The sequence below is a fragment of the Streptomyces sp. NPDC051180 genome (genome assembly GCF_040689545.1).
Classification (GTDB): Bacteria; Actinomycetota; Actinomycetes; order Streptomycetales; family Streptomycetaceae; genus Streptomyces.
The window spans coordinates 56,517-170,251 of record NZ_JBFBBC010000013.1 but is presented as its reverse complement, the minus strand read 5'-3'; the positions used below and the strand labels follow the sequence as shown (position 1 = coordinate 170,251).

Below are 113,735 nucleotides of genomic sequence, written 5' to 3'. Positions count from 1 at the left end.
TTCCTGGCCCTACCGGACACGCGCCAGGGCCCCGCACCTCGGGGAGGTGCGGGGCCCTTTGCTGCGCGGGGACGTCAGCGGGTGATCTCGAGCACCAGGCTCGACGCGAACGGGTCCTCGTCGGTGCCGGAGTCCTCGAAGGTCGAGGAGTCCTGGGCGATGGCCCAGATGATGAAGCCGAGGAAGACGGCGCTCACCAGGACGCCCACGGAGCCCAGGACGATGCCCGCGATGGCCATGCCCCGGTTCGTCGCCTCGCCCCGGTTCGCCTTCTTCAGGCCGATGACGCCGAAGATCAGCGCGAGGACGCCGAGGACGACGCCCAGGCCGTACATGCAGAACCCGGCCACCGCGATGATGCCGAGCACCATCGCGGTCGTCCCCATGCCGTTGGACGGGGACTGCTGCCAGCCGGGCTGGCCGGCGTACCCCGAGCCGTAGCCCGGGTAGCCGTAGCCGGACGCGGCCGGGGCGGCCGGCTGCGGGGCCGGAGCGGCCGGGTAGCCGTAGGCCCCCGGCGTCGCCGGCGGATAGCCGTAGGCGTCGGGCGTCGCCGCCGGGCCGCCCGGGGCCACCGGGGGCGGCGGGACGTCGCCGGTCGCCGCCGGCATCGACGTCACCGTCATCTGGTCGTGCACGGGCGGTGGCGTCGGTGACGGCGCCTTGCTCAGTTCCACCCCGTCGCGGTTCGGCGGAGCCCACGGGTCCGCCGGGTCGTACCCGCCCTGCGGCTGGTCTCGGTTGTCAGACATGGGCCTCCCCCATCGTGGTCACGCCATGCTACGACCTCCCCCCTGCGGCCGACCCGACCGGCCTACGATGATCCGATGACCGACCTCCACCCCTTCATCGCCGGCCTGCCCAAGGCCGAGTTGCACGTCCACCACGTCGGCTCCGCCTCCCCGCGGATCGTCGCCGAGCTGGCGGCGCGGCACCCCGACTCCAAGGTCCCCACGGACCCGGAGGCGCTGGCCGACTACTTCACCTTCACAGACTTCGCGCACTTCATCGACGTCTACCTCTCCGTCGTCGACCTGGTCCGCACCCCCGAGGACGTCCGGCTGCTGACCTTCGAGGTCGCCCGGGACATGGCACGGCAGAACATCCGGTACGCCGAGCTGACCATCACGCCGTACTCCTCCACCCGCCGCGGCATCGACGAGCGCGCCTTCATGGCGGCGATCGAGGACGCCCGCAAGGCGGCCGAGGCCGAGTTCGGCACCATCCTGCGCTGGTGCTTCGACATCCCCGGCGAGGCCGGCCTCGTCTCCGCCGAGGAGACCGCGCGCCTGGCCACCACCGACGGCATCCGCCCGGAGGGCCTCGTCTCCTTCGGCCTCGGCGGCCCGGAGATCGGCGTGCCGCGCCCGCAGTTCAAGCCGTACTTCGACCGGGCGCGGGCGGCCGGCCTGCACTCCGTCCCGCACGCGGGCGAGACGACCGGTCCGCAGACCGTCTGGGACGCGATCCACGACCTGGGCGCCGAGCGCATCGGCCACGGCACCAGCTCGGTCCAGGACCCGGCGCTCCTCGCGTACCTGGCGGAGCACCGCATCGCCCTGGAGGTCTGCCCGACCTCGAACATCGCCACCCGGGCCGTCGCCACCCTGGACGAGCACCCGATCCGGCAGATGGTCGACGCCGGCGTCCTCGTCACGGTCAACAGCGACGACCCGCCGATGTTCGGCACGGACCTCAACAACGAGTACGCCGTCGCCGCCCGTCTCCTCGGCCTCGACGAGCGCGGTGTCGCCGACCTCGCCAAGAACGCGGTGGAGGCGTCCTTCCTCGACCCGGCCGGCAAGGCCCTGATCGCCGCCGAGATCGACACGTACACGAACGACTGGCTCGCGCGCTGACGCCGACGAGAATGGGGCCATGCGCTCCGTCACTGTCGTAGGCCATCGCGGCGACCCGTACCGCGTCCGTGAGAACACGCTCCCCTCGATCGCGTCGGCGATCGAGCGGGGGGCGGACGCCGTCGAGATCGACGTCCGCGTGACCCGGGACGACGTGCCGGTCCTCCTGCACGACGACACCCTGAAGAGGCTGTGGGGGCACGACCGGCCCCTCGCCGACCTCACCCACGCGCAGCTGCGCGAACTCACCGGCGGCGGGGTGCCGACCCTCCGCGAGGCGCTCCTCGCCGCCGGGGACCACCGCCTGATGCTGGATCTGCCCGGCGGGAACGAGGAGTCGGTCCGCCGGATCGTCGGCACCGTCCGCGAGTGCGGCGCCGCGGGGCGCGTGTACTACTGCGCCGGGGCCGTCGCCATGCTCCAGGTGCGGGCCGCCGACCCCGCCGCCGAGATCGCCCTCACCTGGACGACGCTCGCCCCGCCCCGGCCCGTGCTGCTCGACGCGGTCCGGCCGAAGTGGCTCAACTACCGCTTCGGGCTGGTCAGTCGGGCGCTGAGCGAGCAGGTGCACCGGGACGGCCTGCTCCTCTCCGCGTGGACGGCGGACACCTCGCGCACCATGCGTAAGCTGATCTTGAACGGGGCCGACTCCATCACCACCAACCGCGTCGACACCCTCTCCGCCGTCCTGCGAAAGGCTCAGGCATGACCGACCGGATCCGGACCGACATCGCCCACAACGCCCGGGTGTGGAACTACTGGCTGGGCGGCAAGGACAACTACCCGGTGGACCGCGCCGTCGGCGAGCAGGTCACGGGCTTCTACCCGGCCATCGGCGAAGTCGCCCGCGCCGACCGGGCGTTCCTCGGCCGGGCCGTCACGCATCTGGCCGCCGAGGCGGACGTGCGCCAGTTCCTCGACATCGGCACCGGCCTGCCGACCGCAGACAACACCCACGAGGTGGCCCAGCGGGCGGCCCCGGACGCCCGTGTCGTCTACGTCGACAACGACCCGATCGTCCTCACCCACGCCCGCGCGCTCCTGACGAGCGCGCCCGGCGGCGTCACCGAGTACATCGACGCGGACGCGCGGGACCCCGAGAAGATCCTCACCGTGGCCGCCGCCACCCTCGACCTCACGCGACCGGTCGCGGTGCTGATGCTCGGCATCCTCAACTTCGTCCTGGACACCGACGAGGCCCGGTCGATCGTGCGGACGCTGATGGAGGCCGTCCCCTCCGGCAGCCATCTCGTGCTCACCCACCCCACCCTGGAGCCGGAGCTCGGCGGCGAGGCCAACGAGGCTGCGATGGCCTTCTGGAACGAGCACGCGACCCCGCCCATCACCGCCCGCAGCCGCGCCGAGTTCACCTCCTTCCTGGACGGCCTCGACGTGCTGGATCCGGGGATCGTGTCGTGCTCCCGCTGGCGCTCCGAAGGGGCCCCCGTGGTGGCCCAGTTCGGCGCCGTGGCGCGCAAGCCGTAATGGGCATACGGGGGGACGCCCGCGGCGCCTGGGAGCGGACGCGGAGCTGGGGGACGGCGAATCCGTGGGCGGTGGACATCGGGATCGCCCTCCTCGTCCAGGCGGCGATGACGATGCCCTTCGTGGTGCCGCGCGGGCCCGAACTGGAACCGGCGACGTGGCCCGCATACGGGCTGACGACACTCACCGTGCTGCCGCTGGTCTGGCGGCGCCGCGCGCCGCTCGCGGTGCTGTGCGCGATCCTGGCGGCGAGCGCGCTGTACAAGCTGGCCCTGGAGGGGCCGGGGCAGCCGCTGCCGTACACGGGGCTCGTCAGCGTCTACACGATCGCCGCGCTGGCACCGGCCTGGCACCGGCTGGTCACGGCCGGGCTCCTGGTGGTCGCGGTGCCGGCCTCGGTCTGGCTCAACACCCAGTCGGCGCGCGAACTGACCTTCTCCCTCTTCGTGTTCGGCGCCGCGTACGTCTTCGGGCGGCTCCAGGACGCGCGGCAGCGGGCTCACCGGATCGAGGCCGAGCAGGCCGCCGCGCGGGAACGGGCCCGCATCGCCCGGGAGATGCACGACATCCTGTCGCACGCGGTCAGCCTGATGATCGTGCAGGCGGAGGCCGGTCCGGTGGCCGTGCGGGCGGCGCCCGCGCGCGCCGAGGCGGCGTTCGAGGCGATCTCGGAGACCGGCCGCGAGGCGATGGCCCAACTGCGCCACATGCTGGGGCTGTTGCGCGACGGCGGAGGCGAGGGGGCGGCGCCCCGGGAGCCGCAGCCGGACCTCGGCGGCATCCCCGACCTGGTGGAACGGGTGCGGGCCAGCGGGCTGTCCGTCGCCTACGAGACGGAGGGCGGCGTGCGGGCGGTGCCGGCGGCGACCGGCGCGAGCGCGTACCGGATCGTGCAGGAGGCGCTGACCAACGTCGTCAAGCACGCCCACGCCCGCACCGCCGAGGTCCGGCTGGTCCACCGGGAGGGCGCCCTGACCGTCACGGTGACGGACGACGGGCGCGGCCCCCGGCCCGGCTCCGGCGGCCACGGCCTCGTCGGCATCCGGGAACGGGCCGCCGCGCACGGCGGCACGGCGGCGATGGGCCCCGGCCCGGGCGGCCGGGGCTTCGAGGTGCGGGTCCGGCTGCCCGTGCCCGCCGCGCCGGTCGCGGCGGGGGCGGGGAAGAGGACGACGACGGACACGACGGCGGAGGCGGGACGATGACGATCCGGGTGGTGGTAGCCGACGACCAGGAACTGGTCCGCAGCGGCTTCGCGATGATCCTGGACGCACAGCCGGACATCGAGGTCGTCGCGGAGGCCGGCGACGGGGCGGAGGCCGTCGACGCGGTCCGCCGGCTCGCCCCCGACGTGGCGCTGCTCGACATCCGGATGCCCCGGACGGACGGCATCGAGGCGTGCCGGACGATCAGCGCCGAGTCCGCCTGCCGGACGGTGATCCTGACGACCTTCGACACCGACGCGTACGTGTACGAGGCGCTGCACGCGGGCGCGAGCGGCTTCCTCCTGAAGGACGTGCGACGGGACGACCTGGTGCACGCGGTCCGGGTGGTGGCGGCCGGCGACTCGCTGCTCGCGCCCTCCGTGGCCCGGCGGCTGGTGGAGCAGTACACGGCGGGCGGCCCCCGCCCGGCGGACCGGGCCCCCGACCCCCGTCTCGACGTGCTGACCGGCCGCGAACGGGAGACGCTGCTGCTGCTCGCGCGCGGTCTGTCCAACGCGGAGATCGCAGCCGCACTGGTGGTCAGCGACCACACGGTGAAGACGCACGTGGGGAACGTCCTCGCCAAACTGGGGCTGCGCGACCGGATCCAGGCGGTGATCTGCGCGTACGAGACGGGGCTCGTGGCGGCCGGCTCTCCCCCGCCCGGGGGAGGCGGGTAGCGCGGGACTCCCCCGCGTCGGCGAGGCGCCGGCCGCCGGAAGACCGCCGGTACGGGCGATCCGCGGGAAGCCGCCGGTCAGCAGGATGGAGCCATCGAGAACAACGGCTCACACCACCGGAGTTGACCATGAGGAAGTCCACCCGCGCGCTGCTCGCGGCCGCCCTGGTCCTGGGCGTCGCCACCGCACCGGCGTTCACCCCGGCCTTCGCCGCGGCGCCGCCGGCGCTCGTGTCCGCCGCGCCCGCGCCGTCGGGTCCGGATCTGAGCGCGGTGATCGCCGGCCTCCCCCGCGCCGACGCGACGGCCGCGCTGGTCCGGGTCGGCGGCACCGAGGGCACCTGGCGGGGCAGCGCGGGCGTCCACGACCTGGGGACGAACGCCCCGGCGGATCCGGACGCCCGCTTCCGGGCCGGTTCGGTCACGAAGGTGTTCACGGCGGCGACCGTCCTGCAGCTGGCCGCCGAGGGCCGGATCGACCTCGACCGCACGGCCCGCTCGTACCTGCCCGACCTGATCCCCGGCCGGTACGGCCGGGTGACGGTGCGCCAGCTCCTGAACCACACCCACGGCATCCCGGCCGCCGACCTCCCCGGCGAGACGGTGGAGGAGTGGTACGCGCGCCGGTTCGACGTCCACACCCCGCAGGAGCTGGTCCGTTCGGCGACGGCGCGGCCGCGCGAGTTCCGCCCCGGCACCCGGCAGCACTACCTGAACATCGGCTACACGATCGCCGGTCTGATCGTGGAGCGCGTCACCGGCGACGCGTACGCGCACCAGGTGGAGCGCCGGATCCTGCGGCCGCTGGGCCTGCGGGACACGTACTTCCCGGGCGGGTCACCGGAGATCGCCGGGCCGTACAACCACGGCTACCAGACGATGCGGCTCGACGACGGGACGACCGGGCTCCGCGACGTGTCGGCGTGGGGGACGACGGACGGCTGGGCCGCCGGCGACATCGTCTCCACCACCGCCGACCTGGAGCGGTTCACCCGGGCCCTGTTCGCGGGCCGGGTGGTCCGCGGTCCGCTCCTGGAGGAGATGTTCACGCTGCCGAAGGTGGCGGACCTGACCTCGGGCGATCCGGCGGCGTACTCGGCCGGCCTCTCGATGAAGCGGCTCGGCGGCCGCGAGGTGTGGGGCAAGACCGGTGGCCGCTGGGGCTACACCACCGCGATCGCCTCGACCCGCGACGGCTCCCGCACCCTCGTCTACAGCGTCAACGCGACCGACGCCAAGGGCCAGGACATGAACCGCACGGCCCTCGGCCTCATGGTCGCGGCCTACGGCCTGCCCGACTGAAGCGCCGCCGGGAGGGCGACGGCCGGCGCCGTCCCCGCCTCCAGCCGCTTGATCAGCCGGCGCACGTGGAGCAGCGGCAGGATCCCGACGACGCCGAAGGACATGTCGATGACCGACCACCAGAAGGGGATGCCCCGGATCGGCCCGCAGACGAGGGCGAGCGGGACGATGCCGAGGCAGGCGATCATGCCGAACTCGACGACCCAGACGTTGCGGACGGGGTCGCGGTAGGCGCCGTGGAAGGCGACGGCGATGACGAGGTGGGCGAAGGCCAGCCAGTCGGTGCCGTAGAGGAGGTACGGAGCCTCCCGGTCGGCCTCCGCGACGCCCTCCCGCACCCGGTGGATCCACTCGGCGAGCCCGGGGAACAGGTCGCCCACGGGCGCGGCCCCGCCGGTCAACGCGGAGTCCAGGAGCCCCAGTTCGGTGACGAGCGGAAAGGCCGTGACCCCGCTGAGGACCAGGCAGACGACGAAGACGATCAACCAGACGCGGATGCGCGCGAGAAGGGCTCTCGGCCCGTTCGTGTCGCTCATGGGGCCAGCGTACGCCCTTCTTGAACACGTTCAGAAATGGGGTGCCCCGTCGCGCGCCCGCGTGCGCAGCGACCGACTCCCCGACGGGGCGCACCCGTTCGGGCCGGAGCGGCTCACAGCCCGACGATCGAGTTCCACCTCTTCGCGAACTCCTGGCGCTCGTCGGCGGCGATGTCCCGGGCGATGGCGAGCCGGCCGCGCATGGCGGCGTCGGGGAAGATCAGCGGGTCCTCGGCGAGGGCCGCGAGCTCCTCGTCGCCGGAGTCGGCGAGGACGGCCTGGGCGGCGGGCACCGGGCAGACGTAGTTGACCCAGGCGGCGAGTTCCGCGGCCACCTCGGGCTCGTAGTAGTAGTCGACGAGCCTCTCGGCGTTGCCCTTGTGCTGCGCGAGGTTGGGGATCATGAGGGACTCGGACCAGAGCTCGGCGCCCTCCTCGGGCACGACGAACTCGATGTCCGGGTTGTCGGCCTGGAGCTGGATGACGTCGCCCGAGTACGCCTGGCAGGCCAGCACGTCGCCGGTGGACAGGTCCTTGATGTAGTCGTTGCCGGTGAAGCGCCGGATGTGCTTCTTCCGGACGAGCCCCTCGATCCGCTCGCACAGGGCGTGGAAGTCGTCGCCGGTCCAGCGGGTCACGTCGACGCCCTCGCCCATCATGAGCAGGGCGAAGGACTCGTCGAGACCGGAGAGCAGGGTGACCTTGCCGCGCAGGTCGTCGGCCCACAGCTCCCGTGTGGAGCGCAGTTCGCGCCCGAGCTTCCTGCGGTTGTACGCGATGCCGGTGATCCCGGACTGCCAGGGCACGCTGTGCAGCCGGCCCGGGTCGAAGGCGGGCGCGCGCAGTTGCGGCCCGAGGTTGCGGGCGACGTTCGGCTGGGCGGCGCGGTCCATCTCCTGGACCCAGCCGAGGCGGACGAAGCGGGCGGCCATCCAGTCGCTGACGACGATCAGGTCGCGGCCCGTCTCCTGCCGGTTCATCAGCGCGGGGCCGATCTTGCCGAAGAACTCGTCGTTGTCGTTGATCTCCTCGGTGTAGCGGACGGAGATCCCGGTGCGCTCCCGGAAGGCGTTCAGCGTGGGGCGCTGCGACGTGTCCTCGTCGTCGGTGTCGATGTAGAGGGGCCAGTTGGCGAAGTCGACCACGCGGTCCCGCGCGGAGAGGTCGCGACCGGCGCGGTCGCCCTCGTCGACGTAGGCGGCGGGCACCCCGCATCCGGCGAGCAGGGCCGCGGCCCCGACACCGCCGGCGCCTCGCAGCAGGGAACGGCGGGACACGTGCGTGCTGACTGTGGCTCTCACCCGCACAGCATCCCGGCCGCCCGTCAGCTGCGGCAATGGACGGTCCGTCGAGCGACGGCGCGCGGCCCCGACACCCTGTCGACCGGGGTGCCGGGGCCGCGCGGAGCAGGGGCGTCGATCAGCCCAGGGAGGTCATCACGTGCTTGATGCGCGTGTAGTCCTCGAAGCCGTAGGCGGAGAGGTCCTTGCCGTAGCCGGACTTCTTGTAGCCGCCGTGCGGCATCTCGGCGACCAGCGGGATGTGGGTGTTGATCCACACGCAGCCGAAGTCGAGGGACTTGGACATGCGCATCGCGCGCGCGTGGTCCTTGGTCCACACCGAGGACGCCAGGGCGTACTCGACGCCGTTGGCGAACTCCAGGGCCTGGGCCTCGTCCGAGAAGGACTGGACGGTGATGACCGGGCCGAAGACCTCGTTCTGGACGATCTCGTCGTCCTGCTTGAGGCCGGAGACGACGGTGGGGGCGTAGAAGTAGCCCTTGTCGCCGACGCGGTGGCCGCCGGCCTCGACCTTGGCGTGGGCCGGGAGGCGCTCGATGAAGCCGGTGACCTGCTTCAGCTGGTTGGCGTTGTTGAGCGGGCCGTACAGCACGTCCTCGTCGTCCGGCTGGCCGGTCTTCGTCGCGGCGGCGGCCTTGGCCAGCTGGGTCACGAACTCGTCGTGGATCGACTCGTGGACGAGGACGCGGGTGGCGGCCGTACAGTCCTGGCCGGCGTTGAAGAAGCCCGCGACGGAGATGTCCTCGACGGCCTTCTCGATGTCGGTGTCCTCGAAGACGACGACCGGGGCCTTGCCGCCCAGCTCCAGGTGGACGCGCTTGACGTCCTTGGCCGCCGACTCGGCGACCTGCATGCCGGCGCGCACGGAGCCGGTGATGGAGGCCATCGCCGGGGTCGGGTGCTCGACCATGGCCTTGCCGGTCTCGCGGTCGCCGCAGACGACGTTGAAGACGCCCTTGGGCACGATCTGCCCGATGATCTCGGCCATCAGGACGGTCGACGCGGGGGTCGTGTCCGAGGGCTTGAGGACGACGGTGTTGCCCGCGGCGAGCGCCGGGGCGAACTTCCACACCGCCATCATCATCGGGTAGTTCCACGGCGCGACCTGGGCGCAGACGCCGACCGGCTCGCGGCGGACGATCGAGGTCATGCCCTCCATGTACTCGCCGGCCGAGCGGCCCTCCAGCAGGCGGGCGGCACCGGCGAAGAAGCGGATCTGGTCCACCATCGGCGGGACCTCCTCGCTCGCGGTGAGGGCGACCGGCTTGCCGGTGTTCTCGACCTCGGCGGCGATGAGCTCCTCGGCCCGCTCCTCGAAGGCGTCCGCGATCTTGAGCAGTACCTTCTGGCGCTCGGACGGCGTGCTGTCACGCCAGGCGGGGAAGGCGGCCGCGGCGGCCTCCATGGCGGCGTCGACGTCGGCCTGGCCCGAGAGCGGGGAGGTGGCGTACACCTCGCCGGTGGCCGGGTTGACCACGTCGATGGTGCGGCCGTCGGCCGCGTCGCGGAACTCCCCGTTGATGTAGTTACGCAGCCGGCGCAGCTCGGTGGTCACTTGCCACCCCTCCTGTCACGTTCTGTCGTCGCACGTCCTTGTGCGGTGTCCCGATGGGCGAGACACCTCAGCCTAATCGCTTGACTGACGCTTTCAACAGCCCCGACCCCCCGCAACTTCGGATTCGGTGAGATCTGGGCCCGTCGACAACGAATTACATCGCTTCGGGGTTGCACAACGGACAATCTCGGTGCACAGTGAAGCCGTGGCCAGTCGAAGCGCAGACTCCAGAACCGGAACCGGTTCGTCCCCGACGATCGATGCCGTCTCCCTGGCGATCATCGAACAGCTCCAGGAAGACGGTCGCCGCCCCTACGCGGCGATAGGAAAGGCCGTCGGCCTCTCCGAAGCCGCAGTGCGGCAGCGCGTCCAGAAGCTGCTCGACCAGGGCGTCATGCAGATCGTCGCCGTCACCGACCCGCTCACCGTGGGTTTCCGGCGGCAGGCGATGGTGGGCATCAACGTCGAGGGTGACCTGGATCCGGTCGCGGAAGCGCTGACGGCCATGGCCGAATGCGAGTACGTGGTGATGACCGCGGGCTCCTTCGACCTCATGGTGGAGATCGTCTGCGAGGACGACGACCACCTGCTGGATGTGATCAACAAGCGCATCCGCACCCTCCCCGGCGTGCGCTCCACCGAGAGCTTCGTCTACCTCAAGCTCAAGAAGCAGACCTATATGTGGGGAACCCGATAGCCGTGAGCAAGGACCTCTCCAAGACCGCCTACGACCACCTGTGGATGCACTTCACCCGCATGTCGTCGTACGAGAACTCGCCCGTCCCCACCATCGTGCGTGGCGAGGGCACCTACATCTTCGACGACAAGGGCAAGCGCTACCTCGACGGTCTCGCGGGGCTCTTCGTGGTCAACGCCGGACACGGCCGCCAGGAGCTGGCCGAGGTCGCGTACAAGCAGGCCCAGGAGCTCGCGTTCTTCCCCGTGTGGTCGTACGCGCACCCCAAGGCCGTGGAGCTCGCCGAGCGCCTCGCCGACTACGCCCCGGGCGACCTGAACAAGGTCTTCTTCACCACCGGTGGCGGAGAGGCCGTCGAGACCGCCTGGAAGCTCGCCAAGCAGTACTTCAAGCTGCAGGGCAAGCACACCAAGTACAAGGTCATCTCGCGCGCGGTCGCCTACCACGGCACCCCGCAGGGCGCCCTGTCCATCACGGGCCTGCCGGCCCTCAAGGCCCCCTTCGAGCCGCTGGTCCCCGGCGCGCACAAGGTGCCGAACACCAACATCTACCGCGCCCCGATCCACGGCGACGACCCCGAGGCGTTCGGCCGCTGGGCCGCCGACCAGATCGAGCAGCAGATCCTCTTCGAGGGCCCCGACACCGTCGCGGCCGTCTTCCTGGAGCCGGTGCAGAACGCCGGCGGCTGCTTCCCGCCGCCGCCCGGGTACTTCCAGCGCGTCCGCGAGATCTGCGACCAGTACGACGTGCTGCTCGTCTCCGACGAGACGATCTGCGCCTTCGGCCGCCTCGGCACGATGTTCGCCTGTGACAAGTTCGGCTACGTGCCGGACATGATCACCTGCGCCAAGGGCATGACCTCGGGCTACTCCCCGATCGGTGCCTGCATCGTCTCGGACCGCATCGCGGAGCCGTTCTACAAGGGCGACAACACCTTCCTGCACGGCTACACCTTCGGTGGCCACCCGGTGTCCTCGGCGGTCGCGATCGCCAACCTGGACATCTTCGACAAGGAGGGCCTGAACCAGCACGTCCTCGACCAGGAGGGCAACTTCTTCGACACGCTGAAGAAGCTGCACGACCTCCCGATCGTCGGCGACGTCCGCGGCAACGGCTTCTTCTACGGCATCGAGCTCGTCAAGGACAAGGTCACCAAGGAGTCCTTCACGGACGAGGAGACCGAGCGCGTGCTCTACGGCTTCCTCTCCAAGGCGCTCTTCGAGAACGGCCTGTACTGCCGCGCCGACGACCGTGGCGACCCGGTCATCCAGCTGGCCCCGCCGCTGATCGCCGACCAGGGCACCTTCGACGAGATCGAGGGCATCCTGCGCTCGGTGCTCACCGAGGCGTGGACCAAGCTCTAGAGGTCCCCAGGCATCACGCCGCCCTCACGGCGTGACCCCGGCCCGGGCATGCCTCCATCCGAGTGGATGGAGGCGGCCCGGGCCGTGTGCTGTCCGTACAAGCGGATCTGAATCCTTACGGTGCCCAGTGACCGACAGGCCCGTCCTTCGTTCCCCCGGACGGGGGAACGCAAGAATCGGATCCGACATCGAGGTGTACGCGATGGCCCCACCGGACAACGACGTGCTCTGGGCGCGTTCCCTGCACTGCGCCCTGGGCGGCACGGAAGCGCTCACCGGCGTCTCCCTCGGCGTCCGCGAGGGCGAGATCCTCGCCGTCGCCGGACCGCGCGGCAGCGGCAAGACCACCCTCCTGCGCTGCCTCTCCGGCCAGCTCGTCGCCCAGCAGGGCGAGGTCTGGTTCAACAGCAGCCCGGTGCACACCCTGAGCCGCGCCCACCGCGAACGGCTCCGCCGCGACCGCTTCGGCTGGATCGACCCGCAGCCGGGCCTCGTCCCCGAACTCACCGGCTGGGAGAACACCGCCCTGCCGCTGCTGCTCCGCGGGGTCTCCCACCGGGCCGCGAGGACCGCCGCCCTGGAGTGGCTCGACCGGCTCGACATCGGCGCCGGGGCCCGCAAGCGCCCGCACGCCCTCAGCCAGTCCCAGCGCCAGCGGATCGCGATCGCCCGCGCCCTCGTCACCACCCCCTCGGTGCTCTTCGCCGACGAGCCCACCGCCACCCTGCACCAGGCCGACGGCGCCCAGGTCCTGCGCACCCTGACCGCCGCCGCCCGCTCGCACGGCATCACCGTGCTGCTCGCCACCCACGACGGCGAGGTCGCGGCGCTCGCCGACCGCTCGGTCGCGCTCCTGGACGGACGCAGGGTCTCCGTACCCCCGGCGTCAGGGGCGGAGGGCGTCGCCGCGTGCTCGCTCTCCGTCTAGCCCGCGGGACCCACCCCCTCGTCCTGACGCGGCGGCTGCTCGTCGCCGCGGCGGCCGCGGGGGTCGGCTTCCTCCTGCTCTGCACCCTCGGATACGCCGTCGGGCACCCGGACCGCTCCTCCACCTCGGCCCTGCGGCTGCTGTGGTGCGTGCTGCCGCTCGCCGCCACCGTCCAGTTCGCCGTCGCCGTGGCCCGCACGGACCCCAGCACCCGGCCGCGGCCCGGACTCTCCGCGGTCGGCCTCGGCCCGGCGCGGCTCACCGCGATCGCCGCCGCCTCCACGGCGGTCGCCTGCACGCTCGGCTCCATGGTCGCGCTCCTGTTCTACCTGCACCTGCGCGGCGACATCACCGGCCTGCCGTTCGACGGAGCCGCCGCCGACCTCCTCGCCGCCGACCAGCCGCTGCCGCTCGCCGCGGCCCTCACCCTGCTCGCGGTCCTCCCGGTCGTCGCCGCCACCGCGGCCGGCCTCGCCCTTCGCCCCCGGACCGCCGACGACGGCGCCCGGGCCGCGGAGGGAGCCGAGCGGCCCGTCCCGTCCGGCCTGCCGTGGGGCGTCGCGCTGGTCGCCGCCGGCCTCGCCGTGGAGACGTACGCGGGCCGCGGCGGCGGGGACGGCGTCCCGCTGCCCGGCCGCTTCGACGGCAGCCCGGCGGGCGTCCTCGCCGGCTGGGTGCTGACCGCCGTCGGCCTCGCGCTGGCCGGCCCGGGCCTCACCCACGGCTGCGGCCGCCTGCTCCAGGCGTTCCGGCCCGGCGCCACCCGGCTGCTCGCCGGCCGCGTGCTCATGGACGAGGCCCGGCGCATCGGCCGCCCGCTCGGCGTCGTCAGCGCGGTCGTCTCGGGCACCTTCGCGGCCGCCGCCGTGTACGACGCGGAGACCGGCCCCGACGCCTTCGGACCGCTCACCGGGCTCGGCGCGGCCCTCGTCCTCGCCTGTACCACCGCCACGCTCCTCACCGCGGCCCTGGAGTCCCGGCAGTCCCGCGCCCACACCACCGAGGCCCTCCTGCGGATCGGCGCCCCGCCGACCGTCCTGCGTACGGCGGCCCTGATGCGCGCGGGCGCGCTGCTCGCCGTCTTCCTGCCCCTGACCTGGATCGTCGCGCGCCTCGCCGCCCTCCCGCTCATCGGCTGACCCACCCGCGCACCCGGGCCGTCCGGCTCCCGGCCACCGCTCCGACGACGGGCGGCCCGGGCCGGACGGCCCCTATCGTGGGCCCATGGCGACGCTCCCCCCGGCCCACCGCCCACCCGGCCCGCGCGGGCACGGACACGAGATCCACACGCTCGACGCGTTCGACGCGGCGCTCGCCCGCCCCGGCTCCCTCACCGGCCTGCGCGTCCAGTCGGTCGACCTGACCGACCGGACCTTCGCCCTGCTCTCCGCCACCGCCGCCGAGGCCGTCTTCCTCGGCTGCCCCATGGAACCGGAGGCCGCCGCCAAGGTCCGCGCCGACGGGGCGCTCGTCTTCCCGCCCGTTCCCGACCTGCCCTTCGACCCCTACCGGGCGCGGCTCTACACCCCCGACGAGCTCTACGACGGCCTCGCCGACGAGGGGTACGGGGCCACGCCGGACGCGCGCGCGTACGCCTGGTTCGGGCGGACCCGGGCCGACGGCGACATCTTCTCCTCGATGCTCCGCTCGCTCCACGACGACGCCGTCTCCGACGCCCTCGACGAACACCTCGCCGGGGCCCGCGTCGTCGGCGTCATGGGCGGCCACGCGACCGGCCGCGGCACCCGGGGGTACGCAGGCGCCGCCCGGCTCGGCCGGACCCTCGCCCGCGCCGGCCTCACCGTCGCCACCGGCGGCGGGCCGGGCGCCATGGAGGCGGCCAACCTCGGCGCGTACCTCGCCCCCTTCCCCGACGCCGCCCTCCCCGAGGCCCTCGACCTCCTCGCCCGGGTCCCGTCCTTCACCCCCTCGGTGACGGACTGGGCCCGCGCCGCCTTCGCCGTACGGAGCCGCTTCCCGCGCGGCGGGGCGTCCGTCGCCGTCCCCACCTGGTTCTACGGCCACGAGCCGCCGAACCCCTTCGCCTCCCACATCGCCAAGTACTTCGCCAACGCCCTCCGCGAGGACGGGCTCCTGGCCCGCTCGACCGCCGGCGTCGTCTTCCTGCCCGGCGCCGCCGGCACCGTCCAGGAGATCTTCGCCGACGCCACCCCGAACTACTACGGGTCCCTCGGCGCCCCCGCCCCCATGGTCCTCGTCGACCGCGCCCACTGGACCGACCGCCTCCCCGCCTGGCCCCTGCTCCAGGCCCTCGCCGCCGACCGCCCGATGGCCTCCCGCATCGCCCTGGTCGACTCCGTCGACGAGGCCCCCGCAGCCCTGGAGAGGTGGGCCACGACCTGACGTCGGCCCTGCACCCCCACACGGCGGAGACGGACCCGCCTGCGGGCGGACGACCCCGGAGCCGTCCGCCGGGAAGCTCGGCGCACGACACCGACGACACCCCTGGCCGCCTGGCCGTCCTGGGCCGGCCGGGCCGCGCTCCTGTGGTCCGCGCTGTACGCCGGAGGCGCGGCCGTCGCCGCCGCCTTCGGTCCGGCCTTCGGCTACGCGCTGCTCACCAAGGCCACCGGCACCGGTGCAGAGGCGGCCGCGGCGGCGCTGTACGGGGCCGCCGCCGTGCTCGCGTACGCCCTGCTCCGCCGTCCCGGCTCCGGTCGGCCGACGGCCCTGGCCCGGGCGGTCGTCGCGCTCTGTCCGACGTCGGGCTTCGCCGCCCTGCTCAGCCCCTCCCTCTGCTCTCCTTCCTCTCCCGCAACCAGCCGCCGGTCGACTGGGCGGCCCTGGCGAACCAGGCCGTCGCCGTCCTCGGTGCCGGGCTGCGCCGCCCTCGCCGACCGCCGCCGGGCCGTCGGAGCCTGCCCCCACTGCGGCCGCGGGCCGGATCGTTCCCCCGCCGGCTCCCCCACGCGGACGCCCGACCCGGCCCGGCCGCCCCTGGCCACCGGCCTCGCCCGCCGCTCCGGCCTCGTCGCCGTCGCGGCCCTCGCGCCGTACGCCGTCCTCAAGACGGCCTGGGCGCTCGGCCTCACGACGGGGTACACGGGCGCCGGCCGTGTACCCCGGCGTCGATCCGCGGTACACGAGCGATCTCGGCCTCCGGCTGTCCGACCACGGGGTCGACGTCACGGCGGTCCTGGCCCTCCTCGGCATGGGCCTCGCCCTCGCGCTGACCCGCCCGTGGGGACGGCGGCTGCCTCGGCTGCCGATGCTCGCGCTCGGCTGGGCGGGGGCGGGCGCGCTCGCGCCGTTCGGGGTCTTCCCGGCCGCGCCGGGCCTTCTGGCCTGGACCGGGGTGACCCGCGTCGGCCTGGCCGACCACGCCCCCTGGGTCCTCGTCGTCGCCTGTGTGTCCTGTGTGGGGGTCCGGGCACGGCGTGGGGGTCCGGGCACGGCCCGGCAGAGACGGCCTACGCCTCCCCGTCCAGCACCACCACGTCCTCCGCCCGGAACGCCAGGCCCACCTCCGCACTCTCGTGCGGCGCCTCCCGCAGCGCGAACTCCGCCTCCAGGGGCGGTCCGTCGGCCGGGCGGAGCCGTACGGCGACGCGGTCGCCCCGGAAGGTCCGGGACTCGACCGTCCAGCCGGGATCGTCGGCCGTGAGCCGCACGCCGCCCGGGCGGACGAGGAGCCTCCGCTCCCCCTGCGGGGAGCCGTCCGGCACTGGGATCGCGCCCCAGACCGTCCGCGCGACCGTGCCGGTCACCGTCGCGGTCACCACGTTGTCGAAGCCCAGGAAGCGGGCGACGAACTCGGAGGCGGGCCGCGACCAGACGTCGACCGGTGTGCCGGACTGGGCGATCCGCCCGTCGCGCATGACGACGATCCGGTCGGCGAGGGCGAATGCCTCGCCCTGGTCGTGGGTGACGGCGAGGACCGTCGTCCCGAGCCGGCCGAACAGCTCGCGCAGCTCGACGACGAGCCGCTCGCGCAACCCCCGGTCCAGCTGGCCGAGCGGCTCGTCGAGCATGAGGAGCCGGGGCCGGGGCGCCAGCGCCCGGGCGAGCGCGACGCGCTGCTGCTCGCCGCCGGAGAGCGCGGACACCGAGCGGCGCCCCGCCCCGGGCAGCCCCACCAGGTCGAGCAGCTCGGCCACCCGTTCCGCCTGCTCGGCCCGGCCGGCGCCACGCATCCGGGGCCCGAAGGCGACGTTCCCGGCGACGTCCCGCTGCGGGAACAGCTGGTGGTCCTGGAACATCAGCCCGACGCCCCGCCGGTGCACCGGCACCCCGGCCTGGTCGGCGCCCGCGAGCAGCACCCGGCCCCCGTCGAGCGTCTGGAGCCCGGCCACCGCCCGCAGCAGGGTCGACTTGCCGCTGCCGCTGGGGCCGAGCACACACACGATCTCGTGCTCGGCGACCTCCAGGTCCACCGCGTCGAGCACGGCCCGCTCGCCGAACCGCACGGTCGCGGCCTCGATCGAAAGCATCAGAACTCCCCGGAGGTCCGGTCGGTGCGCAGCCGTTCGAGCAGCAGCAGGGACACCGCGCACACCACCATCAGAATCGTCGAGAGGGCCATCGCCTGGCCGTAGTTGAGCTCGCCGGGCCGGCCGAGCAGCCGGGCCACCGCGACCGGCAGCGTGGGGCTGTCGGGCCGGGCGATGAAGACGGTCGCGCCGAACTCGCCTAGCGAGACGGCGAAGGCGAACCCGGCGGCGATGAGCAGGGCCCGCCGCACCAGCGGCAGGTCCACCTCCCGCCAGGCCCGCCACGGCGAGGCGCCGAGCACGGCCGCCGCCTCCCGCAGCCGCTCGTCCACCGCCCGCAGCACCGGCAGCATCGTGCGGACGACGAAGGGGACGCCGACCAGCGCTTGGGCGAGCGGGACGAGGATCCAGCTGGCCCGCAGGTCGAACGGCGGCTCGTCGAGGGTGATCAGGAAGCCGAAGCCCACGGTGACGGCCGAGACGCCGAGGGGCAGCATCAGCAGCGCGTCGAAGCCGCGGACCAGCCGCCCGGCCCGGCGGGTGAGCGCCGCCGCCGCGAGCCCGCCGACGGCCACCGCGATCGCCGTGGCGGCCAGCGCGTACCGCAGCGAGTTCCCGATCGCCTCCAGCGGCGGCACCAGGAACGTGCCGCTCTCGTCGAGCGTGCCCAGCGCGCGGTAGTAGCCGAGCCCGTACCCGCCCGACCCGGCGAAGGACCGTTCCACCAGGACGCCCAGCGGCAGCAGGACCAGCAGCGCCACGGAGAGCAGCACCGCCGCGAGCAGCGTCCACTGCGCCGCCCCGCGCGGCCGGCGCGCGGTCCGCTCGGGCGCGACCAGCCGCAGGGCGGTCTCCCGGCGCCGGACGGTCCACGCGTGGACGCCGAGGATCGCGCCGACGGCGGCGAACTGGACGAGCGTCAGCACGGCGGCCGTCCGCAGGTCGAGCAGGCGGGCGGTCTGCCGGTAGATCTCGGCTTCCAGGGTGGAGTACGCGTCCCCGCCGAGGATCTGGACGACGCCGAACGAGGTGAAGGTGAAGAGGAAGACCATCAGCGCGGCCGCCGAGACCGCCGGCACCAGGGCCGGCAGCGTGACGGTCCGCCAGGCCGTCCAGCGCGAGGCGCCGAGGACCCGGGCGGCCTCCTCCTGGCGCGGGTCGAGCTGTGACCAGAGGCCGCCGACGGTCCGCACGACGACGGCGTAGTTGAAGAAGACGTGGGCGAGGAGGATGGCCCACACGCTGGTGTCGAGCCGCAGCCCCCACAGCTCGTCGGTGAGGCCGCCGCGGCCGACCAGCGCCAGGAACGCGGTGCCGACCAGGACGGTCGGCAGCACGAACGGCACGGTGACGACGGCCCGCAGGACGTTCTTGCCGGGGAAGTCGAAGCGGGCGAAGACGTACGCCCCGGGCAGCGCCACGACCAGCGTCAGCGCGGTCGAGGCGAGCGCCTGCCAGGCGGTGAAGCCGAGGACGTCGAGGATGTCCGGCCGGCTCAGCGTCTCGCCGATCCGGTCGAACCGCCAGGTGCCGTCCGGGCGCAGCCCGCGCTCCACGATCGAGGCGACGGGCCAGGCGAAGAAGACCCCGAAGAACGCGACGGGCAGGGCCATCAGCCCCAGCCGCGCCGCGCTCCCCTTGAGGCCGCGCCTTACTTCAGGACGAGCGACGACCACTGCTGGATCCACGCGTCACGCTTCTCGGCGATCTTCTCGGGCGCCATGGTCTGCGGCTTGTCGACGACCACGCCGTGCTTCGTGAACAGCTCGGGCAGCGCCGCGTCCTTCGCCACCGGGTTCACGAACATCTGCAGCGGCATGTCCTCCTGGAACGTCCGGGAGATCAGGAAGTCGATCAGCGCCTTGCCGCCCTCGGGGTTCTTCGCCCCGTTCAGCAGGCCCGCGAACTCGGTCTGCCGGAAGCAGGTGCCGGTGGAGACGCCGGTGGGCGCGACCTTGGGCTGCGGCTCGCCGTACAGCACCTCGACGGGCGGGCTGGAGGCGTAGCTGACGACCAGCGGCCGGTCGCCCTTGGCCTGCTTGCCGCCGGCCGAGCCGGAGAACTCCTGGTTGTAGGCGAGCTCCCAGCTGTCGACGGTCTTCACGCCGTTGGCCCGGAGCTTCTTCCAGTAGTCCTGCCAGCCGTCGTCGCCGTACTGCGCGGCCGTGCCGAGGAGGAAGCCGAGGCCCGGGGAGGACCGCTCGGGGTTCTCCACGACCAGCAGGTCCTTGTACGCCGGCTTCGCCAGGTCGTCGAAGGTGACCGGCGGGGCCAGCTTCTTGTCGGCGAAGTACTTCTTGTCGTAGTTGACGCAGATGTCGCCGGAGTCGATCGGCGTGACCCGGTTCTCCTTGTCGAGCCGGTACGCGGCCTGGACCCGGTCCACGCCCTTCGCCTCGTACGGGACGAAGATCCCGTTGTCGAGGGCGCGGGACAGCAGCGTGTTGTCGACGCCGAAGAAGACGTCGCCCTGCGGGGAGCCCTTGGTCAGGATCTCCTTGTTGACGGCCTCGCCGGCGTCGCCGCTCTTCAGCACCTTGACGGTGAACCCCGTCTGCGCGGTGAACGCCGCCAGCACCTCCTTGGAGGCGTTGAACGAGTCGTGGCTCACCAGCGTCACGGTCTTCGGCGCGGGCCGGTCGGTCTTGCCGGCCGCCTCCCGGACGTCGTCGGTGCCGCACGCGGCGAGACCGGTGACGCCGATCGCCGCGGCGAGCGCCGCGGCGGCGGCCTTCTTGATGCTCACTTGAATGTCCTCCTGGGGATGACCAGGAAGAGACGCGGCCCCGCCCACCCGAGGGTGGGCAGGGCGCAACAGCTCGAGTTGCGACCGAACTTCCTACCCAGAATGACCTGGGCAAGGTTCAGAGGGTCTGCGGTCCTACGGTGACCGCACTCTCAGCGCTGTGGCGCTCCCCTGTCGGAATATGAAGATGTGTTCGAGCTCAGACTACAAGGTCAGCGTTCGGCGGCCGCGAGCTGTCCACAGGCACCGTCGATCTCCTGGCCCCTGGTGTCCCGCACGGTCACCGGCACACCGTGGCGCGCGATGGCCTCGACGAACGCCTTCTCGTCCTCCGGGCGCGACGCGGTCCACTTGGAACCGGGCGTCGGGTTCAGCGGGATCAGGTTGACGTGCACCCGCTTGCCCTTGAGCAGCCGGCCCAGCAGGTCGCCCCGCCACGCCTGGTCGTTGATGTCCCGGATCAGGGCGTACTCGATGGAGATCCGGCGCCCGGACTTCTCCGCGTACTCCCACGCCGCGTCGAGGACCTCGCGGACCTTCCAGCGCGTGTTGACCGGCACCAGGGTGTCGCGCAGCTCGTCGTCCGGCGCGTGCAGCGAGACCGCGAGGCGGCACTTGAAGCCCTCGTCGGCGAAGCGGAGCATCGCGGGCACCAGACCCACGGTCGAGACCGTGATGCCGCGCTGCGACAGACCGAGGCCGTCCGGCTCCGGGTCCGTCAGCCGGCGGATCGACCCGACCACCCGCTTGTAGTTCGCGAGCGGCTCCCCCATGCCCATGAACACGATGTTGGAGAGCCGCGCCGGTCCCCCGGGCACCTCCCCGTCCCGCAGGGCCCGCATCCCGTCCACGATCTGGTGCACGATCTCGGCCGTCGAGAGGTTCCGGTCGAGCCCCGCCTGCCCCGTCGCGCAGAACGGGCAGTTCATCCCGCACCCCGCCTGCGAGGAGATGCACATCGTCACCCGGTCCGGGTAGCGCATCAGCACCGACTCCACCAGCGTGCCGTCGTGCAGCCGCCACAGCGTCTTGCGGGTCGTGTCGTCGTCGCACGAGATGTGCCGCACCACCGACATCAGGTCCGGCAGCAGCTCCCCCGCCAGCTTCTCCCGCGAGGCGGCCGGAATGTCCGTCCACTCCGCCGGGTCGTGCGCGTAGCGCGCGAAGTAGTGCGTGGACAGCTGCTTCGCACGGAACGGCTTCTCGCCGATCGCGGCGACAGCCTCCTTCCGCTCGGCAGGCGTGAGGTCGGCCAGGTGCCGCGGCGGCTTCTTGGCTCCGCGGGGGGCGACGAAAGTGAGTTCTCCGGGCTTGGGCATGGTGCTACCAGTGTCGCAGACACTTCCCCGTTCCCAGGGCTTCCGCCCACCGGCCCCAGCCGCCCCGGGCCGTCCGGGTCCGCCCAGGGCCGTCCGGGTCCGCCTTCGGACGGCCCGGAGACGGCCCGGTCCGCGGTGTCGTGTGGTGGGCCGGCCGCGTGATGCCGGTGACCGGAGATACTTGGATGAACCTGGAGGTACAAGTGACGATCTTCGAGCAGGAGAGCATGTTCGCCACTGCGGAAGACGGCCCGACGCTGATCATCCGGAGTGCGGTCCCGGCTACGACGGCGCTGGAGACCGGCTTTCCTGCAGGAGTCGTGTCCGCTGCTGCCGAGCGGGAATCTTGGCGTAAGGAAGTCCACCGTCCGGCGACGCACACCCACAAGTGGTGGGCGCAGCGACTCGGCTCCGTTTTCCGCGGCATCCTGGCCGCCGCGGTCGCGGAGGACGAGCAGGACGCGATCGAGTGCTACAGCAACGCACTGCGACTCGATGGCCTTGTCGTCTGCGACCCGTTCGCCGGCTCGGGGACCACGCTCGCCGAGGCGGCCAAGCTGGGCGCGAAGGTGGTCGGCAGAGACATCAATCCTGTTGCCACTCTGGTGCAACGGCAGGCATTGGCTCCTTGGGACCGCTCGCGCTTGGACCGCGCGTTCGACAAGGTCGAGACCCAGGTTCGCCACGAGATCGACCGCCTGCACCGGGACAAGCACGGCCGGCCTGTTCTCTACTACTTCTGGGTCGGCCTGGCTGCTTGCCCGCAGTGCGCCCCTGACGCGCCTCCGGTGGAACTGTTCAGCCGGTACGTCTTCGCACAGCACGCCTACCCCAAGAAGTACCCGACCAGCAGGGCGACGTGTCCGCATTGTCACGCAGTCGTGATCGTCAACGTGGTGGAGGACGATCACCTCACGTGCCACCGCTGCGGCCGCACCTCAAGCCTGACGGGACCGGTCAACCGTGCGAACATGACCTGCTCGCAAGGCCATACGACAAAGGTCATCAACGCCCTCGGGGATCAGCCTCCGCGGTTCCAGATGTATGCGAAGCAGGTACTCGACGCTGACGGGACACGTCGGTACGAACCGATCGACGACTTCGACCGGGCCCTCTACGCAGAAGCGGAGAAGCTTCTGGAGGAGCGACGCTCCGAGCTCGTACTGCCCGTCGGCGTCCTCGACGACGGACACAACACCCGGCAGGCAATCCGCTGGAACTACCGCGAGTGGCAGCAGTTCTTCAATGCCCGGCAACTCTACAGTCTCGGGCTTCTCGGTGCGGCAATTCGTGACCTCGATCGAGGTTCGGAGCGTGAGGCGCTGGCCGCGCTTTTCTCCGGCGTGCTGGAGTTCAACAACCTCTTCTGTTCCTTCAAGGGCGAAGGAACCGGAGCTGTCCGCCACATGTTTTCCAATCACGTTCTGAAGCCGGAGCGGACGCCGCTCGAGGCGCACCCGTGGGGAACACCCGCCTCCTCCGGGGCTTTCTCCACGCTCTACCAGTCGCGCATCATCCGCGCATGGGAATACAAGCGCCATCCGCATGACATCGCGCCGGTGAACGACAGCTCAGAGCGCGTGTTTGGACTGTCGCAGCCTCTTTCTCTGGCAATAGGGAACCACGAAGCCTTCGAGCAAGGGAAAGTCGGCGCCTATGTCGACTGCGGCCCCTCCTCCTCGTTCGAGCTCCCGGATGCTTCAGTCGACTTGGTCATCACCGACCCTCCATTCATGGACAACGTCCACTACAGTGAACTCGCCGACTTCTTCCACGCCTGGCTTCGCCGAATCCGTCCTTTTGCCGACTACCCGGTGCGGTCCGCCACAACACGCCACGTAGAGGAGGTTCAATCCGCTGATCCCGCGGAGTTCGGTCGCGCCATCGCCGCCGTATGGAAAGAGTGCTCGCGCCTGCTCAAGCCGAACGGCCTCCTCGCCTTCACCTTTCACCAAGCACGCATCACCGGCTGGGTCGAGTTGGTAAAGGCACTGGAGGTTGCCGGATTGGTGATTACTGCAGTCCAGCCGGTCAAGGCGGAAATGAGCACCAGCACCGTCAAATCGAGCGCCTCCGATCCATCCAACCTGGACTCAATCGTGGTGTGCCGACCCATGGGGCATACCACTCCTGAGATGACCACCGTAGAGGCAGTGCGAGAACGTGCTATTGCTGCACTACGCGAGTGCCAGGAGGCAGGCGTCAAGGTCGGCTATGCGGATATCGAGTCGGTGGTCAGAGGATCTGTCCTCGCCTTGCACACACTTCCCGGTAACTCGCTCACCGTGGAAGCGCTGACAACGGAAGCTGCAGAGGCAGTTGTCGAAGCCGCCGCCGCCCTCGACGTACGCTCTAACCGAGGGTGAACGTCGTCAGGTCGATCTCGAATCGGCCTCGCTGAGCCGTCTCTTCCTTACGCCTCGACGGCTGCGGAAAGGGATCCAAGGCGGTGCCCTCCCTAGGAGGAGACAGCTTGGCGAGTCGGTAACAGTGGAAGCGCTCGGCAACTCCAGGCGAGACAGTGCGGGCCATGTCGCGCACATGGACGAGAGGCTGCTCATCCGCGAGGTCGTTTCGTTCGCTGATGAGCGTCGAGGCGCCAAGCGTCCAGTCCCAACCGAGTGGGTTGGAGAAGAGCAGCATGGGACGCAGGCGGTTTGCTCCGTCGCCGTAGGTGCCGAGTCCGATCTGCTTCGTTCGGGTGCCTGTGATGCTGTCGTACAGGTCGACATCCTCATTCAGGACGGCGCCGGCCACCAAAACCATGGAGTGCACACGGACCGTGCCGATCTCCTTGTTTCCTTCGAGTGCGACGAAGAGATAGAACCCTGGGATTCGAATCTCGCCGCCATCCTCGGCATACACGCGAATGGTCGCGCACGGTGGCGTGCTGTTGTAGTCCATTCCCGTGGAGCGGGCAGGCTTTCCGTTCTTTCCGAGATCCACCTTCTTGACCTCAAGTCCGAAAATCGCACAGGGGTCGTAGTCCACCCCGCCGGTCTTGAGGAGTTCGTACTCGTCCGGCCGTGCGATGACGACATCCGGAGACACGAGGGGCTTGTCCGCCCGGATGACGATGACCTCCTCCGGCATCTCTTCCCTCAGCAGCTCTGTGACGTACTCGTCGAAGGGGTCGTCCTGCGTGTTCCGTTTGTCGCGGAGCTGAAAGGGAACGGGGTCTCCCTGGTCATCGAAGAATGCCTCCGAGAGGATGGTGAAGGCCATCGCCGGAAGGTCTCCAGGGCGCACCCTGCCAGTCGCATCGAAGCTCATGCCGCCAGAGGTAGCACAGGGGACTGACAACCGGCTGAGTGTTGATCACACCGATGCCTGGACAAGCCCGCGCATGAGGGGTGGTGGGGGTCAGGGGGTGGGGTGGCCGGGTGGGGTGCGGGGGATGCGGGAGGTGAAGAAGAGGGCGAGGACGGAGGCGGCGGCGAGGATGGCGAGGGCGGCGCGGACGCCGTCGAGGCGGGCCTCGGCGTTGGCGTCGAGGGCGGCGTCGGTGAGCGCGGGGTCGACGCCGGCCTGGTCGAGGGCGTCGGTGAGCTGGGCGTCGGAGAGGAAGGGGACGCCGCTCTGGAGCTGGACGACGGCCTGTTCCTTCACGTCGGCGGGGATCGCGGGGTTCTCTTCGACGCTGGTCAGGAACGAGGTGGTGAGGGCGGCGATCATGAGGGAGCCGGCGAGGGCGGTGCCGATGGAGGCGCCGAGGTTGGTGACGGAGTTCTGGATGCCGCCGACCTCGGCGCTCTGCTCGTCCGGCACGGCGGAGACGGTCACCGCGCCGAGCTGGGAGGCCAGGGCGCCCATGCCGAAGCCGACGAGGAGCAGCGGGAGGGTGACGACGGCGGCGTCGGCGTCCGCGTCGAGGGCGGCCATCAGCACGACGGCGCCGGCGAGGAGCGCGTAGACCCCGATCCGGACCACCCGGCGGGGGGACGCGGCGGGGAAGAGCCGGGGGATCAGGAGGGCGGCGGCCAGGAGGGTCACGGACAGGGGGAGGATCCGGACGCCGGTGCTGAGCGCCGAGAGGCCGAGCGCGACCGACAAGTAGAGCGGGACGACGAAGAAGACGCCCATCTGGACGAGGTACTGGAAGAAGAACATGGTCAGGCCGCCCGTGAGCTGCCGGTTGCGCAGCATGTCCGGGTGGACGAGCGGCTCGCGGTGGCGGGCGACGATCCGGGCCTCGTGGCGCAGGAAGAGCCAGAGCAGCAGCAGGCCCGCCAGGGTCAGCCACACGACCATCGACACCCCGAGCCAGGAGGGCGCGTCGGGCTTGGGCCGGAGCCAGCCCCACTCGCCCGAGCGGAGGACGCCGTACACGAAGACGCCGAGGCCGGCCGCGCAGAGCAGCGCGCCCAGCAGGTCGAGGCGGGGGCGTTCCTCGGCGGCGGCGTCGGCGATGCGGCGGGCGAAGACGAGGATCACCAGCACCACCAGGACCTCGCCGGCGAAGACCCAGCGCCAGGAGAAGTAGGTGGTGGCGACGCCTCCGATGAGCGGCCCGACGGCGATCGCGACGGCGCCGGCCGCGGCGACGACGCCGTACGCCATCGGGCGCCGGTCGGCGGGGAAGTTCCCGGCCACCAGGGCGACGATCGCGGGCATGATGAGCGCCGCCCCGACGCCTTCGAGGAACGACCAGCCGAACAGCAGCAGCGGGAGGTTCGGCGCGAGGGCCGTGGTGAGGGAGCCCGCGCCGTAGACGCAGCAGCCGATCATGAAGGCCCGCTTGCGGCCGATCAGGGTGCCGATCTTGCCCCCGGGGATCATGAGCATCGCCATGACCAGCGTGTACGCGGTGATGGCGCCCTGGATGCCGGTGATGGTGGTGTCGACGTCCTCGGCCACCGTCGCGATGGAGACGTTCATGACGGAGCTGTCGAGCGCCATGAGGAACTGCCCCGCCGCGAGGGTCAGCAGGACCGAGAGGGCTCCCGAGGGCCGTTCGGCGGGGCGGGCCGTGGGTGCTGTCATACCCGGGAGCCTTCCCGCGCCGGAGCCCCGGGCCGCCGCCCCGCCTCCCGCTTCCCCCACACGGCGGACAGCGGAACGAGGACGGGCCCGCTGCCGTGAAGGCAGCGGGCCCGTCCTGTGGTGCGAACGGTTCAGCCGGTCCCGACGAACAGCGCCAGCAGCAGCCACACCACGGGCGCCGTCGGCAGGAGCGAGTCGAGGCGGTCCATGATGCCGCCGTGACCGGGCAGGAGCGTGCCCATGTCCTTGATGCCCAGGTCGCGCTTGATCATCGACTCGCCGAGGTCGCCGAGCGTCGCGCTCGCCGCCACCGCGAGACCGAGGATCAGGCCCTGCCACCAGACGCCGTCGTCGATCATGAACTGCATGCACAGCGCGCCCGCCGCCATGGCGAACGTCACCGCGCCGACCAGACCCTCGCGGGTCTTGCCGGGGCTGATCCTCGGGGCCAGCTTGTGCTTGCCGAAGCGCCAGCCGACGGCGTACGCGCCGGTGTCGCTGACCACGGTCAGGATCAGGAAGGTCAGCACCCGCTCCGGTCCGTCGTCCGCGGTCAGCAGCAGCGCCACGAACGTCGCCAGGAACGGTACGTAGAACGCGGCGAAGACGCCCGCCGTGACGTCCTTCAGGTAGCCCTCGGGGGGCTCCGTCATCCGCCACACCAGGACCGCGAGCGCCGTCAGCGCCATCGCCACCCAGGCACCCTCGGCGCCGCGGACGTAGCCGGCGACGACCATCGCCGCGCCGCCGACCGCGAGCGGCACCAGCGGGGCCTTGATCCCCTTGCGCTCCTGGAGACGGGAGGTCAGCTCCCACAGCCCGACCACCACGGCGACCGCTATCACGCCGACGAACGCCGGCGCCCAGATGTACAGCGAGGCGATGATGACGGCCCCGAGGCCGACCCCGACCCCTATGGCCGCGCCCAGGTTGCGCCCCGCACTCTTCTTCTGCCGTGGCGCCGTCGGCGCGGGCGGCGGAGGCGGGGTGGGGCTGGGCATGGGCTCCTGCGGGTGCTCGTGCGGCGTCTCGTCACGGAACAGGGGACCGCTCGGGTGAGCGGCCCCCCGGCCGTGACCGTCCTGGAATCCGCCGGCGGGAACGTCGGGCACGATGGGCATGGGCCGAGTCTGCGCCGCCTGATGCCGATCGTATGCGGGACCCGCCGGGGCGGGACCCTGGTCGGGTCCCCCACGGCCGGAACCGGCCGGGGCACCCCAGGAAGTGTCGTTCATCAGACCTCGAGCAGCTCGGCTTCCTTGTGCTTGAGCAGCTCGTCCACCTGCGCGACGTACTTCGCGGTGGTGTCGTCGAGCTCCTTCTCGGCGCGGCGGCCCTCGTCCTCGCCGACCTCGCCGTCCTTGACGAGCTTGTCGATGGTCTCCTTGGCCTTGCGGCGGACCGAGCGGATCGAGATCTTCGAGTCCTCGGCCTTGCCCTTGGCGACCTTGATGTACTCCCGGCGGCGCTCCTCGGTCAGCTCCGGGAACACCACACGGATGATGTTGCCGTCGTTGCTCGGGTTGACACCGAGGTCCGAGTCCCGGATCGCCTGCTCGATGTTGCGCAGCGCGCTCTTGTCGAACGGGGTCACCACGGCCATCCGCGGCTCCGGGACGGAGAAGGACGCCAGCTGGTTGATGGGGGTGATGGCACCGTAGTAGTCGGCCACGATCTTGTTGAACATCGCCGGGTGCGCACGGCCGGTGCGGATCGCGGCGAAGTCCTCCTTGGCGACCACGACGGCCTTCTCCATCTTCTCCTCGGCCTCGAGGAGGGTCTCTTCGATCACCACATGCTCCTGCGTGTCGTCGCGTTGTGTCCTGCACGGTGTACGACCGGCAGGGCTCTGTCCATCCCCTTGCGGGGCGGTTCCCCGGTTCGGGTCAGGCCCGGGTGCCCTGGTCGCTCACGAGCGTGCCGATCTTCTCACCCTTCACCGCGCGAGCGATATTGCCCTCGGTGAGCAGTTCGAAGACGAGGATCGGGAGGTTGTTGTCCCGGCACAGGGTGATGGCGGTGGCGTCGGCGACCTTGAGGTCGCGGGAGAGCACCTCGCCGTACTCGAGCGCGTCGAACTTGACCGCGTCGGGGTTGGCCTTCGGGTCGGAGTCGTAGACGCCGTCCACGCCGTTCTTGCCCATGAGGAGGGCCTCGGCGTCAATCTCCAGGGCACGCTGGGCGGCCGTGGTGTCCGTGGAGAAGTACGGCATGCCCATGCCCGCACCGAAGATGACCACGCGGCCCTTCTCCAGGTGGCGCACGGCGCGCAGCGGGATGTACGGCTCCGCGACCTGACCCATGGTGATGGCGGTCTGGACGCGGGAGTCGATGCCCTCCTTCTCCAGGAAGTCCTGGAGGGCGAGGCAGTTCATCACGGTGCCGAGCATGCCCATGTAGTCGGACCGGGCCCGGTCCATGCCGCGCTGCTGGAGCTCGGCGCCGCGGAAGAAGTTACCGCCGCCGATCACCACCGCGATCTCCGCGCCGTCGCGGACGACCGCCGCGATCTCACGCGCGATGGCGTGCACGACGTTGGGGTCGACTCCCAGGCCGGTACCGCCGGAGAAAGCCTCTCCGGACAGCTTCAGCATGTAGCGGCCGACCTTTTTGCCGTTGTTGTCGTCGCCCTGTACGGCGCCCTGGTTCATGGAGATCTCCTCGTGCACATACGAAGGAGGCCATTGCCTTGGGTCCTCGCGGTATCCCGTGCGGCAATGGCCTCCTCGTCAGATCTGCGGTCGTCCTGCGCGGGCGCGGACGACTGCCTCAGACCCTACCGGGGTCCGGTGTCCGTCGCGTTCGCGTACGGACTCAGATGCCGACCTTGATGCGCGTGAAGCGCTTCAGGGTGACACCGGCCTCGTCCAGGACCTTCTGGACGGACTTCTTGTTGTCAAGGGCGTACGGCTGGCCGAGCAGCGTCGCGTCCTTGAAGAAGCCGTTGACGCGACCCTCGACGATCTTGGCGATCGCGGCCTCGGGCTTGCCCTCGGCGCGGGTGGTCTCCTCGGCGATGCGACGCTCGGACTCGACGACCTCGGCCGGAATGTCTTCCTTGGTGAGGTACTTCGGCGCGAAGGCGGCGATGTGCTGGGCGACACCCTTGGCGACGTCGGCGTCGGCCTTGTCGAACTCGACGAGGACACCGATCTGCGGCGGGAGGTCCGGCATCGTGCGGTGCATGTACGCGTAGACGAAGCCGTCGGCGAACTGCGCGAAGCGGTCCAGGACGATCTTCTCGCCGAGGTTGGCGTTGGCCTCGTCGACGAACGCCTGCACGGTCTTGCCGGCCTCGATCTCGGAGGCGAGCAGCGCCTCCAGGTCGGCCGGGGCGGAGGCGGCGACGTGCTCGGCGAGCTGGGCGGCGACGGCCTGGAACTTGTCACCCTTGGCGACGAAGTCCGTCTCGCACTTCAGCTCGACCAGGACACCGGAGGTGTGGTCGTCGGCGATGAGGGAGACCACGGCGCCGTTCTCGGCGGAGCGGCCCTCACGCTTGGCGACACCCTTCTGGCCCTTGATGCGCAGGGCCTCTACGGCCTTGTCGACGTCGCCGTCGGCCTCGTCCAGGGCCTTCTTGCAGTCCATCATGCCGGCGCCGGTGAGCTCGCGGAGCTTCTTGACGTCAGCGGCGGTGTAGTTCGCCATGAGTCTGTTTCTCTCTCGAAGTCTGAAAGATTCGGGCGGGTCCACGGGTCGACGGCGGGGGCTTCGTGAGCCCCCGCCGTCCGACCCGAAGGTTCCTGAGGGTCAGGCCTGCTCGGCGTCCGCGGCCGGAGCCTCGGTGGCCTCGGCGGCGGCCTCGGCCGGGGCCTCGGTGGCCTCGGCGGCGGGGGCCTCGACGGTCTCGTCGGCCTTCTTCTCACCCTCGAGCAGGTCGCGCTCCCACTCGGCGAGGGGCTCGCCGGCGGCCTTCTCGCCCGGCTTCGAGTCGCCGGTCGCGGCGCCGGAGCGGGCGATGAGGCCCTCGGCGACGGCGTCGGCGATCACGCGGGTGAGCAGGGTGACGGAGCGGATCGCGTCGTCGTTGCCCGGGATCTTGTAGTCGACCTCGTCGGGGTCGCAGTTGGTGTCGAGGATCGCGACGACCGGGATGTGGAGCTTGCGCGCCTCACCGACGGCGATGTGCTCCTTCTTGGTGTCGACGATCCAGACGGCGCTCGGCACCTTCTGCATCTCGCGGATACCACCGAGGGTCTTCTCCAGCTTGGCCTTCTCGCGGGAGAGGACCAGGAGCTCCTTCTTGGTGAGGCCGGAGGCGGCCACGTCCTCGAAGTCGATCTGCTCGAGCTCCTTGAGGCGCTGCAGACGCTTGTAGACGGTGGAGAAGTTGGTGAGCATGCCACCGAGCCAACGCTGGTTGACGTACGGCATGCCGACGCGCGTCGCCTGCTCGGCGATGGCCTCCTGGGCCTGCTTCTTCGTACCGACGAACATGATGGAGCCGCCGTGGGCGACGGTCTCCTTGACGAACTCGTAGGCGCGGTCGATGTACGACAGCGACTGGAGCAGGTCGATGATGTAGATGCCGTTGCGCTCGGTGAAGATGAAGCGCTTCATCTTCGGGTTCCAGCGACGGGTCTGGTGACCGAAGTGGACGCCGCTCTCCAGCAGCTCCCGCATCGTGACGACGGCCATGGCCATCTCCTTGGTTTTCTCGGTTGTGTTCCTGACGCCCCGGCGCGCCATGCCCACGAGGGACCGAAAGGCGCTGCCACGTCCGGTGAGGGAGGTGGCGGGGCGTGCGAAGTCGACCCGGTGACCCGGGTCGCCATAGGAAGTGTACGGGACCCCGGGAGCCGCGGGTGACGGCCCTGTCCACAAGCAGGGGGCCGTCCACGGATTCCGGCCGCCGGCCGCACGGGCGGGCCGGGGCGGGGAGCCTCGGTCCATGCGACTCGTGACCCTGATCCTGGCCCTCGGCCTGCTGTGGCCGGTGGGCCCGCCGACCCCCGTGGTCGTCCGCGGCTGGCACCCGCCCCCCGGCCCCTACGCGCGGGGGCACCGCGGCGTCGACCTGGCGGCGCCGCCGGGCACCGCGGTCCTGGCCCCGGCCCCGGGGACGGTCACCTTCGCGGGCCCGGTGGGCGGCCGCGGCGTGCTCACGCTCACCCTCCGGGGGACGGGTGCTCCCCCGCTGCGGACCACCTTCACGCCGGTGGTCCCGCTGGTGCGGGCCGGCACCGCGGTCCGCGCGGGCACCCCGATCGCCCGGGTCGCCTCCGGCACCCACTGCGCGGAGTCCTGTCTCCACTGGGGCCTCCTGAGGGGCACCCGCTATCTGAACCCGCTCCTGCTGACGGAGCGCGCCCCGGCCCGGCTGCTGCCCCTGGGAGCGGCCGGCGGTGCGGTGGTCAGCCCGCCGTTCCGTTGACGCCGTGGAGGGCCATGGTCACCGCGGCCTCGGCGATCGCCGCCGGGTCCTCGGCGGCGCCGAGCTCGATGCGGCGGACGGCGGCGTCGACGACGCCCTGGAGGAGCATGGCGCCGAGGCGCGGCTCAGGCTGTCCGAGGGCGGCGAGGGCTTCGACGATCATGGCGATGAGCCCGCCGTGGGCGGCGCGGATCTTCTCGCGGGCGCCGTCGTCCAGCTCGCCGGCGGAGATGGCGACGACCGCGCGGTGGCGCCGGTCGCCGACGAGCTCCAGCTGCTTGCGGACGTACGCCTCGACCTTGCCGGCGGGCGCCTCGGCTCCGGCCATGGCGGCCTCGACCTCGGCGGCCCACACGGGGAAGTCGACGGCGCACAGCTCTTCGACGACGGCCGCGCGCGACCGGAAGTACTCGTACACCGACGACCGGGCGAGGCCGGTGCGCTCGGCGAGTGCGGGGAAGGTCAGCGCCTCCGTACCGCCCTCGGACAGCAGGGAACGCGCGGCGTCCAGGAGGGCGCCGCGCTGCATCGTCCGGTGCTCGGCCACCGAGGCCGCTCGAATCCTGGGCACGGCTCCACTGTACGACCGGGTCCGGGCGCTCAGCGTCCGACGTCGGCCAGCTTGGCTCGGAGCTGCAGGACGGACTTGGTGTGGATCTGGCTGACGCGGCTCTCGGTGACGCCGAGGACGTGCCCGATCTCGGCCAGGGTGAGGCCCTCGTAGTAGTAGAGGGTGACGACGGTCTTCTCCCGCTCCGGGAGCGTGTTGATGGCGCGGGCGAGCAGTCGGCGCAGCTCGCGGTCCTCGGCGACCTCGACGGGGTTGTCGGCGGCCGTGTCCTCCAGGGTGTCCATCAGGGAGAGCCGGTCGCCGCCCTCTCCCCCGACGTGCAGCAGCTCTTCCAGGGCCACCACGTTCGCCAGCGACAACTGGCTGAAAACCGCGTGCAGTTCCTCCAGCGTGATGTCCATCTCGGCGGCGACCTCGCCGTCGGAGGGAGTGCGCCGGAGCTGGGCTTCGAGGGTGGCGTAGGCGCGCTCGACGTTGCGGGCCTTCTGCCGTACGGAACGCGGGATCCAGTCCAGGGCGCGGAGCTCGTCGATCATCGCGCCGCGGATGCGGGTGATGGCGTACGTCTCGAACTTGATCGCCCGCTCGACGTCGAACTTCTCGATGGCGTCGATGAGGCCGAAGACCCCGGAGGAGACGAAGTCGGCCTGTTCCACGTTGGACGGCAGCCCCACGCTGACCCGTCCGGCGACGTACTTGACGAGGGGCGAGTAGTGCAGGATCAGCTGCTCCCTCAGGCGCTCGTCGCCCGTGTCCTTGTACGACCGCCACAGTTCGTCGAGCGAGGTCGGTGCGGCCGGTCGCACGGTGCCCCGGGCAGCTGGGGGCACCGCGGCGCGGTCAGACCCGGAGGTGTGCTGGGGCATGCGTTGCCTTGAGCCGTTCTGCTGTCGGGTGTGTCGGTGAGGGTGTCCTGGTGGGAATCCTGGTGAGCGTAGCGTGAGTGTGCGGTCGCGGTGAGCGAACATCGGCGGATCGCGCCGCTCCGGGTGGACGCCGTCGGTCGCATCTTCGAACCCGGGCCGTGGCGCGTGTCGGCCCCTCGGGTGCGGCCGAGAGAACTCGATTGTTCATCGGGGTCACCCTTTCACCCGAATGCTCCAGGTCAAGTACCGCCTCGCCGTGCGTTCGAGGCTTGAGTGGCGGTGTTCGTCAACCGCCATCCCTCCCCGTGGCGTTCGACGAAGCCCAGGGAGTGGAGTTCGTACAGCTTGGCGAGGGTGTCGTCGGGAGGGGTACCCGCGCGGCGGGCGATGACGGTGGCGGGGGTCGGGCCGCGGGCCGGTACGGCCTCCAGGACCTGTGCCGCGGCGGGGGCGAGGAGGTCGCGCGGCAGGACGGGTCCGCGGCGGGCGGGGGCGAGCTGGCCCATGGCGCCGACGAGTTCGACGATCTCGTCGGCGTCGGTGACGAGGACGGCGTCGCCGCGCAGGAGTTCGTGGACGCCCGCGGAGAGGGCGCTGGTGACGGGGCCCGGCACGCCCATGGTGTGGCGGCCGAGCCGGGCGGCGGCGCGGGCCGTGACCAGGGACCCGCTGCGGTGCTGGGCCTCGACGACGACCGTCCCCCGGGTGAGGGCGGCGATGACGCGGTTGCGGAGGATGAAGCGGCTGGGCGTGGGGTGGCTGTCGGGCGGCAGCTCGCCGATGACGAGCCCCTGTTCCGCGACGCGGCGGATGAGCCGGTCGTGGCCGCGGGGGTAGGGGGTGTCGACGCCGCAGGCGAGGACGGCGGCGGTGGCTCCGCCCGCGGCAAGTGCGCCCCGGTGGGCCGCGCCGTCGATGCCGTAGGCCGCTCCGGAGACGACGACCCAGCCCTTGCGCGCCAGGCCGGTGGCGAGGTCGGCCGCGGTGTGGGCGCCGTACGGGGTGCAGGCGCGGGCGCCGACGAGGGCGACCGAACGCAGGGCCCAGGCCCGCAGGTCGGCGGGGCCCCGGACCCAGAGGCCGAGGGGACGGGCGTCTCCGAGGTCGTCGAGCTGTCGTGGCCATTCGGTGTCGCCGGGGATGAGGAACCGGCCGCCGAGGCCGTGGACGGTGTCGAGGTCCCGGGCGGGCTCGGCGGTGGTGGCGCGCCGCCGCCAGCCGTCGACCCGCCGCGCGCCCGTTCCGGCGAAGGGGCCGCGGCCCGGAGTCTCACCCCGCGCCCCGTCCGGCGCTTCCTCCCGTCGCTCGCCCGGGGGCTGTGCCCCGTGTGTGTCCGGGCGGTCCTCCGGGAGTTCGTCGTGGTGGCCTTCCCCGTGGGCGTCGGGGTGGAGGAGGCGGGCGAGGAAGCCGGCGGCGCCGTAGCGGCGGAGCCACCGGCCGGCGTGCTCGTCGCCGGGTTCGACGGCCCGGGTGAGGGCCGCGCGCGCCAGCCGCTCCTCCGTGCGGGCGTCCGGGCACGGGATGCCGGTCATGCGGGCTCCCCCGCTCCGACGGGCACCCCGCGGGCGATGCCGGTGCGCAGTTCGAGGGCGAGGGCGATGTCCTGGTGGTCGGGGCGGTCGTGTCCGGCGAGGTCGGCGACGCTCCAGGCCACGCGCAGCACGCGGTCGAGGCCACGGGCGGTGAGGAAGCCCCGCTCCATGTCCCGTTCGGCGACGGCGAGGGCGCCGGGTGCGGCGAGATGGCGGGTGCGCAGTTCGTGGCCGGGGATCTCGCTGTTGACGCGCCAGGGGGTGTCCGCCAGGCGGGCCGCCGCGCGGTCCCTCGCCTCCCGGACGCGGTCGGCCACGGTGGCCGTGGTCTCCCCCCGGGCGCCCTGGCCGAGGAGGTCGGCCCGGGTGACGGGCTCGACCTCGACCCGCAGGTCGACGCGGTCGAGCAGCGGCCCGGACAGCCGTGCCTGGTAGCGCCGGATGAGCGAGGAGGGGCACTCGCAGCCGTCGCCCTGGAGGCTGTGGCGGCCGCAGGGACAGGGGTTGGCCGCGAGGGCGAGGAGGAACCGGGCGGGGAGGCGGACGACGCCGGCCGCGCGGGCGATGACGACGTGTCCCGATTCGAGCGGCTGGCGGAGCGCGTCGAGGACCTTGCCGGAGAATTCCGGGGCCTCGTCCAGGAACAGGACGCCGCGGTGGGCGAGGGAGACGGCGCCGGGCCTGGGGAGGCCGTTCCCGCCGCCGACGAGGGACTGCAGGGTCGCGGAGTGGTGGGGCGCGCAGTAGGGGGCGCGCCGGACGAGGGGTTCGCCGGGCGGGAGGATGCCGGCGACCGAGTGGACGGCGGTGACTTCGAGGGACTCCTGCCGGGTGAGCGGCGGGAGGATGCCGGGGAGCCGCTCGGCGAGCATGGTCTTCCCGGCACCGGGCGGGCCGGAGAGCATCAGGTGGTGGCTGCCGGCGGCGGCGATCTCCAGGGCCCGGCGCGCCCGGTGCTGGCCGGCGACGTCGGCGAGGTCGGGCCCGTCGGCGGGGTCGGCGGCGAGCCCGGTGCCGATCCCGGCGCCGGGGACGAGGAGTCCGGCGAGCATGGCGTCGGGCTGGCCCTCCTCGGCGGTCTCCTCCTCGGGCACGGGTTCGTCGGTGAGGACGGCGATCAGCTGGCGGAGGCTGCGGACGCCGAGGACGGAGACGCCGGGGACGAGCGCCGCCTCTCCCGCGGTCTGTTCGGGGACGACGACCTGCCGGTAGCCGGCGTCGGCGGCGGCGAGGACGGCGGGCAGCACGCCCCGGACCGGCCGGACGCGCCCGTCGAGTCCGAGTTCGCCGATGAGGACGAGGTCGGCGATGGTGCGCGGGTCGATGCGCTCGGCGGCGCCGAGGACGGCGGCCGCGACGGCGAGGTCGAAGCCGCTGCCGCCTTTGGGGACGGAGGCGGGGCTGAGGCCGACGGTCAGCTTCTTCTGGGGCCACTCCGCCCCGGAGTTGACGACGGCGGCGCGGACCCGGTCGCGGCTCTCGCTGAGGCTCTTGTCGGGGAGGCCGACGAGGGTGAAGGCCGCGACGCCGGGTTCGAGGTCGGCCTGGACCTCGACGACGACGCCCTCGACGCCGACGAGGGCCACCGAGCAGGTGCGGGCGAACCCCATCACGCCACCCCCTGGGCGTGGGTGAGGACGGGGCCGCCGCGCCGGGGCAGGACGATGCCGACGAGGTCGATGCGGATGCCGCCGGAGGGCGCCGGTGCGCCGCTGCGGTCGAGCCAGCAGGCGGCGAGGCGGCGGAGCCGCTCGGCCTTGCGGGGCGTGACGGCGGCCATCGGGTGTTCGTAGGCGCCGAGGCGCCGGGTCTTGACCTCGCAGACGACGAGGGTGTCCCCGTCGCGGGCGACGATGTCGATCTCGCCGGTGCGGCCGCAGCGCCAGTTGCGGGCGAGGATCTGCATGCCGGACGCGACGAGCCGACGGGTCGCCAGCTCTTCTCCGTACCGTCCGAGGGCTTGGGTCTTGTTCATGCGGTACCACCTCCGTCACCGACTGTGACGGAGAGGCGCGGACCCTGTGTGGCGCTGTGGACGTCCGGGAGGCTGTGGAGAACCGGGTCACTCCTGGGAGTGGTCCCCCTCTACCGGCAGGGGTGCGGTGGTCAGCTGCCGGGGAGTTCGAGGTCGCTCTTGTTGAGCTCCTCGATGTTCACGTCCTTGAAGGTCAGGACGCGGACCTGCTTGACGAACCTGGCCGGCCGGTACATGTCCCAGACCCAGGCGTCGGCCATGCTGACTTCGAAGAAGACCTCGCCCTGGACCGAGTGCACCTGCATCTCGTAGTCGTTGGTGAGGTAGAAGCGCCGCTCGGTCTCGATCACGTATTTGAACAGCCCGACGACGTCGCGGTACTCCCGGTAGAGCTTCAGCTCCATCTCGGTCTCGTACTTCTCGAGGTCCTCGGCGCTCATGGCATGTTCCCCTTCAGCCGTGCGTCCCCCCATTGTGCGCCAGCCGTGCGCGCCCCTAGACGATTTCGGGGGCGAGAACGACCGGTGCACGCGGAGGTCCCTCGTCCAGCAGCCCTTGCAGCAGCTCGGCGAGTCTGGTCGGGTACACCGTCTCACGGGCCACCGACAGTTCGGCGGAGGTCCACCATCTCAGGCCCGCGAGACTGCGGGTCTCCAGCTCCGTGAGGGCCTGCGGCCGGGGCGCGGACTCGGTGCCGCGCGTGCGGGCGAGGTAGTACCACTCGTCCTGGTCCCAGCGGCGCCCGTCGAAGGGGAAGGAGCAGTACCGCTTCCAGAGCACGGGCCCGAGTTCGACGTCGGTGATGCCGGTCTCCTCGGCGAGTTCGCGCAGCGCCGCCTGCTCGCGGGTCTCCTCGCCCTCCAGGCCGCCGCCCGGGGTGAACCACCAGCTGTCCGCGGGGTCGTCGGGCTCGAACCCGTGCAGGAGGAGGATGCGGTCGTCGGCGTCGAGGAGCACGACCCGCGCGACCTGGCGCGGCGCGGCCCCCGGCACCGGGCCGCCGTCGGTCGCACCACGGGTCGCCCCGTCGGCGGCCGCCTTGCCGGAACCCGCCTCCGCGCCCCGCACGCTCTCCGTCACACGCTCGCCTTCTCGCTCTTCGCCTGCCGCCGACCGGCCGGCCGCCGGCTCATGAGGCGCGCCACCGGTCCGTACGCGGCGCCCGCGAGGATCAGTACACACCCGGCGACGATCGCCGTGAAGAGGGGCTGGAACGGCCCCGGCGTGGACGTGCCGCCGGGGAGGTCGGCGAAGCCCGTCGGCGGCTCCAGGAGGCCCTTGGCGGGCCAGACGACGGCGTCGACCCTGCCGACGACCGAGGAGCGGGGCACCGAGCCCCGGCCGGCCTCCTGGAGGTGGGTGCGGGAGTCGAGGGAGGTGGTCCGGTCATCGCCGAGGAGGAAGAGGCTGTCCTCCGGGACCGTCACGGAGAAGTCCTGGCCCGAGGCGAGGATCCGGCCGCCGGGACCGGGCCGCAGGTAGGGCTCGACGACGGCCTTGCCGTCGACGGTGAGCCGGCCGTCCCGGTCGCAGCAGGCGACGGTGTCGCCGCCGACCGCGGCGACCCGCTTGACCATGGGCGCGTTCCCCCAGAGCGGGTCGACGAAGACGACGACGTCGCCGCGGCGCACGTCGTCGCCGTCGATGCGCTGGGCGAGGATCTTGGATCCGACGTCGAGCGTCGGGGTCATGGAGTCGGTGGGGACGCTGTACGGCTGGTAGATCAGGGCGCCGCCGACGAAGCCGCCGAGGAAGAGCAGACAGCCGACGGCCACGACCAGCCCCGACAGCACGCTGCCGAGGCGGCCGCGGCCGCCCTGGGTCCCTTTGATTCCGCTCATGATGTGCACCCCAGAGGTCTGTCGACGGTCCGGGACGGCACCCTACCCGCGGGTTGCTACCCGGCGGTATGCCCCGCGACGCGCTTCTTGCGGCGCCACAGCACCAGCGGGAGCGCTCCGGCCAGACCGGCCGCGCCGAGGGGGGCGGCGGCCATGGCCTGGTTGAGGCCCGGCTGGTCGAAGATGTCGGGGATGGGGAGCGTGGCCCAGCGGTTCACCGGCCAGGCGATGACGACGGCGCGGCCGACGACCTCGTCGTTGGAGACGGTGCCGCCGCCCGGCAGCTGCTGGTGGAAGCGGGAGTCCAGCGAGTTCTGCCGGTTGTCGCCCATGACCCAGATCCGGCCCTCGGGGACCTTGATCGGACCGAAGGAGTCCTGGCAGGGCACGGAGCCGGGGTAGAGGTACGAGGTCTCGTCCAGCGCCACCCCGTTGACGACGACCTTGCCGCCCTCCTTGCAGGAGACGGTGTCACCGCCGACGGCGATGACGCGCTTGATGAGGTCCTTCTCCTCGGCCGACGGCATGAGGCCGATGAAGCTGAGGAACTTCTGCACGACGTTGGGCGTGGGCGCCTCCTGGCCCTCGAGCCAGCCGCCCGGGTCGTGGAAGACGACGACCTCGCCGCGCTCGGGCTCCGAGCCGAACCAAGGGGTCAGCTTGTCGACGAGGACCCGGTCGCCCTTCTGGAGGGTGTTCATCATCGACTCCGAGGGAATCGAGAACGCCTGCACCAGGAAGGTCTTGATCAGCAGCGCGAGGACCAGGGCGATGCCGACGAGGAGCGGCAGTTCCTTCCAGAAGGATCGCTGTTTCCTCGGGCCCTGGGGCCTGTCCTCGGCGTCGTCGTGCGACACCCCGTCATCCGTCACGTCGTCACCCGTCACACCATCGCCGGTGGCCTCGTCGGCCCTCTTCTCGGGCTCATCGTGTCCGGATCGTGCGCCGACGGCCAAATCCCCCACATCCACTCCTCACTCCGTGCGAACGCCTGCCCCGGAACAGGGACAGGCCCACCACTCCCATAACGAGCAGAAGTTCCGCAGGGGTCGGGAGCCCGGGCAATCCGTTCAGATTGCGCTGGGACACACTATGCGACAGTCCGGACGCGGCAGCGGAACTCGCACTGGCGTCCGGTACGGCGTCGAAGGTCCGCCGCTGCTCCAGTCGCGCCCAGTGCCCGAAGGGCCAGGCGATCACCACGGCACGCCCCACGACCTGCTCCTCGGAGACCGTTCCGTTCCCCTCCTCGTCCAGGTGGAAGCGGGAGTCGGCGGAGTCGGAGCGGTGGTCGCCGAGGACGAAGATGCGGCCCTTGGGGACCTTCACCTCGAAGGGGATCTCGGACGGCTGGTTGCCCGGGTGCAGGTACGGCTCGTTCAGCGGCACGCCGTTGACGGTGATCCGGCCGTCCTTGTCGCAGCAGCGGACGGTGTCGCCGCCGACGGCGATCACCCGCTTGATGAGGTCCCGCTCGTCGGCCGAGGGCAGCAGTCCGATGAAGGTCAGCGCCTGCTTGGCCTGCTTGATGCCGATCGGGTCGTCGGCGGCCGGAGCGGGGTCGTGCTGGAGCCAGGTGCCGGGGTCCTTGAAGACGACGACGTCGCCGCGCTGGGGGCGGGAGCCGAACCACGGGGTGAGCTTGTCGACGAGGACGCGGTCCTCGATGCGGATCGTCTGCTCCATCGAGCCGGAGGGGATGACGAACGCCTGGACCAGGAAGGTCTTGAGGACGAGGGCGATGAGGACGGCCACCGTGACGAGGACCGGGATCTCCCGGATCGCGGAGCGCTGCCGGCGCCGCTTGACCTTGCGGGCGAGCCTGCGCCGCTCGGCGCGGCCGGGCAGCGGCGCGTCCGGGGCGGCTCCGGAGGCGTGCGCGGGGCGGCCGCGGCTACCCATGCGCCCCCGCCCCGTGTCCACCGGCCGACGGGGCCGGTACGGCGCCGAAGGCGTCCGTGGCGGGCAGGGCGGACCAGCGGCCGAAGGGCCAGACGACCCAGCCGGCGCGTCCGACGACCTTGTCGACGGGGACCATGCCGCCGCCGGGGTTGCCCAGGTGGTCCCGGGAGTCGCTGGACTGGCTGCGGTGGTCGCCCATGACCCAGAGCCGGCCCGGCGGGACGACGATGTCGAAGGGCACGCTGGACGGCTGGTCGCCGAACATCACGTACCGCTCCACGACGGGGACGCCGTTGACGGTGATCCGCCCGTCGTCGTCGCAGCAGACGACCCGGTCGCCGCCGGTTCCGACGACCCGCTTCACGAAGTCGGTCTCGGCGGGCTCGGCGAGGCCGAGGGAGGCGCCGACGCCCCGCAGGAGCCCGGTGACCGGGTTGCCCTCCGGTTCCTCCCGTACGAAGGATCCGGTGCCGTCGAAGACGACGACGTCGCCCCGGCGCGGCTCACTGCCGAAACGGTACGCCAGCTTGTTGACCAGGATCCGGTCGCCGACCTGGAGCGTGGGTTCCATGGACCGGCTGGGGATCAGGAACGGCTGCATCACGAAGTGGCTCAGGAGCAGCAGGAAGGTCACGCAGGCGCCGCCGACGAGGGCGGTGCGCCGCCACGACGGCGCGCGCCGGAGCGGCTCGGAAACGCGCGCGGAGCGCGACCCCTCTTCCTCGTCGGAAGAGGGGTCGCGCTCCGGGTGCTGTGCTTCGGTGTCCATCGCTGGCAGAGCCTATCCGGCCCGCCTGTGCGAGGAGTCGGAAGCGTCGCGCGTGCCGGGAGCCGAAGCTCAGCGGTCGCGCTTCTCCTTGATCTTGGCAGCCTTGCCGCGCAGCTCACGCAGGTAGTAGAGCTTGGCGCGACGGACGTCACCGCGGGTCACGAGCTCGATCTTCTCGAAGATCGGGCTGTTCACCGGGAAGGTGCGCTCGACGCCGACGGAGAACGAGACCTTGCGGACCGTGAAGGTCTCGCTGACGCCCGAGCCCTGGCGGCGGATGACGACACCCTTGAACTGCTGGATGCGGGAGCGGTTGCCTTCGATGACGCGCACGTGGACGTTCACGGTGTCGCCGGGGCGGAAGGCGGGGAGGTCGGAGCGGAGCGAACCCGCGTTGACCTGGTCGAGCAGGGAGGCCATGGAGGTCTCTTTCCTCGCCGATGCCACAGGTCATCAGCGGTACGTTCGAAAGTGAATCGGAGCGCCGTCCGTTCTGTACGGCGACGTTCCCCCTGTGGCAGGGGCGCACGCCGGACGGACGACAGCGGCCTATTCTTCCACGTCTTCGAGCCTGCGCCAAAACCGGCCGCCGGGCTCGGGCGCCCACCCCATCATGGAGAGGATCTCGCGGTCCTTCTTGTCGAAGGCCGCCGGGTCGCAGCGCTCGATGAGGTCGGGCCGGTGGGCCGCGGTACGGCGGAACGCCTCGTCGCGCCGCCAGCGGGCGATCTTGCCGTGGTGCCCGCTGAGGAGGACGTCGGGGATGGACCGGCCGCGCCACTCCGGGGGCTTGGTGTAGACGGGCCCCTCGAGGAGGTTGGCCATGGCGCCGGGTGCGAAGGAGTCGTCGCGGTGGGACTCGGCGTTGCCGAGGACACCGGGCAGCAGGCGGGCGACGGCCTCGGTGACGACGAGGACGGCGGCCTCGCCGCCGGCGAGCACGTAGTCGCCGATGGAGACCTCGTAGACCGGCATCCGGGTCGCGTACTCGTCCATGACCCGGCGGTCGATGCCCTCGTAGCGGGCGGGCGTGAAGATCAGCCAGGGCCGCTCGGAGAGCTCGACGGCCAGCTCCTGGGTGAAGGGGCGGCCGCTGGGCGTCGGGACGACGAGGACCGGGCCGTGGGCACCGCCCTCGTAGCCGTCGGCGAGCGTCTGGTCGAGCGCGTCGCCCCAGGGGTCGGTCTTCATGACCATGCCGGGGCCGCCGCCGTAGGGGGTGTCGTCGACCGTGTTGTGCCGGTCGTACGTCCAGCTGCGCAGGTCGTGGACGTGGACGTCGAGCTGTCCTCGCGCGCGTGCCTTGCCGACGAGCGAGACGTTCAGCGGTTCGAGGTACTCGGGGAAGATCGTGACGACGTCGAGCCTCATGCGTCGTCACCCTGCTCGGCGTCGCGGGAGGAGACGATCTCGGCGCGGTCGTCGATGAGGCCGGGCGGCGGGTCGATCACGGCCCGCTGCTCCTCCAGGTCGATCTCGGTGACGATCTCGGAGACGAAGGGGATCATCAGCTCGGTGCCGTCGGGACGCTCGACGATGAAGAGGTCCTGCGACGGCAGGTGGGAGATCTCCGTGATGCGGCCGACCTCGGTGCCGTCGGCGAGGACGACGTCGAGGTCCATGAGCTGGTGGTCGTAGTACTCGTCCTCCTCCTCCGGCAGTTCCTCGGGGTCGATCTCGGCGATGAGGAGGGTGTTGCGCAGGGCCTCGGCGGCGTTGCGGTCGCGGACGCCCTCGAAGCGCAGCAGCAGCCTGCCGCTGTGGACCTTGCCGGACTCGATGGTCAGCGGCCCGGCGGAGGCCGGGTCGGTCAGCAGGACGGCTCCGGGGCCGAGCCTGAGCTCGGGCTCGTCCGTCCGCACCTCGACGGTGACCTCGCCCCTGATGCCGTGGGCGCGGCCGATCCGCGCGACTACCAGCTGCACTGCTCCACACTCTCCTGTCACACAGCTCGTACGACGAAAAACGACAACGGGCCGGGGAGGGCTCGTAAGCCCTCCCCGGCCCGTGCCGGCACATCATTCAACCGATGTGGCCGACCTGTTCAGCGGACCTGGTCCACGTCGACGAGGTCGACACGGATGCCACGGCCGCCGATGGCGCCCACGACGGTACGCAGCGCACGCGCGGTGCGGCCGTTGCGGCCGATCACCTTGCCGAGGTCGTCGGGGTGCACCCGGACCTCCAGCACGCGGCCACGACGCAGGTTGCGCGAGGCGACCTGCACATCGTCGGGGTTGTCGACGATGCCCTTCACGAGGTGCTCGAGAGCCTCCTCGAGCATGCTCAGGCCTCGGTCGACTCGGTCGACGCGGCCTCGGCCTCGTCAGCCTTCTTGTCGGCCTTCTTGGCCTTGGGGGTGATCGCCTCACCCTTGTCGTCGCCGCCCTCGAGGGTCTTCGCGAACTCGTCGAACGAGGCGCGCTTCGCCTCCTTCGTCGCGGGGACGAGCAGAGCCTTCTCGGGGGCCGGCAGACCCTTGTGCTTCTGCCAGTCGCCCGTGAGCTTCAGGATGGCGAGGACGGGCTCGGTCGGCTGGGCGCCGACGGACAGCCAGTACTGCGCACGCTCGGAGTCGACCTCGATACGCGACGGGTTGTACGTCGGGTGGTAGAGGCCGATCTCCTCGATCGCACGACCGTCGCGGCGGGTGCGCGAGTCGGCGACGACGATGCGGTAGTGCGGCTGGCGGATCTTACCGAGGCGCTTGAGCTTGATCTTGACTGCCACTGGAGTGGTGTCTCCTGGTCTTGACGTGGTTGGGCACTTGAGATGCCACGTGGGGTTGCGGTACTCGGATGCCCGATGGACGCGTCAGCCGGAGGAGAGAGGGGTCCTATGCGACTGTCGAGTACAGCTAGCCATTGTGCCACACGCCGCCGGCTCAGGTGGCGGCGCCCACCGTCTCCGGGATCCGGAAGGGCTTGCCGCAGCCGCCGCAGACGATGGGGGCCTGGGCCAGCACGGACGGCACCACGCGCACGTTCCGCCCGCAGTCGCAGACGGCCTTGACGCGGACGCCGCCGCCGGACGAACCGTGCCGGGCGGCCGGTCCGCGGAAGGAGCGCTTGGTGTCCGCGGCGGTGGCGACCGTGTGGGCCTTGAGGGCGCGCTGGAGCCGCTCGATGGTGGGCCGGTAGCGGCGCCTCGCCTCCGGGTTGAGCGTGACCAGGGAGAAGCCGCTGCTCGCGTGCGGCTCCTCGGGATGGTCGAGGCCCATCTCCTCGGCGATCGCGAGGAATCTGCGGTTGTGATAGCGGCCGGCACGGGAGGTGTCGCGGACACCCCGGGCGGCGGCGATGCCGTGGACTGCCTCGTGCAGCAGTCGTTCGAAGGAGAGTTCGGCGCCGCAGGCGGACGAGGACTCTCCGATCAGGGACTCGGGCGCGGCAAGGTCGGGCAGCTCGGGGTGGTGCCGCTGAATGTCGGCCCACGCCTGTGCCAGCTCTGCGGCGAGAACAGGTGGTGTCGTGCTCACGTCGCGTACAACGAGCCGAAGTGCCCCCGGGTTCCATTCCGGGGCATCCCAAATATTTTGCACGTACCCGTCAGTTGCCGTTGATGCGTCCTGACGAGGGCCAGTGCGCCGATCTGCGGAGAAGCCGCGCAGGGGGCGTCAAGCTGGTGCGTAGTAGCGCATACGCCCCGGCGCGTAGCCGAGCTACGCGCGCCCCTCGGAAAGTGCCTCCGGCCTGGGGGTCGGCCGCGGCGGGCCGGGGCCGGCGCGGCGACCGGTCGGACCCGCCGGTGTCGCTCGGACCTTACCCGGTCCGGGTGCGGCGCCCCGCACCGGCCCTCTCCCGGAGCGATCGGTCCGGCGCGAGCACTGGACGCGGCCCGGGATGCGCAGTTCCCTGACTACGGGGGGCTGTCGTCCAGGCACGGATTGGGGCTCTTTCCATGACACCTACGCTCGTCCCGCACCACCCCGCGCGCGACTGGGCCGAGATCCAGGAACGCATGCTCGTCCCGCTCTACGAGGCGGTGTACGAGCGCCTCGCCGTGGGCGCCGGCTCCCGGGTCCTCGGCCTCGGCTGCGGCTCCGGTCTGGCGCTGCTCATGGCGGCGTCGAGGGGCGCGCGGGTGGCCGGCGTGGACCGGGACCACGCGCGCGTGGAGCTCGCCAGGGAGCGGCTGCCGGAGGAGGTCGCGGTCTCGGAGGAGGTGCCCGAGGACCTTCCGTACGACGTGTTCACGGCCTTCCACGCGACGGACGGCTGCCTGCCCGAGCTGCGGGCGCTCACCCGTTCGGCGCAACCGGGCTCGGTCGTCGTCCTCGGCGGGTGGGGTCCGCCGGAGCGGTGTGCCACGGAGCCGGTGCTGCGGGTCGCGGCACGCCTCGCGGACCGCCTGCCGGGGATCAGGACGGACCTGGACCGGCTGGTGGCGGCCGCGGGGCTGCTGCCGGTCGGCACGGGCGGGGTGGCCTGCCCGTTCGGGTACGCGAACGAGGGCAGCGCGGTGCGCGGGCTGCTCTCCACGGGAGCCTTCGACGAGGCGGTGCGGGCGACCGACCTCTCGCAGGTCGAGAAGGAGATCGAGGAGGCACTCGCGCCGTACGTCCGCGCGGACGGGACGGTCTGGATGCCGAACGTCTTCCGGTACGTCGTCGCCCGGGTGGCGTAGCCCCGGCCCGGCCGGGCGGGTCAGGCGCCGTCCTTGCCCGTCCGGACGATGCCGGCGGCCCGGTAGGCGGCGTCCTCCTCCAGCGTCTCGTTGGCGAGGAGCGCGGCGGACAGCGCGTCCAGCCGGTCGCGGTGCTCCCGGAGCTGGCGCACCGCGCTCTCGTAGCACTCGTCGACGATGCGGCGCATCTCCTCGTCGACGGTGTCGAGGGTCGACGGGGCCGCCGACAGGCCGTACGCCTGCTGGGCGTCGCTCGGGATGGCGGTGAGCCGGCCGACGCGCGCGCTCATGCCCCAGCGGCCGACCATCCCCCGCGCGATGTTGGTGACCTGTTCGAGGTCGCTCTCGGCGCCGGTGGTGATGACGCCGAAGACGACCTGCTCGGCCGCCATGCCGCCGAGGGCGCCGATGATCCGGCCGCGCAGGTAGTCCTCGGTGTAGGCGTACTTGTCGGCGTCGGGGGTTGAGAGGGTGACGCCGAGGGCCCGGCCGCGCGGCACGATGGTGATCTTGCGGACCGGGTCGGCACCCGGCTGGAGCATGCCGAGGAGGGCGTGCCCGCTCTCGTGGTACGCGGTCCGGCGCCGCTCCTCCGCGGGCATCACCAGCGGGCGTTCCGCGCCGAGCTGGACCTTCTCCAGGGCGTCGGAGAGGTCGGACTGCGTGACCGCCTTCTGTTCCCGCTTCACCGCGAGGAGGGCCGCCTCGTTGGCGAGGTTGGCGAGCTCGGCGCCCGTCATGCCCGGGGTGGTCCGGGCCACGTGCTCCAGGTCGACGTCCCCGGCGAGCGGGATCTCCCGCGTGTGGATGCGGAGGATGGCCTCGCGGCCGCCGCGGTCGGGCGGGTTGACGTGGACGATCCGGTCGAAGCGGCCCGGCCGGGTGAGGGCGGGGTCGAGGACGTCGGCGCGGTTGGTCGCGGCGAGGACGATGACGCCCTCGGAGCCGGTGAAGCCGTCCATCTCGGTGAGGATCTGGTTCAGGGTCTGCTCGCGCTCGTCGTGGCCGCCCATTCCGGAGCCGCCGCCGCGGGCGCGGCCGATGGTGTCGATCTCGTCGATGAAGATGATGGCCGGCGCGACCTTGCGGGCCTCGGCGAAGAGCTCGCGGACCCGGGAGGCGCCGACGCCGACGATCATCTCGATGAACCCGGAGGCGGAGGCCGAGAAGAACGGCACCCCCGCCTCGCCCGCGACCGCCCGCGCCAGCAGGGTCTTGCCGGTGCCGGGAGGGCCGGCGAGCAGCACGCCGCGGGGCATCCTGGCGCCCATCTCGCGGTACGCCTGCGGGTTCCTGAGGAAGTCGACGACGTCGTTCAGCTCGCCCTCCACCTCGTCGATGCCGGCCACGTCGGCGAAGGTGGTCCGCTTGCCGCCCTCCAGCTCCACCGGCTTCGGCGGGGTCTTGCGGCCCAGCATGCCGCCCGCGCCGCCCATGCCGGCGCTCATCCGCCGTGCGATGAACACCCACAGCACGACGAGGAGGAGCATCGGGGCGAGCGAGATGAGCAGGTTGGCGAGGAAGCTGCGCTCCTTGACGACCGGCTCGGCGGTGACGACCACGTTCTGCTTGGTCAGCTGCGCCCAGAGGTCGTCGTCGGCGAAGGCGGGCCGCTGGGTGGTGAACTTGGTGTAGTCGCCGTCGCCGTCGGGGACGGGCTGCTTGTCCTTCAGCTGCCCCTGGATCGCGTCGCCCTTGGAGTAGATCTTGGTGACGTTGCCGGCCGCGACCTGCTTGTCGAACTCGGTGTACGAGATCGTCGGCCCGTCGCCGTCGTTGAAGAACGACAGGACGATGTTGGCCAGCAGGTAGACGACGAGCGCGGTGAGGATGAGGCTGCCCCAGCTCCCCGGCATGCGCTTCTTCGGAGAGGGCGGCGGCGGGGCCCCTTCCGAGCGCCAGGGCTGATCGGTCCGGTCGCGCGGGGGTACGGGGTTGGCCACGTGGCTCTCCTCGGGGCGGCAGTGGCCCCAGTATCGAAGAGCGGGACGGAACCGGCACCGCGGGCGGTCCGGAGGGATGACGGGGGCCGCGGGCGGTGCGGAGGGATGACGGGGGGGGGGGCCGCGGGCGGTGCGGAGGGATGACGAGGGGCCCGGGGGGGGTTCCGCACCGCCCCGGGCCCCCGCGCTCACCGGCGCCTCGGGGTCGTCAGCCCATGAACTTCTTGAACTCCTCCGGGAGCTCGAAGTCCTTGGGGGTCTGCCCCGCCGCCGGCAGGCCGAACGCGCCGCCCGCCTGCGTCTGCTCGCGGCGCTCGGCGGCGGCCTGCTCGTCGGCCTTCCGCTTCATCGGGTTGCCGCTCTTGCGCTTGCCCTTGGCCTGCTTGACCTGCTTCTTCTGCCGGCCGGGGCCGCCGCCCATGCCCGGGATGCCCGGCATCCCCGGCATGCCGCCGCCCTGCGCCATGCGGGACATCATCTTGCGGGCCTCGAAGAAGCGCTCGACGAGGCCCTTGACCGCGCTGACCTCGGCGCCCGAACCCTTGGCGATACGGGCCCGGCGCGAGCCGTTGATGATCGTCGGGTCCTGGCGCTCGGCCGGCGTCATCGACTTGATGATGGCGGCCATGCGGTCGACGTCCCGCTCGTCGATGCTGGCGATCTGCTCCTTCATCTGGCCCATGCCGGGCAGCATGCCGAGGAGCTTGGAGATGGAGCCCATCTTGCGGACCTGGTCCATCTGGGCCAGGAAGTCGTCGAGGGTGAAGTCCTGGCCCTTCTTCGACGCGAGCTTGGACGCCATCTTGGCGGCCTCGGTCTCGTCGAAGGTCTGCTGGGCCTTCTCGATCAGGGAGAGCATGTCGCCCATGCCGAGGATGCGGGACGCCATGCGGTCCGGGTGGAACGCGTCGAAGTCGTCCAGCTTCTCGCCGTTGGAGGCGAACATGATCTGCTTGCCGGTGACGTGCGCGATGGAGAGCGCCGCACCGCCGCGGGCGTCGCCGTCGAGCTTCGAGAGCACGACGCCGTCGAAGCCGACGCCGTCGCGGAACGCCTCGGCCGTGTTGACGGCGTCCTGGCCGATCATCGCGTCGACGACGAAGAGGACCTCGTCGGGGCTGACGGCGTCGCGGATGTCCGCGGCCTGCTGCATCAGCTCCTGGTCGATGCCGAGGCGGCCGGCGGTGTCGACGATCACGACGTCGTACATCTTGGTCCGCGCGTGCTCGATCGAGTCCTTCGCGACCTGGACCGGGTCGCCGACGCCGTTGCCCGGCTGCGGGCCGTAGAAGGCCACGCCCGCGCGGTCGGCGACGACGGAGAGCTGCGTGACGGCGTTCGGACGCTGGAGGTCGCACGCGACGAGCAGCGGCGAGTGGCCCTGCGCCTTCAGCCACAGGCCGAGCTTTCCGGCGAGGGTCGTCTTGCCCGCACCCTGGAGACCGGCCAGCATGATCACGGTCGGCGCGGTCTTGGCGAACCGCAGACGCCGGGTCTCGCCGCCGAGGATGGCGATGAGCTCGTCGTTGACGATCTTGATGACCTGCTGGGCCGGGTTCAGGGCCTGGGAGACCTCGGTGCCGGTGGCACGCTCCTTGACCTGCTTGATGAAGGACCGGACGACCGGCAGGGCGACGTCGGCCTCGAGCAGCGCGATGCGGATCTCGCGGGCGGTGGCGTCGATGTCCGCCTCGGACAGACGGCCCTTGCCACGGAGGTTCTTGAAGGTCGCTGCAAGGCGGTCGGAGAGGGTATCGAACACGGCGGTCGCGGATCCTCGGTGTCGGGGGCGGTCGGATTGCCCTCCAGGGTATCCGGCCGCTCGAAGTGTGTGCCCCCTCCCGCCCGATCCGGCGCGAGGGGGCGGTCGGATCAGCGGCTCACCGCAGCGCCGCCTCCAGGGCGCGGGCCAGGTCGACGGCCTCCTCGTCGGGCAGGAGGGAGCCGTCGGGGCGGGTGACGTAGAGGGTGTCGACGGCGTTGGCGCCGAGTGTGGAGACGTGCGCGCTCCGTACCCGGACGGCGGCGCCCTCCAGGGCGCGGCCGATGCGGTGGAGGAGGCCGGGGGCGTCCTGGGCGCGGACCTCGATGACGGTGGCGAGGCGTGAGTCGGCGGCGGCGACGGTGACGCGGGGCGGCGGGGCGGTGAGGCCGCGCCGGCGCGGGTAGGCGGCGTCCCGCTCGGCGAGTCGGGCGGGGACGTCGAGGGAGCCGTCGAGGGCGCGGACGAGGTCGGCGCGGAGCCGGGCCGCCTCGGGGAGGGAGCCGTACTCGGCGGCGACGCGCCAGTCGAGGACGAGGACGGAGCCGGAGCCGAGGACGGTGGGGAGTTCCACGGCCCGGAGGTCGGCGGCGCGGACGGTGAGCCGGTGGAGGGCGAGGACGCCCGCGACGGCGGGGAGGACGCCGGGCTGGTCGGGCAGGGCGATGAGGAGTTCGACGCCGACGGGCTCGGGCTCCTCGGGCTCGGCGGCGACGGGTTCGGTGCGCAGGGCGAGGACGGGTTCGCCGGTGCGGAGCGCCTCGATGGCGAGGCGTTCCTGGTCGGCGCTGGGCGCGGCGGCCTCGGGGTCGGGCGGGGTCTCGCCGGCGAGGACGCCCGCGACCCGTTTGACCAGGTCGGCGACGAGCGAGGCGCGCCAGGTGGACCAGGCGGCGGGGCCGGTGGCGAGGGCGTCGGCCTCGGTGAGGGCGTGGAGGAGTTCGAGGGTGCCGAGGGTGCCGACGGCCTGGGCGACGGTCTGGACGGTGGCGGGGTCGTCGAGGTCTCGGCGGGTGGCGGTCTCGACGAGGAGGAGGTGGTGGCGGACGGCGGTGGCGATGACGCCGACGTCGGTGCGGTCGAAGCCGATGCGGGTGGCGACGTCGCGGGCGATGGTCTCGCCGGCGACGGAGTGGTCGCCGGGCCAGCCCTTGCCGATGTCGTGGAGGAGGGCGGCGACGAGGAGGAGGTCGGGCCGGCCGACGCGGCGGGTGAGCGAGGCGGCGCGGACGGCGGTCTCCACGAGGTGGCGGTCGACGGTCCAGGTGTGCACGGGGTTGCGCTGGGGCCGGCAGCGGACGCGCTCCCAGTCGGGCAGGAGCCGGGTGACGAGGCCCTCGGCCTCCAGGGCCTCCCAGACGGGGACGGTCGCCTCGCCGGCGCCGAGGAGGGTGACGAGCTCCTCACGGGCCTCTGCGGGCCAGGGCACGGGGAGGGGTTTGGCCGTGACGGCGAGGCGGCGGACGGCGTGCAGGGAGATCGGCAGGGCGGACTGGGCGGCCGCGGCGGCGGCGCGCAGGGGCAGGACGGGGTCGCGTTCGGGCCGGGCGCTGAGGGCGAGGACGGCCTCGCCGTCCATCTCGACGACGCCCTCGGCGAGCGGGGTGCGCTCGACGGGCGGCTTCCCTCCGCCGGAGCGGCCGCCGAGGAGGGAGCGGAGCCGGGGGCGGGCGGAGCGGGCCTTGAGGACGCGGTGGACCTCGCGCCACGTGACGTCGGTGGCGTACGAGATGGTCCGGGCGGCCTCGTACACCTCGCGGAGCAGGGTGTCGGCGTCGAGGAGGCCGAGTTCGGCGGCGACGGCGTCCTGTTCCTGGAGGGCGAGCCGGTCGGTGGCCCGTCCGGTGGCGAGGTGGAGGGCGTCGCGGGCGTCGAGGAGGCGGCGGCGGGCGTCGTCGAGGCCCTCACGGGGGGCGTCGGCGAGCCAGGAGGCGGCGACGGCGCGCAGGGCCTGGGCGTCGCGGAGGCCGCCGCGGGCCTCCTTGAGGTCGGGTTCGAGGAGGTACTGGAGCTCCCCGGCGCGCTCGGCCCGCTCCCGGCAGAGTGCGTCGAGCTCGGGAAGGCGCCGGGGGGCCTGGTTGCGCCAGTCGGCGAGGACGGTGGTGCGCAGGGCGGCGACGATCCCGGCGTCGCCGGCGACGGTCCGGGCGTCGAGGAGGCCGAGCTGGACCTTGAGGTCCTCGCCGGCGGTGGTGCGGGCCTCGGCGAGGGTGCGCACGGAGTGGTCCAGGGCGATGCCGAGGTCCCAGACGGGGTACCAGATCCGGTCGGCGAGGGCGGCGACGGCGGCCTGGTCGGCGGTGCCGTCGTGGAGCAGCAGCAGGTCGAGGTCGCTGCGCGGGGAGAGTTCGCCGCGGCCGTAGCCGCCGACGGCGACGAGGGCGACCCCGCGGGGTGGTGCGGCCGCGGCGAAGAGGCCGGACAGCCAGTCGTCGGTGAGCCGGGCGAGGGCGGTACGGCGCGGCGGCCCGGACCGCTCCTTCTCGTGGAGAAGGAGCAGCCGGGCCGCCGCGTAACCGCCGGGTCCCGAATCTTCGGTCTCTGTACTCGCGTCGAGGCTCGTCACCCGGCGGCTCCTCACGTGTGCTTACAGTGCGTCCGGACCGCGTTCGCCGGTGCGGACCCGTACGGCGGTCTCGACCGGCACGCTCCACACCTTGCCGTCTCCGATCTTGCCGGTTCGGGCGGCCTTGACCACGACGTCGATGAGCTGTTCGGCGTCGTCGTCCTCGACGAGGACCTCGATGCGGATCTTGGGGACGAGGTCGACGGTGTACTCGGCGCCCCGGTAGACCTCGGTGTGGCCGCGCTGGCGGCCGTAGCCGCTGGCCTCGGTGACGGTGAGGCCGTGGACGCCGAATGCCTGGAGGGCCTCCTTGATCTCGTCGAGCCGGTGCGGCTTCACGACCGCGGTGATGAGCTTCATGCGTCCACCTTCTTGTTCTGCGTGACGGCCGGGGCGGGGGCTGCGGCGGTGGAGCGCGAGGACGCGCCGCCGCCGGCTCCGCTGAAGTCGTACGCGGTCTCGGCGTGCTCGACCTGGTCGATGCCGGAGACCTCGTCGTCCTCGGCGACCCGCATCCCCATCGTCTTGTCGATGATCAGGGCGAGGACCGCGGAGGCGATCAGAGAGTAGGCCAGGACCGCGAAGACGCCGACCGCCTGCTTGCCGAGCTGCTCCAGGCCGCCGCCGTAGAAGAGGCCCTTGGCGTCGGACTGGACGCCGCCGGTGGCGAAGAAGCCGACGAGGAGGGAGCCGACGACACCGCCGACGAGGTGGACGCCGACCACGTCGAGGGAGTCGTCGTAGCCGAACTTGTACTTGAGGCCGACGGCCATGGCGCAGAGGAGACCGGCGACGGCGCCGACGGCGATCGCGCCGAGCGGGCTGACGGCACCGCCGGACGGGGTGATGGCGACGAGTCCGGCGACGGCGCCGGAGGCCGCGCCGAGGGTGGTGAAGGAGCCGTGGCGGATCTTCTCGTAGGCGAGCCAGGCGAGCATGGCGGCGGCGGTGGCGACCTGGGTGTTGACGAACATCACGGCGCCGACGCCGTCGTCGTTGCCGAGCCAGGAGCCGGCGTTGAAGCCGAACCAGCCGAACCAGAGGAGACCGGCGCCGAGCATGACCAGCGGGAGGCTGTGCGGGCGCATCGGGTCCTTCTTGAAGCCGACGCGCTTGCCGATGACGAGGATGACGCCGAGGGCGGCGGCGCCCGCGTTGATGTGGACGGCCGTGCCGCCGGCGAAGTCGATGACGCCCATCTCGAAGAGCCAGCCGCCGGAGCCCCAGACCCAGTGGGCGACGGGGAAGTAGACGATCGTGACCCAGAGGGTGATGAAGAGGGCCCAGGCGGTGAACTTGACGCGGTCGGCGAGGGCGCCGCTGATGAGCGCGGGGGTGATGATCGCGAACATCAGCTGGAAGACGGCGAAGACGTAGACCGGGATGGTGTAGCCGTCCCAGAGTTCGGTGATGCCGATGCCGCTGAGGCCGACGTACTCGGAGGACCAGCCGATGAGCGATCCGGAGTCGGTGCCGAAGGCGATGCTGAAGCCGTAGAGCACCCACAGGATCGTGACGATCCCGAGGCTGATGAAGCTCATCATCAGCATGTTGAGGGTGGACTTGACGCGGACCATTCCTCCGTAGAAGAAGGCCAGGGCCGGGGTCATCAGCATGACCAGGGCGGAGCAGATGAGCATGAACCCGGTGTTGGCGGCGGACAGCTCGGGGGCGTCTGCTGCCAGGGTCGTGATGGCTGGTGCCATCGGCGTCTCCTCGTCGTCGAATGCGGCCTGTGCGGGGCGGGGCCGGGGAGCGGTCGGCCGTGAGGGGCGTGGCCGGTTATGGGCCAGAGATTCGCGCAGCGCGGTTTCCGTCGATGCCGCTCGATGTTTCGGCCCAGTGACGAAGGAGTGGGGCGTGTTACGCGGCCGTGAACGGCCGTGATCACGGGGTGGGGGCGCCGGTGCCCGTCCGGGTCCGTCGGCGGACGGCGGACCGGCCGCGTCGGGCGTCCGTGTGACCTTGCGGCGGGGGAGCCGAGTCGGGCAGTACGGGACGTCCGGCGCGGCCGGCGTGGAGGGGGCGCGTGGGCCCGGGGGTCAGACCGCCTCGGCGGCCTCGGGGAGGAGCCGGGTGAGCCGGTCGGTGAGGTGCACGACCTCGGCGACGTCGCTGTAGGTGCGGGCGGCCTGGTCGACGGTCTTGCGGAGTCGGGTGTTGACCCGCTCGGACCGGATGCTGCGGGCGACCCCGAGGGCCTTCTCGGCGAGGACGACGGACTGCTCGGGCTCGCGCTGGAGGAGGTGGACGGTGGCCATGCCGATGAGGTTGAGCGCGTACGACCGCTGGTGGTCGGGGTCCTTCTCGAAGAGTTCGACGGCCCGCTCCATGACGGGTTCGGCGAGCGAGGCGTAGGTCGGGGAGCGCCCGGCGACGTAGGCGAGGTCGCGGTAGGAGTGGGAGTTCTCGCCGTTGAGCTCGGCCTCGGAGAAGAAGCCGATCCAGTCGGGCTCGGGCTCGCCGTCGAGGCCGACGTCGGCGAAGGTGTCCTCGGCCATCCGCACGGCCCGCTTGCACTTGGAGGGCTGCCCCATGTTGGCGTAGGCGCGGGCCTCCATCGCATACAGCATGGCCTGGGTGCGCGCGGTGGCGCAGTCTCGACTGCCGTACTGGGCGAGGTGGACGAGTTCGAGGGCGTCGTCGGGCCGGCCGAGGTGGATCATCTGGCGGCTCATGGAGGAGAGGATGTACGAGCCGAGGGGCTTGTCGCCGGCCTCCTTGGCGGCGTGCAGGGCGAGCACGAAGTACTTCTGGGCGGTGGGCTGGAGCCCGACGTCGTAGCTCATCCAGCCGGCGAGCTCGGCGAGTTCGGCGGCGCAGGTGAAGAGGCGCTTGGACGTGGCGGCGGGCTGGGGCTCCTGGAGGAGGTCGGTGACCTCGTGGAGCTGGCCGACGACGGCCTTGCGGCGCAGTCCCCCGCCGCACTGGGCGTCCCACTTGCGGAACATGGCGGTGGTGGACTCCAGGAGGTCGAGTTCGACCTCGGAGAGCCGGTGGGGGCGGCGGGAGTCGGCGAGCGGATCGGGCCGCTCGGCCTCGCCGACGGGGGTGGGCACGAGCCAGCGCTGCATCGGTTCGATGAGGGCGGGGCCCGCGGCGAGCGAGAGGGACGAGCCGAGGAAGCCGCGGCGGGCGAGCATGAGGTCGCTGCGGGAGAACTCGCTGAGCAGGGCGACGGTCTGCGGGCCCGCCCAGGGCAGGTCGACGCCGGAGACGGACGGCGACTGGTGGGCGGTGCGCAGGCCGAGGTCCTCGACGGCGACGACGGAGCCGAAGCGCTCGGAGAACAGCTCGGAGAGGATCCGCGGGATGGGTTCGCGGGGCTGCTCGCCGTCGAGCCAGCGCCGGACGCGCGAGGTGTCGGTGGAGATGTGGTGCGCGCCCATCTGGCGCGCACGGCGGTTCACCTGCCGCGCGAGTTCGCCCTTGGACCAGCCGCTGCGCACGAACCACGAGCCCAGCTGCTCGTTGGGGCGCTTGCCGGCAGTCGTACCGTCTGCGCCGTTGCCGCCCACTGGAACGCCCCCATCCACCTGAATGCCTGTCGTGCGAAGCCCTATCAGAATGCCGCGTCCGGCGGCCCCCGTCCGGCGTACGCACTCCTTCGAACTGGAAACCGGGTTGCCCCCGGCATACCCGCCCGCGCAAGCGGCCCCCGGGTTCGTGTACCGAAAGTAATCCTACGATCACCGCTCCACGAGGGCGATTCAAGAAACGCCACCATTCGCCACCCCTTCGAATGAACTCGCCGAGCGCCGGACGCGATTCACTTGACATGCGACGAACCGGAGTCAGCGGATGGATGCGCGGAGAGGCGCGCGCGCCGGTCCGCACCACCCCCTTCACGTCAGTGCGCCGTCTACGGCGACGGAACGTGACGAAGGGGCACGACGATACTTCGGGTCGTAACCACCGACCGGCTCGACCCGTTGGAGGGGGCATGGGTTTCACGATCGGCGGCATTCGTGAGATGCGGTCCGGCGCACGCCGCCGCGTACGCACCACGGAGTGCACAGCGGTGGCGGAGTACACGGGACTGTGGGGCTGGGACGTGGTCCCCGGGGCGCGCGCCGTCTCCGGCCAGTGCTCCTGCGGGGACGGGAGGTGCCGCGCCCCGGGCGCGCACCCGCTCTCCTTCGCGGATCCGGTCCCGGCGGGCGCCGGTCTCGACGTCGCCACCAAGGCGTGGTCCGCGTATCCCGGCGCGGCGCTGCTGCTGCCGGTGGGCCGGGCCTTCGACGTGATCGAGGTCGCGGAGGCCGCGGGCCGGCGGGCCCTGGTCCGCCTGGAGCGCATGGGGCTGCCGCTGGGTCCGGTGTGCGCGACGCCGACCGGGCGGGCGCGGTTCTTCGTGGCGCCCGGCGCGGCCGCCGAGCTGCCGCAGCTGCTCTACCGGATGGGCTGGGACGACGCCGATCTGGACCTGCACGGTCTGGGGCCGGGCAGTCACATCACCGCTCCCCCGTCGGACCTGGGCGGGATGGGGCCGGTGCGCTGGCTGCGGCCGCCGACGCTGGACACGGCGGGCGCACCGCCGCAGGCGCGGCTGCTGCTCGGCACGCTGGCGTACATCTGCCACCGGACGCACTTCTGATCCACGGCACGCGGAAGGGCCCTCGCCACCCGGTGGCGAGGGCCCTTCCGCGTGCCGTACGGGGTGTCAGTCGCCGATCAGGGCGTCGACGAAGGCGCCCGGCTCGAACGGCGCCAGGTCGTCCGGGCCCTCGCCCAGGCCGATCAGCTTGACCGGGACGCCCAGCTCGCGCTGGACGGCGACGACGATGCCGCCCTTGGCGGTGCCGTCGAGCTTGGTCAGCACGATGCCGGTGATGTCGACGACCTCGGCGAAGACCCGCGCCTGGACGAGGCCGTTCTGGCCGGTGGTGGCGTCGAGGACGAGGAGGATCTCGTCGAGCGGGCCGTGCTTCTCGACGACCCGCTTGACCTTGCCGAGCTCGTCCATGAGGCCGGTCTTGGTGTGGAGCCGGCCGGCGGTGTCGATGAGGACGACGTCGGCGCCCTCGGCGATGCCCTCCTTGACGGCGTCGAAGGCGATCGACGCCGGGTCGCCGCCCTCCGGTCCGCGCACGGTGCGGGCCCCGACACGCTCGCCCCAGGTCTGGAGCTGGTCGGCGGCGGCGGCGCGGAAGGTGTCGGCGGCGCCGAGGACGACGGACTTGCCGTCGGCGACGAGGACACGGGCCAGCTTGCCGGTGGTGGTGGTCTTGCCGGTGCCGTTGACGCCGACGACCATGACGACGCCCGGGACGTCCGCGGGGCTCTCGGTCTTCACCGTGCGGTCGAGGTCGGGGCCGAGCAGGGCGACGAGCTCCTCGCGGAGCAGGGCGCGCAGCTCGTCCGGGGTGCGGGTGCCGAGCACCCTGACCCGCTCGCGGAGCCGGTCGACGAGCTCCTGGGTCGGGGCGACGCCGACGTCGGCGGTGAGGAGGGTCTCCTCGATCTCCTCCCAGGTGTCCTCGTCGAGGTGCTCGCGGGACAGGAGCGTCAGCAGCCCCTTGCCGAGCGAGTTCTGGGAGCGGGCGAGGCGGGCCCGGAGCCGTACGAGACGGCCGGCGGTGGGCTCCGGGACCTCGATCTCGGGGGCCTCGGGCTCGGCGACGACGGGGTCCTCGACGGCGGCCGGCGTCCCGGTGGCCTCCTCGGCCGAGGGGAGCCGGACCTCCTCGACCGTGCGGCGTGGTTCCTCCCGCGGCGTCTCCGCCTCCTCGCCGACGTGCGGTTCGGCGGGCGGAGCGGTGATGGTCGGCGTGGTGGACGGCGGCTCGGCCGGCGGCAGCTGCTTCTTCTTGCGGCCGCTGATCACGAGCCCGCTCGTCACGGCGACCGCGACGACCAGAGCGATGACTACAGCAAGGATGAGTTCCATAACCCGACCAGTATCGGCCACGAAGGGACCGGAGAAGGAGCACGTACGCTGGGTGGGTCCCCCCACATCTGTACGGAGTACCCCCATGCCCCACGCCTCCGAAGCCGAAGGCGCGACGCTCGACGGTGCCATGGAGACCCGCGGTCTCGAACCCGTCCCCGACGCCGAACGGACCGGCCGGGTCCGCGAGCTGTTCCCGACCTGGGTCGCGGCCAACATCAGCGTGCTGCTGCTCACGATGGGCGCCGGCCTGATCGTCTTCAACGGCCTGAACTTCTGGCAGGTCCTGGTGGTGGCGGTCGCCGCGCCGGTCCTGTCGTACGGGATCGTGGGGGTGATCTCGCTCGCGGGCAAGCGCGGCGGGGCTCCGGGCATGGCGCTCTCCCGCGCCGTCTTCGGTCAGCGCGGGAACCTCTTCCCCGGCGCGCTGATCTGGGTGGCCCGCTGGGGCTGGGAGACCATCAACGCGGTCACCGGGGCGTACGCCGTGCTCACCGTGCTGGACCTGCTCTTCGGCGTGAAGTCGAACACGCTCCTCATCGTGGTGACGCTGCTGCTCTTCGTCACCTGCACCTTCCTGGTCTCGGGGCTCGGGATCCAGGCGCTGCGGGTGTGCAGCACGTGGTCCACGTACCTCTTCGGCGCCTTCTCGGTCCTCGTGCTGGCGTATCTGGTGGCGGACACCGACTGGTCGGCGGTCTTCGACAAGCCGGCCGGTTCGACGGCGATGCTGATCGCGGGCATCGGCACGATCGCGGCGGGCGGCATCAGCTGGGTGCCGTCGGGCCCCGACTTCACCCGCTACCTGCCCCGGACCGCCTCGTCGCGCGCGGTGGTCGGCTCGACGGTCGGCGGCGCCGGGATCGTGGTCCTGCCGATGGTGCTGATGGGCGCGGTGATGGCGGTGTCCACACCGGACCTGGCGTCGGCGCAGGACCCGGTCTCCTTCATCGGCGAGCTGCTGCCGATGTGGATCTCGGTGCCGTACCTGGTGATCGCCCTGATCGGGATGCTGCTGATCAACTCGATGTCGATGTACTCGGCCGGGTTCACGGCGCAGACCCTGGGGATCAAGGTGTCGCGGGCGGCGGCGGTCAGCGTGAACGCGGTGATCAGCCTGGTCTTCGGCTTCCTGCTGATGGTGGTGGCGACCAGCTTCATCGGTTCGTTCATCTCGTTCCTGACGCTGCTCGCCGTGGCGTTCTCGGCGTGGATCGGCGTCTTCGGCGTCGACATGCTGCGGCGGAGGTCGTACGACGCGGAGGCTCTGATGGACACCACCCGGACCAGTGCGTACTGGTACCGGGGCGGTTTCGCCTGGCAGGCGATGGCGGCGTGGGCGGTGGCGCTGCTCGTGGGACTGCTCTTCACCCGGGTCGACTGGTTCTCCGGTCCGCTGGCCTCCTCCTGGATCGGCGAGAACGGCCTGGGCTGGGCGGCGACGATCGTGGTCGCCGGCGTGCTGTACGCGGTGCTGCCGCGCACGCCGGAGAGGGCCGCGCCGGCGCCCGCCGAGGTGCGCGCGACCGTTTCCATCTGACGCTTCGTCAGCTAACGTCCCCCTTCCGCGCACCCGCGAAGGGGGACTTCCCATGCCGTTCAGCGTCGTACGGTTCAACCTCGTCGATCCGCGCCCCACCCCGGCCTCCCTCTCGGAGCGCTACCGGGCCGCGCTCGCCATGGCGGCCTACGCCGACGGGCACGGCGTCGACACCGTGCAGACCGAGGAGCACCACGGGGCCGACAACAACTGGCTGCCCTCCCCCTTCGTCTTCGCCGGCGCCGTCTTCGGCGCGACCCGCAGGATCGCGGTCACCGTCTCGGCGATCATCGGCCCGCTGCACGACCCGCTCCGCCTGGCCGAGGACATCGCGGTGCTGGACCTGCTCAGCGGGGGCCGGCTGGTGACGGTGGCGGGAATCGGCTACCGCCCGGAGGAGTACGAGGAGCGCGGGGTCGACTGGGGACGGCGTGGCCGGCTGCAGGACGAGCTCCTGGAGACCCTCCTCGCCGCCTGGACCGGCGAGCCGTTCACCTACCGGGGCCGCACGGTACGCGTCACCCCGCGGCCCTTCACCCGGCCGCATCCGCTGCTCCTTGTCGGCGGTTCGTCGCGGGCGGCGGCGCGGCGGGCGGCCCGGCTGGGGCTGCCGCTCTTCCCGAGCGCGCACCTGCCGGAGCTCGACGCGTACTACCGGGAGCGGTGCGCGGAGTACGGCACGGAGGGCTGGACGATGATGCCGGCCGAGGAGACCCCGCTGCTGCACCTGTCGGAGGACCCGGACCGCACCTGGGCGGAGTACGGGGAGCACTTCCTGCACGAGGCGCGGACCTACGCCTCCTGGCAGTCGAAGGACATCCGCTCGGCGGTGCGGTCGGCGGCGACGACGGTGGCGGAGCTGCGGGCGGAGGGGGTCTACCGGGTCGTCACCCCGGAGGAGTGCCGGACGCTGGGCCTGGAGAGCCTCGTGCTGCATCCGCTGTGCGGCGGGATGCCGGTCGAGGAGGGGTGGCGGAGCCTGCGGCTGTTCTGCGACGACGTACTGCCCCGGCTCGGGGCGTGAGCCTCGGCCGGGGCAGTCGTCGTGAGGAGGGGGGCAGCGGGGATCAGCCCATCTCCTCCAACGCCTTGCCCTTGGTCTCCCTGACGTACCGCAGCACGAAGGGGATCGAGAGCACGGCGAAGACCGTGTAGATGATGTAGGTGCCGGAGAGGTTCCAGTCCGACAGGGACGGGAAGCTGGCGGTGATGGCCCAGTTGGCGATCCACTGCGCGGAGGCGGCGACGCCCAGGGCGGCGGCCCGGATCCGGTTGGGGAACATCTCGCCCAGGAAGACCCAGACGACCACGCCCCACGAGAGGGCGAAGAAGAGCACGAAGACGTGGGCGGCGACGAGCGCCACGACGCCCTGCGTCTCGGGCAGCTTGCCGTCGACGAGGTCGGCGGAGAAGGCCCACGCCTCGACGGCGAGGGCGATCGCCATGCCGACGGAGCCGACGAGGGCGAGCGGCTTGCGGCCGACCCGGTCGACCAGGACCATCGCGATCACGGTGCCGATGATGTTGATGATCGACGTGGTGAACGAGTAGAAGAACGAGCTCGACGGGTCGATGCCGACGGACTGCCAGAGGGTCGCGGAGTAGTAGAACGCGACGTTGATGCCGACGAGCTGCTGGAAGACCGAGAGGCCGATGCCGACCCAGACGATGGGCAGCAGCCGGTACTTGCTCCCCGCGATCATCAGGTCCTTGAAGGTGGACTTGTGCTCGCTGCGCATGGCGCGGTCGATCTCGGCGACGCGGTGGTCGAGGTCGACGCCCTCGCCCTCGACCTCGGCCAGGACCTCCTTGGCGCGGTCGGTCCTCCCGACGGAGATGAGGAAGCGGGGGGACTCCGGGATCGCGAAGGACAGCAGGCCGTAGAGGAGGGCGGGCACGACCATCACGCCGAGCATCCACTGCCATGCCTCCAGGCCGCCGATCTCGCCGCGCTGGTCGCCGTCGGCGAGCTGGAGGATGCCGTAGTTGACCAGCTGGGAGATGGCGATGCCGATGACGATCGCGGCCTGCTGGAAGGAGCCGAGGCGGCCGCGGTAGGCCGGCGGGGCGACCTCGGCGATGTACGCGGGGCCGATGACGGAGGCCATGCCGATGGCGAAGCCGCCGATGATCCGCCAGAACGCCAGGTCCCAGAGGGCGAAGGGCAGCGCGGAGCCGACGGCGCTGACGGCGAAGAGGACCGCCGAGATCTGCATGCAGCGGATGCGGCCGATCCGGTCGGCGATGCGGCCGGCGGTGGCGGCGCCGATGGCGCAGCCGATCAGGGCGATGGCGATGACCTGGGCGAGGGTGCCGGAGCCGATGTCGTAGCGGTCCCGGATCGCCTCGACGGCGCCGTTGATGACGGAGCTGTCGTACCCGAAGAGGAATCCGCCCATCGCGGCGGAGGCCGTGATGAAGATGACGTGGCCGAGGTGGTCCGGGTGTGCGGTGCGGCCGCCGGAAGGCGGCGGTGTGGGCGCCTGCGCGGTATTGGACACATGGACTCCTCGATGGGGGGAAGCCCTTCCAGTGGCGCACAACTTCACGCCGCCCACCACGTGAAGGTAAAAGCAACGTTGCAGAGACTATGCCTTCAAGTTTCGAAGTCAAGAGGCAATGTCATGTGATTTAAAGAGACCCCAGAGGGTAAACGTGTTCAACTCTTGAACGATCGAGAGTTCAGCGGAGTCGCTGGCTGATGACCTTCGAGACGCCGTCGCCCTGCATGGAGACGCCGTACAGCGCGTCCGCGACCTCCATCGTCCGCTTCTGGTGGGTGATCACGATCAGCTGCGAGGACTCCTGGAGCTCCTGCATGAGCCGGATCAGCCGCTGGAGGTTGGTGTCGTCGAGCGCGGCCTCGACCTCGTCCATCACGTAGAACGGGCTGGGCCGCGCCTTGAAGATGGAGACGAGCAGCGCCACGGCCGTGAGCGACCGCTCGCCGCCCGAGAGCAGCGACAGCCGCTTGACCTTCTTGCCCGGCGGGCGGGCCTCCACCTCCACACCGGTGGTGAGCATGTCGTCCGGGTCGGTCAGGATCAGCCGGCCCTCGCCGCCGGGGAAGAGCCGCGAGAAGACGCCCTCGAACTCGCGGGCCGTGTCCCGGTACGCCTCCGTGAAGACCTGCTCGACGCGGACGTCGACCTCCTTCACGACCTGAAGCAGGTCGGTGCGGGTCTTCTTCAGGTCCTCCAGCTGCTCCGAGAGGAAGCGATGCCGCTCCTCCAGGGCCGCGAACTCCTCCAGGGCCAGCGGATTGACCTTGCCGAGCTGGTGGTAGGCCCGTTCGGCGGCCCTGAGCCGCTTCTCCTGCTCCGAACGGACGAACGGCCGCGCCTCGGCCGCGGCGCCGTCGGCCTCCCCCGCATCCGCCGCCCCCTCGCTTCCCTCCGCGGCCGGCGACGGCGGGACGGGCTGGTCGGGGCCGTACTCGGCGACCAGGGCGGCCGCCTCCACCCCGAACTCCTCCAGGGCCTTCGCCTCCAGCTGCTCGATCCGCAGGCGCTTCTCGGCGCCGAGCACCTCGCCCCGGTGCACCGAGTCGGTCAGCTTGTCGAGTTCGGCCTTGAGGTCGCGGGCGCGCGACCGGGCGGCGGTCAGCCCCTCCTCGCGGTCGGCACGGGCGGCCTGGGCCGCGACCCGTTCCGTCTCGGCACGGACGAGCGAGACCTCCGCGTGGGCCAGGAGCGCACGGGCACCGGCGGCGACCGCGCCCGCGACCCGCTCCTCGTGGCGCAGCCGCGCCCGGCGCTGCTCGGCACGCGCGCGTGCCTCGCGTTCGGCGCGGGCCGCCCGGTCCAGCGAATCGGCCCGGCCGGCCAGGCCCTTGACCCGTTCCTCGTGGGTACGGACCTGGAGGCGGGCCTCCATCTCGGTCTGGCGCGCGTTGGAGCCGTCGATGGCGAGCCGGTCGCGGACGGAGGTGTCGGGCTCGTCCTCGCCGTCCGCGAAGGCGGTGGCCTCCTCGGCGACGAGCAGCCGTTCGGCCAGCTCCTCCGCGTCGGCGGTGGCCTTCTCCAGGGCCTCCTGGGCCCGGGCGGCCGCGGCCGCGGTCCGCTCGGCCTCCCCCGCCGCCCCCCTGGCCTGGCCGGCGAGGCGGCCGAGCTGCTGGGCGACGGCGGACTTCTCGCGCTCGGCGGCCCGGCGGCGGCCGTCGAGCTCCTCGACCAGCGTCCCGGCGGTACGGCGCCGCTCGTCGGCCTCGTGCTGCGCGGCCGCCAGCTCCTCGCAGCGGACGGTCAGTTCCTCCAGTTCCGCGGCGGCCTCGGCCACCGACGCCTGGACTTCGAGCAGGCTGGGCGCCCCTGCGGAGCCGCCCTGCGCGAAGTGGGCGCCCAACAGGTCGCCCTCGGCGGTGACCGCGGTCGCCCACGGCTTCGCCCGGACCAGCTCGGCCGCCTCGTCGAGGTCCTCCACGACCACGATCCCGGCCAGCAACCGGCGCACGGCTCCCATGAGTTCGGCCGGTCCGCGCACCAGGTCCGCGGCGAGGCGGAGGCCGTCGGCCACCCCGGCGGGGGCCGGGTCGGGGGCACCCGTCAACAGGAGGGAGGCGCGGCCCGCGTCCTGCTTGCGCAGCAGGCGCAGCGCCTCTGCGGCGGCGGAGGGGCCGGTCGCGGCGACCGCGTCGGCGGCCGCGCCGAGAGCGGCGGCGACGGGGATCTCGTATCCCGGTGCGACGGTGAGGAGTTCGGCCGCGGGGCCGAGGAGTCCGGTGAGACCGCCGACGAGGAGCGCGCCCGTGCCGTCCTTGCGGCGCAGGCCGAGGGCGAGGGTCTCGTGCCGGGCGCGGGTCGCCGCGCGGCGGCGTTCGGCGGTTCCGGCGGCCTCGCGGGCGGCGCTCAGGGCGGCCTCCGCGTCGGCCAGTTCGCGCCGCGCCGCCTCGTGCCGGGCGGCGTGCTCGGTGTCCTCCGCGTCGAGGCCGTCGACCTCGGCCCTGAGCTGTTCGTACTCCTCCTGGGCGGCGACCGCCCGCTCCCCCGCCTCGTCGCGGGCGGCGGCCAGCCGGTCGATCTCGGCCTGGGCGGAGGCGGCGCGCGAGCGGGCCGCGTTGACCTGGCCGTGGAGCCGGGCGAGACCCTCGCGCCGGTCGGCGATGGCGCGGGCCAGGTCCTTGAGCCGGCGCTCCTCGGCCGTCAGCGCCGCCTCCAGCTCGGCCCGGTGGGCGACGGTGTCCTCCAGGGCGCGCTCGGCCGCCTCCAGGGCCGCTTCGAGCTCCGCCTCCTGCTCGCGGACCCGGGCGGCCTCCCGCTCCAGGTCCTCGGGGTCGCGGCCGCGCCGCTCCTCGGCGGGGGCGGCGGTCGCGCTCTTCACGCGCGCGTCGGCCAGGGAGACCGTGCCGCGGACGCGCTCGGCGAGCTGCGAGAGGGCGTACCAGCTCTGCTGGGCGCGCTCCAGACGGGGCACGAGGGCGCGGGCCTGCGCCTCCAGGTCCGCCTCACGGGCGAGGGCGGCGCGCAGCTCGGCCTCGGTCGCCTCCTTGCGGGCGAGCAGCGCCGCCTCGTCGGCGACCTCGGCCGTCAGCGCCCGCTGGAGGTGGACGAGGTCGTCGGCGAGGAGGCGCAGGCGGGCGTCGCGCAGGTCCGCCTGGATGACGACGGCGCGGCGGGCGACGGCGGCCTGGCGGCCGAGGGGCTTGAGCTGGCGGCGCAGTTCGTCGGTGAGGTCCTGCACGCGCGCGAGGTTGGCCTGCATCGCGTCGAGCTTCCGCAGCGCCTTCTCCTTGCGCTTGCGGTGCTTGAGGACTCCGGCGGCCTCCTCGATGAAGGCGCGGCGGCCCATCGGGTCGGCGTGCAGCACCGAGTCGAGCCGGCCCTGGCCGACGATGACGTGCATCTCGCGCCCGATGCCGGAGTCGGAGAGCAGGTCCTGGAAGTCGAGCAGCCGGCAGGTGTCGCCGTTGATCTGGTACTCGCTGCTGCCGCCCCGGAACATGATGCGGGTGAGGGTGACCTCGGCGTAGTCGATGGGCAGCGCGCCGTCGGAGTTGTCGATGGTCAGCGAGACCTCGGCGCGGCCGAGCGGCGGGCGCCCGGTCGTGCCGGCGAAGATGACGTCCTCCATCTTGCCGCCGCGCAGCGACTTGGCGCCCTGCTCGCCCATGACCCAGGACAGCGCGTCCACCACGTTGGACTTGCCCGAACCGTTGGGTCCCACGACACACGTGATCCCTGGCTCGAACCGGAGGGTGGTGGCCGAGGCGAACGACTTGAATCCGCGGAGGGTCAGGGCCTTGAGGTGCACCCCGGGGACTCTACCGGGGCCCTCGCGTTTCACCCGCGAAGGTGCAGGGCAGATCCTCGGGTGAGAAGGGGTGGGACAAGGGGGAAACAGCGGGTGAAAGAAAGAAGGGACGCCGAAGCGCCCCTTGCATGTCCAGCTGTGCCGTCCCCGGCTGCGCCGAGTGCGGCTGTGCCGGCGAGAGTGTTTCCCACCTGGCCCTCAGGGGGAGCTGTCAGGTGAGCGCAGGCTCCGCCTGGGGTACGTCGAGGTCGATGCTGTTGAGCAGCGATTCTCCCTGGTGCTGAGCGGCGGCAGCCGCGAGCGAGTCGTTCTCGGACTGAATCCGTACCAGCTCGGATTCGAGGTCCTGGACGCGCTGCTGAAGCCGTCGCATCTCGGCGAGGAGTCGCGGGTCGGAGCCGCCGACGTAACCGAGAAGCGCCTTTGCCATGATGGATGGTCCTCCACAATGAGTGACCGACCGTAGCGGTGTGGGTCGTGAGGGATTCGCACCCGCGGTGCTCGGCAGTACTGCTTGTCGTGCCGGTTCCACTGCCAAACAGCTAAGGTGCGCGGGGATTCCAGAGTCTCACCAAAAAGTTTGACGGTCAACACGATCACGCCCCGTTCGAAGGGCGGACCGAGGGGTCCACGGCCGCTCAGAGGGCGGCGGGGCCTCGCAACTCGGTGCCTCGGGGCGTCGCGATCATCCTTACCCGGCAGCCTCGCACGACGGGCGCGCATTGGCAACCACCAGGGGGTTTCCCCCTCCCGGGACCGTTACCGCGCGTTCGTCCGGCGCCTCTCCGGGTCACCGGACGGGGGTCGCGGCGCGTGACGGTCAGCGGATGGCGAAGCCCTCGTAACCGCCGCGCGGGGTGTCCCAGATCTCAGTGACACCGTCGACGCGTCCGGGTGTGTCGGAGGAGTGCAGCCACGCGAGAAGGCGGTGGCAATTCTCACGCGGCCCTTCCGCCACGACCTGCACACGGCCGTCGTCGAGGTTCAGGGCGAAGCCCACCATGCCTCCGATCTCCAAGGCGTTTGCCCTGGTGAACCAGCGGAAGCCCACTCCCTGTACCCGGCCGCGCACCCAGGCGGTCATCCGTACGTCGTCGCTCATGGCTGCACGCTAACGGGTGGATTCCCAGATGAGCACATCGCCCCCCGCGTCTCATGGCGTACAGTCCCGACCGAACAGGACTCACCCGTTCGGGCGCGATCCGTTCGACGACCGGCCCGCACGGGAGTCGAGAGCAAAGATCAGCAAAGACCGGCAAACGCCTGGTCACTGCGGTCGGGCTCGACGCGGACCACGGGCCGCGGGCCCCCCGGCGAGCATCCGCTCGACAGCTGGGCCGGCCGAACACCGGATGGGCGAACACCGGCCCGACGACGTCCGGCTCGACGTCGGACCGCAAGACCAGCACAGGAAGGCAGGGCAGATGGGACGCCACCGTCGCTCCGGCGCCGCACCCGCCGCAGAAGACTACGCGGCCGGTTCGGACCGCCTGCACCGGGGTATCCGCCGCAAGCGGCGCGGCTCCCCCGTGCGCACCGGACTGCTCAGCGCCTCCGCGGCGGTCGCCGTCGGCGCCGTCGCCGTCGCCTCGGGCCTGCTGCCCGGCGGGGAGACGTTCACGATGGGCAGCGCCGGTTCCGGCGAACGCCCGGTGCAGACCGCCCGGCAGGCGCCGGAGCTGACGACGCAGGGCGGGGCCACCGAGACCCCGGCCGGCGAGTCGGCCGGCAGCGGTACGGGGACACGGACGGCCGAGAAGCCCGTCGGCACCCCGAAGAAGACCGCCTCCCCCTCGGCGAAGCCTTCCGCGAAGCCTTCCGCGAAGCCCACGCCGACGCCCGCCCCGACGAAGTCGAAGACGGCGGCCCCCCGCCCCACCGCGCCCCGGACCCCGGCCGCGCCCACCACGAAGGCACCCGCCCCGAAGGCCCCCGCCCCGAAGCCGACGCCGGTCACCGAGGCGCCGGCGACGACGGCCAAGGCCGGCTCCACCGCCGACCGCGGGGACGCCGCCGAGGCGGAGGTCCTCCGTCTCGTCAACGTCGAGCGCGCCGTCGTGGGCTGCTCCCCGGTCCGCGCGGACGCGCGCCTGGCGAACCTCGCCGGGGACTTCAGCGCGGACATGGCCGCCCGCGGCTTCTTCGACCACACCGACCCGGACGGGGCCACCCCGTGGGTCCGCGCGGAGAAGGCCGGCATCTCGGGGATGGGCGGCGAGAACATCGCCCGCGGCCAGGCGGACGCCGCCGCGGTCATGGCCTCCTGGATGAACAGCGACGGCCACCGCGCGAACATCCTCAACTGCGACTTCACGGCGCTCGGCGTCGGTGTCCACTTCGGCGACGGCGGCCCCTGGTGGACGCAGGACTTCGGCTACTGATCCGCCCGCGGGCCCGGCCGCTCCGGGAGATGCGCGAGAGGGGCCCCGTCACCACCAGGTGACGGGGCCCCTCTCGTCTGCGGACGGTCAGGCGGCGGCCCGGCCGGCGACGAAGGTGCGGGCCGTCAGGGCGACGCGGCGACCGAGGTGCTCGGCAGTGGCGACGTCGGCCTTGTGGACGCCCTCGGGACCCAGGTCGGTGTGGGTCTGGGCACCGGCGCCGGAGAAGAAGCCGAGGCGGTTGAGGTCGTTCTCGGAGGCGTCGCTGCTGTTCCAGCCGGGCTTGAGGCCGAGGTTGACCCAGGTCATGCCGTGCTGGCCGGCCAGGGTCTGGAAGAACTGCAGCGTGTGGAGCTTGTCGCCGCTCTTGGATCCGGAGTTGGTGAAACCGGCGGCGAGCTTGTCCAGCCAGGCGTCGGTGAACCAGCGCTTCGAGGTGTCCTCGGCGAACCGGTGGAAGGCGCCGGAGGCGGTGCCCATGTAGGTCGGGGAGCCGAACACGATCGCGTCGGAGGCGTCGAGCAGCTCCCACTGGGCGTCGGTGATCCCGTCGACGTCGATCAGGTGGACGGTGGCGCCCGTGTCCGCGGCACCGGCGCGGACGGCCTCGGCCAGGACGGCGGTGTGGCCGTAGCCGGAGTGGTAGGCGATGGAGACGACGGGGGTGGTCACAGGAGGCTCCTCGAAGGGGGACGACGGGGCTACGTCCGGAAGTAGAGCACTAACTTTTGGAAAGCGCAACCTCATGGTTAGCGCACCCATGGTGGTAAGCGCTGCACGGGAGTACGGTGGACGCATGACCGACGACCTCGCCTACGACGTGTTCGCGCGCGCCTGTCCCTCGCGCGGCACGCTGGAGCACGTGACGGGCCGCTGGGGCAGCCTGACCCTGGGCGCCCTGCACGAAGGGACCTTCCGCTTCAACGAGCTGCGGCGCCGGGTCGACGGCGTGAGCGAGAAGATGCTGTCGCAGACGCTGCACGCACTGGAGCGCGACGGACTCGTCCATCGCGAGGCGCAGCCCACCAACCCGCCCCGGGTCGACTACCGGCTCACGCCCCTCGGCCGCGACGTCGCGGAGCGGCTGATCGGCCTGATCGCCCTGGTGGAGGGCCGCATGCCCGAGGTCGAGGCGGCCCGGGAGAGCTACGACGCGCGGCGCGCGGCGCCCGTGACGGGCTGAGCACCCCGGGAATCCGCCCCGAGGACGGCGTCGGCCGGCCGCCCGGACCGGGTCCGGGCGCGGATCGTCAGACGGTCGGGCGCGGCGGGCGCTGGCAGCGCGGGCAGAAGTAGCTGGAGCGGTTCATCCAGGGCCGCCTGCGCATCGGCGTACCGCAGCGACGACACGGCTCGTCCTCGCGGCCGTAGGCGTCGAGCGAGCGGTCGAAGTAGCCGGACTCGCCGTTGACGTTGACGTACAGGCTGTCGAAGCTGGTGCCGCCGACCGCGAGGGCCGCGTTCATCACGTCACGGACGTGTGCGAGGAGCTCCGTCGAGCGCGGCCGGGTCAGGGTCGCCGTCGGCCGGTCGTAGTGCAGCCGGGACCGCCAGAGGGCCTCGTCCGCGTAGATGTTGCCGACGCCGCTGATCAGCGACTGGTCGAGGAGCGCGCGCTTGACCGTCGTACGGCGCTGCCGCAGCGCGCGGTGGAAGGCGTCGTCGTCGAACTCCGGGTCCAGCGGGTCACGGGCGATGTGCCCGATGACGTCGGGCAGCCCGTCGGGGGTCTGGTCGTGCAGCGAGAGCCCGCCGAAGGTGCGCTGGTCGACGAAGCGGAGCTCGGTGCCGGCGGAGTCGTCGAAGCGGATGCGGATCCGCAGGTGCTTCTCGTCGACGGCCGCCTCGGGCTGGACGAGCAGCTGACCGCTCATGCCGAGGTGCCCGAGGACGGAGGTGCCGGTGTCGGCGAGCGGCAGCCAGAGGTACTTGCCGCGGCGCCGCGCCACCTCGAACCGCTGCCCCTTCAGCCGGGCCGCGAAGTCCTCGCCGCCCGCCGGGTGGCGTCGTACGGCCCGGGGGTGCAGCACGTCGACCTCGGTCACGGTCCGCCCGGCGACCCAGCGCTCCAGACCGCGCCGTACGACCTCGACCTCGGGCAGCTCGGGCACGGGGACTCCTCCGGACGTCGACGACAGCGCTTCAACCCTACCGGCGCGCGCACCCCGGAAAAGACGAGAACCCCGCCTGGGGCGGGGTTCTCGGGAAGCGGTGGGACGGGGCCGTCAGGCCGACGCCCGGTGTGCGGCAGAAGAGGGGTCGGCGACCTCTCCCGTGCCCGCCTCGGCAGCGGCCTTCGCCGCCGCCGCGCGCTCGTCCGCGGCGGCACGGATCTCGCGCCACGCCGACTCGGCGGCCTGCTGTTCCGCTTCCTTCTTGCTGCGGCCGGTGCCGGTGCCGTACGAGACACCACCGACGCGGGCGGCAGCAGTGAAGACCTTCTCGTGGTCCGGGCCCTCTTCGGAGACGAGGTACTCGGGCACGCCCAGGCCCTCGGCCGCGGTGAGCTCCTGGAGACTGGTCTTCCAGTCCAGGCCGGCACCGAGGTTCGAGGACTTCTCGATCAGCGGGTCGAAGAGCCGGTGCACCAGCTCGGACGCCGCTTCGAGGCCCTGGTCGAGATAGACCGCGCCGATCACCGCTTCAAGGGTGTCGGCGAGGATGGACGCCTTGTCCCGGCCGCCCGTGCCCTCTTCGCCCCGGCCGAGCCGGATGAAGGAGCCGAGTTCGAGGCCGCGGCCGACCTCCGCCAGCGCACGAGAGTTGACCACCGCGGCCCGCAGTTTGGCCAGCTGGCCTTCCGGCAGATCGGGGTGGGTGCGGTACAGCGTGTCCGTGACCACCAGGCCCAGCACGGAGTCCCCGAGGAACTCCAGCCGCTCGTTGGTGGGCAGACCGCCGTTCTCGTACGCGTACGAGCGGTGCGTCAGCGCACGCACCAGAAGGGCGGACTCGAGCCGATAGCCGAGCCGCCCTTCCAGAAGCGTGTGGGACGAGGCATGGTCCGTCTTGTCGTCCGTCTTGCGGGACTCAGACATTGCGCCTCTCACCAGCCCAATCAGACCGAGAGGACCTGGCGCTTGTTGTAGGTGCCGCAGCTCGGGCACGCGATGTGCTGCAGCTTCGGCTCCTGGCAACGCTCACACGAAACCAGGGTGGGGACCGCAGCCTTCCACTGCGACCGGCGGTGGCGCGTGTTGCTGCGCGACATCTTCCGCTTCGGAACAGCCACGGCTACTTCTCCTGCTTCTCGGCGGCGCTTCGGACGTCCCCGTCAGAGGCTTTGCCGCTCATGTTGTCCTTCTCATCGGTTCCCAGCGAACCGGCGAGTCCCTGCAGTGCCGCCCAACGAATGTCGACGGCGTCATGGTGGTGGTCCGGGTTCTCGTTCAGGTTGGTCCCGCATTCGGAACACAGACCCGCACAGTCCTCCCGGCACACCGGCTGCATCGGCAGTGCGAGCACCACCGCATCACGCAGCACGGGTTCGAGGTCGAACATGCCGTCCTCGAGGGGGATCATGTCCTCGTCGTCCTCGGCTTCGTCGTCCGCGGCCGCCTTGGAGCGGCCCCGGTCGTCGGAGTCGGGGTACGAGAACATCTCCTGGAAGTCCACGTCGAGATCGAGCTCGACGGGCTCCAGACACCTTACGCACTCCCCCTCGGCCGATGCACGGGCGGTGCCTGTGACAAGCACCCCTTCCATGACCGACTCAAGACGGAGATCGATGTCCACCGAAGCGCCCTCGGGCACTCCGATGACTCCTTCGACGCCGAGGAGGCCGGGGGCCTCCACCGAGCGGGAGATCCGCTGGAGGGCACCGGGACGCCGCCCCAGCTCGTGTGTGTCGAACACGAGGGGATTGCGGTGGTCGAGGCGCGTGCTCAGGGCTCTTCCTGCTTTCGGAATCGTTCTCGGCGTGGAGAGGCTGCCGAACGTGGACAGCAAGGATCGCGGGCATACGCGCGACCGAAGAGCCAGGATACTGGACGCTTCGCTCAGGGCCCAATCGGGGCTAGTGCCCCTGTTCGTACCGGCGGAGCTGCTCCAGGTCGATCATGCCGGTGTCGAAGAAGCTGGTCTCGTCGAGCGCGGCCGGCTGCTGCTGCGGCTGGGCCTGGGGGGCGTACGCCTGCTGCTCGTAGCCGTACTGCCCCTGGTAGGCGTACGGGTCGGGCTGCTGCTGGTACGCGTAGGGGTCCTGCTGCTGGTAGCCGTAGGCCGGGTCCTGCACGGGCTGCTGCGGGTAGCCGGCGTAGGGGTCGGGCTGCTGCTGGGGGATCTGCGCCTGCTGCTGCGGGGCGGCCTGGACCGGGACCGGCTCGGGGTCGGCGAGCTCCGCGAGACCGGCCAGGTAGTCGGCGTCGCTGGTGTGCACCGCGCCGCCGAGACCGTCCTGGGCCGCCATGTGCTCGCCGAGGTCGTCGGAGGCGATCCGGCCGTGCAGCTTCTGCCGGCCGCGGCCGACGGCCTCCAGGGTCTTGCTGAGCACCGCCTCGAACGCGCCGAGCTTGGCGTCCACGTACTGGTCGGCCCGCTGGATCAGGGTCTGCGGGTCGGAGCTGTACTCGGGGGCGTCCGGGTCCGCGTACCCGTCCTGGTCGAGGCCCGGACCGCGGCCGAGGAGCTTCTCGCGGCCCCGGTCGACGGAACCGATGGTCTTGTTGAGGACGACCTCGAAGTTGGCGAGCTTGGAGTCGACGTAGTCGTCGGCCTCGGCGCGGACCTCCTCGGCCTCGCGGCGGGCCTCGCCGAGGATGCGGTCGGCCTCCTCCTGCGACTGCCGGGCGACCTGCGTGTCGGAGACGATCGAGCCGCGCTCGGCGTGGGCGGCCTCGATGATGCGGTCCGCCTCCTGGCGGGCCTGCTCGACCATCTGCTCGCGGCCGCCGATCAGCTCCTGCGCCTGGGCGAGGGAGCCGGGCAGGGCCTCCCGCACCTCGTCGAGCAGGGCGAGCAGCTCGGCCCGGTTGACCACGCAGGATGCCGACATGGGCATGGAGCGGGCGCCCTGTACGGTCGCGACGATCTGGTCGAGCTTCTTCTGCACGTCCACCGGGTGCTCGCCACTCTCTACAGCTGGATGGAGACGGACGGGACGACTTTAAGGGCAGTCGGCTCCCGTCCGACACCAGGTGACGGAGCGTCAGCGGTGGTGGCCGCGCGTCACTTCGCGGTCAGCCGCTCGGTCAGCCGGCCGAGGACCGCCGGGGGGACCAGGTGGGAGACGTCGCCGCCCCAGGCGGCGACCTCCTTGACCAGCGAGGAGGAGAGGAAGCTGTAGGTCGGGTTGGTGGGGACGAACAGCGTCTCCACGCCCGTCAGGCCGATGTTCATCTGGGCCATCTGCAGCTCGTAGTCGAAGTCGCTGACCGCGCGCAGGCCCTTGACGATGGCGGGGATGTCGCGCTGCTTGCAGAAGTCGACGAGGAGGCCGTGGAAGGACTCCACCTCGACGTTGCCGAAGTCGGCGGTGACCTCGCGGATCAGCTCGATCCGCTCGTCGACCGTGAAGAGGCCCTTCTTCGACTGGTTGATCATCACCGCGACGTGTACGACGTCGTACAGCTTGGAGGCGCGGGCGATGATGTCGAGATGTCCGTTGGTGATGGGGTCGAACGACCCCGGACAGACGGCGCGGCGCAACGTGGGTTCCTCGCTCTCCGGTCCGGTCATCGTGCGTCTTCGCACGTAGAGGCGGCGCGACCGTACCAAAACGTTCCCTCGCCGTAGCGACGGGACCGCAGGGGTTCGAAGCCGTCCGGCCAGCCGAACACTCCGCCTCGGGTGCTGCGTTCCACGGTGACGAGGGCATCCTCGCTCAGCCAGCCCCCCGAGCGCAGTGTGAGGAGAATCTCGCGGAGTTCGTCGTCTCCGACGGCGTACGGCGGGTCGAGGAAGACCAGGTCGTACGGGTCGGCCGGGGCGGGACCCGTCACGATCTGCTCCGCCTTGCCGGAGCGGAGTTCGGCACCGGGCAGGCCGAGCGAGGCGATGTTCTCGCGGACGGTCCGGGCGGCGCGGGGCTCGGCCTCGACGAGGAGGGCGTGGACGGCGCCCCGGGAGAGCGCCTCCAGGCCGACCGCGCCGGAACCCGCGTACAGGTCGGCGACCCTGGCCCCGTCGAGGGTGCCGAGGAACGCCTCCCAGGTGGAGAAGAGGCCCTCGCGTGCCCGGTCGGATGTGGGGCGGGTGCCGTTTCCTGGCGGCACGGCCAGGCGGCGCCCGCCGGCGGTCCCGGCGATCACGCGGGTCATCGGTGTCCTCGTTCGTCGGTCGGTGCGTACGTCCCAGCTTAGGGCGGGCGGTGCGGGGGCCCGTGGTCAGCCCTTCTCCAGGTACTCCTCCCGCTCCTCGCTGAGCAGGGCGTCGAGCGCCGTGCGCAGGCCCGGGTGGGCGGTGAGGTCCGGGTCGGCGAGGACGAGGGCGGTGGCCTCCTCGCGGGCGGCCGTGATGACCTCCTCGTCGTCGATGACGGTGAGCACCCGCAGCGAGGAGCGGACGCCGGACTGGGCCTGGCCGAGGACGTCGCCCTCGCGCCGCTGTTCGAGGTCGATGCGGGAGAGCTCGAAGCCGTCGAGGGTGCTCGCGACGGCGTTGAGCCGCTGCCGGGCGGGGGCGGCCTCGGGCATCTCGCTGACGAGGAGGCAGAGGCCGGCCGCGGAGCCGCGGCCGACGCGGCCGCGGAGCTGGTGGAGCTGGGAGACGCCGAAGCGGTCGGCGTCCATGATCACCATGGCGGTGGCGTTGGGGACGTTGACGCCGACCTCGATGACGGTGGTGGCGACGAGGACGTCGAGGTCGCCGGCGGCGAACCGGCGCATCACGTCGTCCTTGTCGTCGGGGTGCATGCGACCGTGCAGGACGGCGATGCGCAGGCCGACGAGGGGGCCGGTGCGGAGCTGCTCGGCGATGTCGAGGACGGCGAGCGGCGGGCGCTTCTCGGCCTCGTCCTCGGCGGACGCCTTCGCCTTCTTCTTCTGGTCCTCCTCGTCGCCGATCCGGGGGCACACCACGTACGCCTGGTGTCCGTTGCCGACCTCCTCGCGGACCCGTTCCCACGCGCGCGCCAGGAAGTGCGGCTTGTCGGCGGCGGGGACGACGTGGCTGGCGATCGGGGAGCGCCCGGCGGGCAGCTGGTCGAGGACGGAGGTCTCCAGGTCGCCGAAGACGGTCATGGCGACGGTCCGCGGGATGGGGGTGGCGGTCATCACCAGCAGGTGGGGCGGCTGCTTCCCCTTGCCCCTGAGCGCGTCGCGCTGCTCGACGCCGAAGCGGTGCTGCTCGTCCACGACCACCAGTCCCAGGTCGTGGAACTGCACCTTGTCCTCGATGAGCGCGTGGGTGCCGATGACGAGGCCCGCCTCGCCGGTGACCAGGTCCAGCAGGGCCTGCCGGCGGGCCGCGGCGCCCATGGAGCCGGTGAGCAGCACGACCTTGGTGGCCCGCTCGGCGCCGCCGAGCATGCCTCCCTCGGCCAGCTCGCCCATCATCTCGGTGATCGACCGGTGGTGCTGCTGCGCCAGCACCTCGGTGGGCGCGAGCATCGCCGCCTGTCCTCCGGCGTCGACGACCGCGAGCATGGCCCGCAGCGCCACCATGGTCTTCCCGGAGCCGACTTCGCCCTGGAGGAGGCGGTGCATGGGGTGGTCGGTGGCGAGGTCGTCGAAGATCTCGGCGGAGACCTTGCGCTGGCCGTCGGTGAGGGTGAAGGGCAGCCGGGCGTCGAAGGCGTCGAGGATGCCGTCGGGGGTGGGCCTGCGGGGCACGGCGGGGAGCTGGGTGTCGGCGTGGCGGCGGCGGGCGAGGGCGACCTGGAGGACGAATGCCTCGTCCCACTTGAGGCGTTCGCGGGCGTCGGCGATGTCGGCCTTGGTGCGGGGCCGGTGGATCTTCCGCAGGGCGTCGGGCAGCTCGGCGAGGCCGCGGCCCTCGCGCAGGGCGGGCGGGAGCGGGTCGACGGCGTCGACGGCTCCGGGCAGGACGGCGTCGACGGCCTTGGCGATCTTCCAGGACTCCATCTTGGTGGTGGCCGGGTAGATCGGGATGAGGGCGCCGGCCCAGGTGTCGACGGCCTCGTCGCCGTCGCCGCGGAGGAGTTCGTACGACGGGTGCGCGAGCTGGAGGCGGCGGTTGAAGAGCGAGACCTTGCCGGCGAACATCGCCCGGGTGCCGGGCAGCAGGTCCTTGTGCGGCTTGTGGACGCCCTTGCCGAAGAAGACCAGTTGCAGCCGGCCGCTGCCGTCGGTGATGGTCACCTCCAGCCGCTGGCCGCGCCCCTTGGCGCCGTTGAAGGTGAGCACGCGGGCGTCGGCGACCTGGGCGACGACGGTGACGTGCTCGTCGAGCGGCAGGTCGGCGAGGGTGGTGAGCTCGCCCCGCTCGGCGTACCGGCGGGGGTAGTGGTGGAGCAGGTCGCCGACCGTGTGCAGGTCGAGTGCCTCGGCCATGACCTTGGCGGTGGCGGGGCCGAGGGACTTCTTGAGTGGTTCGTCGAGCGCGGGCACGCGTTCCATTCCACACCAAGGGACCGACAGTCGCGTCCAGGCCGGGGCCGGCGGCCGCCCGGGTCGGCCTCCGGCGGGGGGTCCTACTCCACTCCGATGAGCAGCGGCGGGGCCCCCGCGCCCGCGTGGTAGGTGGTGGTGTCGACGGCCAGGTAGCCGCCGCGGACGTGGCGTTCCAGGTCGGGGGCGAGACCGGGCGGGGTGTCGTCGGCGACGACGAGGGTGACGAGTTCGCCGCCCGCCGAGAGCATCCGGTCCAGGACGGTGCGGGCGGTCTCGGTGAGGTCCTGGCCGATGACGGCGACGTCGCCCTCGATGAGGCCGAGGACGTCGCCGGCCTGGCAGACGCCGGCCGAGGTGAAGGACTGGCGCTCGGCGACGGCGAGTTCGGCGTAGCGGGTGGCTCCGGCGGCGGCGGTCATGGCGACGACGTCCTCGTCGAAGCGCCGGTCGGGTTCGTGGACGGCGAGGGCGGCGATGCCCTGGACGGCGGCGCGGGTGGGGATGAGGGCGACGCGGATGCCCTCGGCCCTGACGTGTTCGGCGGCCGCGGCGGCGGTCAGGCGCAGGTCGGTGTCGTTGGGCAGGAGGACGACCTCGCGGGCGTGCGCCCGGCGGATCGCGTCGACGAGTTCGTCGCGGGCGGGCGGTTCGCCGGGCCGGTTCTGCACGGTGGTCGCGCCGGCCTCGGCGCAGAGTCCGGCGAGGCCCTCGCCGGGGACGACGGCGACGACGGCCCGCTGGGCGCGCTCGCCGCGGCCGGCGGTCGCCGCGGCGTCGGCCGCGAAGTGGGTGATGCGGATGCGGTGCGGGCGTCCGGCCTCGACGCCGGCCTCGACGGCGGCGCCGGCGTCGTCGACGTGCACGTGGACGTTCCAGAGTCCGTCGCCGCCGACGACGACGAGGGACTCCCCCAGGGCGTCGAGGCGGCCGCGGAGGAGTTCCACGGCGGTGTCGTCGGCCTCCAGGAGGTAGATCACCTCGTAGGCGGGTCCGCCGGCGGCGGCGCACTCCTCGGCGGGGCGGGGCGCGGCGGGCGGTGCGGGGGCCGTGGCGGGGTCGGGCGGGGTCTGTCCGGTCACGGTCTCCAGGAGCGCGCCGAGGACGGCCACCAGCCCGCGTCCGCCCGCGTCCACGACTCCGGCGCGTTCGAGGACGTCCAGCTGCCCCGAGGTGGCCGCCAGGGCGGTCCTGGCGCCTTCGTAGGCGTTCCCGGCCACCTCCACGAGCGGGCCGCCCGCCGCGCAGGCGCCGGCCGCGGCGGCGGCGACGGTGAGGATGGTGCCCTCCACGGGGTGGGCGACGGCCCGCCGGGCGGAGGCAGCCGCCTCGGCGAGGGCGCGGGCGAGGTGATCACCGTCACATCCGTCGGCGAGGACGGCGGCCATGCCGCGCAGGAGCTGGGAGAGGATCGTCCCGGAGTTGCCGCGGGCGCCCAGCAGGGCGCCGTGCGCCATGGCCCGTACGGTCTCGGCGGCGTCGGGCGCGGAGGCGGCGAAGACCGCTTCGACGGCCCGGTGGGCGGCTTCCGCCGTCAGGTACAGGTTGGTGCCGGTGTCCCCGTCGGCGACCGGGTAGACGTTGATCGCGTCGATCTCCTCGCGCTCCCGGCCGAGGGCGTCCAGCGCCCGTGCGCACCAGGTCCTGAGCGCTTCGGCGTCGAGCTCGACGAGCTCCTCGAAAGGCGGAAGGGCTCGCGACAACGGGGGTCCTCCTTCTGCGGTGAGCTCACCGCAGGGTAGACCCGGGGTGTCGCGCTTGTGACCTGGGCCCGGGGCGGTGGCCGCCCAGACCGTGGTAGTTTCGTTCCACCGAGCCAGCCGTTGTATGCTGCTTCGGTTGCCTGGTTCACGCCGGGCCATCCCCCGGCAAGCCACTTCAGACTCCTGATTCCGGTGCGCCGGATTTCACTGTAAATCTGAAGTCTTTGGAGTGACCCGTGGCTGCCAACTGCGACGTCTGCGGCAAGGGGCCGGGCTTCGGCAACAACATTTCGCACTCGCACCGCCGTACGCCTCGTCGCTGGAACCCGAACATCCAGCGTGTGCGTGCCGTGGTCGGTCGGACGCCGAAGCGGCTCAACGTCTGCACCTCGTGCATCAAGGCCGGCAAGGTCTCGCGCTAATTGCGACGTTCCGTCGTAGCGCAGCCCCTGCGGTTGCCTTGAAAGGCCGGTTCACCTAGGTGAACCGGCCTTTTGCCATGCCCGGGGGCGGACTCAGTCCCTGAACCGCCAGCCGTGGTCGACCGGGCCGATGCCCGAGCCCAGCGCGAAGCCGGCGGCGATGGCCCCGGTCACGTACTCCTTCGCCCGCCGTACGGCCTCCGGCACGGGCAGCCCCAGGGCCAGCCCCGAGGCGATGGCCGAGGCGAGCGTGCAGCCCGTCCCGTGGGTGTGGCCGTTGTCGTGGCGCGGGGCGCGGAGCCAGTGCTCCTCGGTGCCGTCGGTGAGCAGGTCGACGGCCTCCCGGCCGGTGGGCAGGTGTCCGCCCTTGATCAGGACCCACTCCGGCCCGTAGGACAGGACCCCTTCCGCGGCCGACCGCATGTCGCTCTCGTACACGACGTGGACGCCGGTGAGCTGCGTCACCTCGTCCAGGTTCGGGGTGGCGACGGTGGCGACCGGCAGGAGTCGGGTCCGTACGGAGTCGAGCGCGGATTCCGCGAGGAGCGCGTCGCCGTGTTTGGAGACGCCCACCGGGTCCACGACGACCGGGGCGTCGGTCGCGGCCAGCAGCTCGGCCACCGTCTCGACGAGGGCCGCGGAGGCGAGCATGCCCGTCTTGACGGCCTGGACGCCGATGTCGTCGACCACGGCCCGGTACTGGGCGCGCACGGCCTCCGGGGGTAGCTCCCAGGCGCCGTGGACGCCCAGGGAGTTCTGGGCGGTGACGGCGGTGAGGACGCTCATGCCGTGGACGCCGAGGGCGAGCATGGTCTTGAGGTCGGCCTGGATGCCCGCGCCGCCGCCGGAGTCGGATCCGGCGACGGTGAGGACGAGCGGCGGCCGCGAGGTCACTCGGTCTCCCCGAAGTGGTCCCAGCCGCCGGCGCTGTGCCAGGGGGCCCCGTCGACGGTGACCTGGGGCAGCGCCGAGGGGTTGAGGACCTCGCCGATGACCTTCCAGCGGGCGGGGAGCTTCACGTCGGGCGGGAAGGTGGCCACGATGGCGTGGTCCTCTCCCCCGGTGAGCACCCACTGCATGGGGTCGACGCCGACGGCCTGGCCGATGTCGTTCATCTGGGTGGGGATGTCGATGAGCCCGGAGCGCAGGTCGATGCGGACCTTGCTGGCCTCGGCGATGTGGCCGAGGTCGGCGATGAGGCCGTCGCTGACGTCGCACATGGCGGTGGCGCCGAGTCCGGCGGCGGCCGGGCCCGCGTGGTACGGCGGCTCGGGCCTGCGGTGGGCCTCCACGAAGGCCCGCGGGGAGCGGAAGCCCCGGGAGAGGACCGCGTATCCGGCGGCGGACCAGCCGAGCCAGCCGGTGTAGGCGACGACGTCGCCGGGCTGGGCCCCGCCCCGGGTGACCGGGTCGTGGTTGCGCAGGTCGCCGAGGGCGGTGATGGAGACCATGATCGTGTCGCCGCGGACGACGTCCCCGCCGACCACGGCCGCGCCCGCGACCTGACATTCGTCGCGCAGTCCGTCCATGAGTTCGGTGGCCCAGGTGACGGGCAGTTCCGCGGGGACGACGAGGCCGAGGAGGAGCGCGGTGGGGACCGCACCCATGGCGGCGATGTCGGCGAGGTTCTGCGCGGCGGCCTTGCGGCCGACGTCGTAGGCCGTCGACCAGTCGCGGCGGAAATGGCGTCCTTCGAGGAGGATGTCCGTGCTGGCGACCACCCTCCGGTCGGGGGCGGAGACGACCGCGGCGTCGTCGCCGGGCCCGATCCGCACCGCGGGGGTGGAGGTGAGCCGGGACGTGAGCTCCCTGATGAGCCCGAACTCGCCCAGCTCTCCGACTGTGCCCTTCACCGCGTCTCACCTCGTGTCGTCGTGCCGGCCGGCGGGCGGTGGCGCGTCTGGGCGCGCCGCGGGTCGCGGGCCGTCACCGTGCTGGGTACCGTCAAGTAGACCGTCAACTTCTGTCCTGCGTACGCCACACCGCGGGCGTCCCGGGACGCGCGGGTCTCCCCGCGGCCCGCGGCGACGCGGTACCGTGGCGTCCCTTTCTCCCACAAGATCCTCGTGGTCGCCCTGGAGGTTCCGTGGTTCAGGCGTACATCCTCATCCAGACCGAGGTGGGCAAGGCGTCGACCGTCGCCGACACCATCTCCAAGATCCCGGGGGTGCTCCAGGCGGAGGACGTGACCGGTCCGTACGACGTCATCGTGCGCGCGCAGGCGGACACGGTCGACGAGCTCGGCCGCATGGTGGTCGCCAAGGTCCAGCAAGTGGACGGCATCACGCGCACCCTCACCTGCCCGGTCGTTCATCTGTAGCCCCCGTCTACGCTTGGCCGGTGACTTCTTCCCACCGGCCCTTCGGCCTGCCCGCCGCCGCCACGGCAGGAGTGCTGCTGCTGGCCGTCGTCGGCTGCTCCTCGTCGGGCGCCGCGGCGTCCGTCGTGGTTCCCAGCCCCCCGGCGGCGGAGGCCGCCTTCTGCCAGGCCCTGGCGAAGGAGCTTCCCGACACCGTGGCGGGGCAGGGACGGAGTGATCCGAAGCCCGGCTCCGAGCTGACCGCCGGGTGGGGTGACGGTGCGATCGTACTGCGCTGCGGGGTCCCCCGGCCCGAAAAGATGAGCGATCCGAAGGCGCAGGGCGTCTCCGCGAACGGCGTGCGCTGGATGCTGGAGCGCACGCAGGGCGGAGCGCCCCGCTTCACCACGGTGTACCGCAAGACGTACGTCGAGGTGAGCCTCGACGAGCGGTACGCGCACGACATGGGCCCGCTGGTGGATCTGGCCGCCCCGGTGGCGGCGGCCGTCCCGTGCGGGCTGGATCCGGAGTGCTCCTGAGGGGCACTCCGGACCGGGCGTTCCGCGGCCGCTAGCGCAGGCCGGTGGAGCGGTTCAGCGCGGCCTGGATGAGCCGGTCGACGAGCTCGGAGTAGCCGACGCCGCTCTCCTGCCACATGCGCGGGTACATGGAGATGGGCGTGAAGCCCGGCATGGTGTTGATCTCGTTGATGACGAAGTCGCCGTCCTCGGTGAGGAAGAAGTCGGCGCGGACCAGACCCTCGCAGGAGACGGCCTCGTAGGCCGCGACGGCCAGGCGCTGGACCTCGGCGGTGGCCTCGTCGCCGATCGGCGCGGGCACGATGCCGGAGGCCGAGTCGATGTACTTGGCCTCGAAGTCGTAGAAGTCGTGGTCGGTGACGGGCGGGATCTCGGCCGGCACGCTGGCGCGCGGACCGTCCTCGAACTCCAGGACGCCGCACTCGATCTCACGGCCGCGCAGCAGCGACTCGACGAGGATCTTGGGGTCGTGGCGGCGGGCCTCCTCGATGGCCTCGTCCAGGCCGGAGAGGTCGTCGACCTTGGTGATGCCCATGGACGAGCCGCCGCGGGCGGGCTTCACGAAAAGCGGCCAGCCGTGCTCGGCGGCGAACTCGACGATCTTCTTGCGGGCGGCGGCCGGGCTCTGCTCCCACTCGCGGGGCCGGATGACCTCGTAGGGACCGACCGGCAGGCCGAAGGAGACGAAGACCCGCTTCATGTACTCCTTGTCCTGGCCGACGGCGGAGGCGAGGACGCCCGCGCCGACGTAGGGGACGCCGGAGAGCTCCAGGAGGCCCTGAAGGGTGCCGTCCTCGCCGTAGGGGCCGTGGAGCATGGGGAAGACCACGTCGACCTCGCCGAGGGCCTTCGGCACGGCGCCGGGCTCGGTGAGGACGACCTCGCGGTTGGCGGGGTCGACGGAGAGGACGACGCCGCCCTCCTCGGACTCGGCCAGGTCGGCGACGTTGGGCAGGGCGCGGTCGGCGATGGCCATGCGCTCGGGGGCGTCGGCGGTGAGCGCCCAGCGCCCGTCCGTCGTGATGCCGATGGGCAGCACGTCGTACTTGTCCCGGTCGATGGCGCTGAGGACGGCGCCCGCCGTGACGACGGAGATGGCGTGCTCGGAGCTGCGTCCGCCGAAGACGACGGCCACGCGCGGCTTGCGGGGGCTCTGGGTGTTCTCGCTCATATCGCGATGAGCGTACCTTGCGACTCCCGAACTCCTGAGCGCCCCGCTGCCGCCGCGCGTGTACGGGCGCGGCGGGGCGGGGGCGGTCAGCGGCGTTCGGGCTTGGCCGACCGCGACATCAGTTCCTTGAGCGCGACGACCGGCGGCTTGCCGTCGTGGACGATCGAGACGACGGTCTCGGTGATGGGCATGTCGACGCCGTGGCGGCGGCCCAGATCGAGCACGGACTCGCAGGACTTGACGCCTTCGGCGGTCTGCTTGGTGGCCGCGATGGTCTCCTGGAGGGTCATCCCGCGGCCGAGGTTGGTGCCGAAGGTGTTGTTCCGGGAGAGCGGCGAGGAGCAGGTGGCGACGAGGTCGCCGAGGCCGGCGAGGCCGGAGAAGGTGAGCGGGTCGGCGCCCATGGCGAGGCCGAGGCGGGTGGTCTCGGCGAGGCCGCGGGTGATGAGCGTGGCCTTGGAGTTGTCGCCGAGCCCCATGCCGTTGGCGATGCCGACGGCGAGGCCGATGACGTTCTTCACGGCGCCGCCGAGCTCGCAGCCGACCACGTCGGTGTTGGTGTACGGGCGGAAGTACGGGGTCATGCAGGCGGCCTGGAGCCGCTGGGCGACCGTCTCGTCGACGCAGGCGGCGACGGCGGCGGCGGGCTGCCGGGCGGCGATCTCCTTGGCCAGGTTGGGGCCGGTGAGGACGGCCACGCGCTCGGCGGGCACGTCGGCGACCTCGGTGATCACCTCGCTCATCCGCTTGGCGGTGCCGAGTTCGACGCCCTTCATGAGGGAGACGAGGACGGTGTCCGGGGCCAGGAGCGGCTTCCAGGCGGCGAGGTTGCCGCGCAGGGTCTGGGAGGGGACGACGAGGACGGTGAAGTCGGCGTCGCGGGCGGCCTCGGCCGCGTCCGCGGTGGCCCTGACGGCCGCGGGGAGTTCGACGCCCGGCAGGTAGTCGGGGTTGGTGCGGGTGGCGTTGATCTCCTTGGCCAGTTCGGGGCGCCGGCCCCAGAGGCTGACCTCGCACCCCGCGTCGGCGAGCACCATGGCGAAGGCGGTGCCCCAGGATCCGTTGCCGAAGACGGCTGCCCTCGTCACTTGGTGCCCTCCCCCGCGGCCTTGCGCCGCTGTTCGAGGCGGGCCCTGCGGTGGTCGTACGGCTCGGCGGGCGCCTTCTCGCCGCGGACCTCCTCCAGGAGGGCGGTGATGGCGGCCATGATGACCTCGGTGGCCTCGCGGAGCACCTCGGGCGTGGGCTCGAGTCCGTGGAAGCGGGAGAGGTCGACCGGCGGACCGGCCTGCACGGTCAGCGTCTTGCGGGGGAACAGCCGGAGCTTGTTCTCCTTGGCGTACGGCGGCATCGCGAGGTTGGCGCCCCACTGGGCCACCGGGATGACGGGGGCGCGGGTGAGCAGCGCGACCCGCGCGGCACCGGTCTTGCCGGCCATGGGCCACATGTCGGGGTCCCGGGTGAGGGTGCCCTCGGGGTAGAAGGCGACGCACTCGCCGCGCTCGATGGCGTCCACGGCGGCGCGGAAGGCGTCCAGCGCGTTGGTCGTCTCGCGGTAGACCGGGATCTGTCCGGTGCCGCGCAGCATCATGCCGACGAAGGGGGTCCTGAACAGGCCCGCCTTGGCGAGGAGGCGCGGGACGCGGCCGGTGTTGTACTGGTAGTGCGCGTAGGACAACGGGTCCAGGTAGGAGTTGTGGTTGACCGCGGTGATGAATCCGCCGTCGGCCGGAATGTGCTCCATACCGCGCCAGTCCCGCTTGAACAGAACCACCAGGGGGGGTTTGGCGATGACCGCCGCGAGGCGGTACCAGAAGCCGATTCTGCGGCGGGGCACTCGGACACCTTTCTCCGGGACAGGCTGGCAGGGGATCAAGTGTCGCCCCGTGCTCCTGCTCTGTCGAGTGACACCGTACGCCCCGGAACCGGCGGCGGACCGCGTGGGCGGGACAGAATAGGCCGCGATGAACACGGATACGGACGACGACTGGTCGCTGGTCGTACCCCTGAAGCCCCTTGCCCTGGCGAAGAGCCGACTGGCCGCGGCGGCCGGAGCCCGCCTGCGCCCCCGTCTCGCGCTGGCGTTCGCCGAGGACACCGTCGCGGCGGTGCTGGAGTGCGCGCGCGTACGGGATGTGGTGGTCGTCACGGACGATCCGGCGGCCGGGGCGGCCCTCGCGGCCCTGGGCGCCCGGATCGTGCCGGACACCCCGGCGGCGGGGCTCAACGCGGCCCTCGCCCACGGGGTGCGCGCGTTACGGCACGCGCGGCCGCTCGCACGCGTGGCCGCGCTCAACGCGGACCTGCCGGCGCTGCGCCCCGCGGAGCTGACCCGGGTCCTGGACGCGGCCCGGACATTTCCGAGGGCATTTCTCGCGGATGCCGCCGAAATAGGTACGACATTCCTCTCGGCGGGTCCGGGGGTGGAATTGGAACCGGCATTCGGGGGTGCGTCGAGGTTGCGGCATTTGTCTTCGGGAGCGGTGGAAATCCGGCTCGCGGGGGTGGATTCCGTACGCCGGGACGTGGACACCGGCGAGGATCTGGAGGAGGCCCGGGCCCTGGGGCTCGGCCCGCGGACGGCCGCCCGGTGGCTGCCCGTGGCCGGATAGGCTGCGGCCCATGCAGGCGACCGCGTTCACGTACGACCCCGAGACCCACAGCGGCAGTGTGCTGCTCGACGACGGCACCCCCGTGGAGTTCGGGGCGGACGCCTTCGACGCGGGCGGCCTGCGGCTGCTCCGGCCGGGGCAGCGGGTGCGGATCGAGACGGAGCCGGCGGCTCCCGGGGCCGCTCCGCTGATCACCCTGGTGACGCTCCAGACCTTCTGACGTCCCTGGTCCGGGCCCGTGTCCGGACGCGCCGCGGGCCGGGCTCCCCGGTGGGAGCCCGGCCCGGCGGGTCGGTACCGCTCGTCCTACTTCTTGGCGGCGGTCTTCTTGGCGGTCGTCTTGCGCGCCGTCGTCTTCTTGGCGGGCGCCTTCGTCGCCGTGGCCTTCTTCGCGGCCGGCGCGGTCTTCTTGGCCGTGGCCTTGGTCGCCTTCTTGGCGGCGGCCGCGGTGGTGGCCTTCTTCGCGGCCCCGCCGGCGGTGGTCTTCTTCGCGGCGGTGGTGGCCTTCTTCGCGGGGGTCGCCTTCTTGGCGGCCGCGGTGGTGGTCTTCTTCGCCGGCGTCGCCTTCTTGGCGGCGGCCGTCGTGGCCTTCTTCACCGGGGTCGCCTTCTTCGCGGCGGCCTTCTTGGCGGTGGTGGCCCGCTTGGCGGCGGCCTTCTTCACGGTGGCGGAGGCGCCGCCGGTGAGGCTGCCCTTGGGGGCCTTCTTGACGGAGACCTCGCCGCCCTTGGGGAGCTTCTTGGAGCCGCTGACGAGGTCCTTGAAGCCCTGACCTGCACGGAAGCGCGGAACCGAGGTCTTCTTGACCCGGACGCGCTCACCCGTCTGGGGGTTGCGGGCGTAGCGGGCCGGACGGTCGACCTTCTCGAACGAGCCGAAGCCCGTGACCGAGACCCGGTCGCCCCCGACCACGGCACGCACGATGGCGTCGAGCACGTGGTCGACGGCTTCGGCGGCCTGCTGACGACCGCCCATCTTGTCGGCAATCGCTTCTACGAGCTGCGCCTTGTTCACGTCTTCCCCTTCGGAGACATTGCCAGAACGAAAGTGTTCAAGCTTTTTCGCACGTTAGGCATGTATATACCGCAAATCAAACACGAAACGGGCTAATCACCCTAGTGCCGCAACGCGGAAGAGCCGCTGCGGAGTTCCTGGTGTCAGTCGTCCTCTGGGAATCGGCCCTCGTCGAGGTCCTTCATCAACCGCTCCAGACGCGCTGCCGCGTCCTTGAGATCGTGCTTCGCCGCGGCCGTCACGACCAGCAGCTTCCGGGACAGCGCCATCCTTACGCCCTCCGGGACTTGCAGTGAGCGCACCCTTGTGTGCGCTTCCTTCAATCGGGCGGCGACTGCCTCGTAGAGCTCGAGTTGGCTGTCGCGTTCCATGCACCGATTGTGCCATCTAGGGCGAGTTGTCGCCCGACAGGGTCCCAACAAGCGACTGCGCCCCCCACCGTGAGGTGGGGGGCGCAGTCTTGGAAAAGCGCTGCTCAGACCGTAATTGTACGGGGCTTGTAGGACGGCCTGGCCGCCTCGTAGGTCGCGATGTCGGCTTCGTTCTGAAGGGTGAGGCTGATGTCGTCCAGACCGTTCAGCAGACGCCAGCGGGCGTTCTCGTCGAGCTCGAAGTCGGCGTCGATCCCGGCGGCGAGGACCTTGCGGCGCTCCAGGTCGACGGTGACCTCGGCGGTCGGGTCGGCCTCGGTGAGCTCCCAGAGCGCGTCCACCGTCTCCTGCGGCAGGACGACGGTCAGCAGGCCGTTCTTCAGCGAGTTGCCGCGGAAGATGTCGGCGAAGCGGGCGGAGACGACCGCCTGGAAGCCGTAGTTCTGGAGCGCCCAGACGGCGTGCTCACGGGAGGAGCCGGTGCCGAAGTCGGGGCCGGCCACCAGGACCGAGGCGCCCTGCCGCTCGGGGCGGTTGAGGACGAACTCGGGGTCCTTGCGCCATGCCTCGAAGAGACCGTCCTCGAAGCCGTCGCGGGTGACCTTCTTGAGCCAGTGCGCCGGGATGATCTGGTCGGTGTCGACGTTGCTGCGGCGCAGCGGGACGGCCCGGCCGGTGTGCGTGGTGAAAGCTTCCATGGTTCCTCAGACCCCCGCGGTGGTGGCGACGTCGGACAGATCGGCCGGGGAGGCCAGGTGGCCCAGGACGGCGGTGGCGGCGGCGACCTGGGGCGAGACCAGGTGGGTCCGGCCCCCCTTGCCCTGCCGGCCCTCGAAGTTGCGGTTGGAGGTGGACGCGGAGCGCTCGCCGGGGGCCAGTTGGTCGGGGTTCATGCCCAGGCACATCGAGCAGCCCGCGTGCCGCCATTCGGCGCCGGCCTCCTTGAAGACCTTGTCCAGGCCCTCCTCGACGGCCTGCAGGGCGACCCGGACCGAGCCGGGGACGACCAGCATCCGGACGCCGTCGGCGACCCGGCGGCCCTGGAGGAGGTCCGCGGCGTTGCGCAGGTCCTCGATGCGGCCGTTGGTGCAGGAGCCTACGAAGACGGTGTCGACCTTGATGTCGCGCAGCGGCTGCCCGGCGGTCAACCCCATGTACTCCAGGGCCTTTTCGGCGGCGAGGCGCTCCGAAGCGTCTTCGTACGAAGCCGGGTCGGGGACGTTCGCCGAAAGCGGCGCGCCCTGGCCCGGGTTGGTGCCCCAGGTGACGAACGGCGCCAGGGAGGCGGCGTCGATGACGACCTCGGCGTCGAAGACGGCGTCCTCGTCGGACCTCAGGGTCTTCCAGTACGCGACGGCGGCGTCCCAGTCCTCGCCCTCGGGGGCGTGGGCACGGCCCTCCAGGTAGGCGAAGGTGGTCTCGTCGGGGGCGATCATGCCCGCGCGGGCACCGGCCTCGATGGACATGTTGCAGATGGTCATCCGGGCCTCCATCGAGAGCTTCTCGATGGCGGAGCCGCGGTACTCGAGGATGTAGCCCTGGCCGCCGCCGGTGCCGATCTTGGCGATGATCGCCAGGATCAGGTCCTTGGCGGTGACGTCCTCGGGCAGGTCGCCGTCGACCGTGATGGCCATGGTCCTGGGCCGGGCCAGCGGCAGCGTCTGGGTGGCGAGCACGTGCTCGACCTGGCTGGTGCCGATGCCGAACGCCAGGGCGCCGAAGGCGCCGTGCGTGGAGGTGTGCGAGTCGCCGCAGACGACGGTGGTGCCGGGCTGGGTCAGACCCAGCTGCGGTCCCACGACGTGGACGACGCCCTGCTCGACGTCGCCCAGCGGGTGCAGGCGGACGCCGAACTCGGCGCAGTTCTTGCGCAGCGTCTCCAGCTGCGCGCGGGAGACCGGGTCGGCGATCGGCTTGTCGATGTCGAGGGTGGGGGTGTTGTGGTCCTCGGTGGCGATGGTGAGGTCGAGGCGCCGCACCTGCCGGCCGTTCTGGCGCAGACCGTCGAACGCCTGGGGGCTGGTCACCTCGTGCAGCAGGTGCAGATCGATGAAGAGGAGGTCGGGCTCGCCCTCGGCGCGCCGGACGACGTGGTCGTCCCAGACCTTCTCCGCGAGTGTCCTACCCATCGCTTTCCCTCCGGCCGACGTCTGTGCCGGCGCAACTAGAGACCCGTTTCGCGGGCCGTTGTGCGGCCGCCTCACCAGAGTGACAAGTTCCGCGGAAAATTGAACTTGCGTTTCACAGAGTGAGACGCGAATATCGTTGCATGGACAACTCTAGCGGCGTAGGCGTTCTCGACAAGGCAGCCCTTGTCCTGAGCGCCCTGGAGTCCGGTCCGGCCACCCTCGCAGGACTGGTCGCGGCGACGGGACTCGCACGACCCACGGCACATCGTCTCGCCGTGGCACTGGAACACCACCGGATGGTGGCCCGTGACATGCAGGGCCGGTTCATCCTCGGACCGCGCCTGTCGGAGCTCGCGGCCGCGGCCGGCGAGGACCGCCTGCTCGCGACCGCGGGCCCGGTTCTGACGCATCTGCGCGACGTCACCGGCGAGAGCGCCCAGCTCTACCGCCGGCAGGGCGACATGCGCATCTGCGTGGCGGCCGCCGAGCGGCTCTCGGGCCTGCGCGACACCGTGCCGGTCGGCTCGACGCTGACCATGAAGGCCGGCTCCTCGGCGCAGATCCTGATGGCCTGGGAGGAGCCCGAGCGGCTGCACCGCGGCCTCCAGGGCGCCCGCTTCACGGCGACCGCCCTGTCGGGCGTACGGCGCCGCGGCTGGGCCCAGTCGATCGGTGAGCGGGAGCCGGGCGTGGCGTCCGTCTCCGCGCCCGTGCGGGGCCCCTCGAACCGCGTGGTGGCCGCCGTGTCGGTCTCGGGCCCGATCGAGCGCCTGACGCGCCACCCGGGCCGTATGCACGCCCAGGCGGTCATCGACGCCGCCGCCCGTCTCTCCGAGGCGCTCCGCCGCAACGGCTGACGCGCCCCTTCCCTCCGGTCGTCCCCGGCCCACCGCTTCAACGCCGCAGCGGTGGGCCGGAGTTGTGTCCACGCGCGGTACGGACGTCCCGTACGGCACCGCACAGCGAAGAAGCCCTCCCCCGAAGGGAAGGGCTTCTTCTACGTGTACCCCCGACCGGATTCGAACCGGCGCTACCGCCTTGAGAGGGCGGCGTGCTAGGCCGCTACACAACGGGGGCCTTGCGGATCAGATCCGCGGTGCAGATGAGCTCTGCGAGCTGGCCTACCTGGACTCGAACCAAGAATGACGGTACCAGAAACCGTAGTGTTGCCAATTACACCATAGGCCATGGTGGTTACACCGTACCCCCGACCGGATTCGAACCGGCGCTACCGCCTTGAGAGGGCGGCGTGCTAGGCCGCTACACAACGGGGGCCCTAGCGATCCCACCCGGCCGAAACCGGGTGATGTCACCGTAGATCCACTGGGAGCTACCCAAGTGACCTACAGGATGGATCAGTACCCCCGACCGGATTCGAACCGGCGCTACCGCCTTGAGAGGGCGGCGTGCTAGGCCGCTACACAACGGGGGCTTTGTGGATGCCATCCACGTTTGCAGATAAAGCTCTGCGAGCTGGCCTACCTGGACTCGAACCAAGACTAACGGAACCAGAAACCGTCGTGCTGCCAATTACACCATAGGCCACCGGGGCAACTTCCCCACCAGGGAGGATCTTGCTCGGCTTGCGCTTTCCGGGTTCTTGCCTTTCGGCTTGTTCCCCTCGGCGCAGGAAGAACATTACCCGAAGGTGGACGGTGCTCCAAAACGGGTATGCCCGCCGAGCAGGGCGGGGAGCTGGCGGAGGTCCGTGATCCGGTTCAGCTCGGGGCGGCCGCCGGTGTCCGCGCGGTCCAGCCAGATGCCCAGGAGCCCGGCCTCGACGGCGCCGCGCGCGTCGATGTCCGGCTGGTCCCCGACGTACGCCACCTGGTCCGGGGGCAGGTCAAGGGCGGTGCAGGCGGCGTGGAACGCCTCCGGGGCGGGCTTGGCGACACCGAGCTCGGCGGCGCACAGGACGGCCTCGAAGCGGTCGCGCACGCCCAGGACCCGGAGCTTCCGCTCCTGGTTGTGGATGCTGGCGTTCGACAGGATCCCGTGACGGTAGTCACGAGCCAGCAGGTCCAGGACGGGGACGGTGTCGGGGAAGAGCTCCCAGGCGGCCTCGTAGCGCGCCAGGTAGCGCCCGAACCAGTCGTCGGCCTCGGCCGCGGTCAGCGGCAGCCCCAGGAAGTCCCTGACCCGCTCCCGGCGCTGCTCCTCGAAGTCGACCCCGCCGGCCTCGAAGCGGCGCCAGTGGAGCGTGGTGAGCTCCCGCCAACGACGGAGGGCCTGGTCGACGGAGTCGAATCCGTCCACCAGGCCCTCGGCCGTCAGGTGCTCGCTCATGCCCGCGCGGTCGGCGCGGGCGTAGTCGAAGATCGTGTCGTCCACGTCCCAGAGGACCGCGCGGATGGTCATGGAACGACCGTAGCGCGCGGTCCGCACGGCGGGACCCCGACGGGGGGACCGTTACGCGGCGAGCTTCGCCAGGGCCGCGTCGATGCGGGTCAGGGACTTCTCCTTGCCCAGGATCTCCAGGGACTCGAAGAGCGGCAGGCCGACCGTGCGGCCGGTGACCGCGACGCGGACCGGGGCCTGGGCCTTGCCGAGCTTGAGGCCGTGGACCTCGCCGGCGGCCAGCACCGCGTTCTTGAGCGACTCGGGGTCGCTCCAGTCGGCGGCCTCCAGCTTCTCGCGGGCCGTGGTGAGCAGCGCGGCGGGCTCGCCCTTCATCGCCTTGTCCCACGAGGGCTGGTCGAAGACCGGCTCCGGGAGGAAGAGGAAGTCGACGTTGGCCGTGATCTCCGAGAGGACCGTCATGCGCGTCTGGGCGTGCGGCGCGATGGCCTCCCAGGCGGCGCGGTCGAAGTCCTCGGGCGCCCAGTTGGCGTGCGGGGCCTTCAGCCAGGGCTCGCACGCCTCGGCGAAGGTCTTCACGTCGAGCATCCGGATGTGGTCGGCGTTGATCGACTCGGCCTTCTTGAGGTCGAAGCGCGCCGGGTTGGCGTTGACGTCGGCGATGTCGAACTTCGCCACCATCTCGGGGATGGTGAAGAGGTCCTGGTCGGCCGAGAAGGACCAGCCGAGGAGCGACAGGTAGTTCAGCAGGCCCTCGGGGAGGAAGCCGCGCTCCCGGTAGAGGTTGAGGGACGCCTGCGGGTCGCGCTTGGAGAGCTTCTTGTTGCCCTCGCCCATCACGTACGGCAGGTGGCCGAAGGAGGGGATCTCCTTGGCGACGCCCAGCTCGATCAGCGCCTTGTAGAGCGCGACCTGGCGCGGGGTGGAGGAGAGCAGGTCCTCGCCGCGCAGGACGTGGGTGATCTCCATGAGGGCGTCGTCGACCGGGTTGACCAGCGTGTACAGCGGGGCGCCGTTGGCCCGGAGGATGCCGTAGTCCGGCACGTTCTCCGGGGTGAAGGTGAGCTCGCCGCGGACCAGGTCGGTGAAGGTGATCGGCTCGTCGGGCATCCGGAAGCGGACGATCGACGCGCGGCCCTCCGCCTCGTACGCGGCCTTCTGCTCGGCCGTGAGGTCGCGGCAGTGGCCGTCGTAGCCGGAGGGGCGGCCGGCGGCGCGGGCGGCCTCGCGGCGCTCGTCGAGCTCCTCGGTGGTGCAGTAGCAGGGGTACGCGTAACCGCCGGCGAGCAGCTTGTCGGCGACGTCCTTGTAGATGTCCATCCGCTGCGACTGGCGGTACGGCGCGTGCGGGCCGCCGATCTCCGGGCCCTCGTCCCAGTCGAGGCCGAGCCACCGCAGCGAGTCGAGCAGCTGGTTGTACGACTCCTCGGAGTCGCGCGCAGCGTCGGTGTCCTCGATGCGGAAGACCATGGTGCCCTCGTTGTGCCGGGCGAAGGCCCAGTTGAAGAGAGCGGTGCGGACCAGGCCCACGTGGGGGTTGCCGGTCGGCGAGGGACAGAAACGGACGCGGATGTTCGCGTTAGCCACGCTTGATCACCCTATTGGTGAGAGTGCCGATGCCTTCGATGGTGACGGCGACCTCGTCGCCGACGTTGAGGGGGCCGACCCCGGCGGGGGTGCCGGTGAGGATGACGTCGCCGGGGAGCAGCGTCATGGCCTCGGAGATGTGGACGACCAGGTCCTCGATGGAGCGGATCATGTCGCTCGTGCGACCCAGCTGGCGCTGTTCGCCGTTGACCGTGGCCTGGATGGTCAGGTCGCTCGGGTCGAGGTCGGTCTCCACCCAGGGGCCGAGCGGGCAGGAGGTGTCGAAGCCCTTGGCGCGGGCCCACTGCTTCTCGCGCCGCTGGGCGTCGCGGGCGGTGACGTCGTTGGCGCAGGTGTAGCCGAAGACGACGTCCTTCACGCGCTCGCGGGGCACCTCGCGGCACATGCGGCCGATGACCACGGCCAGTTCGGCCTCGTGGTGCAGCTCGTCGGAGAAGGAGGGGTACTCGATGGCGTCGCCGGGGCCGATCACCGAGGTGGTGGGCTTGAAGAAGGCGACGGGGACGTCGGGGACCTCGTTGCCGAGCTCGGCGGCGTGCTCCGCGTAGTTGCGGCCGATGCCCACGACCTTGTTGGGGAGCACGGGCGGCAGGAGCCGTACCTTGCTCAGCGGGACCTTGGTGCCGCTGAGCTCGAAGTCGGTGTACGGGATGCCCTTGATGATGTCGAGGACGAGGCCGCCTGACTCGACGGTTCCCTCGCCCTCGACGGCGCCGAAGGCCACATTGCCGTCGATGGAGAATCTGGCGATGCGCACGAGTGCTGTCGCCCCTCACTTGCTACTGGCTGGAGTCTGACGCTCCAGGCTAACGCGGCGCGGGGGCGGTCGACCGGCGATATCAGCGTGGCCGATGACGGGGGTGACGTGCGTCGCGACGCGGGCGCGGCCCGCGCCGGGTCAGCGCGCCGGCGTGGCGTACGGCTGGGGCTCGTAGGGCGCCGGGGCCTGCATGAGGATCGTGCGGCGGGGGTTGGCCGTCCGGCCGGGCAGCTCGGCCGCGTACTCCGGCAGGGCGCCCCGGCCGAGGTCGGCGGCGTCCGTGAGGTGGACGAGGGTGGAACGGCGGGGGTTGGCCGTGGTGCCGGGCGTCGTCGTCTTCATCGCGGTGGTCTGACCTTGTTCCGGAACGGGCGCCGCGTGCGGGCGCGAAGGGGTGTAAAGCGTCAGGCTAAACATGCCATTCCCTTCGAATGCATGGCTCAGACATCGATTCTCGTGTGAGTTTCCTCACCACGTGTGGGACATTCCTGGCATTACGGACGGTCGCCGACGGCCACGGAAAGGGACATTCCTCCACTGAATGCTCTATTCCGCTCCTGATCATGCCGACTGGGACACACCAGTACGCGGAACCATTGGAGGGTAAAAGTCCGAAACCTCCGTGATCATCTTCTACATGGGGTGACACTTCGTGCACGCGTTGTCATTCCCCTCACCGTGCGACACGCGGCCCTTGTTGGAGATCCGGCACTGTGCTGGAATTCCACGCACCGCCGCGGGTTCAAGCCGGCGCGCAGGAGGGCGCAACGCAGCGCCGGCCGTGTGGCGGGGAAGGGGGAACTGCGCCGGTCACCGATGACCACCCGGGGTACTCGCGTACCCCGACTGACGCCGACACCGTCCGCTCCGTTCACCCGGAAGGACGCCTGGTCAAAAGGTTGCGACGCTAGTGCAGGGACGTTTCAAGAGGGATGGCTCGGGGTCTCCCCAGGCCCGCCAGAGCCGAGCGGAAGCTCCGGCGGAGCAGGAACCGCGTGCCGGGACCGACCGCGGTCCCTCGGCCCCGCACGGCCCGAACCAGGGACAGGGACCGTCCGGCGACGCCGGCGACTCCGGCAAGCGCGCGGGCGCCAAGGGCAAGACGGCCAAGGCCGCTCCGGCCGACGCGTCGGCCGCCGCGCCCGCCAAGCCGCGGCCCGAGAACGAGGTCGGCCCGCGAATAGCCCTGCGCAACTGGCGCATCTCCACGCGCCTCGTCGCCCTCCTCACCCTCCCCGTGGTGGCGGCGACCACCCTGGGCGGCATCCGCATCAGCGAGTCGCTCCAGGACATGGAGCAGCTCGACCACATGCAGCTGCTGACCAAGCTGACCCGAGAGGCGACCGACCTCGCGCAGGCGCTGCAGTCCGAGCGCGACCTGTCCGCCGGTCCGCTCGCCAACGGCCGCCCGGTCAGCGACTACCAGGTCGCCAACCCGCGCCGGAAGACGGACCGCGAGTACAAGGCGTTCCTCGACGCCACCGAGGACATCCCGACCACCGAGGGCGACGAGGCGCTGCGGAGCATCCGCCAGAACGTCAGCCAGATCGCCTCCCAGGTCATCCAGCTCAACACGATCCGCGGCAACGCCTACGAGAAGGGCGTCGCCCACTCGGTGACGGTCGAGGCGTACAGCCGTCTGATCCGCTCGCTGCTCAGCCTGTCCCAGGACATGGCGCAGGCGACCAGCAACCCGGAGATGATCAAGCGGACCCGCGCGCTCGCCGCGTTCTCGTCCGCCAAGGAGTACGCCTCCATCCAGCAGGCGATCATCGCCGCCGCGCTCCCGCCGAACGACAAGACCCCGGGCCGCATCCAGCAGGGTGACCGCCTGTACGCCGACGCCGCGCTCAACAGTGAGGGCGTCGAGTTCAAGTCGTTCCAGGCGATCTACGAGTCGACCGGCGGCGACGCCGCCGAGCGGACCGCCTCGCTCACCGGCGCCAACCCGTCGATCGTCGCCGCCGACAAGTACGCCGAGCGCGTGCTGAACGCGGACGACGCGATGCCCGGCGGCACCCGTCGCGGTCACCTGAACTTCACCGACGAGTACGGCATCAAGATCAACGCCATGAACGTCATCGAGGACGGCCTCCTCGGCGACATGGAGACGATGGCCCGTGAGCTGCGGCAGGAGTCGCAGCGCGAGGCCATCATCAACGGTGCGCTGATCCTCCTCGTCCTCGGCGTCTCGCTCATCGGCGCCTTCGTCGTGGCCCGGTCCATGATCCGCTCGCTGCGCCGGCTCCAGGACACCGCGACCAAGGTCGCCCAGGACCGCCTGCCCGAGCTCGTCAAGCAGCTCTCCGAGTCCGACCCGCAGGACGTCGACACCTCCGTCGAGTCCGTCGGTGTGCACTCCCGGGACGAGATCGGCCAGGTGGCCGCGGCCTTCGACGACGTGCACCGCGAGGCCGTCCGCCTCGCCGCCGAGCAGGCCCTCCTCCGGGGCAACGTCAACGCGATGTTCACCAACCTCTCGCGCCGTTCCCAGGGCCTCATCCAGCGTCAGCTCTCGCTCATCTCCGAACTGGAGTCGCGCGAGGCCGACCCGGACCAGCTCTCCTCGCTCTTCAAGCTCGACCACCTCGCGACCCGTATGCGCCGGAACGGCGAGAACCTCCTCGTCCTCGCCGGCGAGGAGCCCGGCCGCCGCTGGACCCGTCCGGTCCCGCTGGTCGACGTCCTCCGCGCCGCCGCCTCCGAGGTGGAGCAGTACGAGCGCATCGAACTGGCCGCGGTCCCGGCGACCGAGGTCGCCGGCCGGGTCGTCAACGACCTCGTGCACCTCCTCGCCGAGCTGCTGGAGAACGCCACCTCGTTCTCCTCGCCGCAGACCAAGGTCCGGGTCACCGGTCACGCCCTGCCCGACGGCCGGGTGCTCGTCGAGATCCACGACACCGGCATCGGCCTCTCCCCCGAGGACCTCGCCGCGATCAACGAGCGGCTCGCCTCGCCGCCCACCGTGGACGTCTCCGTCTCCCGCCGCATGGGCCTGTTCGTGGTCGGCCGCCTGTCCCTGCGACACGGCATCCGCATCCAGCTGCGCCCGTCCGACTCGGGCGGCACCACCGCGCTGGTCATGCTCCCGGTCGACGTCGCCCAGGGCGGCAAGAAGCCGATGCCCAAGCCGGGCGCCGGCGGCCAGGGCGCGATGCCGCAGGGCGCGTCCGCCCCGGGCGGCCGTCTCCCCGGCGGCCCCGGTGCGGCCGGTGGCCCCGGCGGCGGACGTCCGGGCGGTGCGCCGTCCGCGGCGGCCGGCCGGGTCGGCGCCGGTCCCGCGCGCGGCCAGGTCGGTACGAGCGGTCCCCGGGCCGCGCTGCCCGCCCGTGACGGTGCCCCGCAGCAGGGCGCCCCGCAGCAGCGCACCCCGCAGCCGCAGAACGCGCAGTTCGACCAGACCGGCCAGCTGCCGCAGAACCCGGACGCGCTGCGCCCGGGTCCCGGCGGCGGCGGTCTCATCGGCGGCGCGGCGAGCGCGATCCCGTCCCGTACGGACGTGTGGGGCAACCAGGGCACCCAGGGCAACCAGTCCGCCCCGCAGGCCGGACCCGGTGCGCCGCAGCACGCCCCGCAGCACCAGGCGCCGCAGGCCGGGCAGCCCGGCGGCTACGACTTCCCGCGCGCCGAGCTGCCGGGCGGCAACCCGCAGCCGCAGCGCCCGCAGGCGGCGAGCTGGGGCAACGACCCGGCGCAGCAGCCGGTCCGGCGCCCGCAGCAGGAGATGTCCCCGCTGGACGCCCCGCGCGGCCACGAGGACCCGGAGGCGGCCGGCCTGTACGGCGCTCCGGCGCAGTCGGCCCCGCAGGGTCCCGGCTCCACGGGCCAGTTCCCGCGCCCCGACTTCGGCGCCCCGCAGGCTCCGCAGCAGGGTCGGCCGCAGCAGCCCCAGCAGCCCCAGCAGCAGGCGTACCAGGGCGGCGCGCAGGACCCGGCGTCGACGGCGCAGTTCCCGCGCCCCGACTTCGGTGCCCCGCAGGGTCCGGGCTCGACCGGACAGTTCCCGCGCCCGGACGCCCCGCAGGGTCCCGGCTCGACCGGTCAGTTCCCGCGGCCCGACTTCGGCGCCCCGCAGGTCCCGCAGCAGGCCCAGCAGCCGCAGGCCCCGCAGGCGTACCAGGGCGGCCAGCAGCAGCAGTTCGGCCGCCAGCCGTACGTCCCGCAGGCCCAGCAGCAGCCTCAGGCCCCGCAGGCCCCGGCTCCTCGTCAGCGGACCGGCGGCGACGCCGGTCGCCAGCAGCCCGCCCTCGGGCAGCCGCGTCGTCCGGAGGCGCTGCCGCCGGCCGGTGCGGGCGACGGCCGCACGCCGCTGTACGACACGCTGGAGACCAACTGGTTCCAGCAGGAGCAGGCCCAGCAGCAGGCCGCGCAGCAGGCGCAGCCGGACGTGACGCAGCCGACCCCGGTCGTGCCGTCGCCGTCCGCTCCGGCGCCCGGTGACGGCGGACGCCAGAACGGCGGGGCCGCCTGGCGGACCTCGCCCAACGACGAGCTGGTGCGCCAGGCCGAACGGGTGCGCAAGCCCGCGGCCGGCGGCGTCACCACCTCCGGCCTCCCCCGGCGCGTGCCGAAGGCCAACCTCGTACCCGGGACCGCGCAGGAGCAGGCCCACACGGCCGGCCCGCAGGTCTCGCGTGCACCCGACGACGTCCGCGGCCGGCTGACCAATCTGCGCCGCGGCATCCAGCAGGGCCGACAGGCGAACAACTCGACCACGGGGAACACCCCCCTCGGTCCGAACCACCAGCAGGAGCGTTAGTTGAACGCGATGAGCCAGGCGGCGCAGAATCTGAACTGGTTGATCACCAACTTCGTGGACAACACCCCCGGGGTGTCGCACACGGTGGTGGTCTCTGCCGACGGACTCCTGCTGGCCATGTCCGAAGGATTCCCCCGTGACCGCGCCGACCAGCTGGCGGCGGTCGCATCCGGACTGACCTCGCTGACCGCGGGCGCGTCCCGGATCTTCGAGGGCGGTCCCGTCGCCCAGACGGTGGTGGAGATGGAGCGCGGCTTCCTCTTCCTCATGTCGGTCTCCGACGGTTCCTCGCTTGCCGTACTCGCCCACCCCGAGTGCGACATCGGCCTCGTGGGCTACGAGATGGCGCTGCTGGTCGACCGGGCCGGCAGCGTCCTCACCCCGGACCTCCGCGCGGAGCTCCAGGGCAGCCTGCTCCACTAGCCGGTTCTGTACCCGGACACCCATCCGAACCGACCGACTGACCCGCAGGGCGGTACGCCCCTCCGTACCGCTCTGGGCACTGTTCACCGTCCGGCCGCCCCACCCGGCCCCCCACCGGCCCCATCAGACGGCAGAAGGTTTGCTGTCACGCCCGGAGGATTCATGACCCCGCCCCCCGCCTCTCACGATCCGTACGGCGCCTCAGTCGACGAGTACGGACATGAGGGCGACCAGCCGCTGGTGCGTCCTTACGCGATGACCGGCGGCCGGACCCGGCCGCGCTACCAGCTCGCCATCGAGGCGCTGGTCAGCACCACGGCCGACCCGGCGCACCTCGCCACGCTGCTCCCCGAGCACCAGCGGATCTGCCACCTGTGCCGCGAGGTCAAGTCGGTCGCCGAGGTGTCGGCACTGCTGTCGATGCCGCTCGGCGTCGCCAGGATCCTCGTCGCCGACCTGGCGGAGGCCGGCATGGTGGCCATCCACCAGCCGGGCAACGGAGAGACCGGCGGCACGCCGGACGTGACTCTGCTCGAAAGGGTGCTCAGTGGACTTCGCAAGCTCTAGCGGTGGCTCGGCCCGGTCGACCACCAGCGCGAAGATCGTGGTGGCGGGCGGCTTCGGCGTGGGCAAGACCACGTTCGTCGGCGCCGTCTCGGAGATCAACCCGCTGCGTACCGAGGCCGTGATGACGTCCGCGTCCGCGGGCATCGACGACCTCACGCACACGGGTGGCAAGACGACCACCACGGTCGCCATGGACTTCGGTCGCATCACCCTGGACCAGGACCTGATCCTGTACCTGTTCGGTACGCCGGGCCAGGACCGCTTCTGGTTCATGTGGGACGACCTGGTCCGCGGCGCGATCGGCGCCGTCGTGCTGGTCGACACCCGCCGTCTCGCCGACTGCTTCCCGGCCGTCGACTACTTCGAGAACTCGGGCCTGCCCTTCGTCATCGCCCTGAACGGCTTCGACGGGGCCCAGCCTTACCAGCCCGAGGAAGTGCGCGAGGCCCTCCAGATCGGCCCCGACACCCCCATCATCACCACGGACGCCCGCCACCGCGCGGACGCCAAGAGCGCGCTCATCACGCTCGTGGAGCACGCCCTCATGGCGCGCCTCAAGTAGGACGGACGGGCGCGACCGGCCGGGGCGGCTGTCCCCTGCCCCTGCCGGAGTGATCTGTGTCCTTCGACACGACCGCCCGCGCGTTCATAACATTTCGACAGAGAATTGGGGCGCCTCGGACACCCGATGCATCCGATCGGTGTCACTGCGCTCACCTGAGCCCCGCCATTTGGCGGGGCTCGCTCTTTATGCCCGTTTTACGCGTGGTCCGGACCGCAAGAAGTCGGCTTGTCCCACTGTTTGGAACGGACCCCCATCACGTGCTGCAATTCATGAACTCCCGAGTAGTACGGCCCTGAACGAAACACCGGCACAACGTAGGTGCCGACGCCGAGAGGTTGTTGGTCGAGTGAGGCGCAGCAAGGAAAGCTCCGCGGAGCAGGAGGCGCGGGGCAACTTCACCCCGCCGTCGCGCGCGGCGATGTCGCCCGCGGACGTGCCCGTGACGCCCCCGCCCGTCGAGGCGGTCAAGGGCAGCACCAGCAAGCTCTCGCCCCGCAACTGGCGGGTGCCGACCAGGCTGAACGCGATCCTCCTCATACCCGTGCTGGTCGGCCTCGTCATGGGCGGCTTCCAGGTGAAGGGGTCGATCGACACCTGGCAGGAGGCGCAGGACGCCGAGAAGACGGCGCTCATCGTGCGCGCCGCCTCGGAGTACAGCACCGCCCTGCTGAACGAGCGGGACCTGACCGCCGCTCCGCTCCTCGCCGCCAAGTCGGCCGAGGACCGCAAGAGCGACGAGGTGACGCAGGCGTACGCCGCGACCGACGCCGCCCGCGCCAAGTTCGACGAGGCCGTCGGGAACCTTCCCTCGGGCCAGGGCCTGGAGCGCCGCCTGCGGCTCTTCAAGGACGAGGAGCCCAAGCTCGAAGCGCTCCGCAAGGCCGCGTACACCCGCTCCCTCGACCCGGTGAACACCCAGCTCGGGTACACCGGCGTCCAGCACTACCTCACCGAGTTCTCCAACGAGCTCGGCCTCGGCACCGGCAACGTCACCGCGTACGGCCGGAGCGTCTACGCGGTCCAGCTGGCCAAGGGCGCCGAGTCCCTCCAGCGCTCCATCGGCACCCAGCTCCTGGTCCGGCCCAGCCGCCAGGAGGCCGTCTTCGCCCAGCAGTCCGTGGCGTTCAACTCGTACAACTACCTGGAGCAGATCGCCCTCGGCGAGTTCTCCTCCGGCGGTATGCCCGAGGACGTCGAGCTGCTGAAGAAGGTCATGGCCGGCAAGGCCACCGAGGGCGCCAAGCGCATGCAGGCCGCCGGCGTCGAGCTGCCCAAGGGCAAGGACGGCTCCGTCTACTCGGGCGTGGCCTCCGCCATCGGCACCGCCAAGGGCCCCGAGGACCTCGCGGACCTCAAGCCCAAGGGCATCACGGCCGAGACCTGGATGGCCGTCGCCACGGCCAAGTTCGACGGCTACTCCGAGGTCGAGAAGGCCCTCGTCGACAAGGCCGTGGCCGAGGCCGCGAAGATCTCCGACGAGTCCAAGACGGACGCCTGGGTCAACGGCGCCATCGTCGTCATCGCCCTGCTCGCCGCCTTCATCCTGGCCGGCATGATGGCCCGCCAGATGAGCCGCTCGATGCGCGAGCTGCGCACCGCCGCCTTCGGCATCGCCGAGCAGCGCCTGCCGATGCTCGTCGACCAGCTCTCCCGTACCGAGCCCGGCCGGGTCGACACCCGGGTGCAGCCCATCCCGATCGACTCGCAGGACGAGATCGGCGAGGTCGCCCGCGCCTTCGACCAGGTGCACCGCGAGGCCGTCCGGCTCGCCGCCGAGCAGGCCATGCTCCGGGGCAACGTCAACGCGATCTTCACCAACCTCTCGCGCCGCAACCAGTCGCTGATCGAGGGCCAGCTGACCCTCATCACCGACCTGGAGAACAACGAGGCCGACCCGGACCAGCTGGAGAACCTCTTCCGCCTGGACCACCTGGCCACCCGTATGCGCCGCAACGGCGAGAACCTCCTCGTCCTCGCCGGCGAGGAGCCGGGCCGCCGCTGGGACCAGCCGGTCCCGCTGGTCGACGTCATGCGCGCCGCCTCCTCCGAGGTGGAGCAGTACGAGCGCATCGAGCTGGCCGGCGTCCCGGAGGCCGAGATCCACGGCCAGGCCGTGACCGACCTCGTGCACCTGCTCGCCGAGCTCCTGGAGAACGCCACGACGTTCTCCTCCCCGCAGACCAAGGTCCGCGTCACCGCGACCCGTCTTCCCGACGGCCGCGTGATGGTCGAGATCCACGACAAGGGCATCGGCCTCACCGCCGAGGACTTCGCGGACATCAACCACAAGCTGGCCAACCCGCCGACCGTGGACGCCGCCGTCTCGCAGCGCATGGGCCTCTTCGTGGTCGGCCGGCTCGCCGACCGCCACGGCATCCGCGTCCAGCTCCGCCCGTCGGGCGAGCAGGCCGGGACGACCTCGCTCGTCATGCTGCCGGACGCGATCACGCACGGCGGCGGCGCGGAGCAGCCGCTCCAGGACGACTTCACCGTCTCGCAGATCATTCCGCAGCAACAGCAGCAGCAGAACGCCTTCGAGGCCGCTCCGCAGCAGCAGCCGATGCTGACCGCGGCGGACCTGGGCTTCGACGACTCGCGGTACGAGCAGCCGGCCGAGGAGGAGCTCCAGCTCGACCCGGTCAACCGCTCGCTGAACCGGGAGGGGCGTCGCGCCGCTCTCGGCGCCCAGGCGCAGTCCGGCGACCGCCCGCTGTTCCGCGACGAGGCGGAGCAGGGCGACGAGTACGGGCACCAGGACCAGGACCAGGCGTACGCGCAGGGTGTCCAGGACCAGGGCCAGGAGTACGCTCGGCAGCAGGCCCAGGAGTACCCGGCGGAGCAGTACCCGGCGCAGGAGTACGGGCAGCCGCAGCAGACCCCGGGCTACGGCCAGGAGTACGCGGCCGGCTACCCCGCTCAGGACGGCTACGACTACCCGCAGCAGGGCTATGAGGCGTACCCGCAGCAGGGCTATGCGGAACCCTCGTACGAGGCCCCGGCGGTCGAACAGCAGCCGTACGGCAATGCGTTCGATCCCCAGGCCCACCAGGCAGAGTGGCCGGATCAGAGCGCTTACCAGAACGGCTACGGCCAGGAGTACGGAGCGCAACCGGAATCTGCTCCGAGCGCTCCCGAACCGAGCCGGGACCGCGTAGGCTTCGACCGTCCGGGTCCGGCTCCCAGCCCCGCCCCGGACGCCGGCCACGCGCTGACCGACGCCGGTCTGCCGCGCCGCGGCAGCGTCGCCCCGCAGACCCAGCAGGTGCCGCAGCAGCAGGCGCCGCAGCAGCCGAAGCCCGCGCAGCCGGAACAGGGGCAGAACGACGCCGACGGTTCCGAGGAGTGGCGCTCGACCAACGACGAGCGCTGGCAGCGGGCCGGGAAGCTCAAGGACCCCAAGGCGGGCGGGGTCACCTCGTCCGGTCTCCCCCGGCGGGTCCCGAAGGCCAACCTGGTCGAGGGAACGGCGGAGCAGACGCCTCAGGGCGGCCCCCAGGTCTCCCGCGCTCCCGAGGACGTCCGGGGCAGGTTGAGCAACCTGCGCCGCGGTGTCCAGCAGGGACGCAGCGCGGGAACGGACACGAACGGATCGGGCCTCGGCCCGGGCAGTACCTACAACCAGGAGCGTTAGTGTGAGCATGAGCCAGGCGGCGCAGAATCTGAACTGGTTGATCACCAACTTCGTGGACAACACCCCCGGGGTGTCCCACACGGTGGTGGTCTCCGCCGACGGACTCCTGCTGGCGATGTCCGAGGGGTTCCCCCGCGACCGCGCCGACCAGCTGGCGGCCGTCGCATCCGGACTCACCTCGCTGACCGCGGGCGCGTCCAGGATCTTCGAGGGCGGTGCGGTCAACCAGACCGTCGTGGAGATGGAGCGCGGCTTCCTCTTCATCATGTCGATCTCGGACGGTTCCTCGCTGGCCGTACTCGCCCACCCGGAGGCCGACATCGGTCTCGTCGGGTACGAGATGGCCCTGCTGGTGGACCGTGCGGGCACCGTGCTGACTCCTGATCTCCGTGCGGAGCTTCAGGGAAGTCTTCTCAACTAACAGACAGACAGTGCGTTTCGTGCCACCGCACCGTAGGGTGCGGTGGCGCGGCTTCAAGGGACATGGACCGCGAGGCAGTCGGAGGAGGAGACGTGGGAACACCACCGGGCGCGAGCCCTTACAACGGTTATGACGCGCACCAGGCGCCGCAGGGCGACACCGCGCAGAACCGGTTCAACTTTCCCTCCGCCCCGAGCAGACAGGGTGCGGCGCAGCCTTACGCGCAGCCCCACGCCCCGTCCGCGGCAGCGGGCTCGCCGAGCGCCTCGCGCGGTCCGTCCGCCTCGGGAGGCTCGGGCGGGCACAACCCGCTCGTGCGTCCCTATGCGATGACCGGCGGCCGGACCCGGCCGCGCTACCAGCTCGCCATCGAGGCGCTGGTCAGTACGACGGCCGATCCGGCCCGGCTGCAGGGGCAGTTGCCCGAGCACCAGCGGATCTGCCGGCTGTGCTTCGAGATCAAGTCGGTCGCGGAGATCTCGGCTCTTCTCTCCATCCCCCTCGGCGTCGCCCGAATCCTCGTCGCCGACCTGGCCGAGGCCGGACTCGTCGCCATCCACCAGCCGGGCGGCGACGAGGCCGCCGGCGGTCAGCCAGACGTGACACTGCTCGAAAGGGTGCTCAGTGGACTTCGCAAGCTCTAGCGGCGGCGCGGCCCGTTCAACCACCAGCGCGAAGATCGTGGTGGCGGGCGGCTTCGGCGTGGGCAAGACCACGTTCGTCGGCGCCGTCTCGGAGATCAACCCGCTGCGTACCGAGGCCGTGATGACGTCCGCGTCCGCGGGCATCGACGACCTCACCCACACCGGCGACAAGACGACGACGACTGTCGCCATGGACTTCGGCCGCATCACCCTGGACCAGGACCTGATCCTGTACCTCTTCGGTACGCCGGGCCAGGACCGCTTCTGGTTCATGTGGGACGACCTCGTCCGCGGCGCCATCGGCGCCGTCGTGCTGGTCGACACCCGCCGTCTCGCCGACTGCTTCCCGGCCGTCGACTACTTCGAGAACTCGGGCCTGCCCTTCGTCATCGCCCTCAACGGCTTCGACGGAAACCAGCCTTACCAGCCCGAGGAGGTCCGCGAGGCCCTCCAGATCGGCCCCGACACCCCCATCATCACCACCGACGCCCGCCACCGCGCGGACGCCAAGAGCGCGCTCATCACCCTCGTGGAGCACGCCCTCATGGCACGCCTGCGGTAGTCCCGACGGACGACGGAGAAAGGGCCCCGCACCGAGACTCGGTGCGGGGCCCTTCGCCGTGCGGTCGGCCCCGGCACGCCGAAGGCCCCCGCTCCGGGCGGAGCGGGGGCCTTCGGGGTGCTCGGGGGGGCTCAGCGCCAGCTGTGCGGGGCGCGGAAGCCGTGCTCGCGCTCCAGGCGGCGCCAGCCGGCCGTGGTGCGGGCGTGGTGGTCCGTGGCGGCGTCCTCGGGGCGGGCGGCCGCACGGGCGAGCAGCACGGCCGTGATGGCGGCGAGCTCCTCGGGGTCGGCGTGGCCCTTCTCGACACGGAGCAGGTTGGCTGATGTGGTCACGTGGATGGCTCCTCTGGCTGGGAAGTCCTGCGGAGGGCGGGGAGGGAAGTCCTACTGGGGCGGGTTGCCGTGCTTGCGCGACGGCAGGTCCGCGTGCTTGGTGCGGAGCATCGCGAGGGACCGGATGAGCACCTGGCGGGTGTCGGCGGGGTCGATGACGTCGTCGACCAGGCCGCGCTCCGCCGCGTAGTACGGGTGCATCAGCTCGGCCTTGTACTCCTTGACCATGCGGGCACGCATGGCCTCGGGGTCCTCGGCCTCGGCGATCTGCTTGCGGAAGATCACGTTGGCGGCGCCCTCGGCGCCCATGACCGCGATTTCGTTGGTGGGCCAGGCGTACGTCAGGTCGGCGCCGATGGACTGGGAGTCCATGACGATGTAGGCGCCGCCGTACGCCTTGCGCAGGATCAGCGAGATCCGGGGCACGGTCGCGTTGCAGTACGCGTACAGCAGCTTCGCGCCGTGGCGGATGATTCCACCGTGCTCCTGGTCGACGCCGGGAAGGAAGCCGGGGACGTCCAGAAGAGTGATGATCGGGATGTTGAAGGCGTCGCACATCTGCACGAAGCGGGCGGCCTTCTCGGACGCCTCGATGTCGAGGACACCGGCCAGCGACTGGGGCTGGTTGGCGACGATGCCGACGACCTGGCCGTCGAGGCGGGCCAGGGCGCAGATGATGTTGCGCGCCCAGCGCTCGTGGACCTCCAGGTAGTCGCCGTCGTCGACGAGCTCCTCGATGACCTTGTGCATGTCGTACGGGCGGTTGCCGTCGGCGGGCACCAGGTCGAGCAGGACCTCGGAGCGCCGGTCCGCCGGGTCCTCGGAGGCGACGGTCGGCGGGTTCTCGCGGTTGTTCTGCGGGAGCATCGAGAGGAGGTAGCGCACCTCGGCGATGCAGGTCTCCTCGTCGTCGTACGCGAAGTGCGCGACGCCGCTGGTGCCGGCGTGGACGTCGGCGCCGCCGAGTCCGTTCTGGGTGATCTCCTCGCCGGTGACCGCCTTGACGACGTCCGGGCCGGTGATGAACATCTGCGAGGTCTCGCGGACCATGAAGACGAAGTCCGTGAGGGCGGGCGAGTAGGCCGCGCCGCCGGCGCACGGGCCGAGCATCACCGAGATCTGCGGGATGACGCCCGAGGCCCGGGTGTTGCGCTGGAAGATGCCGCCGTAGCCGGCGAGGGCGGAGACGCCCTCCTGGATACGGGCGCCGGCGCCGTCGTTGAGGGAGACCAGCGGGGCACCGGCCGCGATGGCCATGTCCATGATCTTGTGGATCTTGGTGGCGTGGGCCTCGCCCAGCGCGCCGCCGAAGATCCGGAAGTCGTGGGCGTAGACGAAGACCGTGCGGCCCTCGACCGTGCCCCAGCCGGTGATGACACCGTCGGTGTAGGGCTTCTTGGCCTCCAGGCCGAAGCCGACGGCGCGGTGGCGCCGCAGCTGCTCGACCTCACTGAAGGAACCAGGGTCGAGCAGCAGCTCGATGCGCTCGCGCGCCGTCAGCTTGCCCTTGGCGTGCTGGGCCTCGGTGGCGCGGTCGCTCGGGCCGCGGAGGGCCTGCTCACGCAGGACGTGCAGCTCGGCCACTCGGCCACGGGCGTCAGCGGGCTCGCTCGGGATCTGGTCCACAACGGTCATGTACCGACCCTACGAAGTCACCCGTGAAAACTCCGCCGTCGACTCCGTACAGTCTCGCGTGTCGATTCCTGGTGGGGCTGTACAGAACCATCACCTGTCACAGCCGAGTCGACAGCCAGACACCCCCTGTGGTTGTAGGGGTTCCACATAGACGGAAAAACGGCGAGGCGGTCGCCTTCCGGGTGACCCGGGAGAGCGACCGCCTGACCTTAGCGCCTCACCGGCGGTGCCGGGGGCTCAGTCCGCGCAGTGGAAGCGCGCGTTCCCCCAGTCGGCGTGGTCGTTGCCGTTGCCGTCGCCCCCGTCGTCGACCACCAGCTCGACGTAGGAGGCGCCCGTGACGTCGGCCGTGAGCGGCCAGGCGCTGTCCGCGGCCTTGAGGACCGGGGAGGCCGCCTTCTCCACGCCGTCGGCGAGGACGCCGAAGCGGACGCTGCCGCGGCCGGTCTGGACGTCGTCGACGCCGACCTCGGCGGTGAGCGAGGTGCACCGGCCTCCGAGGTAGTAGCGGACCCGGGCCGGGGCGTGGCTGCCCAGTCCCTTGGCGTACGTCACTCCCCCGATGCGCAGCGGGGAGCCGTCGCCGGTGCCGGTCTCGCCGTTGGAGAGGTCGCGCTCGACCGGTCCCCAGCCGTTGGTGGCCGAGGTCCACTCCAGGTCGCTCGCCCAGCTGTCGGCGGTGGGCGGCGGGGGAAGGGTGCGGACGGAGGTGGCCTGCGTCAGGCTCCGCGCGCCTCCCGAGACGGTGTAGGAGAGCCCAGCGGTGAGCGTGTACGGCTGGTGGGCGGCGTCCGCCGGCGGGGTCACCCGCCAGGTGGCGGTGGCCCGCGCGCCCGGGGCGACGGTGCCGAGGGCGACGGGTGCGGCCGGCTCGGCGGTCCAGCCGGCGGGGAGGGTGAGGGTGGCCAGGGCTCCGGTGGCGTCGGCGGCCTCGTCGTTGGCGAAGGCGGCCGTGACCTCGTTGGGGCGGCCGGGCTCCAGGGTCTCGGGCGCGGTGAGCGCGAGCGTGCCGCAGGCGGCGGGCTCCTCGGCCGGGCCGAGGTCGGTCACGGTGAAGGCGTCGAGGACGAAGTCGGCTCCGTCGGGCGCGTCAGCCCGCTTGCGCAGCCCGGTCCAGGTGTCGCCGCAGCCGGCGGTGACGACCTCCTCGAAGCGGGCGGTGGTCCGCTGCTGCCCGATCGGGGTGAGTCGGGTCTCGACGGGGGTTCCCCGGCCGTGCCGGCGGTCGTAGCCGGTGACCCACTCGTACGCGCCCGCGTGGCTGGACTGGTAGTCGAAGGCGACGCGGTAGCGGTGGCCGTCCTCCATGGGGACGGTCCAGGGCGCGGTCCGGTAGACCAGGCCGCTGTTCTCGTCGTGCGACTTGAGCGACTCGGCGCCGCCGACGACGTCGTCGATCGCCTTCCCGTTCCAGCCGGCCTGGGTGTACGGGGCGTGCAGCTGGGCGATGTGGGTGCGCGGGTCGGTCGTGCCGCCCGCGTCGCCCTTCAGGAAGGGGCCCCAGCCCTGGTCGACGGCCTCGAAGTCCTCGGACACGACGGCCCCGGCCCGGGCCGCGGGGGCGCCGGCGACGATCCGCACGTCGTCGACGCGGACCTGCGCCGCGCTGCCGGCCGCGGCCTGGATCGTGAGCCGGGTGGAGCCGTTTGCGGGTGCGGTGAAGGTGACCTTGGCGCGCTGGAAGCGGGTGCCGTTCCAGTCGGAGGCGGCGACCCGGTCCTCCAGCGTGGACCGCTCGACCGTGACGGCGCGGCCGCCGACGGACAGGGTGGTGGGCCGGGTGGCACCGGCCTCGACCTCGACGAGGGCCGAGGCGGTGTACCGGGCGCCGGGGACCAGCCCGGTGATCTGCTGGCGGACCGAGGCGGCGGCGGTGCCGGAGAGCCGGGCGCTGTTGCGGCCCTGGTCGTCGGTGTCCCGGGCGACCGTCCCGGCTTTCGTCCAGCCGGCGAGCCCCGCGTCGTTGAAGCCGGGGTCCTTCACCGGGGTTCCCTGGCCCCAGCGCGGGGCGGGCTGCTCCGGGGCGCGGTCGGGGTAGAGGACGTAGGGCTGCCCGGCGACGGCGTCGAGGGTGATCCGGCCGGCGACGGGCCGGACGGTCGCGGTCCGGACGCGTCCGTTGTCGGTGAGCCGGTAGACGGTGTACGAGCGGGGCCCGGCGGGGACGTCCCAACTGGTCGTGCCGCCGGTCCTGTTGTAGTGGTAGAGCTTCTTCCCGCCGTCCCAGGGCAGCAGGTAGCCCTCGCCGTCGAGGACCTTGCGGCCGTGGTCGTAGAAGGTGCGGCGGCCGTTCTCGACGGTGCCGCGGACGCCTCCGGTGAAGGTGATGTCGTTGCCGTCCCAGCGGGTGATGCGCTGCTGCTGGAGGTACTTGGCGGGCAGGTTGCGCTGCCAGACGTTGGCGGTGAAGGCGTTCCAGTCGGTCTCGCCGGTCCAGCCCTCGAAGTCGACGAGGGCGGTCTGGCCGAGGACCGGGTGGTCGTTCCAGACGTCCTTCTCGCCGTTGCGGATGAAGCGGACGATCCGGGAGTTGAGGCCCTTGTTGGTGGCGCCGCCGTAGTCGAGGTCGTTGGCCCAGTGGGACCAGAGGGAGGCCCGCTCGAACTTCTCGGACCACTCGGTGGCGACGTTCCAGCCCTGGGCCTGCACGGCCTGCATCGTCTTGTCGGCGATCCAGCCGTGCGTGTAGTAGACGTCGATGTAGAGCGTGGACAGGCGGGGGTCGGTCTCCTCGCGCAACTGCCGGAAGCGGCGGGCGAGGTCGCCGCTGTTGATGTCGCGGCGCTGGTCGATGTAGTAGCTCTGGTTGAGCCAGTTCCAGCCCGGCTTCGTCCGGTCGACGAGCGTCTCGTCGAAGTTCCTCGCCTCGGGGTACGCCTCGGTGGCGTTCACGTGGACGCCGAAGTCGGCGCCCCACTTGCCGCCCTCCCTGAGCAGGGTGTTGAGGTCGGCGAGGCCACCGGCCCGCTTGTTGTAGTTGCCGCCGTAGTCGGGGTGGGCGGAGTCGTGGCCCTCGGAGCCGTACCCCTTGAGCAGCGCGAACTGGCCGAGTCCGTCGGTGGCCAGCGAGATCCGCTTGACGTCGTCGAGGGTGCGCAGGAAGGGGTGGGTGGCCTGGGAGGCGAAGTTGAACGGGATGTGGGCGACGACCCGGCGGGGGGTCTGCTCGCTGCCGGGGGCCTTGATCCCGATCGAGCGGAAGGCGACGGCGCCGTCCTGCCAGTCGGTGACGCCGTCGGCGTTGGCGTCGGGGGTGACGACGACCTTGGCCCAGGGCAGGCCGTCGCCGCTCTCGGGCCGCGGGGCGCCGTCGCCGCGGTAGGTCCACTGGCCGGACCAGACGCCGACGCGGGTCTCGGCGCCGTTCCTGCGGGCCTGGTGCCAGAAGCGGGCGCCGTCGCGGGCGCTCGCGCCGGCCGGCTTGTCGTAGCTGGAGTTGGACTCGACGGCGGCGGCCAGCCGGCCGGTGCTGACGATCGCGTAGCTGGCGCCGACCGGGTTCGCCTCGGTGGCGGTGGCGTCGGTGACCTGGGCGAAGACGTCGGCGGTCCGGGTGGAGTCCGGGTCGAGGCGGGTGAAGGCGGTGGCGGCGCCACCGTCCGCGGAGCCGACAGAGACGAGGTCGTGGCCGGGGATGTCGAGGGTGCCGACCCGGAAGGTCTCGGTGTCGCGGACGGCGGTGACCCGGAAGGTGGTGGTCGCGCCCGTCACGCTCAGGCTCGCGTCGATCTCGACGCCGGGCAGGTCGGGGAAGGCGAGGGTGTACGCGGCGGAGCGGGCGGTCAGGACGGGGGCGCCCTTGGCCAGGACGGTGCGGGCGGTGCCGTTGAGGACGACCTGGGTGACCGGGGCCGTACTGCCGAGGAGCCGGGCGCCGGTCGCGCGGTCGGTGTACGACAGGACGCGGGGGAAGTCCTCCGCGACGGCGACGGAGAGCCGGTCGGATCCGATGACGGCGGTGGCGGCGGGGGCTTCGGAGGCGGTGGGCGGGGCGGCCGCGGCGGTGTCGGCGAGGGCGGGTCCCGACAGGGCCAGCACGGTCGCCGAGGCCGCCGCGAGCGCGCAGGCCGCGCGGAGTCTCGGGGAGAGGGGGAGGGACATGCGGACCAGTCAGCCGCGCCCCGGCGGCACCGTCAACGCGATCGTGCCGCGCGGGACCCTCCAGTCCAAGAACCGCCTCCGGTTAGTCCAAGTGCCGTCGACGTTTTCCCCAGATGTTGAATGTTGAACGGAATAGGGCTACAGTCGTTCTCGTTGAAGGTTCAACAAACACCGACAAGGAGCACGTCATGGGTCTCTTCACCCGCAAGAACAACGAGTCCGCCGTCGCCGTCGCCACCCTCCCCGTGGACCCGGCCCTGGCCGCCCTGACCGGCGCGTACAGCATCGACCCGGCGCACAGCAGCATCGGCTTCACCGTCCGTCACGCGATGGTCACCAACGTCCGCGGCACCTTCGCCGAGCACGAGGGCGCACTGAACCTGGACGGGGCGAACCCGGGTGCCTCCACCGCCTCCATCGACGTCAAGATCGCCTCCATCGACACGGGCATCGGCGACCGCGACGGCCACCTGCGCAGCGGCGACTTCTTCGACGCCGAGCAGTTCCCCCTCATGACGTTCCGCTCCACCGAGGCCGCGCAGCTGGGCGGCGACAAGTACCGGATCACCGGCGACCTGACCATCAAGGACGTCACCAAGCCGCTCTCCATCGACCTGGAGTTCAACGGCACCGCCACCGACGTCTACGGCAACGAGCGCGTCGGCTTCGAGGGCTCCGCCGAGATCCTGCGCTCCGAGTGGGGCCTGACCTGGAACGCGGCCCTGGAGACCGGCGGCGTGATGGTCAGCGACAAGGTCAAGCTGAACTTCGACATCTCCGCCATCAAGAACGCCGCCTGACCCCGGGTCCACCCCCTCCGGAGCCCCACGAGCGCGCCCGCCCTCCGCACCCGCGGAAGGCGGGCGCTCGGCGTTCCCGACGGCGGGCCGACACCACGGGCCGACCCTGCGGGCCGACTCCGCTGTCAGTGCCGGCCGCTAGCGTCGGCGGCATGGAATTCCGCATCGACAGCGCCGTGTTGACCGAGGCCGTGACCTGGGCCGCCCGGGTCCTGCCCACCCGCTCCCCGCTGCCCGTCCTCGGCGGCCTGCTGCTGGAGGCGGCGGACGGCCGGCTGCGGGTCTCGGGGCTCGACCACGAGGCATCGGCCCGTGTCGAGGTCGAGGCCGACACCGCCGTCCCGGGCCGGGCCCTGGTCCTCGGCCGCCGCCTGGTCGACATCTGCAAGGTGCTCCCCCGGGGCCACGCGGAGCTCGCCGTGGAGGGCGCCCGCCTCTCGGTGACCTCGGGCGACGCCCGCTTCGGCCTCTCCCTGCTGCCGCTCGCCGACTACCCCGCCGCTCCGGCGCTGCCCGAGGTCCGCGGCCTGGTGGACGGCGACGCCTTCGCCGCGGCCGTCGGACAGGTGGCCGTCGCGGCCGGCCGGGACGACTCGCTGCCCGTCCTGACCGGCATCCGGCTCGCCCTGGACAGCGACACGATGACGCTGGCCGCCACCGACCGCTACCGGTACGCCGTCCGCACCCTGGAGTGGAAGCCCGGGGCGGGCGGCGCGGGCGAAGGCGCCGACGTCGTGGTCCCGGCCCGCCGCCTCACCGAGATCGCCCGCTCCCTCGCCGGCGCCGGCCCGGCCCGCCTCGCCCTCGACGCCGGCTCCCTGGGATTCGAGAGCGCCGGCACCCGCGCCACCACCCGGCTGCTCGACGGCCGGCTCCCCCGCCACGACAAGCTCTTCGCGCTCGGCGACCACGCCCTCGCGGTGACCGGCCTGAGCCCGCTCACCGAGGCGGTCCGCCGGGTCGCCGTCGTCGCCGAGGGCGACAGCCCGGTCCAGCTGGCCTTCTCCTCCTCGGGCCTCCACCTCCGGGCGGGGTACGAGGACGACGTCGCCTCCCAGCGCCTGCCCGCCACCCTCGCCGGGGCGGAGTCGATGACGGTCGCCTTCAACCCGGGCTACCTCCTGGACGCGCTCGGCTCGCTGGACACCCCGGAGGTCCGCTTCCACCTCCTCGGGCCCGGTCAGCGCGCCCTGCTCACCGACGGCCCGGACGGCGCCCACCGCCATCTGCTGATGTCGGTGAAGCCGCTGATCTGAGCCGGGGCGGCCCGCCGGGTCAGAACCCGCCGCCGCCGTCGAAGCCGCCGCCCCCGCCGAAGTCCCCGCCGCCCCCGAAGTCGCCGCCGCCGAAGTCGCTCGAACCGAAGTCCCCGGAGCCGAAGTCGGCGCCGGAGAAGTCGCCGCCCTGGAACTCGCCGCCGCCGTACTCCGCGGCGTAGGCCGGGGTGGCGAGCGCGGAGCCGAGCATGGTGCCGACGAGGAGGCCGGGGAGCATGCCGCCGCCGAAGTACCCGCCTGCCCAGGGGCCGTACGCCGGGCCCGCCTCCCAGTAGGGGCGGCGGCCGCCGTCGGTCTCCACGGTGCGTGCGACGGGGTCGAGCCCGTCGTCGAGGCGGGCCGCGTCGGCCGCGCAGACCGGGACCCGGCGCGGGGCGCCGGCGGC

The 113,735-nt window shown here is 71.9% G+C and carries 105 protein-coding genes, 5 tRNA genes and 1 riboswitch (1 of these 111 only partly in view); of the genes, 35 read left to right on the top strand and 75 right to left on the bottom strand.

Going from position 1 to position 113,735, the window contains the following annotated elements; genetic code table 11:
* Positions 1-74 precede the first annotated feature (74 nt).
* The gene (locus AB0424_RS23425; protein WP_366308398.1) at positions 75-752 is read right to left on the bottom strand and encodes a DUF4190 domain-containing protein; all 678 of its coding nucleotides are present in this window, start codon (positions 750-752) and stop codon (positions 75-77) included.
* Positions 753-827: 75 nt separating this feature from the next.
* Here AB0424_RS23425 and AB0424_RS23420 point away from each other — a divergent pair, with 75 nt between their 5' ends.
* The 6 genes from AB0424_RS23420 (at position 828) to AB0424_RS23395 (ending at position 6,530) form a co-directional block, all read left to right on the top strand.
* Positions 828-1,859 (top strand): adenosine deaminase, encoded by a 1,032-nt coding sequence (locus tag AB0424_RS23420; protein ID WP_366308396.1) that lies wholly within the window; start codon positions 828-830, stop codon positions 1,857-1,859.
* Positions 1,860-1,878: 19 nt separating this feature from the next.
* Positions 1,879-2,568 (top strand): glycerophosphodiester phosphodiesterase, encoded by a 690-nt coding sequence (locus AB0424_RS23415; RefSeq protein WP_366308394.1) that lies wholly within the window; start codon positions 1,879-1,881, stop codon positions 2,566-2,568.
* Positions 2,565-3,344, top strand: a complete 780-nt coding sequence (locus AB0424_RS23410) for an SAM-dependent methyltransferase (RefSeq protein ID WP_366308392.1) — start codon at positions 2,565-2,567, stop codon at positions 3,342-3,344. The genes AB0424_RS23415 and AB0424_RS23410 overlap by 4 nt, the downstream gene beginning before the upstream one ends.
* Positions 3,344-4,549, top strand: coding sequence for a histidine kinase (locus tag AB0424_RS23405; RefSeq protein ID WP_366308390.1), 1,206 nt, complete (start codon positions 3,344-3,346; stop codon positions 4,547-4,549). The genes AB0424_RS23410 and AB0424_RS23405 overlap by 1 nt, the downstream gene beginning before the upstream one ends.
* Entirely contained in the window at positions 4,546-5,229 is a 684-nt protein-coding gene (locus AB0424_RS23400) for a response regulator transcription factor (protein WP_366308388.1), read from the top strand. Before AB0424_RS23405 ends, AB0424_RS23400 begins: the two co-directional genes overlap by 4 nt.
* A gap of 128 nt (positions 5,230-5,357) precedes the next feature.
* Positions 5,358-6,530 (top strand): serine hydrolase domain-containing protein, encoded by a 1,173-nt coding sequence (locus AB0424_RS23395; RefSeq protein ID WP_366308386.1) that lies wholly within the window; start codon positions 5,358-5,360, stop codon positions 6,528-6,530.
* Here the strand turns inward: AB0424_RS23395 and AB0424_RS23390 are convergent.
* From AB0424_RS23390 to AB0424_RS23380, 3 genes are all read right to left on the bottom strand, one after another.
* Positions 6,512-7,066 carry a hypothetical protein gene (locus tag AB0424_RS23390; RefSeq protein WP_366308384.1) on the bottom strand — a complete coding sequence of 185 codons (555 nt, stop codon included), beginning with the start codon at positions 7,064-7,066 and terminating at the stop codon, positions 6,512-6,514. The two genes, AB0424_RS23395 and AB0424_RS23390, sit on opposite strands and share 19 nt — an antisense overlap.
* Positions 7,067-7,179: 113 nt before the next feature.
* Positions 7,180-8,343, bottom strand: a complete 1,164-nt coding sequence (locus AB0424_RS23385; protein WP_366308382.1) for a spermidine/putrescine ABC transporter substrate-binding protein — start codon at positions 8,341-8,343, stop codon at positions 7,180-7,182.
* A 142-nt stretch (positions 8,344-8,485) separates the two neighbouring features.
* Positions 8,486-9,922: a gamma-aminobutyraldehyde dehydrogenase gene (locus AB0424_RS23380; RefSeq protein ID WP_366308380.1), complete on the bottom strand. Its 1,437-nt coding sequence runs from the start codon at positions 9,920-9,922 to the stop codon at positions 8,486-8,488.
* A gap of 190 nt (positions 9,923-10,112) precedes the next feature.
* Between AB0424_RS23380 and AB0424_RS23375 the strand changes: the two genes are divergently transcribed.
* The 5 genes from AB0424_RS23375 (at position 10,113) to AB0424_RS23355 (ending at position 15,275) form a co-directional block, all read left to right on the top strand.
* Positions 10,113-10,619, top strand: a complete 507-nt coding sequence (locus AB0424_RS23375) for an Lrp/AsnC family transcriptional regulator (protein WP_366308378.1) — start codon at positions 10,113-10,115, stop codon at positions 10,617-10,619.
* Complete coding sequence (locus AB0424_RS23370) at positions 10,604-11,983, top strand: aspartate aminotransferase family protein (RefSeq protein ID WP_366308376.1); 1,380 nt, start codon at positions 10,604-10,606, stop codon at positions 11,981-11,983. Before AB0424_RS23375 ends, AB0424_RS23370 begins: the two co-directional genes overlap by 16 nt.
* Positions 11,984-12,185: 202 nt before the next feature.
* Positions 12,186-12,911 carry an ATP-binding cassette domain-containing protein gene (locus tag AB0424_RS23365; RefSeq protein WP_366308374.1) on the top strand — a complete coding sequence of 242 codons (726 nt, stop codon included), beginning with the start codon at positions 12,186-12,188 and terminating at the stop codon, positions 12,909-12,911.
* Positions 12,893-14,050, top strand: a complete 1,158-nt coding sequence (locus AB0424_RS23360; protein WP_366308372.1) for a hypothetical protein — start codon at positions 12,893-12,895, stop codon at positions 14,048-14,050. Before AB0424_RS23365 ends, AB0424_RS23360 begins: the two co-directional genes overlap by 19 nt.
* Positions 14,051-14,135: 85 nt before the next feature.
* A complete protein-coding gene (locus AB0424_RS23355; protein WP_366308370.1) occupies positions 14,136-15,275 on the top strand; it encodes a Rossmann fold nucleotide-binding protein in 1,140 nt (379 codons plus the stop codon).
* Positions 15,276-16,342: 1,067 nt separating this feature from the next.
* On the opposite strand, the gene AB0424_RS23350 is transcribed toward AB0424_RS23355, so the two are convergent.
* The 4 genes from AB0424_RS23350 to rlmN all read right to left on the bottom strand — a co-directional run bounded on the left by AB0424_RS23350 (position 16,343) and on the right by rlmN (position 21,427).
* Entirely contained in the window at positions 16,343-17,362 is a 1,020-nt protein-coding gene (locus tag AB0424_RS23350; protein ID WP_366308368.1) for an ABC transporter ATP-binding protein, read from the bottom strand.
* Entirely contained in the window at positions 17,362-18,975 is a 1,614-nt protein-coding gene (locus AB0424_RS23345) for an iron ABC transporter permease (protein ID WP_366308488.1), read from the bottom strand. The genes AB0424_RS23350 and AB0424_RS23345 overlap by 1 nt, the downstream gene beginning before the upstream one ends.
* Positions 18,976-19,013: 38 nt before the next feature.
* Entirely contained in the window at positions 19,014-20,108 is a 1,095-nt protein-coding gene (locus AB0424_RS23340) for a thiamine ABC transporter substrate-binding protein (protein WP_366308366.1), read from the bottom strand.
* A 72-nt stretch (positions 20,109-20,180) separates the two neighbouring features.
* Positions 20,181-20,291, bottom strand: a riboswitch (TPP riboswitch).
* A 29-nt stretch (positions 20,292-20,320) separates the two neighbouring features.
* Positions 20,321-21,427 (bottom strand): 23S rRNA (adenine(2503)-C(2))-methyltransferase RlmN, encoded by a 1,107-nt coding sequence (gene rlmN / locus AB0424_RS23335; protein ID WP_352020819.1) that lies wholly within the window; start codon positions 21,425-21,427, stop codon positions 20,321-20,323.
* 203 nt (positions 21,428-21,630) lie between these two features.
* On the opposite strand from rlmN, the gene AB0424_RS23330 reads away from it, so the two are divergent.
* Positions 21,631-23,793, top strand: coding sequence for a DNA methyltransferase (locus AB0424_RS23330; RefSeq protein WP_366308364.1), 2,163 nt, complete (start codon positions 21,631-21,633; stop codon positions 23,791-23,793).
* Here the strand turns inward: AB0424_RS23330 and AB0424_RS23325 are convergent.
* The 7 genes from AB0424_RS23325 to rpsB form a co-directional block, all read right to left on the bottom strand.
* On the bottom strand, positions 23,780-24,652 hold the full coding sequence (locus tag AB0424_RS23325) for a hypothetical protein (protein WP_366308362.1): 873 nt from the start codon (positions 24,650-24,652) through the stop codon (positions 23,780-23,782). The genes AB0424_RS23330 and AB0424_RS23325 overlap by 14 nt on opposite strands.
* A gap of 138 nt (positions 24,653-24,790) precedes the next feature.
* Entirely contained in the window at positions 24,791-26,410 is a 1,620-nt protein-coding gene (locus tag AB0424_RS23320; RefSeq protein WP_366308360.1) for an MFS transporter, read from the bottom strand.
* A gap of 131 nt (positions 26,411-26,541) precedes the next feature.
* Positions 26,542-27,645, bottom strand: coding sequence for a phosphatidate cytidylyltransferase (locus tag AB0424_RS23315; RefSeq protein ID WP_366308358.1), 1,104 nt, complete (start codon positions 27,643-27,645; stop codon positions 26,542-26,544).
* Complete coding sequence (frr, locus tag AB0424_RS23310) at positions 27,645-28,202, bottom strand: ribosome recycling factor (RefSeq protein ID WP_026057589.1); 558 nt, start codon at positions 28,200-28,202, stop codon at positions 27,645-27,647. The genes AB0424_RS23315 and frr overlap by 1 nt, the downstream gene beginning before the upstream one ends.
* A gap of 94 nt (positions 28,203-28,296) precedes the next feature.
* Positions 28,297-29,061, bottom strand: coding sequence for a UMP kinase (gene pyrH / locus AB0424_RS23305; protein ID WP_366308355.1), 765 nt, complete (start codon positions 29,059-29,061; stop codon positions 28,297-28,299).
* A 163-nt stretch (positions 29,062-29,224) separates the two neighbouring features.
* Positions 29,225-30,061, bottom strand: coding sequence for a translation elongation factor Ts (gene tsf, locus AB0424_RS23300; protein ID WP_366308353.1), 837 nt, complete (start codon positions 30,059-30,061; stop codon positions 29,225-29,227).
* A 102-nt stretch (positions 30,062-30,163) separates the two neighbouring features.
* The gene (rpsB, locus tag AB0424_RS23295; RefSeq protein ID WP_366308351.1) at positions 30,164-31,051 is read right to left on the bottom strand and encodes a 30S ribosomal protein S2; all 888 of its coding nucleotides are present in this window, start codon (positions 31,049-31,051) and stop codon (positions 30,164-30,166) included.
* A 253-nt stretch (positions 31,052-31,304) separates the two neighbouring features.
* Between rpsB and AB0424_RS23290 the strand changes: the two genes are divergently transcribed.
* Positions 31,305-31,787: a M23 family metallopeptidase gene (locus tag AB0424_RS23290; RefSeq protein WP_366308349.1), complete on the top strand. Its 483-nt coding sequence runs from the start codon at positions 31,305-31,307 to the stop codon at positions 31,785-31,787.
* On the opposite strand, the gene AB0424_RS23285 is transcribed toward AB0424_RS23290, so the two are convergent.
* The 17 genes from AB0424_RS23285 to AB0424_RS23205 all read right to left on the bottom strand — a co-directional run bounded on the left by AB0424_RS23285 (position 31,768) and on the right by AB0424_RS23205 (position 44,721).
* A complete protein-coding gene (locus tag AB0424_RS23285) occupies positions 31,768-32,334 on the bottom strand; it encodes a helix-turn-helix domain-containing protein (protein WP_366308486.1) in 567 nt (188 codons plus the stop codon). The genes AB0424_RS23290 and AB0424_RS23285 overlap by 20 nt on opposite strands.
* Before the next feature lie 53 nt (positions 32,335-32,387).
* Positions 32,388-33,224, bottom strand: coding sequence for an RNA polymerase sigma factor WhiG (gene whiG / locus AB0424_RS23280; RefSeq protein ID WP_366308347.1), 837 nt, complete (start codon positions 33,222-33,224; stop codon positions 32,388-32,390).
* Between the two features lie 239 nt (positions 33,225-33,463).
* Positions 33,464-34,756, bottom strand: a complete 1,293-nt coding sequence (gene dprA, locus AB0424_RS23275; protein ID WP_366308345.1) for a DNA-processing protein DprA — start codon at positions 34,754-34,756, stop codon at positions 33,464-33,466.
* Positions 34,753-36,366 (bottom strand): YifB family Mg chelatase-like AAA ATPase, encoded by a 1,614-nt coding sequence (locus AB0424_RS23270; RefSeq protein WP_366308343.1) that lies wholly within the window; start codon positions 36,364-36,366, stop codon positions 34,753-34,755. The genes dprA and AB0424_RS23270 overlap by 4 nt, the downstream gene beginning before the upstream one ends.
* Positions 36,366-36,731 carry a YraN family protein gene (locus tag AB0424_RS23265; RefSeq protein WP_366308341.1) on the bottom strand — a complete coding sequence of 122 codons (366 nt, stop codon included), beginning with the start codon at positions 36,729-36,731 and terminating at the stop codon, positions 36,366-36,368. The genes AB0424_RS23270 and AB0424_RS23265 overlap by 1 nt, the downstream gene beginning before the upstream one ends.
* Positions 36,732-36,862: 131 nt before the next feature.
* A complete protein-coding gene (locus AB0424_RS23260; protein WP_005311352.1) occupies positions 36,863-37,171 on the bottom strand; it encodes a DUF2469 domain-containing protein in 309 nt (102 codons plus the stop codon).
* A gap of 55 nt (positions 37,172-37,226) precedes the next feature.
* Positions 37,227-37,724 (bottom strand): NUDIX hydrolase, encoded by a 498-nt coding sequence (locus AB0424_RS23255; protein WP_366308484.1) that lies wholly within the window; start codon positions 37,722-37,724, stop codon positions 37,227-37,229.
* Positions 37,725-37,807: 83 nt separating this feature from the next.
* Positions 37,808-38,572 (bottom strand): signal peptidase I, encoded by a 765-nt coding sequence (gene lepB, locus AB0424_RS23250; RefSeq protein ID WP_366308339.1) that lies wholly within the window; start codon positions 38,570-38,572, stop codon positions 37,808-37,810.
* A gap of 56 nt (positions 38,573-38,628) precedes the next feature.
* On the bottom strand, positions 38,629-39,528 hold the full coding sequence (lepB, locus tag AB0424_RS23245; RefSeq protein WP_366308482.1) for a signal peptidase I: 900 nt from the start codon (positions 39,526-39,528) through the stop codon (positions 38,629-38,631).
* Positions 39,497-40,474: a signal peptidase I gene (gene lepB / locus AB0424_RS23240; RefSeq protein ID WP_366308337.1), complete on the bottom strand. Its 978-nt coding sequence runs from the start codon at positions 40,472-40,474 to the stop codon at positions 39,497-39,499. The genes lepB (AB0424_RS23245) and lepB (AB0424_RS23240) overlap by 32 nt, the downstream gene beginning before the upstream one ends.
* Positions 40,467-41,243: a signal peptidase I gene (gene lepB, locus AB0424_RS23235; RefSeq protein ID WP_366308336.1), complete on the bottom strand. Its 777-nt coding sequence runs from the start codon at positions 41,241-41,243 to the stop codon at positions 40,467-40,469. The genes lepB (AB0424_RS23240) and lepB (AB0424_RS23235) overlap by 8 nt, the downstream gene beginning before the upstream one ends.
* Positions 41,244-41,312: 69 nt before the next feature.
* The gene (rplS, locus tag AB0424_RS23230; protein ID WP_015036473.1) at positions 41,313-41,663 is read right to left on the bottom strand and encodes a 50S ribosomal protein L19; all 351 of its coding nucleotides are present in this window, start codon (positions 41,661-41,663) and stop codon (positions 41,313-41,315) included.
* Positions 41,664-41,792: 129 nt separating this feature from the next.
* A complete protein-coding gene (trmD, locus tag AB0424_RS23225) occupies positions 41,793-42,614 on the bottom strand; it encodes a tRNA (guanosine(37)-N1)-methyltransferase TrmD (protein WP_366308334.1) in 822 nt (273 codons plus the stop codon).
* Positions 42,611-43,168 carry a ribosome maturation factor RimM gene (gene rimM / locus AB0424_RS23220; RefSeq protein WP_366308332.1) on the bottom strand — a complete coding sequence of 186 codons (558 nt, stop codon included), beginning with the start codon at positions 43,166-43,168 and terminating at the stop codon, positions 42,611-42,613. Before rimM ends, trmD begins: the two co-directional genes overlap by 4 nt.
* Positions 43,169-43,287: 119 nt before the next feature.
* On the bottom strand, positions 43,288-43,527 hold the full coding sequence (locus AB0424_RS23215; RefSeq protein WP_005311361.1) for an RNA-binding protein: 240 nt from the start codon (positions 43,525-43,527) through the stop codon (positions 43,288-43,290).
* 2 nt (positions 43,528-43,529) lie between these two features.
* Positions 43,530-43,973, bottom strand: coding sequence for a 30S ribosomal protein S16 (gene rpsP, locus AB0424_RS23210; protein WP_015036470.1), 444 nt, complete (start codon positions 43,971-43,973; stop codon positions 43,530-43,532).
* Between the two features lie 154 nt (positions 43,974-44,127).
* Complete coding sequence (locus AB0424_RS23205; RefSeq protein ID WP_033204778.1) at positions 44,128-44,721, bottom strand: hypothetical protein; 594 nt, start codon at positions 44,719-44,721, stop codon at positions 44,128-44,130.
* 422 nt (positions 44,722-45,143) lie between these two features.
* Between AB0424_RS23205 and AB0424_RS23200 the strand changes: the two genes are divergently transcribed.
* The gene (locus AB0424_RS23200) at positions 45,144-45,869 is read left to right on the top strand and encodes a methyltransferase domain-containing protein (protein ID WP_366308329.1); all 726 of its coding nucleotides are present in this window, start codon (positions 45,144-45,146) and stop codon (positions 45,867-45,869) included.
* Between the two features lie 20 nt (positions 45,870-45,889).
* On the opposite strand, the gene ftsH is transcribed toward AB0424_RS23200, so the two are convergent.
* The 6 genes from ftsH to AB0424_RS23170 all read right to left on the bottom strand — a co-directional run bounded on the left by ftsH (position 45,890) and on the right by AB0424_RS23170 (position 55,658).
* Positions 45,890-47,812, bottom strand: coding sequence for an ATP-dependent zinc metalloprotease FtsH (gene ftsH / locus AB0424_RS23195; RefSeq protein ID WP_366308327.1), 1,923 nt, complete (start codon positions 47,810-47,812; stop codon positions 45,890-45,892).
* A gap of 208 nt (positions 47,813-48,020) precedes the next feature.
* Entirely contained in the window at positions 48,021-49,574 is a 1,554-nt protein-coding gene (gene ffh / locus AB0424_RS23190) for a signal recognition particle protein (protein WP_366308325.1), read from the bottom strand.
* A gap of 118 nt (positions 49,575-49,692) precedes the next feature.
* Complete coding sequence (locus tag AB0424_RS23185) at positions 49,693-52,140, bottom strand: [protein-PII] uridylyltransferase (protein ID WP_366308323.1); 2,448 nt, start codon at positions 52,138-52,140, stop codon at positions 49,693-49,695.
* Positions 52,141-52,161: 21 nt separating this feature from the next.
* The gene (locus AB0424_RS23180; protein WP_004924863.1) at positions 52,162-52,500 is read right to left on the bottom strand and encodes a P-II family nitrogen regulator; all 339 of its coding nucleotides are present in this window, start codon (positions 52,498-52,500) and stop codon (positions 52,162-52,164) included.
* Entirely contained in the window at positions 52,497-53,846 is a 1,350-nt protein-coding gene (locus AB0424_RS23175; RefSeq protein WP_366308320.1) for an ammonium transporter, read from the bottom strand. The genes AB0424_RS23180 and AB0424_RS23175 overlap by 4 nt, the downstream gene beginning before the upstream one ends.
* Before the next feature lie 336 nt (positions 53,847-54,182).
* Positions 54,183-55,658, bottom strand: coding sequence for a hypothetical protein (locus tag AB0424_RS23170; RefSeq protein ID WP_366308318.1), 1,476 nt, complete (start codon positions 55,656-55,658; stop codon positions 54,183-54,185).
* A 425-nt stretch (positions 55,659-56,083) separates the two neighbouring features.
* Here AB0424_RS23170 and AB0424_RS23165 point away from each other — a divergent pair, with 425 nt between their 5' ends.
* Positions 56,084-56,737, top strand: coding sequence for a bifunctional DNA primase/polymerase (locus tag AB0424_RS23165; protein WP_366308316.1), 654 nt, complete (start codon positions 56,084-56,086; stop codon positions 56,735-56,737).
* Positions 56,738-56,803: 66 nt separating this feature from the next.
* Here AB0424_RS23165 and ftsY read toward each other — a convergent pair whose 3' ends face one another.
* Complete coding sequence (gene ftsY / locus AB0424_RS23160) at positions 56,804-58,030, bottom strand: signal recognition particle-docking protein FtsY (RefSeq protein WP_366308314.1); 1,227 nt, start codon at positions 58,028-58,030, stop codon at positions 56,804-56,806.
* Positions 58,031-58,115: 85 nt separating this feature from the next.
* On the opposite strand from ftsY, the gene AB0424_RS23155 reads away from it, so the two are divergent.
* Together AB0424_RS23155 and AB0424_RS23150 are read left to right on the top strand one after the other, a co-directional pair.
* Positions 58,116-59,570, top strand: coding sequence for a cytosine permease (locus AB0424_RS23155; protein ID WP_366308312.1), 1,455 nt, complete (start codon positions 58,116-58,118; stop codon positions 59,568-59,570).
* A gap of 52 nt (positions 59,571-59,622) precedes the next feature.
* Complete coding sequence (locus AB0424_RS23150) at positions 59,623-60,594, top strand: LLM class flavin-dependent oxidoreductase (RefSeq protein ID WP_366308310.1); 972 nt, start codon at positions 59,623-59,625, stop codon at positions 60,592-60,594.
* A 43-nt stretch (positions 60,595-60,637) separates the two neighbouring features.
* On the opposite strand, the gene AB0424_RS23145 is transcribed toward AB0424_RS23150, so the two are convergent.
* From AB0424_RS23145 to AB0424_RS23130, 4 genes are all read right to left on the bottom strand, one after another.
* Positions 60,638-62,071, bottom strand: a complete 1,434-nt coding sequence (locus AB0424_RS23145; RefSeq protein WP_366308308.1) for a sugar porter family MFS transporter — start codon at positions 62,069-62,071, stop codon at positions 60,638-60,640.
* A 181-nt stretch (positions 62,072-62,252) separates the two neighbouring features.
* The gene (gene smc / locus AB0424_RS23140; RefSeq protein ID WP_366308306.1) at positions 62,253-65,819 is read right to left on the bottom strand and encodes a chromosome segregation protein SMC; all 3,567 of its coding nucleotides are present in this window, start codon (positions 65,817-65,819) and stop codon (positions 62,253-62,255) included.
* A gap of 211 nt (positions 65,820-66,030) precedes the next feature.
* Positions 66,031-66,249 (bottom strand): hypothetical protein, encoded by a 219-nt coding sequence (locus tag AB0424_RS23135; RefSeq protein WP_015036455.1) that lies wholly within the window; start codon positions 66,247-66,249, stop codon positions 66,031-66,033.
* Positions 66,250-66,639: 390 nt separating this feature from the next.
* Entirely contained in the window at positions 66,640-66,921 is a 282-nt protein-coding gene (locus tag AB0424_RS23130; RefSeq protein ID WP_366308303.1) for an acylphosphatase, read from the bottom strand.
* 322 nt (positions 66,922-67,243) lie between these two features.
* Between AB0424_RS23130 and AB0424_RS23125 the strand changes: the two genes are divergently transcribed.
* Complete coding sequence (locus AB0424_RS23125; RefSeq protein WP_366308301.1) at positions 67,244-68,200, top strand: CAP domain-containing protein; 957 nt, start codon at positions 67,244-67,246, stop codon at positions 68,198-68,200.
* A gap of 87 nt (positions 68,201-68,287) precedes the next feature.
* Here AB0424_RS23125 and AB0424_RS23120 read toward each other — a convergent pair whose 3' ends face one another.
* Complete coding sequence (locus AB0424_RS23120; RefSeq protein WP_366308299.1) at positions 68,288-68,872, bottom strand: flavodoxin family protein; 585 nt, start codon at positions 68,870-68,872, stop codon at positions 68,288-68,290.
* A gap of 124 nt (positions 68,873-68,996) precedes the next feature.
* On the opposite strand from AB0424_RS23120, the gene AB0424_RS23115 reads away from it, so the two are divergent.
* Complete coding sequence (locus tag AB0424_RS23115; protein ID WP_366308297.1) at positions 68,997-69,383, top strand: helix-turn-helix domain-containing protein; 387 nt, start codon at positions 68,997-68,999, stop codon at positions 69,381-69,383.
* A gap of 67 nt (positions 69,384-69,450) precedes the next feature.
* On the opposite strand, the gene mutM is transcribed toward AB0424_RS23115, so the two are convergent.
* The 9 genes from mutM to AB0424_RS23070 all read right to left on the bottom strand — a co-directional run bounded on the left by mutM (position 69,451) and on the right by AB0424_RS23070 (position 78,410).
* A complete protein-coding gene (mutM, locus tag AB0424_RS23110; protein WP_366308295.1) occupies positions 69,451-70,311 on the bottom strand; it encodes a bifunctional DNA-formamidopyrimidine glycosylase/DNA-(apurinic or apyrimidinic site) lyase in 861 nt (286 codons plus the stop codon).
* A 114-nt stretch (positions 70,312-70,425) separates the two neighbouring features.
* Positions 70,426-71,238 carry a ribonuclease III gene (rnc, locus tag AB0424_RS23105; RefSeq protein WP_366308293.1) on the bottom strand — a complete coding sequence of 271 codons (813 nt, stop codon included), beginning with the start codon at positions 71,236-71,238 and terminating at the stop codon, positions 70,426-70,428.
* Between the two features lie 20 nt (positions 71,239-71,258).
* On the bottom strand, positions 71,259-71,432 hold the full coding sequence (rpmF, locus tag AB0424_RS23100) for a 50S ribosomal protein L32 (RefSeq protein ID WP_015036448.1): 174 nt from the start codon (positions 71,430-71,432) through the stop codon (positions 71,259-71,261).
* Positions 71,433-71,434: 2 nt separating this feature from the next.
* Positions 71,435-72,109, bottom strand: a complete 675-nt coding sequence (locus AB0424_RS23095; protein ID WP_366308480.1) for a DUF177 domain-containing protein — start codon at positions 72,107-72,109, stop codon at positions 71,435-71,437.
* 106 nt (positions 72,110-72,215) lie between these two features.
* Positions 72,216-73,256 (bottom strand): ATP synthase F0 subunit B, encoded by a 1,041-nt coding sequence (locus AB0424_RS23090; protein WP_366308291.1) that lies wholly within the window; start codon positions 73,254-73,256, stop codon positions 72,216-72,218.
* A gap of 110 nt (positions 73,257-73,366) precedes the next feature.
* Positions 73,367-73,846 carry a pantetheine-phosphate adenylyltransferase gene (gene coaD / locus AB0424_RS23085; RefSeq protein ID WP_366308478.1) on the bottom strand — a complete coding sequence of 160 codons (480 nt, stop codon included), beginning with the start codon at positions 73,844-73,846 and terminating at the stop codon, positions 73,367-73,369.
* A gap of 26 nt (positions 73,847-73,872) precedes the next feature.
* Positions 73,873-74,457, bottom strand: a complete 585-nt coding sequence (gene rsmD / locus AB0424_RS23080) for a 16S rRNA (guanine(966)-N(2))-methyltransferase RsmD (protein ID WP_366308289.1) — start codon at positions 74,455-74,457, stop codon at positions 73,873-73,875.
* Positions 74,458-74,523: 66 nt separating this feature from the next.
* Positions 74,524-76,716, bottom strand: a complete 2,193-nt coding sequence (gene recG / locus AB0424_RS23075) for an ATP-dependent DNA helicase RecG (protein WP_366308287.1) — start codon at positions 76,714-76,716, stop codon at positions 74,524-74,526.
* A gap of 74 nt (positions 76,717-76,790) precedes the next feature.
* The gene (locus AB0424_RS23070) at positions 76,791-78,410 is read right to left on the bottom strand and encodes a DAK2 domain-containing protein (RefSeq protein WP_366308285.1); all 1,620 of its coding nucleotides are present in this window, start codon (positions 78,408-78,410) and stop codon (positions 76,791-76,793) included.
* A gap of 236 nt (positions 78,411-78,646) precedes the next feature.
* Here AB0424_RS23070 and rpmB point away from each other — a divergent pair, with 236 nt between their 5' ends.
* Positions 78,647-78,832 (top strand): 50S ribosomal protein L28, encoded by a 186-nt coding sequence (gene rpmB, locus AB0424_RS23065; protein WP_015036441.1) that lies wholly within the window; start codon positions 78,647-78,649, stop codon positions 78,830-78,832.
* A 93-nt stretch (positions 78,833-78,925) separates the two neighbouring features.
* Here rpmB and thiD read toward each other — a convergent pair whose 3' ends face one another.
* Together thiD and AB0424_RS23055 are read right to left on the bottom strand one after the other, a co-directional pair.
* A complete protein-coding gene (gene thiD, locus AB0424_RS23060; protein ID WP_366308283.1) occupies positions 78,926-79,726 on the bottom strand; it encodes a bifunctional hydroxymethylpyrimidine kinase/phosphomethylpyrimidine kinase in 801 nt (266 codons plus the stop codon).
* Positions 79,723-80,685, bottom strand: a complete 963-nt coding sequence (locus AB0424_RS23055; protein WP_366308282.1) for a thiamine-phosphate kinase — start codon at positions 80,683-80,685, stop codon at positions 79,723-79,725. The genes thiD and AB0424_RS23055 overlap by 4 nt, the downstream gene beginning before the upstream one ends.
* 233 nt (positions 80,686-80,918) lie before the next feature.
* On the opposite strand from AB0424_RS23055, the gene AB0424_RS23050 reads away from it, so the two are divergent.
* The gene (locus AB0424_RS23050) at positions 80,919-81,152 is read left to right on the top strand and encodes an Lrp/AsnC ligand binding domain-containing protein (protein WP_015036438.1); all 234 of its coding nucleotides are present in this window, start codon (positions 80,919-80,921) and stop codon (positions 81,150-81,152) included.
* A 20-nt stretch (positions 81,153-81,172) separates the two neighbouring features.
* Positions 81,173-81,670: a DUF3515 domain-containing protein gene (locus AB0424_RS23045; RefSeq protein WP_366308281.1), complete on the top strand. Its 498-nt coding sequence runs from the start codon at positions 81,173-81,175 to the stop codon at positions 81,668-81,670.
* Between the two features lie 31 nt (positions 81,671-81,701).
* Here AB0424_RS23045 and AB0424_RS23040 read toward each other — a convergent pair whose 3' ends face one another.
* From AB0424_RS23040 to AB0424_RS23030, 3 genes are all read right to left on the bottom strand, one after another.
* Positions 81,702-82,841 (bottom strand): D-alanine--D-alanine ligase family protein, encoded by a 1,140-nt coding sequence (locus tag AB0424_RS23040; RefSeq protein WP_366308279.1) that lies wholly within the window; start codon positions 82,839-82,841, stop codon positions 81,702-81,704.
* A gap of 86 nt (positions 82,842-82,927) precedes the next feature.
* Complete coding sequence (locus AB0424_RS23035; protein ID WP_366308277.1) at positions 82,928-83,929, bottom strand: NAD(P)H-dependent glycerol-3-phosphate dehydrogenase; 1,002 nt, start codon at positions 83,927-83,929, stop codon at positions 82,928-82,930.
* Positions 83,926-84,678 (bottom strand): lysophospholipid acyltransferase family protein, encoded by a 753-nt coding sequence (locus AB0424_RS23030; protein WP_366308275.1) that lies wholly within the window; start codon positions 84,676-84,678, stop codon positions 83,926-83,928. The genes AB0424_RS23035 and AB0424_RS23030 overlap by 4 nt, the downstream gene beginning before the upstream one ends.
* A 127-nt stretch (positions 84,679-84,805) precedes the next feature.
* Between AB0424_RS23030 and cofC the strand changes: the two genes are divergently transcribed.
* Positions 84,806-85,453, top strand: coding sequence for a 2-phospho-L-lactate guanylyltransferase (gene cofC / locus AB0424_RS23025; protein ID WP_366308273.1), 648 nt, complete (start codon positions 84,806-84,808; stop codon positions 85,451-85,453).
* A 10-nt stretch (positions 85,454-85,463) separates the two neighbouring features.
* Positions 85,464-85,673 (top strand): hypothetical protein, encoded by a 210-nt coding sequence (locus AB0424_RS23020; RefSeq protein ID WP_366308271.1) that lies wholly within the window; start codon positions 85,464-85,466, stop codon positions 85,671-85,673.
* An 86-nt stretch (positions 85,674-85,759) separates the two neighbouring features.
* Here AB0424_RS23020 and AB0424_RS23015 read toward each other — a convergent pair whose 3' ends face one another.
* From AB0424_RS23015 to leuC, 4 genes are all read right to left on the bottom strand, one after another.
* A complete protein-coding gene (locus tag AB0424_RS23015; RefSeq protein WP_366308269.1) occupies positions 85,760-86,467 on the bottom strand; it encodes an HU family DNA-binding protein in 708 nt (235 codons plus the stop codon).
* Between the two features lie 143 nt (positions 86,468-86,610).
* The gene (locus AB0424_RS23010; protein ID WP_366308267.1) at positions 86,611-86,838 is read right to left on the bottom strand and encodes a hypothetical protein; all 228 of its coding nucleotides are present in this window, start codon (positions 86,836-86,838) and stop codon (positions 86,611-86,613) included.
* Positions 86,839-86,942: 104 nt separating this feature from the next.
* The gene (gene leuD, locus AB0424_RS23005) at positions 86,943-87,536 is read right to left on the bottom strand and encodes a 3-isopropylmalate dehydratase small subunit (RefSeq protein WP_366308265.1); all 594 of its coding nucleotides are present in this window, start codon (positions 87,534-87,536) and stop codon (positions 86,943-86,945) included.
* Positions 87,537-87,542: 6 nt separating this feature from the next.
* Positions 87,543-88,967, bottom strand: coding sequence for a 3-isopropylmalate dehydratase large subunit (gene leuC, locus AB0424_RS23000; protein WP_366308263.1), 1,425 nt, complete (start codon positions 88,965-88,967; stop codon positions 87,543-87,545).
* Between the two features lie 140 nt (positions 88,968-89,107).
* On the opposite strand from leuC, the gene ndgR reads away from it, so the two are divergent.
* Positions 89,108-89,824, top strand: coding sequence for an IclR family transcriptional regulator NdgR (ndgR, locus tag AB0424_RS22995; protein WP_017235973.1), 717 nt, complete (start codon positions 89,108-89,110; stop codon positions 89,822-89,824).
* Between the two features lie 147 nt (positions 89,825-89,971).
* Here ndgR and AB0424_RS22990 read toward each other — a convergent pair.
* From AB0424_RS22990 to AB0424_RS22950, 9 genes are all read right to left on the bottom strand, one after another.
* Positions 89,972-90,044: transfer RNA gene (locus AB0424_RS22990), tRNA-Glu, on the bottom strand.
* 39 nt (positions 90,045-90,083) lie between these two features.
* Positions 90,084-90,155, bottom strand: a tRNA-Gln gene (locus AB0424_RS22985).
* Between the two features lie 14 nt (positions 90,156-90,169).
* Positions 90,170-90,242, bottom strand: a tRNA-Glu gene (locus tag AB0424_RS22980).
* 84 nt (positions 90,243-90,326) lie between these two features.
* Positions 90,327-90,399, bottom strand: a tRNA-Glu gene (locus AB0424_RS22975).
* A 41-nt stretch (positions 90,400-90,440) separates the two neighbouring features.
* Positions 90,441-90,512 (bottom strand) — tRNA-Gln (locus AB0424_RS22970).
* Positions 90,513-90,605: 93 nt separating this feature from the next.
* Entirely contained in the window at positions 90,606-91,325 is a 720-nt protein-coding gene (locus tag AB0424_RS22965; protein WP_366308261.1) for an HAD family hydrolase, read from the bottom strand.
* Between the two features lie 51 nt (positions 91,326-91,376).
* Positions 91,377-92,852 (bottom strand): glutamate--tRNA ligase, encoded by a 1,476-nt coding sequence (gltX, locus tag AB0424_RS22960; RefSeq protein WP_366308259.1) that lies wholly within the window; start codon positions 92,850-92,852, stop codon positions 91,377-91,379.
* Positions 92,845-93,630 (bottom strand): fumarylacetoacetate hydrolase family protein, encoded by a 786-nt coding sequence (locus AB0424_RS22955; protein ID WP_366308257.1) that lies wholly within the window; start codon positions 93,628-93,630, stop codon positions 92,845-92,847. Before AB0424_RS22955 ends, gltX begins: the two co-directional genes overlap by 8 nt.
* 141 nt (positions 93,631-93,771) lie before the next feature.
* Positions 93,772-93,975 carry a hypothetical protein gene (locus tag AB0424_RS22950; protein ID WP_366308255.1) on the bottom strand — a complete coding sequence of 68 codons (204 nt, stop codon included), beginning with the start codon at positions 93,973-93,975 and terminating at the stop codon, positions 93,772-93,774.
* A 568-nt stretch (positions 93,976-94,543) separates the two neighbouring features.
* Here AB0424_RS22950 and AB0424_RS22945 point away from each other — a divergent pair.
* From AB0424_RS22945 to AB0424_RS22910, 8 genes are all read left to right on the top strand, one after another.
* Positions 94,544-98,392 (top strand): nitrate- and nitrite sensing domain-containing protein, encoded by a 3,849-nt coding sequence (locus AB0424_RS22945; RefSeq protein ID WP_366308253.1) that lies wholly within the window; start codon positions 94,544-94,546, stop codon positions 98,390-98,392.
* Positions 98,393-98,401: 9 nt separating this feature from the next.
* Complete coding sequence (locus tag AB0424_RS22940) at positions 98,402-98,815, top strand: roadblock/LC7 domain-containing protein (RefSeq protein WP_030496942.1); 414 nt, start codon at positions 98,402-98,404, stop codon at positions 98,813-98,815.
* Between the two features lie 162 nt (positions 98,816-98,977).
* Positions 98,978-99,382: a DUF742 domain-containing protein gene (locus tag AB0424_RS22935; RefSeq protein ID WP_017235980.1), complete on the top strand. Its 405-nt coding sequence runs from the start codon at positions 98,978-98,980 to the stop codon at positions 99,380-99,382.
* Positions 99,363-99,944: an ATP/GTP-binding protein gene (locus AB0424_RS22930; protein ID WP_366308251.1), complete on the top strand. Its 582-nt coding sequence runs from the start codon at positions 99,363-99,365 to the stop codon at positions 99,942-99,944. The genes AB0424_RS22935 and AB0424_RS22930 overlap by 20 nt, the downstream gene beginning before the upstream one ends.
* Before the next feature lie 349 nt (positions 99,945-100,293).
* Positions 100,294-103,578: a nitrate- and nitrite sensing domain-containing protein gene (locus AB0424_RS22925; RefSeq protein ID WP_366308249.1), complete on the top strand. Its 3,285-nt coding sequence runs from the start codon at positions 100,294-100,296 to the stop codon at positions 103,576-103,578.
* A gap of 7 nt (positions 103,579-103,585) precedes the next feature.
* Positions 103,586-103,999 (top strand): roadblock/LC7 domain-containing protein, encoded by a 414-nt coding sequence (locus AB0424_RS22920; RefSeq protein ID WP_026057603.1) that lies wholly within the window; start codon positions 103,586-103,588, stop codon positions 103,997-103,999.
* A gap of 92 nt (positions 104,000-104,091) precedes the next feature.
* A complete protein-coding gene (locus tag AB0424_RS22915; RefSeq protein WP_366308247.1) occupies positions 104,092-104,643 on the top strand; it encodes a DUF742 domain-containing protein in 552 nt (183 codons plus the stop codon).
* A complete protein-coding gene (locus tag AB0424_RS22910) occupies positions 104,624-105,205 on the top strand; it encodes an ATP/GTP-binding protein (RefSeq protein ID WP_015036414.1) in 582 nt (193 codons plus the stop codon). The genes AB0424_RS22915 and AB0424_RS22910 overlap by 20 nt, the downstream gene beginning before the upstream one ends.
* Before the next feature lie 131 nt (positions 105,206-105,336).
* Here AB0424_RS22910 and AB0424_RS22905 read toward each other — a convergent pair whose 3' ends face one another.
* The 3 genes from AB0424_RS22905 to AB0424_RS22895 form a co-directional block, all read right to left on the bottom strand.
* Entirely contained in the window at positions 105,337-105,537 is a 201-nt protein-coding gene (locus tag AB0424_RS22905; RefSeq protein WP_366308245.1) for an acyl-CoA carboxylase subunit epsilon, read from the bottom strand.
* A 51-nt stretch (positions 105,538-105,588) separates the two neighbouring features.
* On the bottom strand, positions 105,589-107,172 hold the full coding sequence (locus AB0424_RS22900) for an acyl-CoA carboxylase subunit beta (protein WP_366308243.1): 1,584 nt from the start codon (positions 107,170-107,172) through the stop codon (positions 105,589-105,591).
* A gap of 237 nt (positions 107,173-107,409) precedes the next feature.
* Positions 107,410-111,273, bottom strand: a complete 3,864-nt coding sequence (locus AB0424_RS22895; protein WP_366308241.1) for an endo-alpha-N-acetylgalactosaminidase family protein — start codon at positions 111,271-111,273, stop codon at positions 107,410-107,412.
* 188 nt (positions 111,274-111,461) lie between these two features.
* Here AB0424_RS22895 and AB0424_RS22890 point away from each other — a divergent pair, with 188 nt between their 5' ends.
* Complete coding sequence (locus AB0424_RS22890) at positions 111,462-112,073, top strand: YceI family protein (RefSeq protein ID WP_366308239.1); 612 nt, start codon at positions 111,462-111,464, stop codon at positions 112,071-112,073.
* 152 nt (positions 112,074-112,225) lie between these two features.
* Positions 112,226-113,329: a DNA polymerase III subunit beta gene (dnaN, locus tag AB0424_RS22885; protein WP_366308237.1), complete on the top strand. Its 1,104-nt coding sequence runs from the start codon at positions 112,226-112,228 to the stop codon at positions 113,327-113,329.
* A 19-nt stretch (positions 113,330-113,348) separates the two neighbouring features.
* On the opposite strand, the gene AB0424_RS22880 is transcribed toward dnaN, so the two are convergent.
* A protein-coding gene (locus tag AB0424_RS22880) for a hypothetical protein (protein WP_366308235.1) crosses the window boundary here: on the bottom strand, positions 113,349-113,735 show its 3' portion. Its footprint extends 966 nt past the window's final position; the window shows 387 of its 1,353 coding nt (coding positions 967-1,353); the start codon falls outside the window, past its right edge — the gene reads right to left on this strand; the stop codon is at positions 113,349-113,351.

Bases quoted from the DNA above. Each gene is read 5' to 3' on its own strand.
- rpsB (WP_366308351.1), bottom strand. From the start codon at position 31,051: ATGGCCGTCGTCACGATGCGGGAGCTGCTGGAGAGCGGCGTCCACTTC.
- AB0424_RS23175 (WP_366308320.1), bottom strand. From the start codon at position 53,846: ATGGCACCAGCCATCACGACCCTGGCAGCAGACGCCCCCGAGCTGTCC.
- lepB (WP_366308336.1), bottom strand. From the start codon at position 41,243: ATGGACACCGAAGCACAGCACCCGGAGCGCGACCCCTCTTCCGACGAG.
- AB0424_RS23320 (WP_366308360.1), bottom strand. From the start codon at position 26,410: ATGACAGCACCCACGGCCCGCCCCGCCGAACGGCCCTCGGGAGCCCTC.
- leuC (WP_366308263.1), bottom strand. From the start codon at position 88,967: ATGGGTAGGACACTCGCGGAGAAGGTCTGGGACGACCACGTCGTCCGG.
- leuD (WP_366308265.1), bottom strand. From the start codon at position 87,536: ATGGAAGCTTTCACCACGCACACCGGCCGGGCCGTCCCGCTGCGCCGC.
- AB0424_RS23400 (WP_366308388.1), top strand. From the start codon at position 4,546: ATGACGATCCGGGTGGTGGTAGCCGACGACCAGGAACTGGTCCGCAGC.
- AB0424_RS23410 (WP_366308392.1), top strand. From the start codon at position 2,565: ATGACCGACCGGATCCGGACCGACATCGCCCACAACGCCCGGGTGTGG.
- AB0424_RS23010 (WP_366308267.1), bottom strand. From the start codon at position 86,838: ATGGAACGCGACAGCCAACTCGAGCTCTACGAGGCAGTCGCCGCCCGA.
- AB0424_RS23180 (WP_004924863.1), bottom strand. From the start codon at position 52,500: ATGAAGCTCATCACCGCGGTCGTGAAGCCGCACCGGCTCGACGAGATC.
- AB0424_RS22895 (WP_366308241.1), bottom strand. From the start codon at position 111,273: ATGTCCCTCCCCCTCTCCCCGAGACTCCGCGCGGCCTGCGCGCTCGCG.
- dprA (WP_366308345.1), bottom strand. From the start codon at position 34,756: ATGACCGGCATCCCGTGCCCGGACGCCCGCACGGAGGAGCGGCTGGCG.
- lepB (WP_366308337.1), bottom strand. From the start codon at position 40,474: ATGGGTAGCCGCGGCCGCCCCGCGCACGCCTCCGGAGCCGCCCCGGAC.
- tsf (WP_366308353.1), bottom strand. From the start codon at position 30,061: ATGGCGAACTACACCGCCGCTGACGTCAAGAAGCTCCGCGAGCTCACC.
- rplS (WP_015036473.1), bottom strand. From the start codon at position 41,663: ATGGCCTCCCTGCTCGACCAGGTCAACGCGGGTTCGCTCCGCTCCGAC.
- AB0424_RS23040 (WP_366308279.1), bottom strand. From the start codon at position 82,841: ATGAGCGAGAACACCCAGAGCCCCCGCAAGCCGCGCGTGGCCGTCGTC.
- AB0424_RS23115 (WP_366308297.1), top strand. From the start codon at position 68,997: ATGACCGACGACCTCGCCTACGACGTGTTCGCGCGCGCCTGTCCCTCG.
- AB0424_RS23415 (WP_366308394.1), top strand. From the start codon at position 1,879: ATGCGCTCCGTCACTGTCGTAGGCCATCGCGGCGACCCGTACCGCGTC.
- AB0424_RS23425 (WP_366308398.1), bottom strand. From the start codon at position 752: ATGTCTGACAACCGAGACCAGCCGCAGGGCGGGTACGACCCGGCGGAC.
- AB0424_RS23420 (WP_366308396.1), top strand. From the start codon at position 828: ATGACCGACCTCCACCCCTTCATCGCCGGCCTGCCCAAGGCCGAGTTG.
- AB0424_RS23290 (WP_366308349.1), top strand. From the start codon at position 31,305: ATGCGACTCGTGACCCTGATCCTGGCCCTCGGCCTGCTGTGGCCGGTG.
- AB0424_RS22935 (WP_017235980.1), top strand. From the start codon at position 98,978: ATGACCCCGCCCCCCGCCTCTCACGATCCGTACGGCGCCTCAGTCGAC.
- recG (WP_366308287.1), bottom strand. From the start codon at position 76,716: ATGGAACGCGTGCCCGCGCTCGACGAACCACTCAAGAAGTCCCTCGGC.
- dnaN (WP_366308237.1), top strand. From the start codon at position 112,226: ATGGAATTCCGCATCGACAGCGCCGTGTTGACCGAGGCCGTGACCTGG.
- rlmN (WP_352020819.1), bottom strand. From the start codon at position 21,427: ATGCCCAAGCCCGGAGAACTCACTTTCGTCGCCCCCCGCGGAGCCAAG.
- AB0424_RS23395 (WP_366308386.1), top strand. From the start codon at position 5,358: ATGAGGAAGTCCACCCGCGCGCTGCTCGCGGCCGCCCTGGTCCTGGGC.
- AB0424_RS23150 (WP_366308310.1), top strand. From the start codon at position 59,623: ATGCCGTTCAGCGTCGTACGGTTCAACCTCGTCGATCCGCGCCCCACC.
- pyrH (WP_366308355.1), bottom strand. From the start codon at position 29,061: ATGAACCAGGGCGCCGTACAGGGCGACGACAACAACGGCAAAAAGGTC.
- AB0424_RS23350 (WP_366308368.1), bottom strand. From the start codon at position 17,362: ATGCTTTCGATCGAGGCCGCGACCGTGCGGTTCGGCGAGCGGGCCGTG.
- AB0424_RS22900 (WP_366308243.1), bottom strand. From the start codon at position 107,172: ATGACCGTTGTGGACCAGATCCCGAGCGAGCCCGCTGACGCCCGTGGC.
- lepB (WP_366308339.1), bottom strand. From the start codon at position 38,572: ATGAGCGGAATCAAAGGGACCCAGGGCGGCCGCGGCCGCCTCGGCAGC.
- AB0424_RS23020 (WP_366308271.1), top strand. From the start codon at position 85,464: ATGCAGGCGACCGCGTTCACGTACGACCCCGAGACCCACAGCGGCAGT.
- rsmD (WP_366308289.1), bottom strand. From the start codon at position 74,457: ATGACCCGCGTGATCGCCGGGACCGCCGGCGGGCGCCGCCTGGCCGTG.
- AB0424_RS22940 (WP_030496942.1), top strand. From the start codon at position 98,402: ATGAGCCAGGCGGCGCAGAATCTGAACTGGTTGATCACCAACTTCGTG.
- AB0424_RS22965 (WP_366308261.1), bottom strand. From the start codon at position 91,325: ATGACCATCCGCGCGGTCCTCTGGGACGTGGACGACACGATCTTCGAC.
- AB0424_RS22890 (WP_366308239.1), top strand. From the start codon at position 111,462: ATGGGTCTCTTCACCCGCAAGAACAACGAGTCCGCCGTCGCCGTCGCC.
- AB0424_RS23345 (WP_366308488.1), bottom strand. From the start codon at position 18,975: ATGGCCCTGCCCGTCGCGTTCTTCGGGGTCTTCTTCGCCTGGCCCGTC.
- AB0424_RS23405 (WP_366308390.1), top strand. From the start codon at position 3,344: ATGGGCATACGGGGGGACGCCCGCGGCGCCTGGGAGCGGACGCGGAGC.
- AB0424_RS23270 (WP_366308343.1), bottom strand. From the start codon at position 36,366: ATGGGGTTCGCCCGCACCTGCTCGGTGGCCCTCGTCGGCGTCGAGGGC.
- AB0424_RS23260 (WP_005311352.1), bottom strand. From the start codon at position 37,171: ATGAGCGCCGAGGACCTCGAGAAGTACGAGACCGAGATGGAGCTGAAG.
- ftsY (WP_366308314.1), bottom strand. From the start codon at position 58,030: ATGGAACTCATCCTTGCTGTAGTCATCGCTCTGGTCGTCGCGGTCGCC.
- ndgR (WP_017235973.1), top strand. From the start codon at position 89,108: ATGGACAACTCTAGCGGCGTAGGCGTTCTCGACAAGGCAGCCCTTGTC.
- AB0424_RS23315 (WP_366308358.1), bottom strand. From the start codon at position 27,645: ATGAACGACACTTCCTGGGGTGCCCCGGCCGGTTCCGGCCGTGGGGGA.
- whiG (WP_366308347.1), bottom strand. From the start codon at position 33,224: ATGCCCCAGCACACCTCCGGGTCTGACCGCGCCGCGGTGCCCCCAGCT.
- AB0424_RS23135 (WP_015036455.1), bottom strand. From the start codon at position 66,249: ATGGCAAAGGCGCTTCTCGGTTACGTCGGCGGCTCCGACCCGCGACTC.
- AB0424_RS23215 (WP_005311361.1), bottom strand. From the start codon at position 43,527: ATGCTCGAGGAGGCTCTCGAGCACCTCGTGAAGGGCATCGTCGACAAC.
- AB0424_RS22950 (WP_366308255.1), bottom strand. From the start codon at position 93,975: ATGAAGACGACGACGCCCGGCACCACGGCCAACCCCCGCCGTTCCACC.
- AB0424_RS23130 (WP_366308303.1), bottom strand. From the start codon at position 66,921: ATGAGCGACGACGTACGGATGACCGCCTGGGTGCGCGGCCGGGTACAG.
- AB0424_RS23125 (WP_366308301.1), top strand. From the start codon at position 67,244: ATGGGACGCCACCGTCGCTCCGGCGCCGCACCCGCCGCAGAAGACTAC.
- AB0424_RS23325 (WP_366308362.1), bottom strand. From the start codon at position 24,652: ATGGCCTTCACCATCCTCTCGGAGGCATTCTTCGATGACCAGGGAGAC.
- AB0424_RS23165 (WP_366308316.1), top strand. From the start codon at position 56,084: ATGGGTTTCACGATCGGCGGCATTCGTGAGATGCGGTCCGGCGCACGC.
- AB0424_RS23265 (WP_366308341.1), bottom strand. From the start codon at position 36,731: ATGAACAAGACCCAAGCCCTCGGACGGTACGGAGAAGAGCTGGCGACC.
- AB0424_RS23365 (WP_366308374.1), top strand. From the start codon at position 12,186: ATGGCCCCACCGGACAACGACGTGCTCTGGGCGCGTTCCCTGCACTGC.
- AB0424_RS23355 (WP_366308370.1), top strand. From the start codon at position 14,136: ATGGCGACGCTCCCCCCGGCCCACCGCCCACCCGGCCCGCGCGGGCAC.
- AB0424_RS23155 (WP_366308312.1), top strand. From the start codon at position 58,116: ATGCCCCACGCCTCCGAAGCCGAAGGCGCGACGCTCGACGGTGCCATG.
- AB0424_RS23390 (WP_366308384.1), bottom strand. From the start codon at position 7,066: ATGAGCGACACGAACGGGCCGAGAGCCCTTCTCGCGCGCATCCGCGTC.
- AB0424_RS22920 (WP_026057603.1), top strand. From the start codon at position 103,586: ATGAGCCAGGCGGCGCAGAATCTGAACTGGTTGATCACCAACTTCGTG.
- trmD (WP_366308334.1), bottom strand. From the start codon at position 42,614: ATGAGGCTCGACGTCGTCACGATCTTCCCCGAGTACCTCGAACCGCTG.
- cofC (WP_366308273.1), top strand. From the start codon at position 84,806: ATGAACACGGATACGGACGACGACTGGTCGCTGGTCGTACCCCTGAAG.
- AB0424_RS23200 (WP_366308329.1), top strand. From the start codon at position 45,144: ATGACACCTACGCTCGTCCCGCACCACCCCGCGCGCGACTGGGCCGAG.
- rnc (WP_366308293.1), bottom strand. From the start codon at position 71,238: ATGTCTGAGTCCCGCAAGACGGACGACAAGACGGACCATGCCTCGTCC.